The organism is Embleya sp. NPDC059237 (genome assembly GCF_042754105.1).
Classification (GTDB): domain Bacteria; phylum Actinomycetota; class Actinomycetes; order Streptomycetales; family Streptomycetaceae; genus Embleya.
This window is the reverse complement of sequence record NZ_JBHZAE010000013.1, coordinates 1-115,343: the sequence shown is the minus strand read 5'-3', so window position 1 is coordinate 115,343 and position 115,343 is coordinate 1. Positions and strand designations below refer to the sequence as shown.

At 70.1% G+C, this 115,343-nt stretch carries 89 protein-coding genes and 4 pseudogenes (1 of these 93 running past the window's edge); 42 read left to right on the top strand and 51 right to left on the bottom strand.

All coding sequences use genetic code 11. From position 1 onward, the window contains the following. The 3 genes in view from ACFXKZ_RS34300 to ACFXKZ_RS34290 are tightly spaced (at most 50 nt apart) and all read right to left on the bottom strand, a layout consistent with a single transcriptional unit that may run on beyond the window. On the bottom strand, positions 1–445 hold the 5' portion of the coding sequence (locus ACFXKZ_RS34300) for an amino acid adenylation domain-containing protein (RefSeq protein ID WP_380005765.1). The gene continues 3,434 nt to the left of window position 1, outside the view; only the first 445 of its 3,879 coding nucleotides appear in the window; it begins with the start codon at positions 443–445; the stop codon falls past the left edge of the window. Positions 446–479: 34 nt separating this feature from the next. Continuing rightward, the gene (locus ACFXKZ_RS34295) at positions 480–6,899 is read right to left on the bottom strand and encodes an amino acid adenylation domain-containing protein (RefSeq protein WP_380005763.1); all 6,420 of its coding nucleotides are present in this window, start codon (positions 6,897–6,899) and stop codon (positions 480–482) included. Positions 6,900–6,949: 50 nt separating this feature from the next. Then, a complete protein-coding gene (locus ACFXKZ_RS34290; protein ID WP_380005761.1) occupies positions 6,950–7,924 on the bottom strand; it encodes an amidinotransferase in 975 nt (324 codons plus the stop codon). 479 nt (positions 7,925–8,403) lie between these two features. Here ACFXKZ_RS34290 and ACFXKZ_RS34285 point away from each other — a divergent pair, with 479 nt between their 5' ends. Genes ACFXKZ_RS34285 through ACFXKZ_RS34260 form a run of 6 tightly spaced genes read left to right on the top strand, consistent with a single transcriptional unit; the run spans position 8,404 to position 14,445 of the window. Next, positions 8,404–9,351: a class I SAM-dependent methyltransferase gene (locus tag ACFXKZ_RS34285; protein WP_380005759.1), complete on the top strand. Its 948-nt coding sequence runs from the start codon at positions 8,404–8,406 to the stop codon at positions 9,349–9,351. 58 nt (positions 9,352–9,409) lie between these two features. After that, a complete protein-coding gene (locus tag ACFXKZ_RS34280) occupies positions 9,410–9,889 on the top strand; it encodes a VOC family protein (protein ID WP_380005757.1) in 480 nt (159 codons plus the stop codon). Further along, on the top strand, positions 9,886–10,851 hold the full coding sequence (locus ACFXKZ_RS34275; RefSeq protein WP_380005755.1) for a hypothetical protein: 966 nt from the start codon (positions 9,886–9,888) through the stop codon (positions 10,849–10,851). Before ACFXKZ_RS34280 ends, ACFXKZ_RS34275 begins: the two co-directional genes overlap by 4 nt. Positions 10,852–10,856: 5 nt before the next feature. Beyond that, positions 10,857–11,750, top strand: coding sequence for an LLM class flavin-dependent oxidoreductase (locus ACFXKZ_RS34270; protein ID WP_380006097.1), 894 nt, complete (start codon positions 10,857–10,859; stop codon positions 11,748–11,750). Continuing rightward, positions 11,747–12,625 (top strand): PhzF family phenazine biosynthesis protein, encoded by an 879-nt coding sequence (locus tag ACFXKZ_RS34265; RefSeq protein ID WP_380005753.1) that lies wholly within the window; start codon positions 11,747–11,749, stop codon positions 12,623–12,625. Before ACFXKZ_RS34270 ends, ACFXKZ_RS34265 begins: the two co-directional genes overlap by 4 nt. A gap of 23 nt (positions 12,626–12,648) precedes the next feature. Beyond that, complete coding sequence (locus ACFXKZ_RS34260; protein WP_380005751.1) at positions 12,649–14,445, top strand: gamma-glutamyltransferase family protein; 1,797 nt, start codon at positions 12,649–12,651, stop codon at positions 14,443–14,445. 54 nt (positions 14,446–14,499) lie between these two features. Here the strand turns inward: ACFXKZ_RS34260 and ACFXKZ_RS34255 are convergent, their stop codons facing one another. The 3 genes from ACFXKZ_RS34255 to ACFXKZ_RS34245 all read right to left on the bottom strand — a co-directional run bounded on the left by ACFXKZ_RS34255 (position 14,500) and on the right by ACFXKZ_RS34245 (position 17,646). After that, a complete protein-coding gene (locus tag ACFXKZ_RS34255) occupies positions 14,500–15,813 on the bottom strand; it encodes an MFS transporter (RefSeq protein ID WP_380005749.1) in 1,314 nt (437 codons plus the stop codon). Between the two features lie 490 nt (positions 15,814–16,303). Continuing rightward, a complete protein-coding gene (locus tag ACFXKZ_RS34250) occupies positions 16,304–17,227 on the bottom strand; it encodes an endo-beta-N-acetylglucosaminidase H (RefSeq protein WP_380005747.1) in 924 nt (307 codons plus the stop codon). Between the two features lie 146 nt (positions 17,228–17,373). Beyond that, positions 17,374–17,646 carry a hypothetical protein gene (locus ACFXKZ_RS34245; protein ID WP_380005745.1) on the bottom strand — a complete coding sequence of 91 codons (273 nt, stop codon included), beginning with the start codon at positions 17,644–17,646 and terminating at the stop codon, positions 17,374–17,376. A 399-nt stretch (positions 17,647–18,045) separates the two neighbouring features. Between ACFXKZ_RS34245 and ACFXKZ_RS34240 the strand changes: the two genes are divergently transcribed. The 8 genes from ACFXKZ_RS34240 (at position 18,046) to ACFXKZ_RS34205 (ending at position 30,657) form a co-directional block, all read left to right on the top strand. Further along, entirely contained in the window at positions 18,046–19,140 is a 1,095-nt protein-coding gene (locus tag ACFXKZ_RS34240) for a LacI family DNA-binding transcriptional regulator (protein ID WP_380005743.1), read from the top strand. 423 nt (positions 19,141–19,563) lie between these two features. Further along, positions 19,564–20,862, top strand: a complete 1,299-nt coding sequence (locus ACFXKZ_RS34235) for an extracellular solute-binding protein (protein ID WP_380005741.1) — start codon at positions 19,564–19,566, stop codon at positions 20,860–20,862. Positions 20,863–20,935: 73 nt separating this feature from the next. Further along, positions 20,936–21,811, top strand: coding sequence for a carbohydrate ABC transporter permease (locus tag ACFXKZ_RS34230; RefSeq protein WP_380005739.1), 876 nt, complete (start codon positions 20,936–20,938; stop codon positions 21,809–21,811). A 107-nt stretch (positions 21,812–21,918) separates the two neighbouring features. Then, a complete protein-coding gene (locus ACFXKZ_RS34225; protein WP_380005737.1) occupies positions 21,919–22,785 on the top strand; it encodes a carbohydrate ABC transporter permease in 867 nt (288 codons plus the stop codon). Between the two features lie 75 nt (positions 22,786–22,860). Then, positions 22,861–24,183, top strand: a complete 1,323-nt coding sequence (locus tag ACFXKZ_RS34220; RefSeq protein WP_380005735.1) for a glycosyl hydrolase — start codon at positions 22,861–22,863, stop codon at positions 24,181–24,183. A gap of 81 nt (positions 24,184–24,264) precedes the next feature. Continuing rightward, entirely contained in the window at positions 24,265–27,312 is a 3,048-nt protein-coding gene (locus ACFXKZ_RS34215; RefSeq protein ID WP_380005733.1) for an alpha-mannosidase, read from the top strand. 462 nt (positions 27,313–27,774) lie between these two features. Beyond that, entirely contained in the window at positions 27,775–28,881 is a 1,107-nt protein-coding gene (locus ACFXKZ_RS34210) for a polynucleotide kinase (protein WP_380005731.1), read from the top strand. A gap of 243 nt (positions 28,882–29,124) precedes the next feature. Further along, positions 29,125–30,657 carry a hypothetical protein gene (locus ACFXKZ_RS34205; protein ID WP_380005729.1) on the top strand — a complete coding sequence of 511 codons (1,533 nt, stop codon included), beginning with the start codon at positions 29,125–29,127 and terminating at the stop codon, positions 30,655–30,657. Positions 30,658–30,841: 184 nt separating this feature from the next. Here the strand turns inward: ACFXKZ_RS34205 and ACFXKZ_RS34200 are convergent, their stop codons facing one another. Next, on the bottom strand, positions 30,842–31,117 hold the full coding sequence (locus tag ACFXKZ_RS34200) for a hypothetical protein (RefSeq protein WP_380005727.1): 276 nt from the start codon (positions 31,115–31,117) through the stop codon (positions 30,842–30,844). Between the two features lie 492 nt (positions 31,118–31,609). Between ACFXKZ_RS34200 and ACFXKZ_RS34195 the strand changes: the two genes are divergently transcribed. The 3 genes and pseudogenes from ACFXKZ_RS34195 to ACFXKZ_RS34185 all read left to right on the top strand — a co-directional run. Next, positions 31,610–31,855 carry a hypothetical protein gene (locus ACFXKZ_RS34195; RefSeq protein ID WP_380005725.1) on the top strand — a complete coding sequence of 82 codons (246 nt, stop codon included), beginning with the start codon at positions 31,610–31,612 and terminating at the stop codon, positions 31,853–31,855. A gap of 199 nt (positions 31,856–32,054) precedes the next feature. Next, positions 32,055–32,870 (top strand): SAM-dependent methyltransferase, encoded by an 816-nt coding sequence (locus tag ACFXKZ_RS34190; protein ID WP_380005723.1) that lies wholly within the window; start codon positions 32,055–32,057, stop codon positions 32,868–32,870. Positions 32,871–32,937: 67 nt separating this feature from the next. Beyond that, positions 32,938–33,045, top strand: a pseudogene (locus ACFXKZ_RS34185) (DUF1330 domain-containing protein); the annotation flags it as partial. A gap of 52 nt (positions 33,046–33,097) precedes the next feature. Here the strand turns inward: ACFXKZ_RS34185 and ACFXKZ_RS34180 are convergent. Further along, positions 33,098–34,114 (bottom strand): saccharopine dehydrogenase, encoded by a 1,017-nt coding sequence (locus ACFXKZ_RS34180; protein ID WP_380005721.1) that lies wholly within the window; start codon positions 34,112–34,114, stop codon positions 33,098–33,100. An 86-nt stretch (positions 34,115–34,200) separates the two neighbouring features. Between ACFXKZ_RS34180 and ACFXKZ_RS34175 the strand changes: the two genes are divergently transcribed. After that, the gene (locus ACFXKZ_RS34175) at positions 34,201–34,782 is read left to right on the top strand and encodes a TetR/AcrR family transcriptional regulator (protein WP_380005719.1); all 582 of its coding nucleotides are present in this window, start codon (positions 34,201–34,203) and stop codon (positions 34,780–34,782) included. A gap of 1,527 nt (positions 34,783–36,309) precedes the next feature. On the opposite strand, the gene ACFXKZ_RS34170 is transcribed toward ACFXKZ_RS34175, so the two are convergent. The 5 genes from ACFXKZ_RS34170 to ACFXKZ_RS34150 form a co-directional block, all read right to left on the bottom strand. Continuing rightward, a complete protein-coding gene (locus ACFXKZ_RS34170; protein WP_380005717.1) occupies positions 36,310–38,226 on the bottom strand; it encodes a WD40 repeat domain-containing serine/threonine protein kinase in 1,917 nt (638 codons plus the stop codon). Between the two features lie 12 nt (positions 38,227–38,238). Beyond that, entirely contained in the window at positions 38,239–38,658 is a 420-nt protein-coding gene (locus ACFXKZ_RS34165) for a hypothetical protein (RefSeq protein ID WP_380005715.1), read from the bottom strand. Positions 38,659–39,334: 676 nt separating this feature from the next. Continuing rightward, complete coding sequence (locus tag ACFXKZ_RS34160) at positions 39,335–39,559, bottom strand: hypothetical protein (RefSeq protein WP_380005713.1); 225 nt, start codon at positions 39,557–39,559, stop codon at positions 39,335–39,337. Positions 39,560–40,071: 512 nt separating this feature from the next. Further along, positions 40,072–41,301 carry a sensor histidine kinase gene (locus ACFXKZ_RS34155; RefSeq protein WP_380005711.1) on the bottom strand — a complete coding sequence of 410 codons (1,230 nt, stop codon included), beginning with the start codon at positions 41,299–41,301 and terminating at the stop codon, positions 40,072–40,074. Then, positions 41,298–41,954: a response regulator transcription factor gene (locus tag ACFXKZ_RS34150; RefSeq protein WP_380005709.1), complete on the bottom strand. Its 657-nt coding sequence runs from the start codon at positions 41,952–41,954 to the stop codon at positions 41,298–41,300. Before ACFXKZ_RS34150 ends, ACFXKZ_RS34155 begins: the two co-directional genes overlap by 4 nt. 163 nt (positions 41,955–42,117) lie before the next feature. Here ACFXKZ_RS34150 and ACFXKZ_RS34145 point away from each other — a divergent pair, with 163 nt between their 5' ends. The 4 genes from ACFXKZ_RS34145 to ACFXKZ_RS34130 are packed head-to-tail and all read left to right on the top strand — an operon-like array spanning position 42,118 to position 45,723. Beyond that, a complete protein-coding gene (locus tag ACFXKZ_RS34145) occupies positions 42,118–42,660 on the top strand; it encodes a hypothetical protein (protein ID WP_380005707.1) in 543 nt (180 codons plus the stop codon). After that, entirely contained in the window at positions 42,657–43,805 is a 1,149-nt protein-coding gene (locus tag ACFXKZ_RS34140; RefSeq protein ID WP_380005705.1) for a peptidoglycan-binding protein, read from the top strand. Before ACFXKZ_RS34145 ends, ACFXKZ_RS34140 begins: the two co-directional genes overlap by 4 nt. Continuing rightward, entirely contained in the window at positions 43,802–44,530 is a 729-nt protein-coding gene (locus ACFXKZ_RS34135) for an ABC transporter ATP-binding protein (RefSeq protein WP_380005703.1), read from the top strand. Before ACFXKZ_RS34140 ends, ACFXKZ_RS34135 begins: the two co-directional genes overlap by 4 nt. Continuing rightward, positions 44,527–45,723: an ABC transporter permease gene (locus ACFXKZ_RS34130; protein WP_380005701.1), complete on the top strand. Its 1,197-nt coding sequence runs from the start codon at positions 44,527–44,529 to the stop codon at positions 45,721–45,723. The genes ACFXKZ_RS34135 and ACFXKZ_RS34130 overlap by 4 nt, the downstream gene beginning before the upstream one ends. Before the next feature lie 685 nt (positions 45,724–46,408). On the opposite strand, the gene ACFXKZ_RS34125 is transcribed toward ACFXKZ_RS34130, so the two are convergent. The 7 genes from ACFXKZ_RS34125 to ACFXKZ_RS34095 all read right to left on the bottom strand — a co-directional run bounded on the left by ACFXKZ_RS34125 (position 46,409) and on the right by ACFXKZ_RS34095 (position 63,438). Further along, positions 46,409–48,607 (bottom strand): MMPL family transporter, encoded by a 2,199-nt coding sequence (locus ACFXKZ_RS34125; protein ID WP_380005699.1) that lies wholly within the window; start codon positions 48,605–48,607, stop codon positions 46,409–46,411. 813 nt (positions 48,608–49,420) lie between these two features. Further along, the gene (locus ACFXKZ_RS34120; RefSeq protein WP_380005697.1) at positions 49,421–50,917 is read right to left on the bottom strand and encodes a hypothetical protein; all 1,497 of its coding nucleotides are present in this window, start codon (positions 50,915–50,917) and stop codon (positions 49,421–49,423) included. After that, complete coding sequence (locus tag ACFXKZ_RS34115) at positions 50,914–51,423, bottom strand: hypothetical protein (RefSeq protein ID WP_380005695.1); 510 nt, start codon at positions 51,421–51,423, stop codon at positions 50,914–50,916. The genes ACFXKZ_RS34120 and ACFXKZ_RS34115 overlap by 4 nt, the downstream gene beginning before the upstream one ends. Further along, positions 51,420–55,652 carry a discoidin domain-containing protein gene (locus ACFXKZ_RS34110; RefSeq protein ID WP_380005693.1) on the bottom strand — a complete coding sequence of 1,411 codons (4,233 nt, stop codon included), beginning with the start codon at positions 55,650–55,652 and terminating at the stop codon, positions 51,420–51,422. Before ACFXKZ_RS34110 ends, ACFXKZ_RS34115 begins: the two co-directional genes overlap by 4 nt. Beyond that, positions 55,649–57,913, bottom strand: a complete 2,265-nt coding sequence (locus ACFXKZ_RS34105) for a hypothetical protein (RefSeq protein WP_380005691.1) — start codon at positions 57,911–57,913, stop codon at positions 55,649–55,651. Before ACFXKZ_RS34105 ends, ACFXKZ_RS34110 begins: the two co-directional genes overlap by 4 nt. Positions 57,914–57,920: 7 nt before the next feature. Continuing rightward, positions 57,921–62,249, bottom strand: coding sequence for a DUF6603 domain-containing protein (locus ACFXKZ_RS34100; RefSeq protein WP_380005689.1), 4,329 nt, complete (start codon positions 62,247–62,249; stop codon positions 57,921–57,923). Between the two features lie 19 nt (positions 62,250–62,268). After that, positions 62,269–63,438, bottom strand: a complete 1,170-nt coding sequence (locus ACFXKZ_RS34095; RefSeq protein WP_380005687.1) for a ComEC/Rec2 family competence protein — start codon at positions 63,436–63,438, stop codon at positions 62,269–62,271. A gap of 509 nt (positions 63,439–63,947) precedes the next feature. Here ACFXKZ_RS34095 and ACFXKZ_RS34090 point away from each other — a divergent pair. Next, entirely contained in the window at positions 63,948–64,280 is a 333-nt protein-coding gene (locus tag ACFXKZ_RS34090; protein ID WP_380005685.1) for a hypothetical protein, read from the top strand. A gap of 96 nt (positions 64,281–64,376) precedes the next feature. On the opposite strand, the gene ACFXKZ_RS34085 is transcribed toward ACFXKZ_RS34090, so the two are convergent. Together ACFXKZ_RS34085 and ACFXKZ_RS34080 are read right to left on the bottom strand one after the other, a co-directional pair. Next, positions 64,377–64,625 (bottom strand): hypothetical protein, encoded by a 249-nt coding sequence (locus tag ACFXKZ_RS34085; protein ID WP_380005683.1) that lies wholly within the window; start codon positions 64,623–64,625, stop codon positions 64,377–64,379. A 1,110-nt stretch (positions 64,626–65,735) separates the two neighbouring features. Continuing rightward, positions 65,736–67,304 carry a hypothetical protein gene (locus ACFXKZ_RS34080; protein ID WP_380005681.1) on the bottom strand — a complete coding sequence of 523 codons (1,569 nt, stop codon included), beginning with the start codon at positions 67,302–67,304 and terminating at the stop codon, positions 65,736–65,738. 421 nt (positions 67,305–67,725) lie between these two features. Here ACFXKZ_RS34080 and ACFXKZ_RS34075 point away from each other — a divergent pair. Next, positions 67,726–67,974 (top strand): annotated as a pseudogene (locus ACFXKZ_RS34075) (SAM-dependent methyltransferase); the annotation flags it as partial. Here ACFXKZ_RS34075 and ACFXKZ_RS34070 read toward each other — a convergent pair. Both ACFXKZ_RS34070 and ACFXKZ_RS34065 read right to left on the bottom strand, forming a co-directional pair. Next, positions 67,975–68,100, bottom strand: coding sequence for a hypothetical protein (locus ACFXKZ_RS34070; protein ID WP_380006123.1), 126 nt, complete (start codon positions 68,098–68,100; stop codon positions 67,975–67,977). It lies immediately after the preceding pseudogene. A gap of 1,068 nt (positions 68,101–69,168) precedes the next feature. Beyond that, a complete protein-coding gene (locus ACFXKZ_RS34065; RefSeq protein WP_380005679.1) occupies positions 69,169–69,402 on the bottom strand; it encodes a hypothetical protein in 234 nt (77 codons plus the stop codon). 528 nt (positions 69,403–69,930) lie between these two features. Here ACFXKZ_RS34065 and ACFXKZ_RS34060 point away from each other — a divergent pair. After that, the gene (locus tag ACFXKZ_RS34060) at positions 69,931–70,395 is read left to right on the top strand and encodes a hypothetical protein (RefSeq protein ID WP_380005677.1); all 465 of its coding nucleotides are present in this window, start codon (positions 69,931–69,933) and stop codon (positions 70,393–70,395) included. Between the two features lie 196 nt (positions 70,396–70,591). On the opposite strand, the gene ACFXKZ_RS34055 is transcribed toward ACFXKZ_RS34060, so the two are convergent. Beyond that, positions 70,592–71,053, bottom strand: coding sequence for a GNAT family N-acetyltransferase (locus ACFXKZ_RS34055; protein WP_380006095.1), 462 nt, complete (start codon positions 71,051–71,053; stop codon positions 70,592–70,594). 164 nt (positions 71,054–71,217) lie between these two features. Between ACFXKZ_RS34055 and ACFXKZ_RS34050 the strand changes: the two genes are divergently transcribed. Continuing rightward, the gene (locus tag ACFXKZ_RS34050; RefSeq protein WP_380005675.1) at positions 71,218–71,709 is read left to right on the top strand and encodes a VOC family protein; all 492 of its coding nucleotides are present in this window, start codon (positions 71,218–71,220) and stop codon (positions 71,707–71,709) included. Between the two features lie 91 nt (positions 71,710–71,800). Next, positions 71,801–71,962 carry a hypothetical protein gene (locus ACFXKZ_RS34045; RefSeq protein ID WP_380005673.1) on the top strand — a complete coding sequence of 54 codons (162 nt, stop codon included), beginning with the start codon at positions 71,801–71,803 and terminating at the stop codon, positions 71,960–71,962. Between the two features lie 803 nt (positions 71,963–72,765). Here ACFXKZ_RS34045 and ACFXKZ_RS34040 read toward each other — a convergent pair. The 6 genes from ACFXKZ_RS34040 to ACFXKZ_RS34015 form a co-directional block, all read right to left on the bottom strand. Next, the gene (locus tag ACFXKZ_RS34040; protein WP_380005671.1) at positions 72,766–73,791 is read right to left on the bottom strand and encodes an SIS domain-containing protein; all 1,026 of its coding nucleotides are present in this window, start codon (positions 73,789–73,791) and stop codon (positions 72,766–72,768) included. Continuing rightward, positions 73,788–75,101, bottom strand: coding sequence for a Gfo/Idh/MocA family protein (locus ACFXKZ_RS34035; protein ID WP_380005669.1), 1,314 nt, complete (start codon positions 75,099–75,101; stop codon positions 73,788–73,790). Before ACFXKZ_RS34035 ends, ACFXKZ_RS34040 begins: the two co-directional genes overlap by 4 nt. An 88-nt stretch (positions 75,102–75,189) precedes the next feature. After that, a complete protein-coding gene (locus ACFXKZ_RS34030; protein ID WP_126638144.1) occupies positions 75,190–76,017 on the bottom strand; it encodes a carbohydrate ABC transporter permease in 828 nt (275 codons plus the stop codon). A gap of 6 nt (positions 76,018–76,023) precedes the next feature. After that, positions 76,024–76,911, bottom strand: a complete 888-nt coding sequence (locus tag ACFXKZ_RS34025) for a carbohydrate ABC transporter permease (RefSeq protein WP_126638274.1) — start codon at positions 76,909–76,911, stop codon at positions 76,024–76,026. A 137-nt stretch (positions 76,912–77,048) separates the two neighbouring features. Continuing rightward, positions 77,049–78,404: an extracellular solute-binding protein gene (locus ACFXKZ_RS34020; protein ID WP_380005667.1), complete on the bottom strand. Its 1,356-nt coding sequence runs from the start codon at positions 78,402–78,404 to the stop codon at positions 77,049–77,051. Between the two features lie 253 nt (positions 78,405–78,657). Beyond that, positions 78,658–79,872 (bottom strand): ROK family protein, encoded by a 1,215-nt coding sequence (locus ACFXKZ_RS34015; RefSeq protein WP_380005665.1) that lies wholly within the window; start codon positions 79,870–79,872, stop codon positions 78,658–78,660. Positions 79,873–80,136: 264 nt separating this feature from the next. On the opposite strand from ACFXKZ_RS34015, the gene ACFXKZ_RS34010 reads away from it, so the two are divergent. The 3 genes from ACFXKZ_RS34010 (at position 80,137) to ACFXKZ_RS34000 (ending at position 83,387) form a co-directional block, all read left to right on the top strand. After that, positions 80,137–81,255, top strand: a complete 1,119-nt coding sequence (locus tag ACFXKZ_RS34010; RefSeq protein WP_380005663.1) for a Gfo/Idh/MocA family protein — start codon at positions 80,137–80,139, stop codon at positions 81,253–81,255. Between the two features lie 90 nt (positions 81,256–81,345). Further along, positions 81,346–82,353, top strand: a complete 1,008-nt coding sequence (locus ACFXKZ_RS34005) for a Gfo/Idh/MocA family protein (protein WP_380005661.1) — start codon at positions 81,346–81,348, stop codon at positions 82,351–82,353. A gap of 68 nt (positions 82,354–82,421) precedes the next feature. Next, on the top strand, positions 82,422–83,387 hold the full coding sequence (locus ACFXKZ_RS34000) for an N-acetylglucosamine kinase (protein ID WP_380005659.1): 966 nt from the start codon (positions 82,422–82,424) through the stop codon (positions 83,385–83,387). Positions 83,388–83,660: 273 nt separating this feature from the next. Here ACFXKZ_RS34000 and ACFXKZ_RS33995 read toward each other — a convergent pair whose 3' ends face one another. From ACFXKZ_RS33995 to ACFXKZ_RS33980, 4 genes and pseudogenes are all read right to left on the bottom strand, one after another. Then, positions 83,661–85,757 carry an MDR family MFS transporter gene (locus ACFXKZ_RS33995; RefSeq protein ID WP_380005657.1) on the bottom strand — a complete coding sequence of 699 codons (2,097 nt, stop codon included), beginning with the start codon at positions 85,755–85,757 and terminating at the stop codon, positions 83,661–83,663. Positions 85,758–86,765: 1,008 nt separating this feature from the next. Next, positions 86,766–87,389 (bottom strand): hypothetical protein, encoded by a 624-nt coding sequence (locus ACFXKZ_RS33990; protein ID WP_380005655.1) that lies wholly within the window; start codon positions 87,387–87,389, stop codon positions 86,766–86,768. A gap of 887 nt (positions 87,390–88,276) precedes the next feature. Beyond that, positions 88,277–88,684, bottom strand: coding sequence for a transglycosylase family protein (locus tag ACFXKZ_RS33985; protein WP_380005653.1), 408 nt, complete (start codon positions 88,682–88,684; stop codon positions 88,277–88,279). Positions 88,685–89,209: 525 nt separating this feature from the next. Next, positions 89,210–89,318: pseudogene (locus ACFXKZ_RS33980) on the bottom strand (transposase); the annotation flags it as partial. Positions 89,319–89,379: 61 nt separating this feature from the next. Between ACFXKZ_RS33980 and ACFXKZ_RS33975 the strand changes: the two are divergent. From ACFXKZ_RS33975 to ACFXKZ_RS33965, 3 genes are all read left to right on the top strand, one after another. After that, on the top strand, positions 89,380–90,747 hold the full coding sequence (locus ACFXKZ_RS33975; protein WP_380005651.1) for a prealbumin-like fold domain-containing protein: 1,368 nt from the start codon (positions 89,380–89,382) through the stop codon (positions 90,745–90,747). A 1,764-nt stretch (positions 90,748–92,511) separates the two neighbouring features. Then, positions 92,512–93,075 (top strand): ribosome-inactivating family protein, encoded by a 564-nt coding sequence (locus ACFXKZ_RS33970; protein ID WP_380005649.1) that lies wholly within the window; start codon positions 92,512–92,514, stop codon positions 93,073–93,075. A 177-nt stretch (positions 93,076–93,252) separates the two neighbouring features. Then, a complete protein-coding gene (locus tag ACFXKZ_RS33965) occupies positions 93,253–94,143 on the top strand; it encodes a hypothetical protein (RefSeq protein ID WP_380005647.1) in 891 nt (296 codons plus the stop codon). A gap of 103 nt (positions 94,144–94,246) precedes the next feature. Here the strand turns inward: ACFXKZ_RS33965 and ACFXKZ_RS33960 are convergent, their stop codons facing one another. Together ACFXKZ_RS33960 and ACFXKZ_RS33955 are read right to left on the bottom strand one after the other, a co-directional pair. Continuing rightward, positions 94,247–95,143 (bottom strand): RNA polymerase sigma-70 factor, encoded by an 897-nt coding sequence (locus ACFXKZ_RS33960; protein ID WP_380006093.1) that lies wholly within the window; start codon positions 95,141–95,143, stop codon positions 94,247–94,249. 65 nt (positions 95,144–95,208) lie between these two features. Beyond that, on the bottom strand, positions 95,209–95,439 hold the full coding sequence (locus tag ACFXKZ_RS33955; RefSeq protein WP_380005645.1) for a hypothetical protein: 231 nt from the start codon (positions 95,437–95,439) through the stop codon (positions 95,209–95,211). Between the two features lie 155 nt (positions 95,440–95,594). On the opposite strand from ACFXKZ_RS33955, the pseudogene ACFXKZ_RS33950 reads away from it, so the two are divergent. Both ACFXKZ_RS33950 and ACFXKZ_RS33945 read left to right on the top strand, forming a co-directional pair. Beyond that, positions 95,595–96,133, top strand: a pseudogene (locus tag ACFXKZ_RS33950) (winged helix-turn-helix domain-containing protein). Then, entirely contained in the window at positions 96,130–96,663 is a 534-nt protein-coding gene (locus ACFXKZ_RS33945) for a transposase (RefSeq protein ID WP_380006091.1), read from the top strand. The pseudogene ACFXKZ_RS33950 and the gene ACFXKZ_RS33945 overlap by 4 nt, the downstream one beginning before the upstream one ends. Positions 96,664–96,695: 32 nt before the next feature. Here the strand turns inward: ACFXKZ_RS33945 and ACFXKZ_RS33940 are convergent, their stop codons facing one another. From ACFXKZ_RS33940 to ACFXKZ_RS33930, 3 genes are all read right to left on the bottom strand, one after another. Then, positions 96,696–97,256, bottom strand: a complete 561-nt coding sequence (locus ACFXKZ_RS33940; RefSeq protein WP_380005643.1) for an alpha-ketoglutarate-dependent dioxygenase AlkB family protein — start codon at positions 97,254–97,256, stop codon at positions 96,696–96,698. Positions 97,257–97,631: 375 nt separating this feature from the next. Continuing rightward, the gene (locus tag ACFXKZ_RS33935; protein ID WP_380005641.1) at positions 97,632–97,880 is read right to left on the bottom strand and encodes a hypothetical protein; all 249 of its coding nucleotides are present in this window, start codon (positions 97,878–97,880) and stop codon (positions 97,632–97,634) included. Between the two features lie 648 nt (positions 97,881–98,528). Continuing rightward, positions 98,529–98,825 carry a hypothetical protein gene (locus tag ACFXKZ_RS33930; protein WP_380005639.1) on the bottom strand — a complete coding sequence of 99 codons (297 nt, stop codon included), beginning with the start codon at positions 98,823–98,825 and terminating at the stop codon, positions 98,529–98,531. Between the two features lie 932 nt (positions 98,826–99,757). Between ACFXKZ_RS33930 and ACFXKZ_RS33925 the strand changes: the two genes are divergently transcribed. Continuing rightward, positions 99,758–100,315 carry a hypothetical protein gene (locus ACFXKZ_RS33925; protein WP_380005637.1) on the top strand — a complete coding sequence of 186 codons (558 nt, stop codon included), beginning with the start codon at positions 99,758–99,760 and terminating at the stop codon, positions 100,313–100,315. Positions 100,316–101,282: 967 nt separating this feature from the next. Here ACFXKZ_RS33925 and ACFXKZ_RS33920 read toward each other — a convergent pair. After that, complete coding sequence (locus tag ACFXKZ_RS33920; RefSeq protein WP_380005635.1) at positions 101,283–101,576, bottom strand: hypothetical protein; 294 nt, start codon at positions 101,574–101,576, stop codon at positions 101,283–101,285. A gap of 160 nt (positions 101,577–101,736) precedes the next feature. Here ACFXKZ_RS33920 and ACFXKZ_RS33915 point away from each other — a divergent pair, with 160 nt between their 5' ends. The 3 genes from ACFXKZ_RS33915 to ACFXKZ_RS33905 are packed head-to-tail and all read left to right on the top strand — an operon-like array spanning position 101,737 to position 103,578. Further along, positions 101,737–102,279, top strand: a complete 543-nt coding sequence (locus tag ACFXKZ_RS33915) for a transposase family protein (RefSeq protein WP_380005633.1) — start codon at positions 101,737–101,739, stop codon at positions 102,277–102,279. Then, positions 102,221–103,333: a transposase gene (locus ACFXKZ_RS33910; RefSeq protein ID WP_380005631.1), complete on the top strand. Its 1,113-nt coding sequence runs from the start codon at positions 102,221–102,223 to the stop codon at positions 103,331–103,333. Before ACFXKZ_RS33915 ends, ACFXKZ_RS33910 begins: the two co-directional genes overlap by 59 nt. Then, on the top strand, positions 103,330–103,578 hold the full coding sequence (locus ACFXKZ_RS33905; RefSeq protein ID WP_380005629.1) for a hypothetical protein: 249 nt from the start codon (positions 103,330–103,332) through the stop codon (positions 103,576–103,578). The genes ACFXKZ_RS33910 and ACFXKZ_RS33905 overlap by 4 nt, the downstream gene beginning before the upstream one ends. Before the next feature lie 125 nt (positions 103,579–103,703). Here the strand turns inward: ACFXKZ_RS33905 and ACFXKZ_RS33900 are convergent, their stop codons facing one another. Next, a complete protein-coding gene (locus ACFXKZ_RS33900) occupies positions 103,704–104,195 on the bottom strand; it encodes a hypothetical protein (protein WP_380005627.1) in 492 nt (163 codons plus the stop codon). A gap of 756 nt (positions 104,196–104,951) precedes the next feature. Beyond that, complete coding sequence (locus ACFXKZ_RS33895; RefSeq protein ID WP_380005625.1) at positions 104,952–105,230, bottom strand: hypothetical protein; 279 nt, start codon at positions 105,228–105,230, stop codon at positions 104,952–104,954. A gap of 171 nt (positions 105,231–105,401) precedes the next feature. On the opposite strand from ACFXKZ_RS33895, the gene ACFXKZ_RS33890 reads away from it, so the two are divergent. Then, positions 105,402–106,373, top strand: coding sequence for an ArsR/SmtB family transcription factor (locus ACFXKZ_RS33890; RefSeq protein ID WP_380005623.1), 972 nt, complete (start codon positions 105,402–105,404; stop codon positions 106,371–106,373). A gap of 133 nt (positions 106,374–106,506) precedes the next feature. On the opposite strand, the gene ACFXKZ_RS33885 is transcribed toward ACFXKZ_RS33890, so the two are convergent. From ACFXKZ_RS33885 to ACFXKZ_RS33865, 5 genes are all read right to left on the bottom strand, one after another. After that, a complete protein-coding gene (locus tag ACFXKZ_RS33885; protein ID WP_380005621.1) occupies positions 106,507–106,947 on the bottom strand; it encodes a helicase associated domain-containing protein in 441 nt (146 codons plus the stop codon). Positions 106,948–106,958: 11 nt separating this feature from the next. After that, complete coding sequence (locus ACFXKZ_RS33880; protein WP_380006089.1) at positions 106,959–107,426, bottom strand: helicase associated domain-containing protein; 468 nt, start codon at positions 107,424–107,426, stop codon at positions 106,959–106,961. 43 nt (positions 107,427–107,469) lie between these two features. Then, complete coding sequence (locus tag ACFXKZ_RS33875) at positions 107,470–108,477, bottom strand: hypothetical protein (RefSeq protein ID WP_380005619.1); 1,008 nt, start codon at positions 108,475–108,477, stop codon at positions 107,470–107,472. A gap of 532 nt (positions 108,478–109,009) precedes the next feature. Continuing rightward, positions 109,010–109,621: a nucleotidyltransferase domain-containing protein gene (locus tag ACFXKZ_RS33870; RefSeq protein ID WP_380005617.1), complete on the bottom strand. Its 612-nt coding sequence runs from the start codon at positions 109,619–109,621 to the stop codon at positions 109,010–109,012. Positions 109,622–109,673: 52 nt separating this feature from the next. Beyond that, positions 109,674–109,892: a hypothetical protein gene (locus ACFXKZ_RS33865; protein WP_380005615.1), complete on the bottom strand. Its 219-nt coding sequence runs from the start codon at positions 109,890–109,892 to the stop codon at positions 109,674–109,676. Between the two features lie 597 nt (positions 109,893–110,489). On the opposite strand from ACFXKZ_RS33865, the gene ACFXKZ_RS33860 reads away from it, so the two are divergent. Next, complete coding sequence (locus ACFXKZ_RS33860; RefSeq protein ID WP_380006087.1) at positions 110,490–111,461, top strand: hypothetical protein; 972 nt, start codon at positions 110,490–110,492, stop codon at positions 111,459–111,461. An 89-nt stretch (positions 111,462–111,550) separates the two neighbouring features. Here ACFXKZ_RS33860 and ACFXKZ_RS33855 read toward each other — a convergent pair whose 3' ends face one another. From ACFXKZ_RS33855 to ACFXKZ_RS33845, 3 genes are all read right to left on the bottom strand, one after another. Further along, on the bottom strand, positions 111,551–112,318 hold the full coding sequence (locus ACFXKZ_RS33855) for a hypothetical protein (RefSeq protein ID WP_380005613.1): 768 nt from the start codon (positions 112,316–112,318) through the stop codon (positions 111,551–111,553). A 527-nt stretch (positions 112,319–112,845) separates the two neighbouring features. Continuing rightward, the gene (locus ACFXKZ_RS33850; RefSeq protein WP_380005611.1) at positions 112,846–113,883 is read right to left on the bottom strand and encodes a hypothetical protein; all 1,038 of its coding nucleotides are present in this window, start codon (positions 113,881–113,883) and stop codon (positions 112,846–112,848) included. Between the two features lie 432 nt (positions 113,884–114,315). After that, positions 114,316–114,855 carry a winged helix-turn-helix domain-containing protein gene (locus ACFXKZ_RS33845; protein WP_380005609.1) on the bottom strand — a complete coding sequence of 180 codons (540 nt, stop codon included), beginning with the start codon at positions 114,853–114,855 and terminating at the stop codon, positions 114,316–114,318. A 240-nt stretch (positions 114,856–115,095) separates the two neighbouring features. Here ACFXKZ_RS33845 and ACFXKZ_RS33840 point away from each other — a divergent pair. Beyond that, on the top strand, positions 115,096–115,343 hold a 248-nt coding region (locus ACFXKZ_RS33840), incomplete at its 3' end, for a hypothetical protein (RefSeq protein ID WP_380005607.1).

The following is a 115,343-nucleotide window of genomic DNA, read 5'->3' as shown; positions in this document are numbered from 1 at the left end:
CATAGGCGGTCGCCAGGTCGCGCAGGAGTGGTTCTCGCGACCAGCCGTCCGCCGCTATGTGGTGCAGGAGGATCAGCAGGACGTGCTCGTCCGGTCCGAGCGAGAGCAGGGTGAACCGTACGGGCGCTTCGGTGGTGAGGTCGAAGACGTGTGCTCCCGCGGCTCGAAGGACCGCGGGCAGTTCCGGCGGCCGAATTCGTTCGACCGCCAGGACGGGCCAGGCCGCGGAGTCCTCCAGGACCACTTGGCGGGGGGTGCCGTCGGACTCGGGAAAGACCGTGCGCAGGCTCTCGTGTCTGGCCAGGACGTCGGTGAACGCGGCCCGCAGCGCCGCCACGTCCGGCTCCCCGAAGAGTCGGTACACCAACGGGATGCGGTAACCCGTCCCGTCGTCCAGCTTGTTGAGGAACCAGATCCGGTGTTGCGCGTACGACAGCGGAATCATCAGCGGTACCCCAGGTGGGTGCGGTCCGAGTGGATCACGAGCCGTCGCTCCGTTCCTCGGCCGCGGGCCCCGGACGGGGCATCCGCCGCAACGCCGGCCGGCGCGAACGTTTCGTGCCCTTGATCCGGGCGGCCAGCGCCGCCGGCGTCGGTGCCTCGAACACCGCGCCCACCTCGACGTCGATGCTCAGCACGGTCCTGATCCGGCTCGTCAGTCGGGTGGCCAGGAGCGAATGACCGCCGAAGTCGAAGAAGGAGTCGTCCGGTCCGACCCGCTCCAGTCGCAGTACGTCCGCGAACAGCGCACACAGGGCCTCCTCTTCCGGCGTAGCCGGTGCCCGGGTCGAGGCGAACTGCGCGAAGTCCGGGGCGGGCAGCGCCCGGCGATGGACCTTGCCGCTCACGGTCAGCGGCAGGTCGGCCAGGATCAGCACCGCGGTGGGCACCAGGAAGTCCGGCACCGACTCGGCCACGAAGCGGCGCAGCACGACCGGGTCCGGACGGGTGTCCGCGGCCGGCACGACGTAGGCGACCAGCCGCTTCTCTCCCGCCCGGTCCTCGCGCACGACGACCGCGACCCGGTCGACGTCCGGGTGCCGGGCGAGCACCACCTCCACCTCTCCGGGTTCGATCCGAAACCCGCGCACCTTGACCTGATCGTCGACGCGGCCCACATAGTCCAACCGGCCGTCGCCGGACCAGCGCACCAGGTCGCCGGTGCGGTACATGCGCTCGCCGGGGCCGTCGAAGGGGTTCGGCACGAACCGGTCGGCGGTCAGGCCGGGGCGATTCCAGTACCCGCGGGCCAGGGCCGCGCCGGCGATGTACAACTCACCGGTCACCCCCGGCGGAACCGGCCGCAGGGTCCGATCCAGCACGTACATCCGGGCGTTCCAGATCGGCGTGCCCAACGGCGCGGTCGAGGACTGCCAGTGCGTCAGGTCCGCCGGCAGCGAGAAGGCGGTCACCAGATGCGTCTCGGTGGGGCCGTAGAGATTGTGCAGCCGCACCTTCGGCCGCGCGGACAGGAACTCCCGGACCCCGGGGGTCAGTCGCAGTACCTCGCCGCCCTGTCCGATGTCGCGCAGTGCCGGCAGCGCCAACCCCTGGGCCAGGGCCGCCTCGCACACCGCCTCCACCATCACGTTCGGCGCGCAGAACTGCTCCACCTCGTGCTTGTCCAGCCATCTGGTGAACGCCGCCGGGTCGCGCCGGACCTCGTCGTCGGGGACGACCAGGTGCCTGCCGGAGGTGAGGGTCTCGATGATCTCCCAGGCGGAGACGTCGAAGCTGATCGCCGCGAACTGCGCCACCGGGCCGCCGATGCCCGTCCGCTCCCGCCGGACCCACCGGGCGTGCGCCTGCACCAGGTTCACCATCGCACCCGTACCCATGGTGACGCCCTTGGGCCTGCCGGTCGAGCCGGACGTGTGGATCACATACGCCGGGTGCAGCGCCGACAACGGCCCGGTCCGTTCGTCGTCGCGCAGGTCGTCGGCCGACTCGGCGGCCGCCGCGGCGCCGGTCCGCGGCTCGTCCAGGAGCAGGCGCGGGACGCCGCGCGGCAGTTCCGCACTCGTGCGCACGGTGGTCAGCAGCAGGGCCGGCCGGACGTCGTCGAGGAGGAAGGCGATCCGCTCGGCCGGATATTGCGGGTCCAGCGGCAGGTACGCCGCGCCCGCCTTGAGCACCGCCCACACCGCCGCCACCAGGTCGAGCGAGCGCGGCACGGCCAGAGCGACCACGGATTCGGGCCCCACCCCGGCGGCCACCAGCAGCCTCGCCAGCCGGTTCACCCGGGCGTTGAACTCGCGGTACGTCATGCTGCCGTCGGGCGCGGTGACCGCCGTGCGCTCGGGGTCCTGCTCGACCCGGGACTCGAACAGGGCCGGCAGCGTGGTCTCGACGACCGGGTGATCCGTGTCGTTCCACTCCCGCACCACCCGCTCGCGCTCGCCGGGCGCCCACAGTTCGAACGCGCCGATCCGGCGGGTGGGCTCGCTCACCACCTGTGCGAGCAGGCGCCGCAGCCGGTCCGCGATGGACGACGCCGTGCTCCGGTCGAACAGGTCGGTGCCGAAGAGCAGGGCGCCGCTCAGTCCGGTGGGGCCCTGCGACCCGGCGGAGTCGTCGTCGAACTCCACCACCAGGTCGAACGGGGACATGCCGGTCCACACCGACTCGGGGTGCACCTCGATGCCGGGCAGCACCAGTTCGCCCGAGCGAGTGTTGCGCAGCACGAGCGCCACCTGGAACAGGGGATGCCGGGCCAGGGAACGCTCCACCGCCAGGTCGCCGACCAGCAGTTCGAAGGGGACGTCCTGGTGGGCGTAGGCGTCCAGGCAGGTTTCCCGCACCCGGGCGAGCAACTCGGTGAAGGTCGGATCTCCCGACAGGTCCGTACGCACCACGAGGGTGTTGGTGAAGAACCCCACCAGTTCCTCCAGCGCGTCGTCCAGACGTCCGGCCACCGGCGCACCGATGGGGACGTCGTCGCCGGCGCCGAGCCTGGACAGCAGCACGGCCAGCACGGCCTGGAGCACCATGAACGTGCTCGCGTCGTGTGCCCGGGCCAGGTTCACCAGCCCCAGGTGCACGTGCGCCGGGATCTCCAGCGGAACCGAGTCGCCCGTGTAGGAGGGCAGGGCGGGCCTGGGCCGGTCCGACGGGAGGCTGATCTCCTGTGGCAGCTCGGCCAGGGCCTGCCGCCAGTAGGCCAGTTGTCGGGCGTGGACACTGTCCGGATCCGCCGCCGAGCCGAGCCGGTCCCGCTGCCACAGGGTGTAGTCGGCGTACTGGACCGGGAGCGGCGCCCAGCCGGGGTCCCGTCCGGCGGCGCGCTCGGTGTATGCCCGGCCCAGATCGGCCAACAGCGGACGCAACGACCAGGCGTCGCCGGCGATGTGGTGCATCACCAGCAACAGGACGTGTTCCGTGGGCGACAGGGCGACCAATCGCGCGCGCAGCGGGATCTCCGACTCCAGGTCGAACGCCTGCCGGGTGGCCCGGGCCAGGTCCTGTGCCAGGTCGGCCGGGTCGATCGGCACCACGGGCAGGTCGAGGTCGACCGAGTCGGCGGAGAGCACGTGCTGATACGGATGGCCGTCGTCGGCCGGGAACACGGTGCGCAGCACCTCGTGCCGGCCCACCAGGTCGCGCAGCGCGGCGCGCAGGGCGGCGACGTCCAGGGCACCGAGCAGACGCAGCCCCATGCCCTCGTTGTACGTGGCGATCGGCCCCTGGAATTGTCTAAGGAACCACAGTCGGGACTGGGCGAACGACAGCGGGATCCGGTCGGGCCGCACCGCCGGGACCAGTGCGGGCCGGGCCGGGCCGGCCGTGTCGAGCCGGGCGGCCAGTGCCGCGACGGTCGGTGCCTCGTACACGGTCCGAATACCCGTTTCCCGGCCCAGCACGGTCCGGATCCGGGTGAGCAGGCGCGTCGCCGACAGGGAGTGGCCGCCCAGCGCGAAGAAGCTGTCGTCGACGCCGATCGAGGTCAGGCCCAGCACCTCGGCGAAGATCGCGCACAGCGCCTTCTCCGCGGGCGTGCCGGGCTCGCGTCCGCCGCTCGGGGCTTGGCGAGAAGGTGCGGGCAGGGCGCGCTCGTCCACCTTCCCCGCGGTGGTCAACGGCAGCGCGTCCAGCACGACGAAGGCGGCCGGCACCATGTAGTCGGGCAGGAAGCCGGCCACCTGCGCACGGATCGCGGCGATGTCCGGCCGCGCTCCCGCCGCGGGCACCAGGTAGCCGACCAGGCGCTTGTCGGTGCCGGGGTCCTCGCGCACCACGGCGATGGCGGCGGCGACGCCGGCGCACCGGGCCAGGGCGGCCTGCACCTCGCCCGGCTCGATCCGGAAGCCGCGGATCTTGACCTGGCGGTCCGCCCGCCCGACGAAGTCCAGATCGCCGTCCGACGTCCAGCGCACCAGGTCCCCGGTACGGTACATCCGCGATCCGGGCGCACCGAAGGGGTTCGGGACGAAGCGCTCGGCGGTGAGGCCGGGGCGCCGCAGATAGCCCCGGGCCAGACCGGGTCCGGCGACGTAGAGTTCGCCGACGGCGCCCGGGGGCAGCAGGTGCAGACCGGCGTCCAGCACGTACGCCGTGGCGTGGGCGACCGGTGGGCCGATCGGCGGCGATCGTCCGTCGGAGGGCGCGACACACAGTTTCTGCGCGGCGTCGACGGTGGTCTCGGTGGGTCCGTATCCGTTCCAGAACTCTCGTCCGTCCGCGGCCCACTGGTCCACGAGCGTTGCGGGCACGCGCTCGCCACCGGCGGACACCGTGCGCAGCGCGGGCAGTTCGTCGGGTCGCAGCAGATGCATCAGGGCCGGGGACAGATGCGCGACGGTGACCCGGTGGGCGGCCATCAGCCGTTGCAGGGCTTCGGCGTCGAGCCGTTGCTCGTCGTCGGCCAGTACGATCTGCGCCCCGGCGGCCAGGGAGACCCACAGTTCGAGCATGGAACCGTCGAAGGTGAAGGCGTACGCCGCCAGGACACGGTCCTGCTCGCCCACGCCGTACGCCTGGACGGCGTGCGCCACGTACCGGGCGATCGACCGGTGTTCGATCACCACCCCCTTGGGGCGTCCGGTCGACCCCGAGGTGTAGATCACGTACGCCGGATGCGCCGGGAGGAGGTCGGGCGAGGGTGCGTCGCGTGACTCGGCGAGGGGCGTCCGGTCGGCGGCGCCGGTGACCTCGTCCACCACCAGACACCGTGGCCCGGTCCAGCCGGGTGGAAGTCCCCGCGCCAGGTCCGCCGTCGTCACCACCAGAGCCGGTCGCGCGTCGTCGAGCATGTACGCGATGCGCTCCGGCGGGTACCCGGGATCGATCGGCACGTAGGCGCCTCCGGCGGTGAGCGTGGCCAGGAAGGCCACCACGCCCGCCGGGGAGCGGGGCAGCAGTACGGCCACGAACCGCTCGGGTCCGACGCTTCGCTCGGTGAGCACGCGGGCCAGCCGCCCTGCCCGGGCCCGGAGTTCGGCATACGTCAAGGAGGTGTCCCCGTACACCAGCGCGGTCCGCTCCGGGGTGCGCAGGGCCTGCTCGGCGAGCAACTCGGACAGGGTACGCGGGGGGAGCGGTGCGGACGACGGGTTCCACCGGGTCAGGAGCAGCCGCCGAACGGCGGCCGGCAGTACGTCGATTCGGCCCACCAAGGTGTTGCCCGGCGTGTCGACGATGCGGTCGAGCGCTTCGTCGAGCAGGCGCGCGCAGCCGGCATGCGTGCGCTCGTCGAACCGGTCGGGGTCGGCGTCGACGGCCAGTTGCAGGCTGCCGTCGCGCGAGATGTCCCACAGGTTCAGGGAGATCTCCTCGAAGGGCCCGGTGGCGAGGTTGTGGGCGACGAAGGGCCGGCCGGCGAGAGTGACTCGGTAGTCGAACGGCATGACGTTCAGGGAGACCGCCCAGGGCACCTCCCCCGGGGCGAGGCCGAGGTCGTGGCGGATGTCCTCGTAGCGGTATCGCTGGTGGCGCATCGCCTCCAGGACCTGGACAACGCTTCGGTCGACCAGGTCCGCCACGGTCGTCTCGGGATGCACCGACAGGCGGATGGGGACCACGTTGGCCACGACTCCGGGAATGGTTTGCTCGATGCCGGGGCCGCGGCCGGGTACGGCGAAGCCGATGACCACGTCCGTCTCGCCCGTGGCCCGGGCGGCGAAGAGCGCGGTGGCCGCGACCGCGAGGCCGGCCAGGTTGGTTCCGAAGCCGCGGCAGGCGGAACGGAGTCGGTCGGCCGCCGCGGGGTCCAGGTTCCTCGTCTCGCGCCGGCGCGCGCGGGCCGGTCCTTGCACCGCCCCGCCGGCCAGGGACACCGGGCGGGGCCGGTCCGCCAGCAGGTCGAGCCAGTACCGCCGATCCTCGTCGAACGCGGGGGAGGCGCGGTACGCCGCATCGGCGTCGACGAGGGCCTGCACGGATTCGAAGGGTTCGCCGTCGGCCGAGCCGCCTTCGAACAGGGCGGTGTAGAGCTCGGCGACGCGGGCGACCACCAGGGGAAAGCCGAATCCGTCGTTCACGATGTGGTGGCAGCCCTGGTACCAGTGGAAACGCCGATCGTGCAGCTTGAAGAGCGCGAACGTGACGAGCGGCCCGCGTTCGAGGTCGCGCGGGCGGGCCAGATCGGCGCTCATCCACTCCAGCGCGGACCGGTGCGGGTCCCGGTCCGCGCTCACGTCGACGACGTGCAGGCGATGTTCGAGGTCCGGGTCGACCTCTTGGCGGAGCCCGTCCTCGTCCTCGAAGAATCTCAGCCGCAGGGTCTGTGCCTCGGACACGGTCTGCCGCAATGCCTCCTCGAACAGGCCGATGTCGAGGAAGCCGTCGATGTCGAGATACTCGCCCTCGTTGAGGATCGGGCTCTCGGGGTCGAATCGATGGGCGTACCACAGGCCCCGCTGCCCTGCCATGAGCTCGATACGTCCGGCGCTGCGGTCCGACATCTCACACTCCAGATCGAGACGACGCTTGGCGAGGTGCTCCCTGCGGTGGGTCAGCCGGGGTAATCGAGATAGGAGTCGAGTCCGCCGCTGCGTCGCACGTCGAGGGTGGCGCAGTGGAAGGAGCCACCGAAACTGTTGAAGTTGCGGAAGCTGCACGGAATGGGGGTGAAGCCCCACTCCTTCATCGCGGAGATCATCGGCTCGTCGCCGCGTTCGACCACGACGCGGTTCTCGTCCAGCATCAGGACGTTCATGTTGATCCACTTGCTGGTCAGGTAGAGCGGGTGACTGTCGGGAATCACCGGCCGGGGGGCGCGCAGCACGTCCCAGCCGTTGAAGATCGCGGGTACCTTCGACACTCGCTCGGGGTGCACGAGCAGCTTCCCGGGAGCCAGCGGGGCCAGCGTGGCGTCGATGTGCATGGGGTGCGTGTCGTCGAACTCGAGGACGTGGATGCGGTATCGATCACCGAGATGGCGGCGCAGCCAGTCGATGCCGAACTCGTTCGTGACGTTGCTCTTCTGCGCGACGATGTCGCGCCCGAGCCGCAGGAAGTCGGCCGCGTCGAAGGTCGGCTCGAACTCGGTCACGATCAGCCGGGTCGGCATCCCCTCGGCTGGCTCGGTCCATGTCAAGTCGTATTGTTCGTCGGTGAGTTCGGGCTTGGGTCCGGCGCTCCACCGGGCTCCGGTCCGGAAGTACTCCTTCAGGAGCGGCCGGTAGGCGAGGGTTTCGTAGTACCGGGAGCGCCAGGCCATCGGGCACTCGATGACGTCCTCGCCCACCACCAGGAGGCAGTCCCGCGGCATGGCCGCGTACAGGCCGGTGCTGGTCCACTCGCGCGTGGCGTAGGGCGTGCGCTGCGCGACCGGCTCGGGGCGTCGGACCCGCACCCCCTCGGCTTCGAGGATGTGCACGAACTCGTCGAGTTCCCTGCGGGCAGCGGCGATCAGCTCCGCGGGAAACGGTTGCCCGCCGCAACGGCGGAAGGTCTCGTGCTGGTGCGCCGGAATGACCGGTTCCAATGACGCGTGCCACGGGGGAAACGTGGCGTCGTCAACTATCCCGACAATCACTTCTTCGAGTGGATCCCACTCGGTATATGACGAGACGGAAGAATTTCCCGATAAGGGTATGTCTGCTGACGAATCGGACAATGTGAACTCCAGTCACTCTGCCGCATTCCGGTCCGACGGTCGCGCCAAGCCCTATCCAGGGAGGCCGCGAGGCAGGCGGGGTGACATCGATTCAAGCCGCCATCCCGGCGTGCCGAGTGGTCGGCGGCCCTGGTCGTCCAGGTGGGTCATGGTGAACCTGCCGTCGGTGCGGTCGCCCTGTCAACATGGCGTGGATGTGACGCACGTCACTTGCGTTATCCGATTGTGATCATGGATATTAAATGTCGCCTGTCGTAAATTTTTGTTTCTCACCATTTTGCGTGAGAGGGGTGGATGTGACGCCGGGGGACAGCGAAAGAGCGATAATCCACATATACAATTCTGCGGTGGCGGCCTCGGCCATCGGTGCCGCCTGGGAACTCGGTATGTTTGACGAGTTACACACGCAGGGAATGCTCGACGTGCAGATTTTCGCGACCGAACGGGGACTCGACACCGCTTCCGTTCTCGGCCTCTTTCGGGCACTGTCGGCGGTCGGGATCGTCGAACGCGAAGAGTTCAAGATATTACCGGGCGTCCACTTCTCCGAGGCATACCGAAACAAATCGTTCTTTCACTGGCTCACCAGGGGGAGTGCCGATCTGTTCCGGCGGGCGCCCGAGGTCGTGCGCACCGAGAACCGGGTGGGAAATTTCTGCCCGCGCGACAGCGCCGCCATCGCCTTCGCGTGCCGGGAGATCAGCAAGTTCTGCTACGACCCCTGGTTCTGGCAGACGGTGCAGGGACTGGACTTCGACTTTCACGTCGTCGCCGACCTGGGCTGCGGCAGCGGCGAGCGGCTCATGCAACTCCTCGGCCGCCATCCGGGTACCCGGGCCGTGGGCATCGACATCGCCCAGCCGGCCGTACGGATGGCAACCGCCGCAGCGGCCGCGGCCGGCCTCGCCGACCGGATGACGTTCGTGCAGGCCGACGTGCTGACGATGGCCCCGGTTCCGGCGTTCGAAGAGGTCGAACTCCTGACCTGTTTCATGATGGGGCACGACTTCTGGCCCCGGCAAAGGTGCATCGAAAACCTTCGGCGGCTGCGCACCCTGTTCCCGCGGGCGCGCAGATTCCTGCTGGGTGACGCCACCCGCAGCGAGGGAGTCGCCGACCGTGACCTGCCGATCTTCGCGCTGGGATTCGAGGTCGCGCACGACATGATGGGCACCTTCATTCCGACCGTGCGCGACTGGGAATCCGTTTTCGAGGAAGGCGGTTGGCGGCTCAGGAGTAAAAATTCGATCGACATCGCCGTCGGCGAGGTCATCTTCGAACTCGAAAGGCTCTGAGCCACGCAGGATGTCGGAACCGGCCGACGCAGGCCGCCGGCCACCGGAGAGGATTCGTATGCCCGATCTCGAATCGGTGCCCGTTCTGCACCACATCGCGGTGCAGACGGACAACCTCGACAACTCGATTTCATGGTACGAGGACTTCTTCGGCGGCCGGCTGACCTGGGCGACGGACATATTCTCGGACCTGACCGTTTCCCGCCTGCCCGGCGTCGTGCGGATGGCCGAACTGGCCGTCGGGGCCGCGCACTTCCATCTCTTCGAACGCGGCACCCCCGCCGAGGGCCGAGCCGCGCCGGACGCACCTCGTTTCCAACACGTGTGCCTGAGCGTCGAAACGCCCGCCGAACTGCGTACCTGGCGCAGCCGTTGGTTGGAACTCTCCCGTTCGCACCGCTACGCGTTCATCGACCCGGAGCAACCCACCGAGATCGTGACCGACGCGCAGGGCACCCAAAGTTTCTACTGTCTCGACGTGAACGGCCTGGAATTCGAGTTCACCTGCATCGGGGGAGCAGTGGGGGAAAACGCATGAGGCGCCCGTCGGCCGTCGCCGCACTCTCCCTGCCCGGCACCAGCGGCTGGGACTTCGGCGACTACCCCTACGGCCTGGAACCGCTGACGATGCCCGCGCCGAACAGCGCCGCGCCCGACGGCGGCAGTCGCGACGAAGCCGACCTCGACGACGCGTGCCTGGGCTTTCTGGCCCGGGCCAAGGAGGGCTTCGGGATCACCCCGCCCGTCGACGACAGCCGCCTGGGGCAACTGTTCTGGTTTCGCTGGATCATCGGCCATCACGTCTCCTTCGTGATCTGGCGCCTGCTGGCGGACGAACTGTCGCGACTGTCCTCGAACCCGAAGGACCGCGAGGCCGCCTCGGTCGCCGTGACGGAATACGTGCGGGCGTACTGCGGGATGCTGCTGTACACGGGCTCGTGCAACAGCGCCATCTACAACGCGGACATCCGACCGAGCATGCATCGGCTGCACAGCACCTTCAGCGGTACCTGGGCGCCGGACTACCCGCCGGTACGAAGCCTGTTCCGAGGCCGGAAACTGCCGCCCGTGGTCGACTCCGAGCGGGAACGGCTGGTCCGACAGGTCGAGTTGAGCCACCGCATCCACCTGGGGGTCGCGGCCAAGCTGGTGGAAGGCGGCAGGTCGCTGCTCCAGCAGTCGGTCGCGCAACGCGACGCCAACCAGCCCCGCATGTGGGAAGGGATCTTCGACTGCTACTTCCTGACCCTGCGGGCGCCGACCACGCGGCAGGAGATCCTGGTGCAATTGCTGCGGCGCAACAAGGCCATCGTGATGGACCTCGCCACGAACGGCCTGTACCCGGGGTCGCCGGAGAGCCGGGACGAGACATTGGCGGAGATGCGACACCCCGACATCGTGGAGTGCGAGGACGATCTGACCCCCTCGCTCTTTCGCGTCGCCGGTCTGGCCGCCGGCTTCTCCGCGGCCCGGGTGGCCAAGGAGATGACCGCCTCGTGAGCGCCATGCGGCACGGGGTGATCCTGCTGCCCGAGCAGCGCTGGTCGCACGCGCGGCGACTGTGGACGCGCGCCGAGGAACTCGGCTTCGACCACGCGTGGACCTACGACCACCTGATGTGGCGATGGTTGCGCGAAAAGCCCTGGTTCGGCGCCGTCCCCACGCTGGCGGCCGCGGCCGAGGCCACCTCCCGGATCGGACTCGGGACGATGGTCGCCGGCGCGTCCTACCGGCACCCGGTGACCTTCGCCAAGGAATTGATGACCCTCGACGACATCTCGGACGGCCGGCTGATCTGCGGACTCGGCGCCGGCGCCGGAGGCCACGACGACCGGGTGCTGGGCCACACACCGCCGTCCCCGGCCGAACGCCACGACCGTTTCGCGGAGTTCGTCGAAATGACCGACCTGCTGCTGCGCCGACGGGTGACCGACCACCGGGGTGCCTGGTTCGAAGCCCACGGCGCCTTCATGGTGCCGGGCTGCGTCCAGCGCCCGCGCCTGCCCCTGGCCATCGCCGCGACCGGCCCCAGAGGTATCCGGCTGGCGGCTCGCCACGCCGACATCTGGGTGACGGCCGGCGACCCCGGCTGGGGTGAACCGAGCGGCTACGCACCGGCGATCGCGAAGCTTCGCGCACAGGCGCACGCCCTCGACGCGGCGTGCGCGGACATCGGCCGCGACCCCTCGACGGTGCGCCGCCTGGTCGTCACCGGCGCGATGATCACCGGCGTGATCGATTCGGTGGACGCCTACGAGGACGCCTGCGGCCTGTTCGCGGACATCGGCTTCACCGACCTGGTCGTCCATTGGCCCCGAGCCGACTTCCCCTACCAGGGCAGTCCCGAGGTCGTGGAGCGGATCGCCGGCAAGCTCTTCACGTCGACGGGCACACGATGATCGGCTACGAGCTCGTCAACATGTTCACCGACCGTCCCTTCACGGGCAGCGCCCTGGCCGTGGTCCCCGACGCGACGGGACTGTCGTCCGCCGTGATGCAGTGCGTCGCGGCGGAACTCGGCGCCGCGGAAACCGCCTTCGTCCTCCCCGCGACCTCGCCCCACGCGTCGTACCGGGTGCGCGTCTTCGGTCCGGACGCCGAATCACCGCACGGCGCGCATTCCGGCGTGGGGACCGCCGCCACGCTGGCCCGGTTGGGCCGCGTTCCCACCGGCCGGCTGGTGCAGGAATGTGGCACCGGACGCCAGGTGCTCGCGGCGCGGGCCGACCGCGCCACCCTGCACGCGAGCGGGCCGGTGCGCGGCGAGCCGCTGGATCGGCAACCACTGCTCGACGCGGTGGGGCTGACCGAGGCAGACCTCGCCGATACGGACGGCGACGGCGGGCCGCGACTGGCGGGCTTCGGCGGGGGCTTCGCGGTGCTCCCGGTCCGCGCCGGCGCGATCGCCCGGGCCCGACCCGACTACGCGCACATGCGTGACGTCGCTCTGCCGGCTCTGTGCCTGTTCACCTGGGACCCGGCCGATCGCCTCGCCCGGGCCCGGCTGTTCGCCCCCGGCTTCGGCATCCCCGAGGACCCCGCCTGCGGACCGGTGGCCATGGCCCTGGGCGGGTGGCTGATCGTCGCCGGCCGACTGCCCGCCACGAACGGCGAGCACGGATACACGGTCCGCCAGGGAGCCGAGGCGGGCCGCCCCGCACTGCTCGAGTGCACCGTGACGGTCGAGAACGGCCTCGTGGTGCGAGGCAGCGTGACCGGCCGGGTGACACCGGTCGCCTCCGGACACCTCGCGGACCCCGTCGAATCCCCTTGACCGACCCCCCGGAAGGACGTCTCGTGCTGCATCGTCCGGAACTGCACGGCACCGCGTGCGCGGTCTCCTCCACGCACTGGCTCGCTTCGGCGGCGGGCGTGGCGATGTTCGATCGCGGCGGGAACGCGTTCGACGCCGCCACCGCCGCGGCCCTGGTCATCCAGGTGGTGGAGCCGCATCTCAACGGCCCCGGCGGAGACGTCCCGATCATGGTCTACGACGCGGCGACCGGGTCCACCCAGGTCGTCTGCGGACAGGGCCCGATGCCGCGGCAGGCGACGCCCGAGGCGTTTCGCCGGCGCGGGCTGGCGGTGATACCCGGCTCCGGCCTGCTGGCGGCCACCGTGCCCGGGGCCTTCGGCGCCTGGATGCGCCTGCTGCGCGACTTCGGCCGGCTGACGGTACAGGACGTGCTGGAGCCCGCGATCGGCTACGCCGAGGACGGATATCCGCTGCTGCCCAAAACCGCCGCGATGATCGAGGTGATGGCGCCGCTCTTCCGCGACGAGTGGACCGAGTCCGGCCGTACCTATCTGCACCACGGCGCGGCTCCCGCGCCCGGTGCCCGGATGCGCAATCCGGCGCTGGCCCGGACGTATCGCCGTATCCTCGCCGAGGCCACGGCCGGCGGACGAACGCGCGAGGCACAGGCGGACGCCGCGATCTCGGCCTTCTACGAGGGATTCGTCGCCGAGGCCGTCGACCGGTTCATGGCGACCGAGGAGCCGATCGACTCCACCGGCCGGCACAACGGCGGCTTGCTCACCGGCGACGACCTGGCCGGCTGGCGAGTACCCGTCGAGGCCACCGTGACCCTCGACTACCGCGGTCACAGCGTGCACAAGGCGGGTCCCTGGTCCCAAGGCCCGGTCTTCCTCCAGCAACTGGCCCTGCTGGAGGGCTTCGACATCAACGCGATGGGCTTCGGGAGCGCGGACCACGTGCACACCGTGATCGAGTCCGCCAAGTTGGCCTTCGCGGACCGGGAGGCGTGGTACGGCGACCCGGAGCACGCCGACGTGCCGCTGGCCGGCCTCCTCGACCCCGCCTACGCGGCGGCCCGCCGGACCCTGATCGGAGCCGAGGCGTCCGATGTCCTGCGCCCCGGCTCCCCCGACGGTCGAAAGCCGTGGATTCCCCCGGTACTGGACGTGTCCGCCTCCTCCGGCGACCCGGACTGGCTGCGGCAGTTGGCCGACGGCATCCCGACCGTCCTGCAGCGGACGGCGGCGAAGGGCGACACGTGCTGCGTGAGTGCGACCGATCGCGACGGCAACATGGTGGTCGCCACCCCCAGCGGCGGGTGGCTCAAGAGCTCGCCGGTGGTCCCCGGTCTCGGATTTGCGCTGGGCACCCGAGGCCAGATGGCCTGGTTGGACGAGGAACACAACAACTCCGTCGCTCCCGGCAAACGGCCGCGTACGACGCTCAGTCCGACCTTGGCGCTCCGGGACGGCGCGCCCTACCTGGCCTTCGGTACGCCCGGGGGCGACCAACAGGACCAGTGGACCCTGAACTTCTTCGTCAACCACGTCGACTTCGGCATGAGCCCCCAGCAGGCGGTGGAAGCGGCGACCTTCCACACCGATCACGTACCGAGCTCGTTCACGCCCCGCCAGGCGCGGCCACTGGCCGCGGTCTTGGAGCAGGACGGGTTCGATCCGGCCGTCCTGACCGAGCTTCGCCGGCGCTGCCACGAGGTGCAGACGGTCGCGCCGATGACCTTGGGCAAGGTGTGTGCCACGGGCCCGGACTCGCACGGCGGCGTGCTGGCGGCGGCGAGTCCGCGTGGGCAACAGGCGTACGCGGTCGTTCGGTGACCGTGGACGGGCGCGGTGGGAGCCGCGCCCGGCCCTGCGGAAAGCGGTGCCCGGTCACCGGGGGAGCGTCGGATCGTCGACCGGATCCGGATCCGGATCCGGGTCCGGATCGGCTGTGCCGTCGAGTCCGGCGGGTCGGCTTCGCACCGCCTCGAGACTGGCCAACCCGGGGACCACGACGAGGGACGTGAGCAGGACGACACCGCCGAGAACGACGGGGGTGCGCACGGAGAACGCGGAACCGAGCCAGCCGCCGAGTCCGGCGCCGACCAGGATCCCCAGACGGCTCAGCAACAGGTAACAGCTGTTGACCCGACCGAGAAGCCGACGCGGTACGACCCGTTGCCTGAGGGAGACCACCTGCACGTTCCAGGTCACCACACCGAAACTGGCCACGGCATACAGGACGGCCGCCAAGGCCACGGAGGAGCCGATCCCCAGACCCAGCAGTGAGGCTCCCATCAGGAAGAAGGACAGACCGATTCTGGACGTCAGGCCGAGGCGGTCGCGCAGCCGGCCCGAGGTGACGCCGGCCAACGCTCCGCCGACGGCACCCGAGGCCAACACCATGCCGTACGCCACGGGCGATGCCCCCAGGGTCTTCGTCAACAGCAGCACCAGCATGGTGACCGCCAGATAGAAAGCCATCGACGCCACCGCTGCCACGATGGCCAGCAGCCGGATCCCGCGGTGCCTCCAGGTCCAGCGAACGCCCTCGCGGATGTCCGCCGCCACCGGGCGACGAGGTGACGGCGTGCTCGCGCTCGACCGACCCAACGCGGCCACCAGGGCGGCGGCCAGGACGAAGGAGACGCCGTCCACGGCGAACGGGTACCCCGCGCCGACAACGAACAGGGCGGAGCCCAGCAGCGGGCCGGCGAAGTGTCCGCCGACGATGAGACCGCCCTCCAGACGACCGTTGGCGGCCTCGAGTTGCTCGGGCCGCACCACATCCGGCAGGGTGGACGTGGACGCGTTGACGAAGACCGTCTCGCCGCACCCGAGCACGAAGGCCAGCAGGGCCGGCACCACCAACGGCGGGCTCGCGACCAGCACCCACGCGGCGAAGCCCAGGACCACCACGGCGCGCACCAGGTCGACCTGCCACATCAGGCGCCGCCGGTCGAACCGGTCGGCCAGGACACCCCCCACCAAGGACATCACCAGCCAGGGCAGCGTTCCGGCCACCGTCACCAACGCCACGGCGCTCGGTGACGACGACACCGTGGCGGCCAACAAGGGCAGGGCCGCGTCCCGCATGCCGTCACCCACGGCGGAGACCGACGAGGCCGACCACAGCAGCGTGAACTTCCTGCCCAGCCTCGACGCCGGAAGCCCCTGCGATGCCGCCGATTTCGCCGTAGTCACCGCCCCAGTCTGGCAGCCGGCCGGCCCCGACGAACGGGAGACGAGAGGGATGGCGCCCGGCAGGCACCAACACGCCGACGGCGCATTCGACCCGAATACCCTGCGGAAAGCCTGCGGTGGCGACCTGACCCACACTCCGTGTCGCCCGCAGCGGACGGTCGTTCTCGTCCGCCGCGGGCGATTTCGTCGAACCCGGTACGGCTCCCGGCGGAGACTGGACGAGTGCCCTGGGAGGGCTGGTTCTCCGAGGACCGTCTCCGGATGTGGCGGTGCGCCACACGGCTCGCGGCGAAGCCGCCGGAGAGGCCCCCGCCCGGTAGGACGGTGCGGTGCAGAGGTGAGGCATGGAAAAGCGCATGATCAACAGAGGTGAGGAGCCGTGCCGGGCCGCGCCCCGACATCGCTGTCACGGGCGCGGCTTGCGCGAATCGTCCCCTATCGGAAGCGACGAGCCCCGAGAGTGCACCATGCGCCGGGAAGCGCGGTTGCCCTACGGCGTGTAGAGGGCGTCGGTGCCGTACAACTCCCTGGTGAACGCGGAGACATCGGCGCTGCGATCGGTGCCGTCGAGGTTGTACGTGAGAAACACGCCATACCCCTCGCGGACGGTGCGGCGGGCGAGGCCGGCGGCCGTGCCCTGCGAGGTTCCGCCGATCTCGACGGCCGCCGGTGACAGCTTCGACTTCGGCAGCGCGATACCGGGGACCCGCCAGGTGCCGTAGTAGGGGTTCCAGGCGTAGTCGAACTTGGAGGAGACGTCGACGCCGCCGTAGGACAGGCGCGACGCGGACGGGCCGATGTTGTAGAGGCTGATGATCTTGTTCGGCATGTTCGCCCGCAGCGCCGTCACCACGTGCACGAACGAGCTGCTGTTGGGCCGACCGGTGCCGTTGTTGCCGTACTCGGCGTACTCGTCGTCGAAGTCGATGCCGTCCAGGCCGTACCTGGTCACGGCGTCCGACAGCTGTGTCGCGAACGCCGAAGCCGCCTGCTGCGAGGGGAAGTTGGCGAAGCCCGCGCCCTGGTGGTTGCCGAGCACCGAGAGGACGACCTTGATGCCCTTGCGCTGCAACGGTCGGACCTCGGTGGCAACATTGTCGAGAACGCGCTGCACGTTTTCGTTGAAGTACAGATAGGCCGACTTCGTTTCCGTGTCGTAGTTGATGTTCGCTGCGAAGATCACGGCTACGTCGAAGACGTTGCCGCCGCTGTTGGCGAGGGTGTATTTGCCCACGTTCAGCATGCTCTGATCGTTCACCTCGACGTACGCCACCGAGGTCGGCCCCTGCTTCATGGGGGCGGGGGCGGGGGCCGCTGCCGCGCCGGTCGGGGCGGTCGCGCCGAATGTGAGAGCCGCGATGGTCGAGAGCGCGAGCGCGGCTGTCCGCATTCTGCGCCGTAGCAGTTTCGACATGGTCGATCGATCTCCCGTCGTAGGAGTCGGCGCCCGACCTGTTCGGAAGCGCCGAGTGAGCCGGTGGTGTCGCGTCGCCCGGTCGGGTTCCGGGCGCGCCGCACCGAAGGGGGAAGGCGTCGTCCGACCCCCTGGTCGAAGGGTGCTCACGGGCGGTGGACCGCCACGTCGGTCACGGTCGGCGGGCCGGCGCCCGGGCGGGCGCAGGTCAGGGCCGAAGCCAGGGACGCCTCGGCCGGTACCTGTGTCAGCAGGTTCGGGTGCAGGAAGGTGGCGGGGTCGTGGGTGCCCAGGACGGTCACATGGGTCATCCGCGTGGTGATCCAGGTGTGCACGGTGTTGTCGGACGAGGCAACACCCACGTCGTCCAGCCGGTCGAACCCGCCGCCGGCCGGGCGCGCGCCCCGCGCGAACGTCACCAATCGATCGAACTCCGCGTCCGACCACCGCGATTGACCGGGTGGCTCCGGCGGTCCAGGCTCCATGTCGGCCCTGCCCCCTCATTCTCGTCGACGCGCTGACGGCGTCGGGTGCGGGAGATCCGGCGGCCCCGGGTTGCGCACGGCACCTCTTGCGGCCGGCGGAGCCGAGGACGCCACCGATTCCGGGGAACCCGGCGGGGCCGCCGGGATGATGCGGATGAGCCGAACGTCAGATTGACGGCTGCCACCGGGGCTGTCAACGGTTTCTTTCGCACCAATTCGCCGATGCCGACAACAGGCGAGGTGGGGATGGGTAGGCCGCTCAACTAATTCGCTTTAGTACACACTGGATCAAGCGCATTACCCGGGCGACACGGCTGGGGTAGGCTTCGCGCCATGGATGCCACGGACCCGCCGGAGCCCGGTCGCCGGAGGCCGACCCGCCGTCCCACGATGAAGGACATCGCCCGGCGGGCGGGGGTGTCGGAGAGCGCGGTCTCCTTCGCGCTCAACGACCGTCCCGGGGTCTCACCCACGACCCGTGACCGGGTTCGACGAGTGGCCGAGGAGCTCGGTTGGCGGGCCAGCACCGCGGCCAGGGCGCTGTCCGGCGAGGGTTCGGCCACCGTGGGCCTGGTCCTGGCTCGGCCCGCGCGGACGCTCGAAGTGGAGTCCTTCTTTCTGCGACTCGTCTCCGGTATCCAGGAGTCGCTTGCCGTGCGCCACCTGGGACTGCTCTTCCAGGTGGTGGAGGACGTGGCCGAGGAGTGCGCGGTCTACCGCCGGTGGTGGGCGGAGCGCCGGGTGGACGGTCTGCTCGTCGTCGATCCGAGACTGGACGACCCGCGCCCGCGGCTGCTCGACGAACTCGGCCTGCCGGCCGTCGTCATCGGAGCGCTCGCCACGCACACGCCGGCCTATCCGGGCATCTCCACGGTATGGGCTGACGACGCGGCCGCGATGGCATCGATCGTCGGACACCTGCACGGGCTCGGTCATCGCCGAATTCTGCACATCGCGGGCCTGCCCGCACTCGTGCACACTCGGCGCCGGGTGGATTCGCTTCGGGCGGAGGCGGCCCGGTTGGGGTCGGTCGACGTCACCTCGGTGCCCACGGACTACTCCGAGGCCGAGGGCGCCGAGGTCACCCGCAGGGCCCTCGAGGCACCGCGGCCCCCGACGGCGATCGTCTACGACAACGACATACTGGCCATGGCGGGCCTTGCGGTCGCGGTCGAGGGCGGGCTCGTGGTCCCGCGGGACCTGTCCATCGTCGCCTGGGACGACTCCGTCCTGTGCCGTACCGCGCATCCACCGCTGACCTCTCTGGTCCGCGACACCGCGGCCTACGGCCGCCATGCGACGGAGCAGCTCCTGCGCCTGCTGGACGGCGGCCCGGCGAGCGTGGTCCCGGATCCCCTGCCCACCCTGGTGGCCCGCGGCAGCACGGCAGCGCCCGCCGAAGCGCGGCGGGTCCGACCGCGCGGTTGACTGGGGGCCCAGCCCGCCCCGGGTCCTGTGCCGGCCGGGGCCCGATCGGTGCTCCTGCGGTGCCTGTCCCCGGTGCGTCCGGCGGCCCGGGGGATCGGCTCGGCGCGAATCGGCGCGATCCCCCGGGCTCGTCGCCGTACGGGCTTCGCATGTTCCGGGACGGGGATCCGCGGCGGGGCTGCACGTGCGTCACGGCATGGTCCCCACGTGTCGGCGAGACGGGATCTTCCACGGCCGCGTCTTGACATGTATTCCGGGGTCGTTCCATAGTTTCGTTCACCGGCTATAGCGCTTTAGTTCGCCACCCGGTTCGCCTCGTAAAACCTGCGTCCGGTTGCGGTCGGCGCTTTCTACGGCGTTCTTCGGGCACGGCCCGGCATCCCCATGCACCGCCCTTTCGGTTCGACGAGAAAGTTGGCGCTCATGCACTTCAGACTCAAGTTCGCGGGGGCGCTCGCCGCGGTCGCGGTTCTGCTGCCCCTGGCCGGTTGCGGTGTCGGCGGCGGCGACAAGCAGGCCGACCACAAGACCGTTGCCACGGACACCCCGCTCAAGGGCTCCGTGACGTTCCAGACCTGGTCGCTGAAGAACGACAAGTTCACGCCCTACTTCACCGCGCTCATCGCGGACTTCCAGACGAAGCACCCCGGTACCACCATCAACTGGATCGACCAGCCGGGCGACGGATACTCGACCAAGGTCAGCAGCCAGGTGACCAGCGGCAGCCTGCCGGACGTCGTCAACCTGCCGCCCGACATCGCACATTCGATGGCCAAGGTGGGCGCACTGCTCGACCTGACCAAGAACGTGCCCACACTCTCCGCCGATTACGTCAAGAGCGGTCTGGACGCCTACACGTTCCCCGACTTCGCGAACGCCACCTACGGACTGCCCTGGTACCTCGGCACGGACGTCAGCTACTGGAACAAGACCATGCTCACCCGCAACGGGCTCGATCCCACGAAGCCGCCGAAGACCTTCGAAGACCTGCTCGCCCAGGCAAAGATCATGCATGACAGGTCCGGCGGCAAGGACTTCCTGATGAGCCGCTCGCCCGGCCTCTCCGACATCGTCGACTCCGGTACGAAACTGATGACCGCCGACGGGAAGAGGTTCGACTTCAGCACCCCCGGCGCGCAGGCGATGCTGGACCGGTATACCGAGGCGTTCCAAGCGGGCTACTTGCCGTCCAACGTGCTCACCGACACCTACGAGGGCAACTCGACGCTGTTCTCCAAGCAACAGGTGGCGTGGACCACGGGCGCCGGCAACTACATCGACAGCCTCGCGCAGACCAACCCCACACTCGCCGCCCAGGTCGTCCCCTCGCCGGCCCTGAACACCCCACCGCTGTACGTGCAGGGCATCTCCGTCGCCGCGAAGAGCAAGAACCTGCCGCTGGCGCTGGCGTTCGCCAGGTTCGTGACGGACAACGCCAACCAGACGGCCTTCGTCAAGCTGGCCCAGGGTTACCTCCCCGGCACCGCCGCCGCGGCCGCCGACCCGGTGTACAGCAGGAGCGACGGCACACCCCAAGGCGACGCCACGGCCCTCGCATACCAGGGCATGCAGCACGCCGTGAACTTCACGCCTCCCGGGTGGACGGACGCGATGAACACCTACCTCAACCAGCAGATCGCACTCGCGATGACCGGGAAGCAATCGTCCAAGCAGGCGCTCGACAACGCCGTCACCAAAGCGAACCAACTGCTCAGCGACTGACACCCGCCCCCATGTGCCGTCGGCGGGTGCGTTCCCGCTTGCCCGTCGGCGGTCCCGGACCCATGAGGAGATCATGAGGCCCCACCGCTGGTACACGCCATGGCTGCTGGTTCTCCCCGCGTTCGCGTTCCTGGCCCTGTTCAGCCTGTGGCCGGCGGTCAACACCGGGGTGCTGTCCTTCACCAACGTCCACACCCTGACCGGCGGGCACTTCGTCGGACTGCGCAACTACCACCGAATACTGGACGACCCGCAGTTGCGGGACGCCTTGGTCAACTGCCTTGTCTACGTCGCGGTTTGCGTTCCGCTGCTCACCATGCTGCCGCTGCTTCTCGCGTTGCTGGTGGAGCGAAACCTGCCGTTCATGGCGTTCTTCAGAACCGTCCTGTACTTCCCCGTGATCGCCTCGGCCGTGGTCGTCGCACTCATCTGGCAGTGGCTCCTGGACGACCGCGGAATCGCCAACGGACTGGCGCAGCAGGCAGATGTGATCCACTCCGCGATCCCGTTCCTGACCGGCAGGTGGCTGCTGCTGTTCAGCGCCATCGCCCTGACGGTCTGGAAGGGCCTCGGCTACTACATGATCCTCTACCTGTCGGCGCTGGGACACGTGCGCCGCGAGCTGCACGAGGCGGCCGCGGTCGACGGCGCGGGAGCGGTACGGCGGTTTTGGTCCGTCACCGTCCCCGGGGTCCGAGGCACCATGCTGCTGGCATCGATGCTCGTCACGGTGTCGGCCATGCGGGTCTTCACCGAGCTGTACATCCTCGGCGGCAGGACCGGGGGCGTCGGTGGCCGGGACGTCTCCGTCGTCATGTTGATCCAGCAGTCCGTGTCCGGCAGCGACGGCCGCGTGGGATACGCCTCCGCGCTCAGCGTCCTGTTGTTCGTGATCACCATCGGGCCGATGGCACTTCTGGTCCTGCTCAACCGGAGGGCAGAGCGCTGAGCACCGTCCACGAGCACGCGGATCGGGCCGACCACGCCGATCACGTCAACGGCGCGGTCGTTGGCCGCGCCACCGAATCCGGGAGCCGCCCGAAGTTCGCCGGTCCGGTGGGCCGCCGCCGGCGGGGCCGGCGCTCCCGCGCCCTCGGCCGCAGTACCCCGGCCGGCCTGGTGGCCCGCTACACGACACTGCTGTTCGCCACGCTCATCACGATCGGACCGCTGTTGTGGGAGCTGTCGACCTCGCTCAAGAGCAAGAGCGAGGACGTCTACGCGGCCACGCCGCAGTTCGTGCCGCACCACCCGACATTCGACAACTACGGCGAGGTCGCCCGTACGATCCCGGTCTGGCACTTCGCCGCCAACTCCCTTGTGGTCGCCATCCTTTGCGTGGCCGGGAATCTGGTCGGAGCCACCTTCGCCGGATTCGCCCTGGCCCGGCTGCGGTTCCGGGGCCGGGGATTGGTGTTCGGGTTGTTCCTGTCCGCCCTGCTGCTTCCGGCCGAGGTCACGATCATCTCCCAGTTCCAGACCATCACCCGCCTGGGCCTGGGGGACTCGCTGCTGGGGGTGGCCCTGCCCGGCATGATCGGCGCGCTCAACGTATTGCTGATGCGCAACGCCTTCCTGTCGATCCCCCAGGACATCGACGAGGCCGCGGTCATCGACGGCGCGACCGTCCTGCAGCGGATCCGTTTCGTCGGTCTGCCGAACGTCAAGGGCACGCTGGCCGTGATCGCGATCCTGACGTTCATCGGCGCATGGGACGACTTCCTGTGGCCATTGCTGGTTCTGCAGACACCGTCCAATCTGACGCTCACCGTCGGCCTGTCCTACCTGAAAAGCACCTTCTCCGCCGATCCGCGGACCATCGCGGCCGGCGCGATGATCGCGCTGGTGCCCATCCTCGTCCTGTTCGTCTGCCTGCAACGGCTCTTCTTCAAGGGCGTCGGGGAGGGCGCCGTGAAGGGCTGAGCCAGGTACCGCGCGGGTTTTCGCCCATCACCCCGGCGGCCACACCGCCCCTTGCACGGAGGAAGCTTCGCGCCCATGCCCGAGCCCCGGCACGTCTCCCCAGGGTCCACGAGGCCCACAGCCCCCACCGCGCCGACTCCCGCGGCCACTTCGACGACACCGCGCTTCGGTGTCAACTACACCCCCAGCGTCGGCTGGTTCCACCACTGGTTGGACTTCGATCCGGACGCCGTGCGCGCGGATCTGGACGCGATCAGCGCGCTGGGGATGGACCACATCCGGGTCTTCCCCCTATGGCCGCTGTTCCAGCCGAACCGGACGCTGATCCGGCCGCGCGCCGTCGAGCAATTGGTGGCGCTGGCAGAAGCGGCCGGCGAGTGTGGGCTCGACGTGAGCGTGGACGGACTCCAGGGACATCTGTCCAGCTTCGACTTCCAGCCCTCGTGGCTCCGGACATGGCACCGGCGCAACATGTTCACCGACCCGCAGGCGCTCTCCGGCGAGGAGGAGTATCTGCGGACCCTGGCAGCGGCCCTGGCCCACCGTCCCAACTTCCTCGGCATGACGCTGGGCAACGAGACCAACCAATTCTCCGGCGACCCGCACCCGGACCCGGACCGGATCAGCTCCGAGCAGGCCGCGGCATGGCTGGAGCGCATGCTCGAGGCATGCGAGACCGGAGCACCGGGCCGGTTCCACCTGCACTGCTCCTACGACGCGGCCTGGTACCTGGACGACCATCCCTTCACCCCGGCCCACTCGGCCCGCATCGGCGCCGCCACGGCGGTCCATTCCTGGGTTTTCAACGGAACCGCGCAGCGCTACGGCGCGAAGTCGACGGCGTCGAACCAGCACGCCGCGTACCTGATCGAATTGTCGAAGGCATGGTCGGCCGATGTACACCGGCCGGTGTGGCTGCAGGAGGTCGGTGCCCCGGCGCCTCACATAGCGGCCGCAGATGCCGCCGACTTCACCCGCAAGACCATCGAGAACGCGCTGGACTGCGAAGACCTGTGGGGTGTCACGTGGTGGTGCTCGCACGACATCGACCGCGCGTTGGCGGACTTTCCCGAGGTGGAATACAGCCTCGGACTGCTGACGCACCACCAGGAGCCGAAGCCGGCCGGTCTGGAGATCGCCAAGATCGTCGACGAGGTGCGCCGGCGGGGCCACGAGCCGCAACCGCGTACCACCGCCCTCGTCCTCGACCTCCCCGACACCGTGACCACGCGCTCGACCTGCGGCCCCGGGGGCGCGTACTTCGAAGCGTTCATGCGCCTGGCCGAAGAGGGCGTGCGGCCCACCACCGTGCTGGCCGAACGTGTCGGGGATCAGACCCACCTGGACGCCCGAGGGATCACCGAAATCGTGAGGGTGGGAGAGGTCACGGCATGTTGACCGTCGCCGACCCGCCGCCGGACGCTTTTTCACCCGCCCATCCCCGGCCACACAGCCGCCACCGATTCTGGAGCCGCAGCGATGCATGATGACCGGTCTTTGATCGAAAGCCGCCTCAAGCGCGTCCTGGAAGAGCGCGTCGTACCCGCGATCTACCCCGAGTCGGTGCCTCTCCGGATCGGAATCTGGGTCGCGCCCGGCGAGCCGGTGCCGGTGGCCGAGGGGCTGGCCGCACCGCGAACCCCCATCGAAACCGGAGCGAAGTGGGGCGCGCCCTGGGGGACGAGTTGGCTGACGGTTTCCGGGACCGTGCCCACCGCATGGGCCGGGAAGACCGTCGAGGCGCTGATCGATTTGGGCTTCGACAAGAACATGCCCGGATTCCAGTGCGAGGGCCTCGTCTACCGGCCGGACGGTACCCCGGTCAAGGGCCTCAATCCGCGCAATCAGTGGGTACGGATCGCTGCGCCGGCGGTCGGTGGGGAAGAGGTGTTGCTGCATGTCGAGGCCGCATCCAACCCGGTCGTGCTCGACTACCACCCCTTCCTGCCGACCCTGCTCGGCGAGAAGGAGACCTCCGGGGACGAGCCGCAGTATCGGCTGCGGCGGATCGACCTCGCAGTGTTCGACCAGGACGTGTGGAACCTGGTGCAGGATCTCGAGGTGCTCGGGGAACTCATGCTGGAACTGCCCAAGGACGCCGGGCGTCGATACGAGATCGTGCGGGCGATCGAGCGGTCGTTGGACGCGATCGATCTGCAGGATGTGAACGGCACGGCCGCCGCGGCACGGTCGCAGCTCGCGGAGGCCCTGTCGGTGCCGGCCACCGCGTCGGCGCACCGGCTGAGCGCAGTGGGTCACGCGCACATCGACTCGGCCTGGTTGTGGCCGCTCCGGGAGACGGTGCGCAAGGTCGCCCGGACGACAGCGAACATGACCGCACTGTTGGATGACGAACCGGACTTCGTCTACACGATGTCGCAGGCCGCCCAGTACGAGTTCGTCAAGGTGCACCGACCGGAGGTGTACGCCCGCGTGAAGAAGGCGGTCGCCGCCGGCCGTTTCGTGCCGACCGGTGGCATGTGGGTCGAGTCGGACACGAACATGCCCGGCTCCGAGGCCATGGCGCGGCAGTTCGTACACGGCAAACGATTCTTCCTGGACGAGTTCGGCATCGAGAACGACGAGGTATGGCTGCCCGACACGTTCGGGTTCGCCGGCGGACTGCCGCAAATCATCAAGGCCGCAGGCAGCAAATGGCTGCTGACCCAAAAGATTTCATGGAGCCAGATCAACAAGTTCCCCCACCACACGTTCCTGTGGGAGGGAATCGACGGAACACGAATCTTCACGCACTTCCCGCCGATCGACACCTACAACTGCTCGATGCACGGCCGCGAAATAGCGCACGCGGCACGCAACTTCAAGGACAAGGGTGTCGCCAGGCACTCGATGGCCCCGACCGGCTGGGGCGACGGCGGGGGCGGCACCACCCGGGAGATGATCGCGAAAGCCGCCCGGATGCGTGACCTGGAGGGGTCCGCCAAGGTCGCCTGGGAAAAACCCGCGGACTTCTTCGCCAAAGCGGAGGCCGAGTACGCGAACCCGCCTGTGTGGGTCGGGGAACTGTACCTGGAACTGCACCGTGCCACGCTGACCAGCCAGGCCAAGACCAAGCAGGGCAACCGACGCAGCGAACACCTGCTGCACGAGGCCGAACTGTGGGCCGCGACCGCCGCGGTACGAACCGGTTACGCCTACCCGTACCAGGCTCTGGACCGCATCTGGAAAACGGTGCTGCTGCATCAGTTCCACGACATTCTGCCGGGCTCGTCGATCGCGTGGGTGCACCGCGAGGCGGAGGCGACATACGCGGTGGTCGCCGCCGACCTCCACGCCATCATCGATGCGGCACAGCGTGCGTTGGCCGGCGATCCGGCCGCCGGCGACGTCATCGTGTTCAACGCCGCACCGCACACGCGCGGCGGTGTCGCTCCCGGAGCCGGTACCCGGGCCGCGGGCAGGTCGACCGGGTGCAGTCTCTCGACGCGCGACGACGGCTCATTCGTGCTGGACAACGGACTGATCCGAGTGACCGTGGACCAGCGCGGACTGGTGACGTCGGTCTACGACATCGCCGCCGGGCGGGAGTCGCTGGCCCCCCGACAGCCCGGCAACCTGCTCCAACTGCACCCCGACTTCCCGAACATGTGGGACGCGTGGGACGTCGACAAGTTCTACCGGAACACCGTGACCGACCTGACCGACGCCGACGAGGTGACGATCAACCAGGACACGGACGAGGCCGTCACGGTCCGTGTGGACCGTTCGTTCGGATCCTCGAAGGCCGTCCAGACGCTCACACTCACCGCCGGCGCCAAGCGCCTGGACATCGAGACCGAGGTCGACTGGCACGAGACCGAGAAGTTCCTCAAGTTGGCATTCCCCCTCGACATCCACACCGAACGCTACGCCTCCGAGACGCAGTTCGGACACCTCCACCGACCGACACACACGAACACGAGCTGGGAGCACGCCAAATTCGAGGCATGCAACCACCGTTTCCTGTATTTCGACGAACCGGGTTGGGGCGTGGCACTGGTCAACGACTCGACCTACGGCCACGACGTCACGCGGACCGTGCGTGAGGACCACGGCACCACCACCACGGTGCGAGCCTCGCTCCTGCGCGCGCCGCGTTTCCCCGACCCGGAGACCGACCAGGGAATGCACCGCTTCCGGCACGCGCTGGTGCCCGGCGCCGTCATCGGTGACGCGGTCCGCGAAGGTTGGGCGATCAACCTGCCCGAGCGCCGCATACCGGGCGACACGGAGGTCGCGCCGCTGGTGGGCATGGACAACGCCGCCGTGATCGTCAGCGCCGTCAAGCTCGCCGACGACACGAGCGGCGACGTCGTCGTGCGGGTCTACGAGGCCCGAGGCGGCCGGGCCGAAACGCGCCTGACGGCGGGATTCCCCCATGCCGGGGTCGCCATCTGCGACCTGTTGGAGCGCCGAGTCGCCGACAGTGAGGGACCCGAACTTGAGGCGGACGGCGCCATCCGCCTGAAGTTGCGCCCCTTCGAGCTGGTCACACTGCGATTCACCCGTCGCTCGACCGGTGCCTGAACCGCCGTCGAGCCGGACGGCTCCCCGAGCGTCCGGCTCGACGGCCCGCCCCGGCGTCGTGCAGGTCGTCCGGCACGCCCGCATCCACCGGCCATGCCTTTCCCGGACCGGCCTGTATCGAGCATCAGGTCATCTGCTCCGCACATCCAGTGAGTCGAGGATTCGGCGGGTGAGATTCCACGGGACTGTAAAACGGGTTCGCGCCTTGCCATTCGTCGAAGGCGATGTCAGGGAACCGTCTGCGGTCCGCGGTGGAAAGGCCGTTCGCCTTTGCCAGGGCCATGCGGCCCTCGGTCGAGGTCACGGTGGTGGCCTGTGCCCCGTGCAGGACCGCGAGGGTGAGCTCGGCGAACGTGGTGCCACCGCCCCATCCCGTAGTTCGGCGGGGCTTCCCGAGCGTCGGACGCGAGGGCGGGAAAATCCGGCGAAGTCACTTGTGGGTTCCGGCTACGCTGCCGCCGCATGAGTGAACCCGCCACCGTGAGTGCCCTGTTCCATCCCGACGACCTGACGGATGCAGTCGAACATGGTCTGGTGGCACGTCGGCGGCATCCGCAACTGCCGTTGTCGATCTACACCTACACCCGGACCTGCGTGTTCGAGCGGCGATGGACACCGGTGACGCTGCGCTGCCGCGGACTGATCGTGGAGGATGGCACCGATCGGATCATCGGGCCCTGTCTGCCGAAGTTCTTCGGCCTCGCGGAACACGACCTCGGCGCGGCCTACGCCCCCGCGCTGCCTGACGACGGATTCGAGGCGTTCGACAAGGAGGACGGCTCGCTGGGCCAGGTGTTCCACTACGCCGGCCGTTGGCGAGCCGCGTCCAAGGGGGCGTTCGTCTCCCGGCAGGCCGCATGGGCCCAGGAGTGGCTGGACGAGCGGGACACCGACGCGCTCGAGCCGGCGCTGGGCTACGTCACCGAGATCATCCATCCCGACAACCGCATCGTGGTCGACAACGGCTCCGAGCGCACCCTCGTCCTGCTCGCCGTACTCGGCCCCGACGACACCGAACAACCCCTCGCCGCGCACACGGACGACTGGATCGCCCTCGGCGGGCGCGTGGTTCGTTCCCGGCCCGTCGCCTCACTCGCCGAACTGGCCCGCGCTGCCGCCGAGAACCGCCTGCCGGACGGCACGGCCATCACCGGGACGACGGCCGAGGGCTGGGTGCTGCGTCACACCTCGGGCCGGCGAGTCAAGCTCAAGTTCGCCGAATACGTACGGCTGCATCAGATCCTGACCGGGGTGACCGAACGGGACATCTGGCGCTACCTCGGCATGCAGCGCTTCGCCGACCGCGACCCGCGCCACGTCGCCTATGCGCTTACCTGCGCCGAGGCGGAGGTCACCGCCATCGAGGCGGCCACTCGGGCGGCGTTCGCGGACGCGTCCCATCTCTTTGACGACCGCGCCGCCTTCGCCCGCGCGGCCTCCGCGCACCCGGACGCGCGGATCGGGGCCGGGATGTTCCAACTCCGCGATGGGCGACCCATCGACCTGCCGATCTGGCGGACCGTCAAGCCGGACCCAACGGACACATTCCGGCTCGACGACGAGGCCTGACCCGACCTGACCTGACCCGACCCGACCCGTGCGCTCCGCTTCCGCAGCAACAAGCAGCCTTCGCCACGCCCAGGTAGGTGGGGCCCAGTGGGGAGGACAGGTTGCGGCGGGCGCGCCGGACGCGGTTGCGGGCGGTCATGCGGTGACGGACGCCGTGCTCGTGTTGTCCGTGCCATCCGGCAGCATGACGCTCGGAGGCCCGGGTCGGGGACACACGACGGGTGACGTATAGGGGGAGTGTTCGTGCGGACGGTGTTCGAGGGTTCGGTGCACGTGGCGTACATGCAGATGTACATCGACAGCCGCGCACAGTGGTCGGCGATCGAGGAGGACCATCGGGCGGGGCAGATCAACGGCCTGTGCGGCGCCGCCGTGGAGGGGTATCTGTTCCTGACCACCGGTATGCACACCGGCAGCGTAGGGCTGACCATCGAGGTCCACGACGGCCCACCCGCGGTCGACGGGCGGTGGGAGGACGTGGTCGAGGCACCGTTCACCCCGCAGACCCGCACCGTGCGGCTCGCGCAGTGGGGCGACGCGGACGCGTGCGAGTTCGAACTCGACCCGGTCGACCATCGCGTGCGCTACTGCGCGACGGGGATGGACGAGGCCAACGCCCACGGCGTGGTCTTCACGGGCGAACAGCCGGTCGACCACTACCTCCTGCAGTTCTGGCCGGCGCCCGCGGAACCGGACCGCGTGATCAGGCAGACCAGCGACCAGGCGGCCTACTGGAACAGGATCGCCCGGGACCGGCCACCACCGCCGACGCCCGACGAGCGGGCCGCGGCAGCGCGCGCGGCCCGCGAGGAACCGGCCCGCGAGAGTGCGGAGCGTGTCCGGGAGTACGAACTGCGCCAGTGGGCGGGCCGGTTGCCGACCGAGCGGTTGCGGCGGGTGAGCGGGAACGTACACGGGATGCGCATGCTCGACGTGCACCTGGTCCACGCGATCGCGCGCGTCGACGACGGGACACAACGCGCGATCGCCCGCTGGGCGGCACATCGCGCCTATGCCCTGGCGGGACTCGCCGACGTCGACTGGATCGCCCCCGCGTTGGCGGCACTCGACGCGGGTACGCCGCTGCCCGCGCCGTTCGACGACCCGGCCGAACTGTGGCGGCGCCTGTTCGAGGACCCGAACGTGCCACACACCACGATCACCCTCCCGGACGGCACCACCCACAACGCGCTCCAACAGGCGTGCGCCCTACCGGCGTTGCTCGGTGCCGCCGACCCGGACTCCCTGCGGGCCGCCCTCGACGCCCTGCACGCGGCCGCGTACGCACACGGCACCGACCACCGCGCCTTCCTGGACGAGGTCCGCGACACCTGGCCCGCCCTGGGCGTCGTACCACCCGCACCGGCGGAACCACCCCCGCCGCCGCGCCCGTTCCCGCCCACCACCGAGGACGAGCCCGTCGATACCGCGCCGGTCCGCTGGACTCCGGCCGCCGAAGCACGACCCACCGCTTCGGAGCGCGACCCGAAGGCCCCGCCACCGCAACCCGGACACCGCCCACCGAGCACCCCTCCCGTTGCGCCTCCCAACGCGCGGCCGCCCGGCAGGGGCCTCGCGTCGCCGGCCCCGACCCCCGGTCCCCGCCCCGCCGGCGCAGCCACCTCGAGGGACGGGGTTCGGATCGTCCTCGTCACAAGGTCTCCGGAGCCGCCCGCAGCTGCCGAGCCCTCCGCGACAAACCACCTGGCGGGCATCCAGAACGAGGACGTCTACACCGCCGCCGGCGGCGAGGAAGAGCCTCACGAGATCAGCTGAACACAGGAGCGGATTCCTGTAGCTTCCCGTTCTCGTACCCTGCCATACCACGGGGATCGCCTACCCGTGCGAATCCGCGCCGCCGGGATCTCCCGTCCGGACCAAGAACCCGTCGCGATCGCTGTCCACCCTCCGGTTGGCCGAACCCCAGGCCAAAACAGCAAGGAACTCAGGCCGATGACCGTCAATCAACGGCAATTTCACTTTCACCAGTGAAGATCACCGACAACATCATTTCTGTGAAGTGGCCACGCAGAGGGACGGAATCAGCTTGGCCGGGGCCCAGATACAGTCGGAGCGGCCCGAGGGATCGTGCTCGCACAGCGGCTACAAGCTGCGCGGGTTCCGGGAACTGTTCCTGAGCCCGGAGCACCAGAGCATCCTCGACGTCGACATCCATGCCGGAGGCGGGATCGATCGGCGACTGAGCGAGGTGTTCTACGGCCTGGGGCCTGCGCACGCCCTGCTCCTGGAGCGGGGAGGGCAGCCGGTCCTCCGACGAGGGATCGGCTGCGGCCGAGCTCGCCGGCCACTTCACGCAAGGCGGACGTCCTGGCCGCCTGGCTGGGACCGAAGGGGGTACGACCCATCGACTGGCCCGCCGATTCCCACGGCCCGTCCCACCCGGCGGTCGGCGCCGCACTGATGGCCTGCACCCGCACCGCTCAGCGGGCCGGAGGCGAAGAAGGCGAAATCCTCAGAGGAGTGCTGGATGGGGACTCTTCCTATGTGCAGTTCGCCCGCCCGGTCTCGATGGTGGACCCATGGCATGGCTGTTTCGCCTACACGACGCTGCGTCACGTGACGCTGTGCGCCGACACTCCGTGACCAGCGCCGGCCGGCGGCGTCGGCGTTTGTGGTGCAGCGACGTTCGGCCACGCCGACAGGAAGCGCTGTCCTTCCCACTGATGGAGTCGATCGAATGCCCCCGTACCCGTCCCTGACGCGCGCCTTGACCGAGGCGCTGATCGACGTTGTTCGCTTCGTGGAGGGCAGTGACGACGAATGCATGGATCCGGACGATGCCGTGGAACTGTTGGAAGGCGTGGGACACCTGCTCGGCCGACTGTCCGCGGATCAGCGAGCAGAATTGCTCGATGTGATCGCTGCGATCGCCGATGCGGACCCTGATCCGGCTCGTCGCGAGTTCATCGAGCGGTTCCCCGACGGATTCGGGCTGCTCGACAACGGGAATTGATCGGCGTCTTCCGCCGAGCAGACACGTAAACGTCGCCTGCGGCGTGCCCGTGACGCACGAAGGGGCTGCTGCGCGCGTTGCGCTCGACCCGCCGTAATTTGCGTGATCGTCTGATAACTTTCCGACGGTTGGGCAACGTCCGTAGGACGTTGTTCGGACCGTGCACGGCGCATGTCACTCGATCGTCCGGGGGCCATGGATGGCGAACCAGGCAAAAGCGGCGGGGAGTTCCGAGATCGACGTCGCCGTACCGAGCGTGGCCCGGGTGTACGACTATCTCCTGGGGGGCAAGGACAACTTCGCCTCGGATCGGGAGGTGGGGAATCGTCTCCTGGCCATCGCCCCGGACGCCGCGCGCACGGCCCCGATCCACCGCGAGTTCCTGGCGCGAGGAGTGCGATTCCTGGCCGGGACCGGGGTCATGCAATTCGTGGATCTGGGGTCCGGACTGCCCACCGCCGACAACACCCACCAGGTGGCCCACACGATCGACCCCCGGTGCTCGGTTGTCTACGTCGACCACGATCCCATCGTCCTGGCCCACGGACGGGCCATCCTGGCCGACCATCCACGCACCGCGGTCGTCCGGGCCGACTTCCGCTCGCCGGAAGACGTTGTCTCCGCACCGGAGTTCACGAAGCTCATCGACCTCTCGAAACCTGTGGCCTGGTTGATGCTCTCCGTCGTCCACCACCTCGGCGACGAGGAACACCCCGACTCACTCGTCGAGAAGTACAAATCCCTCATGACACCCGGCAGTTACCTGTTCCTGTCCCACTTCCTCAGACGTCCGGGGGATGCACGCATCGACCGCCTGGAAGCAGTCATGCAGGAGAGCCTGGGAAGCGGACGCTTCCGAACACAACAGGAGATCGAAAGGTACTTCGACGGTATGGAGATGGTCCATCCCGGAGTGGTCTCCACCGCGCTGTGGCGCCCCACCAGCCCCATCGCCCCGCAGGATCTGGAAACGTCCCACATCCTGATCTCGGGCGGAATGGCCAGAAGAACCTGAACGGCGCCAACCCGGCAGAGAAGGCCGAGCGCGCCGGGCTTGGTAGGTTTCCGGTATCGCGGTGACCGCGATCCGTCAGGCCGTCGCGGCATACGAGAGCGAGGCATACCGGGAGGCGCCGGCGGCCCTCCCTGACGGCTGTGAACGCGACTTCCGCATCATCGAAGGCATCGACCGACCGGCGGGACCAGCCATCGCCGAGCATCCGTCACTGCGGTGGCAGGCGTTCATTCGTCGCCGGGCGCGTCGACGAACTCGGCGCCGATCTCCTCCAAACGCTCGGCCGCGTAGGACGCGTCGAGCAGCGCCTCGGGGGTGTGGACGCCCGGCGGTACTACGGCTTCGCCGCGCAGCCCGAGCAGTCGCTCGACACCGAGGGCGATGCCCAGTGCGGTCAGCGGCCGCTGCCCTTCCGGATGGACGAGGTAGCGGTGCAGGCTGCGCGGTTGCCCTCCTGGGCCGGTTCCCTCGACGTCGATCCGGACCTCGACGGAGGCGGGGCCGCCGCGTCGCCGACGCGCGGACTCGCCGATGGCGAGGTCGAAGCGGACGTTCGGCGCTCCCGTCGCCAGGGCGAGACTCGGCACGTCGAGGATGGCAATGCTCTGGCCGGGCACGAGGATCCCGTCGGTACCCGGTACATCCGTCCGTGCATCGGGTTCGGCCACCCACGTGAACACGCCGTCACGGCGTACCAGTCCGGCCGAGGTGGCGATGGCCCATCGCTCCAGATCCGCCAGCCCCGCGGGGCCGCCGGCGTCCGATTCGTCCAGGACGGCACCGATCCGGATCGTGTCGATCCGTTCGAACTCCCTGGTGGCGTACAGCGTCGCCAGAACACCGATTCCCGCGCAGAAGTGACTCGCTACCAAAACCGGTGTACCGCCCGGCCGTTGGGCGCTCGCAACGATCTCCGGTGCGATGTCCACCAGGCCGCTGGAGATGCTCAGGTAGGGCAACCCGCGCTCCTGCGCGAACCGCAGCCCCTGCAATCGGTTGTCCCACAGCGCGGCGACGACCGCCAGATATCCTCCGTCGGTCGGCAGACCCAGATCCCCGCGTCGCAGGTCGACGGTCACGGCCGTGGCCGCGCCGAGTTCGTCGGCGACCCGCCGCGCGCGGCCGAGGTCGCGGCCCGCGATCGACAGGGGCAGTTCCGGGTGCCATCGGCGCAGCACGGCGGCGGCGCCCGCGCCTGCCTGCCCCGAACCGCCCAGGATCAGAACCGAGTCGGGCCGTCCCATGGTGAGTCTCCTTTTGCAGCGGCTAACCTACATTTTGTAACCTACGTTTTGTAGCATAGCCTGGGAGGAGACAGCAAGGGAGGACCATGGGGACCACACCGACCCGCCTGTCCAAGCAGGCCAGGCGGGAACAGTTGCTCGACACCGCCGCGGCGATCGTGCGCACCCGGGGCGCCGACGGGCTCACGCTGGTCACCCTCGCCGAGGCCGCGGGCGTCAGCAGGCCGATCGTGTACGACCACTTCGGCACCCGCCCCGGCCTGCTGCTCGCGCTCTACCGGCGCCTCGACGAACGCCACCGGGCCTCGGTCACCCGGGCACTGCGGGACGCAGTGCCCGTCGCCGAGGAGGTCGCCCGCGTCATCGGCGCCGCGTACTTCGCCTGCGCCACCGACATGCCGGAACTCAACGCCGTTTCCGCGGCGCTGAAGGGCTATCCGGACATGGAGACGGGCGGACAGGAGATGACCGACAACTACACGGACCTGATGGCCACCGCGCTGCGGCCGTACACACACCTCGAGCCCGACGCCCTCCGGCTGTGCTGTGCCGGCGTATTGGGTGCGGCCGAGGCGCTCGCCACCGAACTGAACCGCGGACGGGCCTCGGTGGAACAAGTGGTAGGCGCGCTGACCGGCCTGATCATGGGCGGACTCGAGGCCGGGTGAACTGGCGTGTGAGTGTGCGTCGTGGTGGCGGGGTTGGTCGTCAGTCGGGTTGATGCGTGGTGTGGGTGTTTGTTTGCTGGTCGGGGTGTGGATGACCGTGATCGTTTCGACTGTTACAGGTGTGACTATCGACTGACGTCGGGTACTCGGCCCAAGCGGGTTGTTCTGTCATGGTGTTGCCCGTTCCTGTGTCGGGGCCCGGTGGTGCGGGTGTGGTTGCCGGTATGGCGAGGGATCGTTCTTCGGTTTCGGTACGTCCTGCCGCGGGTTCCTCGGATACGGCGGTGTTTGCGGTCGCTGGTGGTGCGGCGTCTGCTCGCGGTGGGGGAAGCGGGTGGTGTCACCCGCGCGCGTGTGGCGGTCGCCGCCTGCGTACCGAGGCCAAAGCCGCCGAACAGCTCGGCTTCGCCCCCGCCACGCTTCCCGCCAACGCCCGCCGCCCGGACGCCGTCACCGCCCACGAGGGTGACCGAGAACCGGCCCAACACCACGAGGGCGACCCGGCCGCACCGGCCCTGCCCGACCTGATCCCACCCGCGCCGCCCCCGGCCGACCGGGCCACCCCCGGCCGACCGGGCCACCCCCGACACGCTCAAGGCCCGCACCCGCGACCCGGCACCCGCCCCACCCAAGAGGACACCCCATGACCCCCGCCTGCCACCCGCGCCCACCGACCAGTACGTCGCCCTCCCCGACGCACGTCTGGTGACCACCCGCGCCCTGCTCACCGTGCGCGAGAACCTCGCCGACACCATCGCCGCCCGCGCCATGACCCGCATCCACGGCGGAGCCGGCCTCGGCAAGACGGTGGCGGTCACCGGTTGCCTGCGCGAACTCGAACCCGACCAGGACATCCGCCGCATCACCTTCCACGCCCGCCCCACCCTCCGCACGGTGCGCCAGGAACTGTTCACCGCCCTCGAAGTCCCGGACCAACCCTCGTGCTACGCCAGCGAGTTCGACCAAGTTCTCAAGACCGAACTCGCCACCCACCCCGCACCCTCGTCCTGGACGAGGCACAGTGGCTCAGCGGCTCCCTGCTGGAATACGTCCGCTACCTCCGGGACGACCCGTGGGAGGAGAAGGCTGCCACCAGACCCTGCGCAAGCAGCCGATGCCGTCCCCCGGGATCTTCATCCGGCAACGCCTCACCCGCCTCACCCCCGACGAGATCCAGGACGTCATCCCGCTCTACCACCCCATCCGGGCCGACGCCGACCCGGCCGACATCGCATACGCGGACCAACACGGCGCCCACGGCAACTTCCGCAACCGGGCCCGCCCGACCGCCCACACCCACACCGCCCTCGAACGCACCGGCCGCGAACACGCCGACCAGGAAGCGCTCCGCCGGGCCTTCAGCCGTCTCGGCTCCGGCAACCAGACCCAGCCACCTCCACCGACACCCCCTCGATCTCACTTCGAATCTCACTCCACCGAACACGAACCCCCCGACCCGACTGTCGGGTTCCGCAGTCGCCTGCACGGATGTCCACAGTCGGCTGCGCACGGGTTGGCGTGTGGTCTTCACGCTCGCGACGCGGCCGACCGGGCATCGCGTGAACCGTCGTCGAGCCGCCACAGCCGGCATTCGTACGCGGCACTCGCGACGGCTTGGCCGTCCGGGCTGAACGCCACTCGGTGGACCTCGTTGGCGGACAGTGTGCGGTCGACGCGGCGGGTGGCGACGTCCCACAGTCGTGCGCCGGTCAGGCCTCCGGTCAGCAGTGTCCTGCCGTCCGGGCTGTAGGCCACTGCGTTGGTCCGCTCTCCGATGATCGTTGCCTTGAGGGCGCCGGTGTCTGCGTCCCACAGCCGCACGCCCGTCTCCCCCGCGGTGGTGACGGTGTCCCCGCCCGGGTTGTACGCCACCGCGTACGATATTTCCGGGGTGAGTTTGAGCAGCGGGCGGCGTTCGGCGACGTCCCATACCGCGCAGCCGTACTCCGGCATGGTGATCCAGTCCTTGTCCCGAGGAGGCATGCTGCCCGTGACGGCAAGGCGCTTCCCGTCCGGACTGAACGCCAGCTCGGTCACGCCGCGCACCGCGCGGTTGCCGGGGAGCTCTTGCGGAACCAGGTGGGCGACGACCTTGCGGCTGGTGGTGTCCGCGAGCACGGGCCCGTCGACGACCGTGCCGATGGCGATGAGCGCGCCGTCCGGGCTGACCGCCAGGCACGAGATGTCGGGGTCGGCTGCGAAGGACGACAGGTCCGTGTGGTCGGAGATCCCGTAGGCGGCGTCCGCAACGCTGCCGGTGCGGATGTCGTACAGGGTGATCCGGTCGCGGCTCCTGGCGGGGATGGCGAACTGCCGGCCGTCAGGGAGAACCACCGGCCGGGCTTCGTCGCCGTGGTCTCCCTCAACCTTGGCCAGCAGCTTTCTGGAGTCCACGTCCCAGAGCCGGACCACGCCGAGATGAATCGACACCAGCGTGCGGCCGTCGCCGCTGAACGCGATTCCGGTGGTGACGTCGTCGGTCAGTGCATCGCTCGTGGTGCCCGCCTGCGGCCAGAGGCTCCAGGCGGCGCCGCCGGCCGCCGTGGCGCCGGCCACCCCGAGCGCTCCTACGACGAACCCGCGCCGTGACAGGGGGCGGCGCCTCTGCGGAATGCGCGGAACGGTCGTGGCGGCGCCGGACGGTGAACGCAGGCGTTCCAGAACCTCCTGCGCGTTGCCGGGGCGCCTGTCCGGGTTCTTGGCGAGCAGCGCGAGGACCAGGTCGTCGATTGCCGGAGGTACGCCGGGCCGGTGCTCCCCGGGCGGACCGGGCTTGGTGTTGAGGTGGGCGTTCATGATCGGCACCGGGCCGGCCACCTCGAACGGGAGCCGGCCGGTGAACAGTTCGTACAGCACACAGCCGAACGAGTACAGGTCGGAGCGGGCGTCGCCGGGGTTCCCGTCGAACCGTTCGGGCGCCATGTACGCGAGCGTCCCCATCACCTGGCTCGACATCGCCGCCGACTCCGCGAACCGGGCGATGCCGAAGTCGAGGACCTTGATCCGCCCCTCGGCGGTGAGCATCAGGTTGGCGGGCTTCAGGTCCCGGTGGACGATTCCGGCGTCGTGGGCGCGCGCGAGCGCGGCGGCGATCTGCGCGGCCCACTCGACCCCGGTCGCGACCGGCGGCGGGCCGTCCGTGCGCAACACGCTTGCCAGGTCCCGCCCGTCGAGGTACTCCATCACCAGGAACAGCGACCCGTCGGCCTCGTCCTGACCGACGTCGTGCACGGTGACCACCCCGGGGTGGTTGAGTGCCCCGGCCGTGCGCGCTTCGCGGAAGGACGACGCGGAGTCGGGTGTGCCGCGCCCGTCCTGTGGGAGCAGTTTGACCGCCACCCGCCGTCCGATCAACTGGTCACGGGCCTCCCAGACTTCACCCATCCCCCCTCGACCCACGAAACGCACCAACCCGTAACGACCAGCCACAAACCGCACAAGCATCGCCCTATCGCCCTAGGTGGCCACCACCGCGCAGTCCCGGCCGCTCAGCCAACCACGCACACACGACCCGCGCTGCGGAACATCCCTCACACGCGGCGCTTCAGCCGTCACCACCAAGCCCACCACGCACCGGCTCGCCACGTCGATCGCCGCCGTCGGATACGGCCGACCGACCGGCAGCCGATGCCGCTCGTCCACCACGATCACATCCACCGGCGTGTGGTCGACCTGGACCTGCTCCAACAACCCGGTGACCACCGGCGGTTCGCCACCCGCCGACCGCAGCGGGCGCGCCGCCTCGCCGCCCTCCCGCGCCGTCGTCACGGCGACCGGATCCAGCCCGATGATCCGCCGCGCCGCCGCGCCCCGCGACGGAACCGGCAGACCCCGGATCCGACACCGGCGCTCGACCTCCCGGCACACCGTCGCCACCGAACGACGCTGCCACGTCAGATACCGCGTCCGCGTCCACCAGGCCCACCGTGTCCCGCGCCGCGAGCGGCCGGATCACCTCCGCCTGCCGCATCGCTGTCGCCCACACGTCGGCGGGCGCGGTCAACACGCCGCGCTCGGTCACCGGCCCGTCCGTCCTCCCTGAACCTCCCGCCGCGAACGCGACTACGGCCAAAACGACCGTAATGCACGCGACTTCGGACTGTCCGGGGATTCACAGTCCCCTGCACCCGGCAGCGAAGACCCAGCTCACCCGTGCACGCGACTACGGAAATCGACACCGGCTCGCCGGACCGATTGCCCGTCGCCTGGGGTGTCGCCTGGGACGTCGCCTTCCCCGTCGTCCTTGGAAACGACGGGGTCCACGCGGGTGTTCGGGCCGGTCGGGGGCCGATATGCACCCTCGAACATGCGCAGGCTGTGTATGGGGTTCATCGTGAGCAACCCCAATCCACTCACCGGCCGGCCCGGCCGCCTCACGGCCGGCGCATCCCCAACGTGTCCAACTCCGCGATCCGCTCGGCCGCCGGCTTCGCCCGCCTGCTCCTGCTCGTCCTCACCCACACCCCCAACCTGACGTCCTCCGGCCGCCCGTCGAATGCCACCACCGTCTCCACGTGGGCGCGCGGCGCCTCCAGGCCCCCGCCCGGACCCGCTACGCCGCCGCCGCGCCCACCGCGATCGCCCACGCCCGCTCGCGCGTCCGCTTCGGCCGAGGCCCGTCCGGCACCGCCACCGCCACCGCCGCCCCGGCCTCGGCCGCGTGGGTCAGGTGCCGCTGCCACACCACCGGCTCGCCGTCGACCAGCGCGCCGGCGCCGCGCTGCGCCCGGCGGCGAGTTCGCCGCGCCGGTCCTGCGCGCGTCGGTTCGCGAGCCACGTCCGATGGAACGTCAACACGCGGCGCAGGTCGTGCTCCCACGCGAGTTTCAACAGCCCGGTTTGCAGCGCGGCCAACCGCGCCCCCCGATACGCCTCGACGTCCGCCGGCCGCGTCGAGAGCCGGTTGAGCCGGCTCCCGCCGGCCGCGGCGGCGGCCTGGACCTCGGGGCGGTCACCTCCGCCACCACGATCCGAAAAGGCGCTACCAGCCCGGCGGACACCGCCGCCGACAGGGGTGGCGAGTAGGAAATCCTGCCGAACAGGCGCTCGTCGTCCATGGACGCGGCGTAGCCGACGGGCGGGGGTTGGTAGGCCGTTCGCTCGCTGTGCTCGTCCTCTTCGAGTGTCCGGCGCGAAGGCGATCCCCAGACGACGAAGCTTGCCGTTCGCCTTGGGCGCCGGATACGCGTCACGGTCCGTGGTAGGTGTTGTCGCGGCCGATCGGGAGGGTTTCCGACAGGTCCCGGTGACGGCCCTTTTCCCTCGGAGCGAGGCGGACCACAGAGCCGGTCACGACCGGACCGGCCCGTGTGAGGAGGGCAGTCGCACGCGTACGGTCAGTCCGCCGCCAGTGCGGGCGGTGGCGGTGATCTCGCCGCGGTGGGTGGCGGTGATGGCCTCGACCACGGCGAGTCCGAGGCCGAATCCGGTGCCGCGTTCGCGGCCCTGGTGGAACGGCGCGAACAGGGCCGGGATCTCTTCCGGGTTCAGGACCGGTCCGGTGTTGGCGACCTCCAGGAAGGCGGTGTCGCCCACCGAGCCGGTGGTCACCGTCACCGTGCCGTCGCGGTGGTTGTGACGTACCGCGTTGGCCAGCAGGTTGAGCGCGACCTGCCGCAGCAGCGCGGGGTCACCCTCGACCGGGGCGGCCATCGTGGCGAGGGTGACCCGGACTTCGGCCGCGCGGGCCTCGTCGGCGAGATCCCGAACCGCGGCCCCGGCGGCGTCCGCCAGATCGACCGGACGCAGGTTGAGCGTGCCGCTCTCGCCGCGGGCCAGGGTCAGCAGTGCGGCGATCAGGCGTTCGGTGCGGGCGTTGGCGTCCAGCGCGCGTTGTACGGCGGGGCGTAGATCGGGCGGGACGCGGCCCTGGGCGAGCGGGATCTCCAATGCGGTGCGTTGGATGGTCAAGGGAGTGCGCAGTTCGTGTGAGGCGTGCGCGGTGAAGCGTCGTTGAGCGGTGAAGCTTCGGTCGAGGCGGTCGAGCATGGCGTCGAAGGTGTCGCCGAGTTCGCGGATCTCGTCGTACGGGCCGTCCAGGGCCAGGCGTTCGTCCATGCTGCGGTCGGCGCTGATCCGGCGGGCGGTTGCGGTCACCTGGTGGAGGCGGGCCAGCGAGCGGCGGCTCGCCCACCAGGCGAGCAGTGCGGCGAGCGCGGTGAACGCGGCGAGCAGCAACGCGGAGCGGGTCAGCAGGTCGCCGAGGATGGTGTCCCGAAAGTCTCCGAAGCCTTGCGCGGGCGTGGTCGGAACCTGCTCGGTGCCGTCCGGCGGCGGCGTTCGGCCCAGGACCGGTGCCGGCGTCGCGGGGGAGAGCGATCTGGCCGGTGTGACGAGGCTGCGGTTGGCTTGGATGAGCTGGCGCGCGCTGAGCCAGTTCAGCGCGAGCATCCCGCAGCCCAGGACCGCGAACACCGTCATGGTGACCAGGGTCAGCCGGCCGCGCAGCGGCAGCCGGTCGGGGGCGAGGCGGGACGGGAGACGGAACGGGTGACGGGACGCGCGTCCGGGCCGGCTCACAGCCGGTATCCGTAGCCCGCGTCGTGCGCGATCAGCGGTGGTTCGCCGAGCTTGCGGCGCAGCGCGTGTACCGTCACGCGGACCGCGGTGGTCGCGGGGTCGACGGCGGTGTCCCACAGCCGGTCGCGGAGCTCCTCGGTGGACACCGGCGCGCCGTCGGCGAGCAACAGCAGTTCCAGGACGCCCAGTTCCTTGGGGGTGAGGTTCAGTGGGCGACCGTCGCGTTCGGCGGCGCGGCGTGCGGTATCCAGGCTGACGCCGCGCCTGCCGATCACGACCGCGGCGCGGTTCCCGGAGGAGCGACGTCCGAGGGCGCGCAGGCGGGCGACGAGTTCGAGGTAGGAGAACGGCTTGGCCATGTAGTCGTCGGCGCCGTGCCCGAGGCCCTCGACGACGTCGGAGAGGCTGTCGGCGGCGGTGAGCATCAGGATTCTGGCCGGATATCCGGTGGAGCCCAGTGCCCGGCACACCGCGTCGCCGCCGAGCGCGGGCAGGTCCCGGTCCAGGATCACCACGTCGTAGTCGGCGGCGGCCGTGCGTTGGAGCGCTTCGAGGCCGTCGTGGGCCACGTCGCAGACCATGCCCTCGCCGCGCAGCCCATCGGCGAGCATGGCCGCCAGCTCCCGCTCGTCCTCCACGATCAACACCCGCATGTGTCCCGCTCCGCTCACTCCACCGCCGCTGTGCCGCACGGGCCCGAGGGCCAAGCCTGCCCGGCGTGGTGTTAGCAGCCGGTTAGGCGCGCGGTCACGGCCGGTTAACCGCGGCCTCCGTAGAACTGTGCACGTCACCCCACGTTCACAAGGGAGATCGAGAATGCGTACTTCCATCCTGCGCCGCAGGTCGCTACGAGTCGGGCTGGTCGCCGCCGCGGCGGGCACGATCCTGACCGTGGCCGGCTGTTCCTCCGACGACTCGGCCCCCAAGGTCGCCGGGGACGAGGGGGCCGGCCGGGCCGAGCCGCAGGACGACAACGCGGTCCGCAAGGCGTGGGTGGACTGCATGCACAAGCAGGGCCAGGTCGGCGTCACGCAGGACAAGGACGGCAACATCGCCTTCCCCGCCGCGAAGACCGATACCGGCCTGGAACCGGGCTTCGAGACCGCGACCAAGCTGTGTGACGAGAAGGTCCCCGGCATCAAACAGGCCAAGCAGGCCGACAACACCAAGTTCGTCGAGATGTCCCGCAAGTGGGTCGAGTGCGCCCGCAAGAACGGCTACACCGACATGCCCGACCCCGACCCCAAGACCGCCATCGTCACCGTCCCGCGCGCCGTGTTCGACCCCACCAAGTGGGACGCGGCCTCGCGCGCGTGCGACGCGCGGTTCCCGATGGCCGGCTACTCGATCGGCGAATGACCGTGACCCACACCGCCGAAACCCCCACCCCCACCCCGGTCGGCGACGACCGCGGACCCGGCCGCACGCGCAGGCGCGGCAGGGTCGTCGTCCCGCTGCTGGTGGTAGCCGTGCTGGCCGGCGGCGGCGTCGCCGTGGTGGCCCACCCCTGGGACCACGACAACGCAACGACGAAGCAGACCGCTGTCCGCCACGATTTCGTTCCGGTGGAACACGGATCGTTGTCCACCAGCATCCAACTCACCGGCTCGCTCGCGTTCGACGCGCCCACCCCCATCGTGGCGTCCGGCAAGGGCACCATCACCGCACTGCCCGCCGTCGGCGCGATCGTCAAGACCGGCGGCAAGCTGTACGAGGTCGACGGCCAACCGGTGGTGCTGATGACCGGCGACCGCCCGATGTGGCGCGACCTGGGCCCCGACGTCCCCAACGGCCCCGACGTCGAGCAACTCAAGAAGAACCTGATCAAACTCGGCCACGCCAAGGGCCTGGACCTGTCCGCCGACCAAAAGTTCACCACCGCCACCGTCATCGCCGTCAAACGCTGGCAGAAGTCGCTGGGCGTCAAGGAGACCGGCACCGTCCCCCTGGGCGGCATCGTCATGCTGGCCCAGGAGTCCGTGCGCATACAGCAACTCGGCGCCAAGCTCGGCTCGGCCGTGGGCAGCGACTCCATCATGACCGTCACCCGCACCGACCTCGTCGTCACCGCCCAACCCGCGGACAACCAGGTCTCCCGCTTCAAGCCCGACGGAAAGGTCCGCGTCAAGCTCTCCGACGGCACCGCCGTCGAGGGCCGCATCCGCTCCCTGGCCCGAGGCCCCGCCGGCGACGACAAGTCCGGTGGCTCCGCAGACGGCCCGAACACCAAGACCACCGTCACGATCGTGCTGGACAGCCAGGACAAGACCCAACAGGCCGGGCCGTCCCCGGTCACCGTCAACGTCGTCGGCGACACCGCCGACAACGCGCTCATCGTCCCGGTCACCGCGCTCCTGGCACTGGACGGCGGCGGCTACGGCATCCGCGTCGCCGACGGCCCCACCACCCGACTCGTCAAGGTCCGACTCGGCCTGATCGCCGACGCCAAAGCCCAGATCACCGGCGACGTGCAACCCGGGGCACAGGTGGCGATCCCCACATGACACCCACCCCACCCGAAACCCCCACCCCCGTCCTGGAACTCTCCGGCATCGTCAAGGAATACCCCGGCTCACCCCCGCTGCGCATCCTGCACGGCCTGAACCTGACCATCGACGCCGGCGAACTCCTCGCCGTCGTCGGCCCCTCCGGCTCCGGCAAATCCACCCTGCTCGCACTGCTGGGCTCGCTCGACCGACCCACCGCCGGAACGCTGCGCTTCGAAGGCCGCGACGTGTCGAACCTGTCCGACGCCGAACTCGCCGCACTACGCGCCCACCGCATCGGCTTCGTCTTCCAACAGTTCTTCCTCCTCGCCGGACTCAGCACCGTCGAGAACGTCGCCACCGGACTCCTCTACAGCGGCGCGGGATTCTCCGAACGACGCGCGCGGGCCGCCGACGCACTACGCTCCGTCGGACTCGGCCACCGCCTCGACCACCACCCCGACCAACTCTCCGGCGGCGAGAAACAACGCGTCGCGATCGCCCGCGCACTCGTCGGCCGCCCCGCACTCCTGCTCGCCGACGAACCCACCGGCGCACTCGACAGCGTCTCCGGCACCGCCGTCGTCGACCTCCTCCGCACCCTCAACGCCGACGGCACCACCGTCGTCGTGATCACCCACGACCGCGAACTCGCCGCCTCCTTCCCCCGCCGGATCGGCATCCACGACGGCCGCATCGACTTCGACGAACGCACCCCCCAGCCCACCGGAGCCGGCCTGTGAACAGCACACCACGCCGCCGCACCCGACTACGCCCCACCGACCTGCTGCGCCTGGGCATGATCGGCCCGCGTACCCGCAAGATGCGCTCCGCGCTGTCGGCGCTCGGCATCGCGCTGGGCATCGCGGCCGTCGTCGCGGTCACCGGCATCTCCAACTCCAACCAACAACACCTGCTGGAACGACTGGACCAACTCGGCTCCAACCTGATCACCGTCGCCCCCGGCAAAGGCTCCGACCAGAAACCGGTACCGCTGCCGCCCACCGCCGAGAAGATGCTCGCGACCATCGGCCCGGTACAACAGGTCACCGCCACCGGCGCCACCAAGGCGAACATCTACCGCAACGACCTGGTGCCCGAGCAACAGACCGGCAGCATCACGGTGCTGGCCGCCCGCCTGAACCTGCTCGACGTGCTGCGCGCCACCCTCACCAGCGGGCACTGGCTCGACGCCGCGAGCGAGAACCTCCCGATCACCGTCCTCGGCGACCAGGCCGCACAACGCCTCGCCGTGACCGGTCCTGGTGAGCGGGTGTGGCTGGGCGGCCAGTGGTACAAGGTCGCCGGCATCCTCACCCCCAACGAACTCGCCCCCGAACTGAGCACCAGCGCACTGGTCGGCTGGCCACAGGCGGTCGCCCACCTCGGCGCGGACGGCACCGCCGCCACCGTCTACCTGCGGTCGTACTCCGAACGCGTCCCGCAGGTACAGTCCGTGGCCGCGGCCACCGCCAACCCCGCCAGCCCGAACACAGTCGCGGTCAGCCGACCCTCCGACCTCCTCGCGGCCCGCGCCGAAACGGAGAACACCCTCACCGGGCTCGTCCTCGCCCTCGCCGGCGTGGCACTTCTCGTGGGCGGCGTCGGCATCGCCAACACCATGGTCGTGGGCGTGATGGAACGCCGCGGCGAGATCGGCCTGCGCCGCGCCCTCGGCGCCCGCGGCGGCCAGATCGCCATGCAGTTCCTCCTGGAAGCCGTACTGATGGGCTTCCTCGGCGGGATGGGCGGACTGCTCCTCGGCAGCCTGGCCGTCTACGGGTACGCGCTCGCCCAGGACTGGGCCGCGGCCATCCCCCTTTACACGCTTGTCGTGGGCCCCGCGGTGTCGGTCGTCGTCGCCGCGATCGCCGGGATCTACCCCGCACTGCGCGCCGCGAAAGCCTCCCCCACCGACGCACTGCGCTCGGCCTGACCTAAGACCGGCCGCCCCCGGTCGGCGCCCCGGCCACGAGCCGACGCGCCGCCCGGGGCGGCCTTTCCCGGCGCGGCGCAGAGGGCGAGCCGGCGGGGTCGGTACGCGAGTCTCCACCGAACCCGGAACGGTCCAGGGCGAGGGGCAGGCGCGTCCGACGTGGGGCAGGGCCGTGGCCTGCCCGGCCGCAGCGGGTCCGGTGACGATCAACGCCGGTCGGGTGGTGCTTTGTTGGTGGAGGCCGAGGATCGTCAGCCTGAGGGTCGATCGCCCGCGCGCCGGACGCGTCCACACCGACAGCGCAACCCCGCGCGCCGCACGGGGCGTCGACCGACGAGGTCGTGGTCGTACACGCCCTCCAAACGCTTCCCGTACCGCACGCTGTCTCGCGCCCGAGGGACGCGAGCACTTCGTCCTCAAAGGCGGCCTCCTCCTGGCGCGTCTCGATGCCCGCGCACCACCCGCGACATCTACGTCCTGGACCGCCCGTCGACAACGCCGGCCGGACTCCATCCCCCGGCCGCGAAACGCCGGTTCGGCCGAATCGAACGGCGGTGGGACACCGGCCCTCGTGTACAGGTACGGCGGCCCGGTCCACCGCTCGACCTCCTTCGGTGCACCGGCATCACCGTCCCGGCCACCCGGCACCCGAGGCCCCACGCCGACGCCCCGATTTCGACCCGGATCAGTGCCCCGCGCCGCCCGTCGGCGCGGGGCCGGCCAGCCGTTCCTCCAGGCGTTTGCCCTCGATGTCCGGGTCGGGGACGTATTTCGCGAACCACTGCGGGTGATACCAGAGTTTGGCCCGGACGATCGCCATCGTCGCCGGGACCAGGGTGAGCCGGACCACGAAGGCGTCCAGGAAGACACCGACCGCGAAGCTGAAGCCGATCACCTTGATGGTCGGGTCGTCGGTGAACATGAACGCCACGAAGATCGAGAACATGATCAGCGCCGCCGCCGTCACCACCCGCGCCGACAACCCGGTGCCGCGCGCGACCGCGCCTCGGGCATCGCCCGTGGTGGTGTAGTCCTCCTTGATCCGCGAGACGACGAACACCTCGTAGTCGCTGGACAGGCCGAAGATGATCGCGAGCATCAGGATCGGCAGGAAGCTGATCGTCTCGGTGGGGGTGATGTCGAAGATGTCCTGGCCCCAGCCCCACTGGAACATCGCGACCTCCGCGCCGAAGGCCGCGCCGATCGACAGCAGGAAGCCGAGGATCGACTTGATCGGCACCAGGATGGTCCGAAACGCGAAGGTCAGCAGCACGAAGGCCAGCCCGACCACCACCAGCAGGAACACCGGCAGCGCGTCGGAGAGTTTCGTGGACACGTCGATGTTGGACGCGGTGCTGCCGCCGACCAGGATCGGCGCGCCGACGCCGTTCTCGATCGCCGCGCGGTTGTCCCGGATGTGGTGCACCAGGTCGGCGGTGGTGTCGGAGTTGGGTCCGGTGGTCGGGATCACCCGCACCACGGCCACCTCGTTGGTCACGGCGAGTGGACCCGCCGCCGCGACGTCCGGTTGTTGCCGCAGCGCGTTCACCAACGTCTGCACGCCGCTCTGGTCGACGGGGCCGTCGGCGACCACCAGGAGGGGCCCGTTGAAGCCGGGCCCGAAGCTCTCCGCGGTCAGGTCGTACGCCTTGCGCTGGGTGGAGGACTCGGGCTGCGACGCGGCGCTGGGCAGCCCCAGGTCCATGCTCGCCGCCGGGATCGCCAGCACGAGCAACAGGCCGACGCCGAGGACCAGGACCGGGATCCGGAAACGCACCACGAAGCGCGCCCAGGTCGCGCCGAACGTCCGGGCCGGCTCGGTCGCGGTGATCCGCGCGACCTCCTCGTGGTGCCCGGGCCGCAGCCGGGTGTCGATGAACTTGGCGACCTTGGGACCGGCGAAGCCCAGGATCGCCGGCAGCAGGGTGAGCGCGATCAGCAGCGCGACCGACACCGCCGCCGCCGCGCACAGTCCCATCAGGGTCAGGAACGGGATGCCCACGACGGCCAGCCCGCACAGGGCGATGATCACGGTGAGCCCGGCGAAGACCACCGAACTCCCGGCGGTGCCCAGGGCCAGCGATGCGGACTCCTCCGGCGTCATGCCGGCGATCAGGTTGTTGCGGTGCCGGAACAGGATGAACAGCCCGTAGTCGATCCCGCAGGACAGACCGAGCATCAGTGCCACCGTCGTGGACGCCGACGCGATGTCCACCACCGACGCGAGCGCGGTCACCCCCATCAGCGCGATCACCACGCCGATGATCGCGTTGACGATCGGCACGCCGGCGGCGACCACCGCGCCGAAGGTGATCAGCAGGATGATCAGCGCGATCGCCAGCCCGATCAGCTCGGGCAGTTCGGAGGGGGTGATCCGCCAGCCCGGATACACACTGCCCGAGTACTCGACCTGGACACCGGCCTGCTTGGCCGGCGCCACGGCATCCTCGAGTTTGTCCAGGGTGGAATTCTCGACGTCCGCCGGCTGCGCCGTGTACTGCACCCAGCCCAACGCGACCTGCTGGTCGGGCGCGACCCCCTGATCGGTGAACGGGTCCGACACGGAGGCCACTTGCGGCACGGTCCGCAATTGCGCGACGGCCGCCTCGATGCCGGCGCGAGGGCCCTGGTCGGTAACCTTGGCCGGGCTCTTCACGGCGAACACCACCTGGGTCTGCGCGCCGCCGAGCGCCGGCAACTTCTGCTCCAACAGGTCCGTCGTCCGCTGCGACTCGGTACCCGGGATGGTGAAGCTGTCGTTGGTCTGGCCACCGCTGACCATGGCCAGGACGATGGCGGCCACCGCGACCGCGAGCCAGAATCCCACGACCCACCGCCGACGCCGAAACGCCCATTTCCCCAGCCGGAACAGATAGGTGGACAAGCCGCTTCCCTCCACACCTACCGACAGGACGCAACCGGCACACGAGGCACCACCCAGCGACCCGCGACCACAAAGACGCACAAGGACATACAAAAACCAATAATCCCGCCCTATATTGTCCTCTTCGATACAACAAAACCCGCCGACGCGCCGACAACCCCGACCACCCGAGGGTCCGCCACACCGAGGAACCGGTCGGGCATCGACGGCGCCGGCGTGGACCCGGCAGTCGGTCCCCGCCCGGAGGGCGGCCGACCACCTCCGCGTGGGCAGTCGCGGCGGAACACGACATCCCGGCACACCGACGATCGAATTCCTGCCCGCGCCCACATCGAAACCGCCGCACTCAGCGCCTACGCCCAGGCACCCCACCTCACCGTGGAACCCCTGCCCGGCCTGTACCGGGTGGACCCGGGCGAGCTGTACTCCTGGTTCGCCTCGAACGCCACCGACCTCGACCTCCCACCCGGCCCTGCACCACTGCCCCGGACATCGCCGCGGCCGTCCTGGAGCGCACCCTGATCCCCGACCGGCCCCGAGCCCCAGAGCGGACCACGACGCCTGTGGGACGAGGTCGAGACGGCCTGGCGCCGGTGGGATGGCCAACAACGCCCCACCGTCCGCGACTTCGGCCTCACCGCCACCATCGCCGACACGGCCGCAGCCGAGCAACCGGTCCGGTATCGCGACCGAGACCAATCGCTCGCCGCGCCGAGGACGGTCATCGAGCGGCAACGCGTCTGACCGCACGGCGCCTTCCGGGCCCGTCGGGCCATCCCGACGGGCCCGCGTCGTATCCTCCGACCCCGGCGGTCAGCTCTCCGTGTCGGCGGTCGGCATCTCCTTCTCCTGCTCGACGTCCACGGGTTCCTGGCCGTCCTCGGGTGTTCCTTCGGCTGCGCGGGACGAGGAGACGTGGATCGTCTTCCAGCGGGAGTTCAAGTAGAGGGTCTTGCAGGTTTCGACGGGCAGGTACTCCTGCGAACCCCCTGCCCGCTCCTCGAGGTGCCTGTTCGTGTGGCTGATGAAGCGCAGCGTGTCATTCGCCCGAAGCACCCGGTTGCCGCCTGCGGTGATGTTGCCGGTAGCCGTGATGTTGCCGGTCGTGCTGATCGAACCCGACGTCTGGCTGATGCTGTTCTCGACCGTGAAGGCGCCGTTGATCGTGGACTTGACCTTGATGACGGCAAGGGTGCCGTAGACGTTCATGTTGGCCGTGTCCTTGATGTCCAGGCGGCCCGTCTTGAGCCAGATGTATCCGTTGGCGCCGGGGTCGACGGTGACGTTGCCATTGACGGTCAGGGACTTGCCCGACTCGATGGTGACGTTGCCCTTGGCCGTGATGGTGCTGTTCGTGGTGAGCGGGCCGTTGGCGGTGAGTTCGCCCGTGGTTGCCGCCGGGCCGGCCTTCGCGGTGAGTGCGCCGAAGACGGTGATCTGGCCGCCGTTCTGCGGGATGGTCAGCCCGGCCTTGCCCTCGAGCGCCAGGGTGTTCTTGACGGCGATGGTGCCTGCGGTGGTCGGGGCCGCCACGCTGGCGACGGCGATGTCCGGGGTGTTGACCTTGATGTATGTGGTGAGGTAGCGGACTTCGTTGCCCATCTTGGCTTCGAGGGTGAAGCTGGAGTCGTCGACCAGGGCCACCGGGGAGGTCCAACTGCCGTTGCTCGCCGGGGCGGAGCCCTGGGTGCCGTCCGGCTTGCGGTAGTACATGGTGTACGTCGCGTGTGGGGTGCCGTCCCACAGGAGAGTGGCCTTGGTGTTGCGGGCGATGGCGACGGTGGCCGGTCGGAAGCTGTGCAGGTAGAACGAGTCGTCGCGCTTGCGCACTTCGCCTCGGCCCTCGCGCTCCTCGAAGCGGCCGGTCGCTCCGGTGGTCGACGTCGATTCCTCCCAGACGATGTCGACCGGGCCGACTCCGCCGTTGACCTCGATGCCCCACAACTCCAGGACGACGCTCCAGGTTCCGTCGAACGCGGCGGGCTCGTCCGGCGGCGGCGAACACGTGAAGATCACCTGGTTCGGGTCGCGGGTGTCGCGGTCCACGGTCCACTGCCGCTTGCCGGCGGGGACGGTCAACTCGTACTTGATCAGTCCCGGTTCGCTGGTCAGCGCGGATGCCTGACGGCCGGTCGGGATCCGGACCTTGAACCACTTGCAGTGCACGGGCCAGGTGCCGCCCGACTTCACCTTGCCGTAGGTGAGGGTCAGTTTGGCGTACTCCGGTTTGGCGAACGTCGAGACGTTCGGCGTCCCCGGCTCGGGCACCATGGCGGGCGGGAGCAGCATGGGAAGGGCGGCGGTGGTCACGGCTCTCCAACTCTCTCGGACGGCGTGGCGGTGGCGGTGGTGAGGGTGGTGTTCCCGGCGCGGCGCTGCGGGGGGCCGTCACCCGGCGCGGTGTCCTCGGTGATCCGGCTCAGGGTGCCGAGCGGGGTGCTGATGTCGAGGATGAGGGTGAGGGTCCAACTGCCGTCGAAACCGGCCGGTTCGGCGGGGGTGAGGGTGAGGAGGGTGGTGGTCGGGTCGGTGGTGCCGGTTTCGACCAGCCACTGTCGGCCGCGCCCGGGGCCGCGTCGCACGTCCAGTCGGGTGCGCAGGATCACGGGTTCGCCGGTCCGTACGACCGCGTCGGGGGCGGTCGGGAGCGCGAGGGCGATCCGCGCGCACCGCACCGGCCAGGCGGTGCGGCCCTCCGGGTCGTCGCCGACGGTGAGCCGGACGCGGTGGAGGGCCGTCTCCTCGGGTCGGGTGGCCGGCGCCGGGGTGTGCTCCAAGCGGTACGGGAGCAGCAGCGCCGAATCGGGGCTGGTCACGAAGCACTTCCTTCCTCGACCGGGGCAACCGGTGCGGCCGTCGGGGCCACCGTCGGAGCCGGCGAACCCCCGCCGCCCGCCGCCGCAGCGCGCCTGCGCACCGACCCGGCCGGTTGCAGTTGGAGGTAGCCCGAACGGGCCACCGGCAAGGGCGCGTCGGGGTGGGACAACGGGTCCGCGTTGTGGATGACGTGCTCGTCCCAGTGCGGCAGTGCCGCGCCGTCGGCCGTGCCGTCCACCACGATCGGCTCGGCCCAGGTCCACTCGCCGTGCCAGGCGGCGGGACGGGGCATCACGAGGGAGCTGTCCGGCGGCTCGGCCCGCACGCCGAACTCCCGGACCGCACACGGCTCGTCGGCAACGGCGGTGTACCGCAGCCGCAGGAAGCGCACGGCGAGCGGGGGTTCCACATCGTGGTGGATCTCGGCCACCCGGCCGTAGCCCCGCAACACGGTCCACTGCTCGCCATCCGCCGATGCCTCCAGTTCGGTCGCCGCCGGAATACCACTGCCGTCGGCCCTGCCGAGGAGGATGTCGACGCCCTCCACCTCCCGTTCCACGTGCAGGTCGAGGCCGACCCAGTCGCCGGCGACCGGCGGTTCGGCGCTCTCGTAGGAGGTACTCGGGTCGCCGTCGACCATCGCGGCGGCGGGATGCCCGGCGCCGGCCTCGGCGGAAGCCGAGGCGGTGGGCGGGCCGAAGCGGTCGGGGGCGAGCAGGGGGTTGAGCCGGAACGAGGCGCGGATCCGGGCCAGGGCCCGATGCGTGGTGTCGGCGTCCACCCCGACCTCGGCGACGGGCAGGATGTCGGTGGTGGCGTGCACGGCGGTGTGCGGGCAGGCCAGCAGGGTCAGGTGATGGGTGGCGGGACGATCGGCGGGCCGCGCCGGCACGGTGAGGTGGGCGCCGGTGCCGATCGCCGTGACGTACGTGTTGGCCGGACCGTTCGGGTCGACGGCGTGGAAGCGGTGGTACCGGGTGCGCAGGTCGTGGTCGTCGGCGGCGAAGTAGCCGATGAGTCCGTCGGAGAGCCGGTCGGGATCGCCCAGGCGCACGGTCCAGCGATAGTCCGGGTAGTCGCGGTAGTCGGGGTACTCACGCTCGTCGGGGTAGGGCTCGCCCGCCGGCACGAGCGCACGTTTCCAACTCGGGTCGCTCAGCGGCTCACCCATCAGGTCCAGGTTGAGCCGGGCCCGGACGAGTGCGATGGGGCGACCGATCAACCGTGCCGGGGACCGGTCCTCGTCGGGCGCGGGCTCGACGATGTGGTCGAGCGCGGTGTCGATCGTCTCGGTCAGTGCCTCGAACGCCGCCGGCTGGTGGCGGAGCAGGCCGCGCGCGAAGGCCGCGAGGTGCGGGTAGGCGGCGGCGAAGTCGTCGTCGTCCGGGTGGCGGAACGGCGCGTGCGGAAGCGTATTCCAGGCAGTGGTACGGATGTTGTCGACGTCGCGGACCACCCGCAGTTCGCCCAACGGCTCCCCGTCGGGGCCGTACGCCAGGAGGGTCCGGTCGAGGTGGTTGACCAGCAGCCACCCGGTCACCGGTGTCTCGGCGCCGGCCGATCCCGCGACCTCGACGGCCCCGGTCCCGGCCCCATCCACCTCCGCAGGCGGCTCGTCGACCCGCAGCGGCACGGGATCCAGCCGCACCCGGGCCGGTTGCCCGATCCGGGGCGGCAGTTGCACGAAGCGCTGCGGGCCGGGCGGGTCGAGGAACAGATCGCGATCGGGCACCACGCTCTCCGCCCGCACGAGCGGAAAGTGGATGGGTTGGCTGCCGACCGGCTGCACCAGCGAGCACACCCGGCCGAAGCGGTCGACGACGATCAGTTCGATGAAGTGGAACTGGCCGGCCCGTACCGGTTGGAAACGCCGCGTGCCATGACCCTCCGCGCCGTCGGGGACGTGGTTGGTCTCGCCGGCCAGGGCCAGGACGGACGCGTCGGTGACGGCCTGGGCGGCGCCGTCCTGCTGGAGGAGCCAGTCGTGGAAGCCGTCGAGGCTCTGGGAGAGCACATCCAGGGTCTCCAACTCCTCGCGCATGTACCGTAGTTGCCGGGCAAGCTCCGGCGGCGCGTGGCCGGCGAGTCGGCGCGCCTGCTCGCGCAGTACGTAGCGGGTGGAGGGGGTGACGAAGGCACGCGCGCCGAAGGCGGTCCACCGTCGGCCGCCGTCCCCGTCGCCCTCGGCCGCGTTCGTACCCTTCCAGCGGTAGCGGTGGATGTCGGGTTCGGGGTCGCCGTCGCGGCCGGGGCCGAACTCCCAGTTGAGCGTGGTGTCCGGACTCCGGTACGGGGTGGCGCAGTACTTGACCTCCCACTGGAGGTAGAGCGGCAGCCACGGTTGCCGCCACACCCCGGTGTATTCGGGCCACGGACCCACGGAGTTGGCGTCCCGGTCGGCGACGACGGCGTGCAGCGCCGTGCGCGCGGGCTCGCCACCGGCCGCCGGGGTACGCACGGCCCGGTCGAGCAGTGCGAACTCCGCCACCAACGCCCCGATGTCGCCGGGGAGTTCGGGGGTGTTGGCGGGCAGCAACGGGGTTGCGGAGACGTCCGCCCAGACGCCGTTGATCTTCACCCGGGTCAGCAGCCGGGACGGCAATCGGCAGGGCAGCGGGTCGTCCTCGTCCCGGCCGAGCGGTTGTGACGTACCCGAGCCGGTGAGCGCGAGGACCGGGTCGGCAGGGCTGTGGTAGCTCTGCCGAGGTGTGCGCTTCAGCTCCAACTCGGCGGGTAGTCCGCGGGTTTCGGCGTGGCGATCGATCGCGGCCCGGAGCGCTTCGGGGGTGAGCCCGTGCGGGACCTTGGGGGCGAGTCGTTCGAGTTCGGCCCGGCAGTCCGTCACCCGCGTGCCGGCGTCCCGGATGCGCGCGTCCCAGGCGGCTTCGTCGAGGTCGAAGTCGAGCGGGCGGCGCGTCTCGGGCAGGTGGCGCAACCACCACAGGCGCCAGAGCCGCCACTGCGCTGCGGCGAGGTCGTGGCCGGCCCGGTCGTAGTCGTCCTGGTCGCCGTTGAGGTCGGCGATCCAGTCCGGTTGCGCGGGCGGCGGGGCCTGGCTGTCGGCCTGTCCGCCGGGGCGGTTGACCACCTGCCAGCGGGCGCCGCCGTCGTGTCCGCTGAACCACGACCGGCGGGTGATCTCGTCCAGGGAGACCTGCCCGTCGGGGTGGTCGAGTTCGTCGGGGTTGCCGTGGAACAGGGCGCGGACCCGGTCGGCGAGGTCGGTGTCGCCGGTCGGCTGCGCGGCGAGCGCGGCGACGGCGTCGGCGGTGCTGTGGCCGATGGCGACGTTGACGTTTCCGCTCGCGGGGCGGTCGGACTCGGGGTGTCCACCCTCGCGGTCCCAGGGGATGCCGAGGGCGGTACCGACGTACCGGGTGCGGGTGATCGTGCTCGGCATGCCGTCGGGTGCGGCCCAGCCCAGCGCCCGGAGCACGTCCGCCGGGTCGTCGGGGTCGGCGTCGGGGGGCAGCAGGCCGGCGATGTCGCGGGCGGTGGCGAGGATGTCGGCGTCGTCCCGGCTGTACCAGCCGATCACCTGGTAGCTCACGGTGCACGGCGGTGGGTAGTTGTCGTTGGCCTTCAGGTCGGCGAGGGTGTCGTGGAAGAGGAAGACGTTCTCGTGGTACGGAGCGAACGCCGCGAACGCGGGCAGTCCGCTGCCGATGGCGGTGAGGAACAGCGGCCGGGCGGCCGGTTCGCGCCAGGGCCCCTCGCTCAGCGCATGCACCCGGCCGATGTAGTCGGCGCGGGGCCGCTCCTTGGGGGAGGCCGGGTCCACGAACGGGGTGAAGGCCGATTCCACGGGCCCGCCGTCGGCCTTCTCCAGGTAGTCGGAGTGGACCAGGAACCCGGCGGCCTTCAGCGTGCCCCGCACCTCGGCGTAGCGCACCACGAGCCAACGGTTGGGCACGAGCGGGAACTTGCTGACACCGGTGGCGGCGTCGATCACGCCGGTGCTCAGCGCCTCGGGCAACTGCCACTGGACATGGATGCCCTCTTCGGGGTTGCCCTCGGCGTACTGGACGGGCGGTTCGGCGTTGCTGCGGAACTCCTCGGCGAACGTCCACGGGTAGCGCGGGCTCCAGCGACGAAAGTCGTCGTACGCGGCCACGTCACGCGTGGCGAGGAGCGCGTGGACCTCGACGGGGACGATCAGGTCGGTGTCGGCCGTCGAGGCGCTGCCGGTCGTGGCGTCGGCGTGGGTCTTCGGGTCGGTGTCGGTCATCGGGCGCTCTCCCGGTCCGGCGCGGGGTCGAGGGTCAGGCGCTGCTCGACGGGGGCGTTGACGAGTTGCAGGGCGAACTCGCCGGGGGCGAGGTCGCGCAGCGCGGGGTCGAGCCCGGCGGCGAGCGCGGGCACCAGGCCCCGGTCGCCGCGCAGGGCCAGTACCTGCGGGACGTCGCCCTCGTGCGGCAGGCGCAGGTGGCGGGTGAGCAGGCCGCCCTCGGCCGGGTAGTTGCGGCGCAGCGGGTGGCCGAGGTTGTCGCCGGGCCGGTGGTTGCGCAGGTTGATCACGCTGTTGTCGCCGGCCCCCTCCTTGCTGTCGATGCCGAAGTGGATGCCCTGGCCGGGTTCGCGGATGACGATCTCGTCGGGGACGGCGTCCAGGAGCACCAGCAGGGTGTCGGGGGCGAGGTGGTCGCGGCGCAGTTCGCCGACGTCGGCGCCGGCGATGCTCGCGATGAGGTCGAACACCGGCCAGGCTTGCACGAGTTCGGAGCGGATCAGCAGTCCGGCGCGGCCGGCCGCCCCGGTACGGGTGCGAGTGCGGCGTTGGTCGACAACGGCGGTGAGCGCGGTGTCGACGAGGGCGTCGAGGGAGCTGTGTACGCCGACGTCGCGCGCGCCCGCGAGCAGTGCCTCGATCCAGTTCTCGTCGATGCGGAAGAGTCTGATCGATTCCGGGGGGAGCATCGCGGGGTGTGGGACGAGGTAGTTGAACGGTACGCGGCGCAGCAGGGTCAGTTCGTCCAGCCAGGCCGGCAGGGTACGGGTGTGTCGTTCGGCGGCGGCGGTCAGGGCCGCCGTCGCGGCTTCGGCCGCGAGTGCGGCGCGGGCGCCCTGCCGGGTCGGGCGGGTCCGCCGGCGTCGCGTCGGCGTCGGGGCCGCCCGGTCGGGCGTGGCCGGCGGGCGGCCGAGTGCGTCGAGCAGGCGGGCGGCGAAGCCGGGATCGGCCAACTCGCGCAGGGTCCGCCCGTCCGAGTCGCCGTCGGCGGGCGCCCGGCCGGCCGCGGCTCGGGCCATCACGGTCGCCGCGGTGTTGGCGAGTTCGCGCCGGGCGCGGGTGATCTCCTCGCTGTAGTCGGGGTCGCTCAGCGCCAGAGTGCGGCCGAGGGTCCAGGCGGCGGCGTAGGAGACGTCGAACAGGCCGTGTTCGGGTTCGTAGATCAACGCGTGGTCGGCGGTGGTCTTGGGCTCGTCCCGGGCGAAGTCGCGGGTCTCGGCGGCGATCACCGGGACGAACGGGCCGCGGTACCAGCCGTAGGTGGTCTCCCCGGACAGCAGCCGGTACGGCACCGGGGTATAGCCCAGGTGCAGTCGGCGACGGGTGTAGTCCTCGGCGTCCCCGGTGGATCGGGCCGCGACCTGGGCATTCGGGCGCAGGCGCAGCGCCAGGTTCTCCCGGTCGGTGCGGGCGGGTGCGACGAGGTTGCCCAGCAGCGCGGCGGCGTCGCGGGTGCCGGCCGGGTCGCTGGTGAACGTCCACGAGTGCAGTACGCACAGCCGCACGAACCGGATGCCGGCGCCCAGTCCGCCGGGGTCGAGTTTGCCGTCGAAGCCCTCCAGGGAGACCAGGTGCGCGGTGTAGGTGCCGGTGTGCCGGGGGAGCCGGTTGGCGGCCAGGACGGCGTACCGGCCCTCGGTCGGGATCTCGCCGTCGTCGAGGAGTCGCGGCTTGGTGGCGACGTCGCGGACGTGGGCGAGGTAGTGCAGTTCCTCCTCGCGGGGTACAAGCGCGGTGAACAGCGCGGCGGGCACGTCGATGCTCTGGCAGCGGCTCGCCGCGACGCCCGGGGTGATGCCCTCGTCGCTGAGGTCGGGGCCGAGGATGCCGGCGCCGGGGTCGCGCAGTTCGGCGACGGTACGGGTGGTGGTGCGGCCCATTCCCTCGGGGTCGTCGGGCAGTTCGCCCGCCCGGAAGACCATCAGCGCCTGCCAGGGCGCCTGTTCGGGTACGGCGCGGCCCTTGGTCAGCCGTTCCCAGGGCAGGATGGAGCGGTCCAGCGTGATGTGCGGCAGGGTACGGCGGAAGTCGCCCGAGGCGCCCTCGGCGGGGTAGTGGGCGTGCACGGACGCCGGGTCGAGCACGAACCGGACCGCGCGGATCTCGAACTGCCGCGTGGTGGTCGGGATGGCCGGGTTCGCGTCGACCCGGTTGCCGCCCTTGGTCAGGTGGTGCTCCGCCGTGAGTGTGTAGACGCCGGCCGGGGCGAGCGGGCGACGGTAGTCGTGGAAGGCGACGAGGAGGTCTTCGGTACCGCTCAACGTCGGTTCACCTCTCGGCTGTGGTGGTCATGGGCGCGGTGGTGAACGTGCTCCTGGCGAGGTCGGCGTAGTGGGTCGGCGGGTCGTCGGTGCCGGGGGCGAGGCCGAGGGCGGCCAGGGCGGCGTGTACCGAGGCGCGGCGTTCGGCGGTGGTGCGCGCGGCGATGCCGGTGTCCGGGTCGACGATGGCGCGGATACTGCCTTCGCCCTCGTCGTCGGGGATCGACGGCGGCCCCTCTGGGTGGGCGCCCAGTCGTGGGATCTCGGCGTCCGGGAGTCCGTCGGCCTTCAGTGCCTTGCCGTCGACCCAGCCGACGGTGGGGCCCAGTTCGGGTTCGGGGATCTCGAAGGTGATGCCGGCCGGGCGGTCGGTGAGCAGGCCGTCGCCGTCGAGCACGTCGGTGGGCTTGCCCAACGGCGCGCCCCACATGCCCTTGGGCATGTCCTGCCGGTGCACGGTGACGCGCCATCCGGTGGGGGTGTACTCGGTGTCGAACCGCTCGAGCGTGACGTGGTGTTCGGAGACCACGCCCTGTCCCTTGGCGCCCATCGGCCGGATGTCGATGGTGTCGTCCGCGCTGCCGGCGAAGGTCTTGCCGTTGAGGGTGATGTGGCTCGCGGGCACGGCGGACTCGGTGCGTACGGTGAATCCGTCGCCGGAGACCAGGAGCGGCTCGCCCGCCGCGGACCGGCTCGCGGTCTCCTCCGGGTCGACGTCGACCAGCAGTCCGGCCAGCGGGGCGATCGACAGCGGCGCGGGCAACTGCACGGCGAACTCGAGCCATTCGATCGCCGGTACACCGGCGCGGTCGGTGCCGAAGCCGATGGTGAAGCCGATGAACCACACCTTGATCCGGGCCCGGCCGCCGATCGGCGGCCCCCACAGGTCCAGCGACACCCCGACCGACAGGGACACCCGCACGCGGATGAACAACACCTTGACGGTGGCCGCGACGCCGATGCTCAGGCCCATCGACAGGTCGAAGTAGAAGGGTTTCCACTGCACGAGCGCGTCCAGCCAGGCGGTGAACCAGGCTTGCAGCTTGATGCCGTGTCCCTTGTCGTAGTTCGCGGACAACTCGCCGCCGGCCATGAACGCGCCGTCGGTGAGCGCCGCGTACACCTGGCCGCGGATGGCCACCGGCCCGATCGCCCAACGCCAGCCCACGCGGGGCGGGTTGGGGTAGTACGCGGGTCGTTTGAACCGCGGGTGGTAGCCGCCCAGGGTGAACACGAAGCCCTTGCCGCCGCCGACGGCGGTGCGGTCCTTGCCCCAGATGTACAGGGACAGGCCGCCGGTGAGTTCGGCCGCCGGGTCGATGACGTAGGAGCCGGGCGCGATGACGGCGTCCATCGAGAACAGGCCGTGGTCGTGGTGGTATCCGATGGCCAGGTCGATCACGACGCGGGCGATCGGTTTGGCGGCGGCCTTGTTGCGCGGCAGGTCGATCGTGGTGCGCCCGATCAGCAGCACCTTCCACTGTTCGCCGCCTTCGACCAGGAGCAGCGCCCGGGAGCGGATGAACTCGAACGAGCTGAACTCGATGCCGCCCGCGCCCCAGTACCGGCCCTCGCGCGGGGTGATCCAGCCGCCGGGACCGGCGAGTTTCTCCAGCACCTGTTCCGGGGTGTCGCCGCTGCCGCTCCCGTCCAGGCGGTTGACCAGCGGGAAGGTGCCGACGTCCGCGATGGTCGGGGTGCGGACGGTGCTGTTGACGCCGAAGCCGAGCGAGAGGGCGATCACCCGGAACGGGGGTGGGCCGAACAACCCCCGCTCGCCGCCGGAGAGTTCGCCGAACAGGAACATCGACGACCAGCCGTCGGCGGCCTTGGCGTACGAGCCGGCGGCGTGCAGGGCGAAGAATCCGGTCTCGATGGAGGCGAGTCCGATGAACTGTTCGGTCAGGCCGGGGGCCACCTCCGAACCGGTGCGGCGCTCGACCATGCCGCTGATCCGCAGTGGCGGTCGGTCCAACTGCACACCGGCGCCGCGTAGTCGGGGCGAGACGGTCAACTCCCCGTCGATGCCCAGGCCGAGGCCCATCAGCACGAGCCGGACCGGGCCCACCGACAGCACGGCGTCCAGCGCGACGAGGATGCGCCCGTCCGCGAGGCCGACGCCGATTCGCGAGATCCGCACCGCCCCGAAGGTCAGGTCGAGGTCGCGCGCGCCCGTGTCCGCCGGTGCCGCGTGCACCGTGAGCGGGGTTCGGGCGGCGGCCACGAGCCTGCCGCCGGGGCCGGTGGTGATCGGCAGCAGCAGCGGGTCCTGCGCCACCCCGCCGATGCTCAGCTCGATCTGCACGGCGAAGCCGGGCCCGGCCGCGGTGCCGCCGGCGAAACGCGGCAGTCGACGTTCGCGGCCGGAGTCGATCCGGTGCAACGCGTCGTTGATCGCGGCGGCCTGCGGCGCGTCCCAGCCGGTGGGCGTGGAGGTGAAGGCGATGCCGTCGACGACGAGGTCCGCGCCGGGCGGGATCGCCTCGCCGACCAGCGGCAGGTCCGAGGCGCGTGCCCCGAGCCGGGCGCGCACCGCCGCCGCGTGCACCCGGGGCGCACCCGGACCGGTGCCGGGGCGGGCGGCGTAGACCCAGCCCGTGTGTTCGGTCGAGGCGGTCAGCAGCACCCGGCCCGTCGCGGACTCGTACCGCACCGACAGTGCGGTGAGCACGGGCCGCAACACCGCGGGCAGGTCGGGCAGTTCGATACCGAGCGCGGCCACCAGGTCGGTCAGCGCGACGCCTTCGTCCGCGTGCCACGTCCCGGTGATCGTCGCCGCCGGGCCCTGTTCGTGGTACTCGACGGCGAAGACCAGTGTGCGCGGGGCGTCGTGACCGTCGGGGACCTGCACGGTCAGCGTGCCGGCGACGTTCTTGTCGTACCCGCCGGCCGCCCGACGCGTCAGCCGGGCGGTCAGGTCGAGCACGGCGTCGGCGTCGCCGAGCGGGAAGACACAGGAGCAGCCGAGGTCGAATTCCCGGCCGCCGCTGTCGAACGAGACCCTGGTCTCACGTACCGTCAGGTCCGCGAGCAGAGCGGGTGGCGTCACGTCGAAGAGGGCAAACAGGTCGGCGGGGACCAGATCGTTGGCGATGCCGGAGAATCGCCACAGACCGTTGTCGTAGCGGGCCGCGATGCTCAGCCGGGTCCCGCCGACGGCGGCCTCGGCGCTCAGCCCGACGGTGCGGCCGGCGGTCCCGGTGCCCTCGACGGACAGCGTGATGCCGGTGAGCGCGAAGACGTCGCCGATCTCCCAGTCGCCCGCCAGGTCCAGTTCGACGCCGAAGTCCTTCGACCGCGCGTCGAGCCACGCCCCGAACGCCTCGACCGTCCCGGTGGGGATCTGGGCGCCGGGTACGAAGAGGGCGAGCACGTCGGCGAGCGGGAGCGGTTGGAGCAACTCGGCGGTGAGGTCGAGTTCGGGCACGGAGACAGACACGCCGACGAAGGCGTCACCGATGCGCAGAACGCCACCGAGCCGGGCATGCACGTTCGCCCCGGTGCTGCGCGGGGACGCGATGCCGAACTCGACGTCGATCTCCTCGACGTCGAACACGCCGGGGATCAGGTCCCAGCGGGCCGGGATGCCCACCCGCACCGACGCGCCGAGCACGGGATCGAGCCCGGCCGCCGCGCGCTGCGCGTCGGGAGTGAACACGACGCTCAATTCCAGGAGTTCGAGCGTGGCCGGGAGCGGCAGGCCGGGCAGGTCGGGCAGCACGAAGCCGCCGGCGGGTACTCCCGGGACGAGTTGGCCGAGGTCGCCGAGGGTGGTGAAGCCCACTCCGGCGAACGCGCCGTGCAACGTGTACGTACTGGCGGCCGGCCCGGTCTGCACGAGCGTGCGCAACCGCAGCGCCGCTTCCCCGGCGGCGAACGGCAGGTCGCCGCCCACGGTCGCGACCGTGGATACCACGTCGTCGGCGCCGGGTTCGGCGGACAACACCAACAACAGTCGGTCGAAGCCGTAGGCGCGCAGGAAGCCGGCTTCGAGCTGGAGGTAGGGGAGGTCGATCTCCCACTCGCCCGGGTCGGGCGCGCTGGTCAGGGTGACGTCGACGGTCAGACCGGCCACCACCGGCGGCGATGCCGTCGTGTTCGCGGTGAAGGTGACCGTCGCCGCGGCGCCCGGGGTCAGGCCGGGCACGGTCGCCGCCCCGGAGAGGGTGAGGTGTTCCGGGTCGACGGCGGTGACTGCGGTCACGGTCAGCGGGCCGCCGAGGTAGGTGCCGAAGAGGTCTTCCGTGCCCGGCACGGCCAGTTCCGCGGCGGTCAGGCGGAATTCGCCGCCGATCGTGGGAAACCTGCGCCGGAGTTCGTCTGTGGTCAGCGCCATGGCGTTGTCCCTCCGGGTCTCAGTAGCCGATCATGACGTTGCCGGCGGCGTCGAGCGTCAGATGCCACGTGCCGCAGATGAAGCGCTCGTCGTCCGGTGTCGTGGACGTCCAGTCCGGGTTGACCATCAACTGCGAGGTGAACACGGCCCGGTCGGTTTGATCGACCAGGAACGACGGGTTCGGCGCGGCCCGGTCGTCGAAGTAGGTGTACTCGTGCGGTTCGGCGGGCTGGACGACGCCGGACCACGTCTTCACCTGTTCCAGGTGGCTGATCTTGGGGATACCCGAGCCGTTGAAGGACTTGGTCCCGGAACTGACGGTGAGCCGCTGCGGTTTGATCAGCTTGATCCATCGCTCGCGGGAGGAGGTGTCGCTGCCGTGGTGCCCCATCTTGAGGGTGACGTTCGCCGAGGGCAGCCGGGGTGCCCAGTTGGCGAGGATGAAGTCCTCGGTGACCATTGTCGAGTCCGCGGCGAACACCATCACGGCCTTCTTGTAGACCAGCGCCAGCACCGCGCTGTCCGGGTTCGGGTCGTAGCGTTCCAGTTCCTTCCGCAGGCGCGTCTTCTCGTGCGGATCCGTCGCCGGGGCCAGGCACTTCTCCCACTTCGCCTTGCGCGTCGCGTAGGTGCCGGTGGCGTTGGCCGCCACGGCGTAGAGCCCTTCGTCGGTGCCCAGGCGCACGATCGGCTGACCGTACTGCCAGGGCACCCCGGTGCCCCCGCCGGCCGGGGGTCCGCTGAACGCGAGGGAATTGGGCAGTGGTTGCGCGCGGTTGGCCTGGAGCCACCGGTAGGTGGCGTTCGGTAGACCGCCGGACTTGTCGCGACCGTTCTGGTAGTCCTCCAGCACCCCGGTGTAGTAGGCGGACTTCACCGTGAATCCGTCGAGCGCGCGCACCAGCAGGTTGTAGTGGTCCTCGTCGGCGTGCGAGATGAACAGGTAGTCGATCGTCTTCCTCGGCACGAAGGTGGCGAGGAGGCGCTTGACATTGGTGAGGGCGTCCACGACCTCCTGCGTGGGGGTGGTGATCAGGCAGCGTGCGCCCTTGGTGGAGCCGCAGTCGATCAACACCACCTCGCCGGTGCCGTGCGGTGGGTCGGGGAAGATGATCAGGGTGCAGTCACCCTGACCGACACCGACGAAGATCACCCTCGCGTGGGGGCCGGGTGGCACGGGAATGGCCATCGCAGACTCCAGACATCTCGGATGTGCAAAGCAGCGGAGCGGCTGGACAACAGGTCGACCGGGCGACCCGGCGGCCGGGCAGTGCGGCTCGGTCACGACGGCCGGGCGCGCCTCGGGAGTCGGGCCCTATCCGGGCGCGGGACGAATTCCCCTCCGCATCGCATGACCGACGAGCGGATCCACCCCGGACAACGGCACGAGACGCCCCTCGCCCTCTACGCGCGTGACCTGACACTGCTTACGGCTCTGCCAGGTCCCGATCAGATCACACTTCGCAATCACTCGGTACCACAAAGCGATATTTCGCCATGCGATGGCCGAATCCTCCCCGTCGCCCGAGAGTGCTGGGACGAGATCCTGCGCTCCGCCGACCCGGCAGGACGCGCCTGGCGCGTCCTGCACACACCACCCTTGCCGCCGCCGTCGCCCCCGACGCCGTCCGCGACGCGCTGCACCGGGCCCTGCCGCCCGACCAGGCCGACGCCGTCGTGCTGCACTACCGCCTGGGCATGACGCTGACCACCGCCGGCCTGATGGGCCTGGACGTGCCCGCCGCCGCCCTGCACCTGGTCATGGCCGAACGCGCGCTGCCGCCGGCCGCCATCCGCAACCTCGAACACACCCCGGCGCTCGTTCAGCCGGCACGGCCCTACCGCGTCGACGAACCGCTTGCAGCCGCCGGGGGAAGGCGATGCCCGGCCTCGCCTCGCCTCCAGCCTTTCCCAGGCAGGAGCCTCGGGGTTGGCCGGCCCGAGATCGTGCAGGCGCCGCGCCTGCGTTCGAACTCCGGCATCCGCACTCGGCAATCTCGGGTGTTTCCGGCGGAAACGCGATCGTTGTGACCCGGGGTATCCAAGCCCCGGGTTGCACCGCCGCAGCCCGCCCGGCGCCGCTGAGCGAGGGACCCAATGCACGGCTCGATCGGCGCGTGAACGCGGTCAGGGCGCCGTCGACGTGACGATGGCGCGCCGGACGTCACGATCCACCGACGTTCGGAACGGGGGAGTGTCCGTGCCACCGGTCGCCGCCGGCCAGACCGGCCTGGGGCGGGGCCGTCGCAGGTGGGCCACGGCTTCCTCGATGCGGCCGAGGTCGGTCAAATAGCGGGCCAGGAACTCCGGGTTGGCGGTGGGGTGCCGTTCGAGCACGGTCACGGCATCCTCGGGCCGACCGGCGTCGGCGAGCACCTCGGCGATGCTCCACGCCGCGTACCAGCTGCCTCCCTCGGGGTGCGCGCGGACCTGGGCGATCGCCTCCTCGGGCAGCCCGCACGCGGCCAGTAGCGCGATCCGGCTGCCGAAGAACTCCCAGTCCTGCTGCCCCGGGGATCAGGACGTCGAGATGGGCCAGGCCATCCCGGGCCCGGCTGTGGTCGGCGTACAGGGTGCACAGCATGGACACGGTCCAGTCCTCCGGGTCGGCGTCGACCAGGGCCCGCATCACCGCGATCGCCTCCTCCACGCGGCCGTGCCGCTCCAGGAACCGCGAGGTGCACCTCGGGGCGGGAGAAGCCGGCCCGCGTGTCCACGCGATCCCGCAGCACCGTGATCGCTCCTTCCACGTCGCCGCGTTCCTCGAGCCACTCCACCAGACGCCCCGCCGCGTGGGCGTGGTTTTCGACCATCGCATAAGCGCGCAGTTCCTCGAACCGGCCGTGCCGCGCGAGCAGGTCGGCGAGCGCGTCGCGGTTGCCGGCCGACGTGGACTCCCGGGTGCGCGGGAGGGCGACGGCGTCGTCGACACGGCCCTGGCGTTCGCGGACAGGTCTGCCCCGTCCCGCTCCCCCCACCCCACGGAGCCGGCCGGCCATTTCGATGCCGGGCCGGCGAAGTCCGCTGGGACACCGTGGGACGCCCGGGGCGTCGACCTGCCGGGACGTCCGGCGGAACGCGACCCGGCCGGGTCAACCGGGTGTGCACGAGGCGCACTTATCCGAGAGGGGGCCTCGGAGGAGTTGGCCGCCGTTGCGCGACTGCCCAGACCTCGTGGTTCCGCTCCTGGCGGGCGAGCCGTGTCGAGCCGGGTGTGGTGTAGGGCAGTTCGAGCCGGCCGCCGATCGGCAGGTGTTCGGAGAAGAGGAGGCTGCTACCGGTGAGTTCGCGAAGGCACAGTTCCGGAATGCCGCGCTCTTCGAGGGAGTCGTTCCCCGAAGACGGTGGTCCCGGGCAGGGATAGCGGGTATTGCCGGCGGGGCGGTGTGGGTCCGGATGATCACGCCGGTCGCGGGGTCGGGCCGTACCGAAGAGGGGCGCTCCGACGGCCGGAGGCCGCAGGAGCGCCATGGGGGTTGTCGGCCGTCAGTTGAGCGCGGCCCAGTTCTGGGTGGTGGTGTTGGCGGTCGGCTTGGTGATGACGGCGGCGCCGATGGTGACGGAGGCGCTGTCGAGGGTGAATCCGCTGGCCGGGTTGGTGATCGTGAAGGTCCCGCTGCTGTTCTGGGTGACCTGCCATTCCTGCCAGGCGTTGGAGGAGTTGACGGCCCGCAGGGTGGCCTGTTCGCCGGCGTTGTAGGGCGCGGTCAGCACGAGTGCGTCCGGGCAGCCGTCGATGAGTTTCGCCGTGCCGTTCCCGTTCGCCCTCAGCGTCCACTGCTGTCTGGTGCTGGTGGGATCGTAGGTGTAGAGGTTGGCGGGGGCGCTGCCGGACGCACCGCACTGCCCGACGCGTTCCATGGCCAGACCGCCGCCGTTGGTGAGGGCGTGGGTTCGGCCGTCGCCCACGATCGTGGGACCGTAGTCGATGGCGTGGGCGGCCAGGCGGGTCAGCGCGCTTCCGGTGGTGGCGAGCGGGGGGTTGGCGGTGGGCCGAACGGCCTTGAAGTAGTCGGCGAATGTCGAGGGAGTGTGCGTGGTCAGCACGCTGATCGTGCCGTTCCAGCCGCCGTCGATGTTGTTCCACAGGTCGAGCAGCGAGCCGTCCACGTTGCCCTGGACCTGGTCCCCGGTGTCCCAGCCGGTGGAGTAGGTGAAGCTCCGGCTGTCGCCGTTGGGCCACACGTAGCGGTAGTCCCCGAGGAGGTAGGCGGCGGCGGAGTCGGCGAAGCCCTCGACCCAGGCGCAGGTGCCGGAGCTGGCCTTCTCGATGTAGTGCGGGTTGCAGCCGGTTACGTTCGGCCACCACCCGTCGTACAGGCGATGCAGGAGGAAGTGGCCGCCCTCGTGGAGCACGGTGTGCTCGGAGTCGGGGTCGGCGGCGGAGAGGTGGACGGTGTTGGCCAGGTCGTAGAACGGACCGTCGACCGAGTCGGCGGTCCACCGGATGTTGAGTTCGGTGCAGGCGTTGTTGTTCGCTTCGTGGGTGGACCAGCAGTCGCTGACGGAGTTGTTGCGCCTCGACCACAGGAGGTTGACGGTGTCGAAGGCGTGCCAGGCCCGCGCGGTGCCGGCGGTCGGCTTGAGGGTGCCGAGGTTGACGCCGGTGGAGATGTCGGCCTGGGTGGGTGAGTCCAGGGTGTAGGGGGTTCCGGTGGTGTTGCCGACCTTCCACAGCTTGGTGCTCTCGGTGTGGAACCGCACCCACATGCTGCTCATCGAGGTGGTGGAGGTGGGGGTGTAGCAGAGGTTGAAGCCGCCGTCGTCGACGCCGGTGTACTGGTAGTCGGGGGTGAGTTGGCGCGGGGCGTCGGTGGACTTCTCCTTGCCCCACAGTTGGGCGTTCGCCTTACGGACCGGCTTGGTCATCGTGGGCTTGTTCGTGCCGGCTTCGGCCGACTGGTAGTCGTACTGGAGTTTGCCGCTCAGGCAGATGGGGGATGCCGCTGCGGCGTCTGACGCCGTGAGCGGAACGGCGACCGCGGCGAACAGGGTGGCGAGCAGGGCGGTGCCTATGGCGGCGAAGCCGCGCGGCAGCCGAATTCGGATGGGCAAGGTGTTCCTCCCCTGGGACAGTTCGAGGTCCTGTCCGTGCGGGCCGCCGCTGTACGAGGACCGGGCCGGCCCGTCACGAACGCAACGAAACACGGGGCGCACGAGCAGTATGCAAGTCGCCCTGAAATACCTGGCGTTACGATGCCAAATCAGCTTGTCACCATCCATCCTGTGAGTTGCCCTGTTTAAGAAGAAAGGGTGATATTTTCATCGGCGGAGCGGTGGCGGTACCGGTCGACGTCGACCGGCTCGAACGCGTGCGCCACATCGTTGCCTTCGACCACGAGGCACCCTGCACGACCGGGTCTGACGATCACCGGAGAACGCGACGCCGCGCGCCCTCGCGCGCCCGAATCCGCGCCGGCGCCGCACGAACAGGCCCCGAAACCCGCGTCCACCCACGGGAGTTGCCCACCACCGGATGCCCGGTTCCCTAGCTTGGGGGCGTGTCACCCCGGCGGGGGAGTGGCGCGGACGTCGAGGGGACACCCTGGACCAGGACACCGATTCCGGCCCACTTCCGATCGACACGAAAACCCCCAGCGTCGCCCGCATGCACGGCTACCTCCTCGGCGGCACCGACAACTACCTCGCCGACCGCCGCGCCTGCTCGAAACTCCTGCGCGTCGCCCCCGACATCCGCGCCCTCGCGCTCAACGACCGCGCGTTCCTACGACGTGCGGTCCGGATGCCGGCGCGCGAGCACGGGATCCGGCAGTTCCTCGACCACCGCGACCTCCGCGCCACCCTCGACCTGGAGTGCCCCGTCGCAGCGCTGTTCGTTTCCGTACTCCACTGCATCCCGTTGCCATTCCGCGTCCAGGGCGTAGACGTCGGTCGTGAGCGGGATGGGTTTGCGGGCCGGGTGGGGTGTGCGACGTGTGGATCGTGTGCTCCCGGTTGGGGCGCTGGGTCGGTTCAACGAGCGAGCCGTGTCCTGGGCACGTCGGGACCCGGGTAGGGCGGTTCGAACACCGGGACGGCGAGGGAATTCCACCTGTGTCCGATCGGGTGGTTCGAGGCCGGTGCGTCGGTTCTCGGTGGTCGGGTCCGGCTCGATGCCGTGGCGACGGTGAAACGCTCGAAGCCCGCACGGTGCCCCGCACTCGGGTACCGCGCCCCGGGCGTCGCGTGCTTCGTCCGACGTCTCGAGCCATCCGGCCGGCGCAGTCCGCGGCAACGCCCCGGGCCGGATCATCGGCGGCGGGACGACCGGTTCGGTGCCGCGGCGGGTGATTCGCACGTTGCCGCCGGCGCCGGACACCTGTGCGATGCCGCCGCCGATCGTGCTGCCTTGGACCGACTGCCCGCGCGACGCAGGGCGTTCGCGTCGCGCCCCGGCCAGGGACACCGCCAGTCCGGCCGGCGCCGCACCCGCCACCACACCGCCCACCCACGCCTGCGCCTTCGCCGTCATCCCCCATCGTCCGACCATCGCCCCCGCTGCGGAGTTCACTTACGCCGACGGTGATCCGCCCGTGATACCGACCGCCCCGCAACACTCACCGAGCCCACGTCGAGGAAGATCGCTCCCCCGAACCCGCCTCGAGTACCCGTCGTCGGCACCGGTACCGGGTTCGTGTGGTGGCTTGTCCACCCTCGACGTAGCGCACGGCCGCCGCGACGGCGGCCCCCACGCGGGCAACGGTCGCGGTCCCGACCGCGTACGTGTGGTCGGGGCCGTTCGGTGTCCGTGTCGTGGGGCACAGCCCGCACACCGGTCGGTTCCCAAAGTCGCTCGCCCCGGGTCCACGACCCGTCGTCGGGCGGTACCGCCCCACTCGATTCGCGCGACACGCGGTACGAGGCACGGCGCCGGCCCGGTGTGTGTGGATCCCGGGGCGTGGCCGGGTGGGTCCGGGGCTTATCCGATCGGTAGGCAGATCGCCCAGGCGTGGATGGCGGCTCCGGGGGTGTTGTCGAGCGGGGCGGGGACCTGCCAGCCCGTGTTGGTGCTGTTGGGGTGTCCCCTTTCGCCGGGGCCGAGGTAGCTGTTCGGGCCGTCGGAGGTGTATCCGCCGCCGACCACGGTGTAGCCGGTCGGGCAGAGTGCCGTGGCGACGCTTGTGCCGTCGGTGGGGACGGATGGGCCGTTCACCGTGATGCTGGGGCCGGACACGCCGTTCTGGCCGGGAGGGCCCTGAGGTCCGGGAGGGCCTTGGGGTCCGGGAGGTCCGGGAGGGCCTTGGGAGCCCTGGCATTCGTGTTCCGGGCAGGAGCCGTGCCCTCCGCCCCCGCCTCCGCCCCCGTCCGCGAAGGCCGGCCCGGTGCCGGCGATACCGATGGCGAGGGCGGTGGTGAGAAGGATTGCGGGGAGCCTTCGACTGATCCTCATGCGGGGGGCCTTCCTTGATCCATCCGCGAATACGTTTCGACGGATGCGACCAGATTCACAAGCCCCAGCCCACCGGCCACTTTTCAGGGCCACTCGTGGGTGGGTTCAGCGCCTCGGAGTGGAGAACCGAACTGCCGTTCGGGTCGGTCCCGTTCACGGCCCCGGGAGAGTCTGCCCCGCTCGGGGACGACCGGCCGGCTGCCGCGGTCGGTCCCCGCCCATTCGCCCGTCTGTTTCTCGCGCTCGGCGTACGGGCAACCTCGAAGGCCGATACCCCCCTTGGAGGACACGGTGAGATACCTGGCTCTGCTGCGGAACGCCGCCCCTTCGGTGCTGGCCGCCGCGTTGCTGACGGGAGTCGTGGCGCACCCTGCCGCGGCCGATCACGAGGACGGTCACGGCGGAGGCGGGGACTGCCCGCACAACTGCCCGGCCGGGGAACCCGGCCCTCCGGGACCTCCCGGTCCCGCGGGGCCCGCGGGTCCTGCCGGCCCCCCGGGGCCGACCCGGCCGACCCGGATCGTCCAGACGACCCACACACTGACGTCCGGGCTCAACACGGGAACCGCGACCTGCCCCTCGGGAACGGCCATCACGGGCGGTGGATACAAGACGCCCCTCGGAGGCAACAACCTCACCGCCCAGGTGTACGAGTCCTACCCGTCCGCCGCCGACACATGGACCGTGTCTTTCAACAACTCGGCCGGCACCACGGGCTCCTACGTGGTCTACGCCGTGTGCCAACCGGTGACCTGAACCCCGGCGCGCCGGCCACCGGGCGATGACACCCCATCGCCCGGCGCCGCCCGCCACGGCCCGCAGCCGCGGTACGAGGGATCCCGCACCGCGACGACCGAACGCCCGCGGACCCGGCGGCGTACACCCGACCCGATCGAGCAGCCGGAGACCCGCTCTGTGCTCCGGGTGACGCTTCGAGGCCGGCCGACGCATGTCACGTCGGTGCCGCGTAGCAGCGGATGGCCACCGTCTGGTGTGCGCTCCACTGCTGCTCGACCGTGTCCATCAGCTGCCAGCCCAGTCGCTCGTACAGGTCTGCCGCGGCGGTGTCGGACGTGACGACGTCGAGCACCGGGTGCAGGCCGCGATGCCGTGCCTCCTCCACCGCCCGGTCGAGCAGCGCCGCACCGATCCGATGTCCCCGCGCCTGCGGCGCGACGAAGAGTCTGCCTACCACGGCGGTGGTACTCCGCGCCGTCCCCTCTCGCCGGCTCCACAGCCCTGGGGCCAGATCGCCGTCGCCGGCCCGCGACAAGCAGACATGCCCGACCAGGAGCCCATCGAGTTCGGCGACCCAGGAGCCCAACGAGGGACCGAGTGACAGCCACTCGTAGGGCTGATCGGGCCAGTTCACCGGATAGCCGTCGCGGGCGTGGACCTCCGCGAGGACGCGCACGCACTCCTCGATGTCGCCATCCGCCCTCCACCGGACGCGATGGCCCGGCCGCTCGTCGGGCACCCCGGAGTTCTCGATGTTCACGGTGTGATGGGAACACGGCCACGGAATCGGAACAAGCCCCTTCACGCCGCAGCTCAGGGTTCGGAACGAAGGGAATCGTCATGACCGTTTCCAGCACCCCGATGAACCTCACCCGGGCGGCCCACGTCGGGATCTCGGTGTCGGACCTGGACGCCTCGATCGCCTTCTACGGGGCCCTAACCGGGCGTGAGCCCATTGCCTCGGGGACCATGCACAGCGTGCCGTTCGGCGGGTCGCAAGGCCTGTCCACCGCGGAGCTGCGCTACGCCACGATCAACCTCGACAACAGCCTCGGCATCGACCTCATCGAGTTCCGCAACCCGCCGGGCGAGCCGACCCGAGGTGCCGCCAACCGTCCGGGCTCGATGCATCTGTGCCTGCGGGTGGACGACTTCGACGCGGTGTACCGGCGGATGAAGGAGGCCGGCTACGGCTTCCTCGGCGACGACTACACGTTCATCGCGGGCGAGGTGACGCCGGAGGCGGCGCTCGGCACCAGGGTCGCCTACTTCAACGACCCGGACGGCACCAACCTGGAGATCATCCGGCCCGAGGGCGGCTTCGCCGCCTGAGGCGCCCGACCGGCGCGGGTGGGATCCGGACCGACACGATCCAGGATCCCACCCGCGTCCGCATGTCCACCGCCCTCGCCCATCATCGGCGGTGAGCGAATGCCCGCATTTGCATTGGCCCGCGCATGCCGCCGAGGTCCAGTGGTCCGGCCGCTTCAACCCCGACGGCGCCACCGAGGCCGAGGCCGTGGCCCTGTTCACCACCATCTACCGCGACGGCCTCGACGCCCTTCACATCACCCTCGCCGCCTGAGACCCACTCCCGCAGCCACGACACGTGGGCCGCGCGGCCGGGTACCCGGCCGGAGCCGGTGAGGGATGCCGGGGTGCGCGGTTGCACGACGTCGGCCCCAACCGGAGGTGCCGCGCGGGAGTGTCGAGGCGGTGGTGACCAAGGGGAGGGCAATCGGATCGCGGGAACCGGAACCGAGCACGCGCTCTGCGAAGGACACCGCTCCCGGTGCCGCCTCGATCGGGGCGGTGGGTGGACGCCCGAACGCGGATCGCCGGTCAGCAGGTTCGTCCTTCCGGTTCCCTGCAACCCCACGCGGGTCGCGGTCCGGAAGGTGAAGACCAAGGGCATCTCACACCTCACAACCAACGACCGCTCACACACCCCCCTGACTCCCGATCGGAGATCCCTGGCATGCAGGCGATCGACCGGGCGCCCGGGTACAACCGGTCCCTCGCCTGGGCGGCCGGAACCGGCCCGGGCCGAACCCACGCCATGGCTCGTCCAGGACGACCCGGTCCATGACCGGCCGGTCCGAGCCGGTGAACCCCGATTGCTCCTCGGCCTGTTCGCCGTAGTCCCCGTCGTCGATCGGGCGGTCGACATTCCGCCGACCATGGAATGTCGTCCCATGCTGGGCGAAATCCCATGGGAACACGGCGGAACACGGGTATGCTGCGCCGGCACGACGGCCGGCCGCGAGACGCGACTTCGCTTCCACCGTCGACGCGGGCGGGGTGACCGAGGCCGGGCACGGGCGCCTCGTGCTCGTGCCCGGCCCGTTCCACGTCGGAGGAGCACTCGGGCGGACGAGCCGTGTCCGGTCACAGTTCCGCGAGCGCGGCGATCTTGGTGTCCTCGCGGGTGAACGCGATCTCGTCGACCGGGTTGCCCCGGGTCGCCGCAGTGTGGGACACGAGGGCTTGGAGCACGCACACCTCGACGAGGGCACGCTGGGGTCCGGTCAGACCCGTCGGGACGGTCACCGATACCGCCCCTGGGGGGACCACGCCGGTGCCGTCGGTGACCGTGAGTACCGCCGTCGGTTTCTCCAGGAGCTGGCGCGCCAACGCGAGTTCGCGGGCGTCGCCGATCACCAGATGGGCGGTGTCGGCGCCGGCCGAGTCCATCGGACCGTGCAGGTACGACCGGGTCCCGTACGCCGTCGCCGGCACCAACGGGCCCTCCCGGAGCAGCAGCGCCACCGCCTCCGCCGTGGTCTGCTGCGCCGCGGAGGCGACCACGTCGACCGACCCCGACGCCAACGCGCCGGCCGCGAAGTCGGCGAGCACCGCGTCGTTGGCCGATACCGCCTCCTCGATCAGATCGGGCAACCGCCGCCAGCCGTCGTCGATCCGCCCCGTCGCCGCCTCGTCCGCGAGCATGCCCAGCGCCGCGTAGGTGACCACGAAACCCACCGTGGACACCCGGCTGTCGGGGAACCCGCCGAGGGTCAGCGCCGCACCCGCCGCCTCGCGCAGTGGCCCGGTCTCGGCGTTGGTCACCGCCAACGTGCCCACGCCCGCCGCGCGGAAACGGGTCACCAGATCCGCCGTCTCCCGACTGCGCCCGCTCTGCGACAACGCGACCACCAGTTCCACGTCGCCGATCGCGACGGGGTGGTCCGAACAGTCCGTCCGGGCCACGTCCAGACCGGCCGCGCGCAACGCGTACAGCGGGGAGGCCAACGCCGCGTGGCTGGCGCCGATGCCCGCGAGCAACACCCGCGGCCGACCCGCAGGCCACAGGTGGGTCCGGCCCGGCATCGCGGCCACCACCTCGCGCAGCGCCGCGACCTCGGCCCGCCGTCCCTCCTCGTACCCGTATCCGTACATCGGGGCCGCGCTCACGCACCCGCCTCCGTTCCCGACGGCGTGCCCGACTTCGACCGGGGGCGCCAAGCGCGCCGCGCCACCGCCGGCACGTAGTCGCCGAGATCCACCGGGAACCGCACCACGGTCTGCGTCTCCGCCGCGTAGTAGGCGGCCATCAGCAACTCGGTCACCTCGACCCCGCTGTCCAGCGATTCGAGCGGTTGCTCGCCGCGGGCGAACATCCCGGAGATGTGGGTGTTCTCCGCCGTGTAGCCGTACGCCGCGGGTTCGTCGGCGATCACCGGCATCAGGCCCTGCTCGGCGTTCTGCTTCTCCACCATGTCCTCGCCGCTCGCCTGTTCCAGGTTCCGCGAGAAGAACACGGTCGCGTCGCCGCTCAACGAGTTCGCGCTCATCGAGTACTCGGGGCCCAACAACTCGAAGGACAACCGCATGCCCGCGCCCACGTAACCCCAGGAGGTCATGGCCTCGACGACGACCGGCTCGTCGTCGCCGTTGACGAACGTGTACGTGGCGTTGGCGTAGTCCTCCGACGGCGTGTCGCGATAGTCCTGCACGCCGGGGAACTCCCGCTCCAGGCGCGCCGCGTACCGCTCCCGCCCCCAGCGCAGCGAGGCGATCGTCGCGGTCACCGATACCGGTCGCAACCACTGCGACGGCGCCATGCCCGGCGGGGTGAGCAGGAAACGACCGGCCTCCAACGAGTGGCACATCAGGTCGTTGAGCACGCCGCCGCCCTGGGCCTCGCCGTCCCAGAACCACGCCGAGTGCGGACCGGAGTGCTCCTCGGTGCAGCGGGCCAGGTACGGCGTGCCCGAGTGTCGCGCGCCGCGGGTCCACATCAGTTCGCGGGCCCGGGTCAGGCGTGGCGCGTACACCTGGTTCTCCAGGTACGCGTGCGGGATGCCCGCCTCGCGCACCAGGTCGGCGACCTGTCGCGCCTCGGCGATGTTGCGGCCCAGCGGCTTCTCGACCGCGATGCCCCGCAGGCGGGCGCGGCCGGAGGCGACCTCGTCGCAGATGGCCCGCACCACCTCGACGCGGGTGTGGTTGGGGGTGAGCACCCAGACCGCGTCCACCCGTTCGTCGCGGACGAGGGCGGCGATGTCGTCGTAGGCGGTGACGTCCACGCCGACCCGCAGGTCCTCGGCGTAGGCGGCGAGTTCGCGGGCTCGGTCCAGGGTGCGGGACTGGGTGGCCACGATGTCGCTGCCGCGGATCGCCTGCCAGGAGCGTACGTGGAAGTGGGCGATGAAGCCGGAACCGATGATGCCGATCCCGAGCGGTCGCGCGTGCTTGTCGTTCACGTCGTGTTTGCCGTTCAAGAGGTGTCCTTGCCTGTTCGGGCGTGCGGGTGTGTCCGGGGGAGTGCGTGCGGGCGTGGGTCGTGCGGGCGCGGGCAGTGCGGGGCGCTCAGCCCTTGACGCCCGTGAGGGTGATGCCCTGCACGAAGGTGCGTTGGGCGAAGAAGAAGACGACGACCACGGGGAGGGTGGCCAGCGTGGTGACCGCCATGATCACGCCCCAGTCCGTGCTGTGGGAGCCGTGGAAGGAGGCGAGGCCGTAGGCGATGGGCCAGTTGTCGGGGTTCTCCGAGGTGTAGAGCAGCGGCCCGTAGTAGTCGTTCCAGCACTGGAAGAACATGAAGATCGAGGCCGCGGCGATGCCGGGTTTGGCCATCGGCACCATGATCCGCAGGAGGATGCCCCACTCGCCGTTGCCGTCCATCCGGGCCGCGTCGATGTACTCCTTGGGGATGGAGAGGAAGAACTGGCGCAGCAGGAAGATGGAGAACGCGCTGCCGAACAGGTGCGGCAGGATCAGCGGCCAGAACGTGCCGACGACCCGGAAGTGTGCCCACACCGCGTACAACGGCACCTGGGTCACCTGCGGCGGCAACAACATCGCGACGATCACCACGAAGAACGCGACGCCGGAGAAGCGGAACCTGACCTTGGCCAGCACGTAGGCCACCGGCACCGAGGAGACGAGCATGAGCAGCGTCGAGGTACCCGCGTACAGCAGGGAGTTGGCGAACCAACGACCCAGCGGCGCGGTGTCGAACGCCTTCGTGTAATTGGACCATTCGAACGGGTTCGGCCACAACGCGCCGGTGAGGGTCTGGTTCCCGCCCATGAAGGACGTGAGCACCACGAACACCACGGGCACGAGGAAGACGAAGGCCAGGGCCAGCAGCAGCGCGTGCTCGGCCACATAGGAGAGCGCTCTCTTGGTGGGCACGACCGCTCACGCTCCCTTCTGTTGGAACATGCCGGCTCGGCGGAGCAGGACCGCGATGACGGCCGCCGCCACCACGAACAGCACGACCGCCATGGCCGCCGCGTAGCCGAGTTGGAAACTGTTGAAGCCCTGGACGTACATCCACTGGGTGTAGGTGAGCAGGGAGTCGTTGGGGTAGCCGAGGAGGCGGTCGGGACCCGCGTCGATACCGGTCTTGCCGTTGGCGACGCTGGAGGCGACGGCGGCCTCGGTGAAGTACTGGAGCGCGGCGATCACGCCGGTGACGGCGGAGAACAGCAGGACGGGGGAGATGTTCGGCAGGGTGATGAACCGGAACTTCTGCCGGGCGCTCGCGCCGTCCAGTTCCGCCGCCTCGTACTGGTCCTTGGGCACGTCGAGCAGCGCGGCCAGGAAGATGACCATGACGTCGCCCATCATCCAGACGCCGAGCAGGAGCAGCGAGGGTTTGGACAACGACGGGTCGTTGAACCACAACGGTCCGTCGATCCCGAACTTGCGCAGCAGCGTGTTGATCGGCCCGGTTCCGGGGTTGAACAGGAACACGAAGCCGACGACGGAGGCCACCGGCGGGACGAGCGCCGGCAGGTAGAAGAGGGTGCGCCAGAATCCGGCGGCCCGCTTGCGTCGGGTCAGCAGCAGTGCGATGCCCAGCGAGGACGCCATCCGTACGGGCACCAGGATCACCACGAACCACAGGGTGTTGCGGGCGGCGCCGCCCACGCGGGGGTCCTGGGTGAACAGGTAGTCGTAGTTGCGCAGGCCGATCCACTTCGGCGAGCCCACCAGGTCGTAGTTGGTGAACGAGTAGTAGAGGTTGGCGCACAGCGGATACAGGAAGAACGCCACCAGGCCGATCAGGGGCAGGATCACCATCGATCCGATGGACGACCGCGAGCGCAGTGTGCGGCGCCGGCCGGCCCGTTTCGTGTGTGCCTCGGGGGTGTTCGGGATGTGGTGGGCCGCGGCTCGGGCACGCGGGACGGTCGCGATCGGGTTCGCGTCGGGCATGGTCACTTCGCCCGCCGCAGGCCGAGCGCGTTGTCGATGTCGGTGTCGACCTTCTCCAGTCGGCGTCTCAGGTTTCCGCCGGAGCCCCGCTGGTAGTCGGTCCAGAAGTCGTCCATGGTGGCGGTGAGGGTGGAGCCGATCTCGGTGACCGGGCTGGTGTTGCCGGCCGGGTGGGCGGACGCCTCGATGAAGGTCCGGTACTGCGGTGACGCCTGGAGGGCGGGCGAGGCGACGGCGCTCTTGAGGGTGGGGATGTTCTTGAGGCCGTTGGCGAGCTTGACCGCGGCGTCGGTGTCCGTGGTCATGTACTTCACCAGCGCCCAGGCCGCCTCCTTGTTGCCGGAGCGTTTGGCCACGCCGATGTCCGCGGCGGAGACGAATCCGCCGCCGTACTCCTGTCCGCTGCCGGCGAGGACGGGGAAGGGGGCGGTGCCGTACTCGAGGTGGGGGGCCTGTTCCTCGATGAACGCGACACGCCACTCGCCGTCCAGGGTCATCGCGACGCGCCCGTTCTGGAAGGGGTTGTTCGCCGACCACTCGTCACCGAGGCCGGCGGTGAAGGTCTTGAGCTTGTCGTAGCCGATCTTGCGGACGAAGTCGTGCTGCCAGGCGATGAGTTCGGCCCATTGCGGAGAGTCGGCGACGGCGGAGTCGCCGTCCTTGGTCCAGGTCACCCCGGCGGTGCCGCCGAGGGTGGCGGAGGTGTTTTGTTGGAAGCCGATCAGCGGGTTGAAGCCGAGGGTCCCGATCGACCCGTCGCTCTTGTAGGTGGTGAGTTTCAGCGCCATGTCCTCCAGTTCGCGGAGGGTGCGCGGCGGGGTGGTGTAGCCGGCCTCGGCCAGCAGTCGTGTGTTGTAGTACAGGCCGTAGACGTCGGACGTGGTCGGCAGCGAGCAGCGACGCCCTTCGAACGCGGTGGCCTGGGCGAAGATGCCCTGGAAGGCGTCGTCGGGGACGCCGTCCCGGCGCATGTAGGGCGCGAGGTCCGACATGGTCTTGCAGGCGGTGCCGAGCGTGGCGTTGACGTTGGTGAGCATCACGTCGACGTCGCCGCCGGAGGAGACCACCTGGGTGATCTTGGTGTCCTGCTGTCCGGCGTGCACCCGGACCCTGACGTCCGGGTGGCGCTTTTCGAAGTCGTCGACGATCGACGCGACGACCTTGGCCTCGCGGCCGTTGTAGTGGTGCCACAGTTGCACGGTGCCGGACAGGTGGGTCGGCGCCGCGGTGGCGACCGGACCGTCCTCGGCGACGGCGCAACCGGAGAGAGCGAGTGTGGCGCCGGCCGCGAGCGCGATGAGCAGCGCGCCGGCGCGGCGCAGGGGTCGTGGGGGTGGGATGGGATTCGCCGATGTCATCGCGAAGCCTTCCTGTGGGAGAGCACGACGTGTCGTGGTGCGGGTCCTCCGTGGGGATGCCGGTCCCGCGGCGCGGCGACGGCGGGATGCCCGAGGCGTCGGCGGGGCGGGGACGGCCGGTGGTGGGTGAGGCGACCGTGGGGTGCGGTCGACGGCGTGGCGTCGGCCGTGATGGTGATGTGCGCGGTCGACGACGTGGGGTCGACCGGTGTCGTGGGGCCGGCCGCGCGCGGGTGCGGCCGGCGGCGTGGGGTCAGCCGATGTCGCGCGGCTTGGCCGCGATGACGTGTGAGCGGTTCTCGTCCTCGTCCGAGCCGACGGCACGGGCGAGCAACGTCTCGCGGACCCGGTCGTGCAGGGTGTGTCGGGCGCCGCCGAGCACGGCGTCGTCCGAGACCCGGGTGACGTGCACCGTGGGGTCCCATCGGGTGTGATCGCCAATCGCCCGTCGGGTCAGTTCGGCCAGTCGGGATCCGCCGGCCCGGCCGACCGGGCCGCCGAGGATCACCAGGCTGGGGTCGATCACGCCGAGCACCGGGATGACGCTCTGTGCCAGCCGGGGGGCGTAGATCTCCAGCACCCGTTCTGGCAACGGTTCGCCGGCGAGCACTCGTTCGAACGTGTGCCCGCCCGCGCCGGCCTCGCGGCCGATGCGGTCGAGGGCTTGGGCGCCGAGGAGCCCTTCGAGGTCGTCGGCCTCGGTCTCCGGGTCGAACACGCCGCGTGGGACCGGCAGGTTGCCGATCTCGCCCGCTCCGCCGGAGGCGCCGCGCAGGACGGTGCCCGCGACGTCGACCGCGAGGCCGATGCCGTATCCGATCCACAACAACGCGAAGGTGTCCTCGGGCGCGAGGCCGGCGGCGCGGCGTTCGGCCACGGCCGCGAGGTTGACGTCGTTGTCGACGTGTACCTCGCAGCCCAGCGCCTGCTCCAGTTGTCGCCGGATGCTTCGGCGCGACCATCCGGGCAACCCCTGTACCGAACTGAGTTCGTCGGAGCGGGGGTCGACGCTGCTGGGTACGCCCACGCAGACGTGGCGGATCGCGGACAGGCCCACGCCCGCGGCCCGGCCGGCCGCCAGTACGGCGCGGGCCACGTCGCGCGCCGCGCCGCGTTCGGCGGGCAGTGCGGCGACCGCCTCGTGGGCGATCGGATACTCGGTGCCCTTGATGTCGACCAGCACGGACCGTACGGCCTGCTGGTCGACGTTGACGGCGATTCCGTAGACGAGGTCGTCGCGCACGCCGTAGAGCGCGGCGCTGGGGCCTCGGCCGATGGACTCCTCGCCGACGACCTCGATCAGGCCCTTGTCCGCGAGGCGGCCGACCATCTGGGTGGCGGTCGGACGGGACAGTCCGCTGAGTTCGCCGACGCCGTTGCGGCTCAACGGCCCGTGGTCGAGCAGGAGTCGCATGGCCGTCGCGGCGTTCTGATCGCCGAGCCACGACGGGGTTCCCTTGACGGCCATGGGCTCCTCCTCGACTCCCGGGTGGATCCGGTGTGGCTCCCGGGTTGACCCCGAGTTGATCCCGGGTTGATGACGCCAGGAATGTATCAGGAAGTTTCTTTCAAGAAATAGGCCGAGCAAGCCGTGACTCATTCGTTATCGATCGGGGGTGAAATGCCCTATTCAGCCTGCTCATTCGGATCGAAACGGCAACTCTCTGGTGCGGTGGCGGATCGAAGGCTAGTATCCCGAAAGAAAGTTTCCGGTTATGGAAGTGAGGTCGGGATGGCCAACGTCCTGCGGGTGGGGATCCTCGGCAGCGGCGGCATCGCCACCGCCCCCTACGGCGTACTGCCCAACATCCACCACTACGCGGGGCGGGTGGAGGTGGTCGCGATAGCCGACCCCGACCTCGCCCTGGCCCGCGCCACGGCCACCCGCTTCGGCGTCCCGGTCGCCCACGGATCGCTGAAGGCGATGCTCGACGACACCGACCTCGACGCCGTCGTCAACCTCACCCCGATCCCGGTACACGCCGAGACCTCCCGCCTGATCCTCGCCCGGGGCAAACACCTCGCCGTCGAGAAGCCGCTCGCCGCCACCCTCGCCGAGGCCGACGAACTCATCGCGATGGCCCACGAACGGGACCTGGCCCTCGTGTGCGCCCCACCCGACCTGCTCCACGAGCCCTACGCGCGCGCCGCGACACTCGTGCGCGACGGTGCCATCGGCCGCGTCGCCTTCGCCCGGGTTCGCAGCTCACACGCCGGACCCGGCGGCGGCCCGCACGGCTGGCAGTCCGATCCGAGCTGGTTCTACCGCGAGGGCTCCGGCCCACTGCTCGACATGGGCGTGTACGGCATCCACCAGATCACCGGCATCCTGGGACCGGCCCTGCGGGTCGCCGCGTTCGCCGGCGTCACCGACGCCGTGCGCACCGTCCGCGGCGGACCCTTCGAGGGCCTGGAGATGCCGGTGACCGCCGCGGACAACTGCCTGTTCATGCTCGACTTCGGCGACTCCGCCTACGCCGTGGTCGACGGCACCTTCAACGTGCACGCCTCCCGCAGCCCCAAGCTGGAGATCTTCGGCCGCCAAGGCGTGCTGAGCGTGCTCCGCCCCGACGGCCCCGACCTGGAGCTGTACCGCACCGGCATCGCCCCGGGAGTGGACGGCTGGGTGCAACCCACCGAGCCGCTCGCCCGCGACACCCTGCGCCACACCTACGGCCGCGCCCTGCTCGTCGGCCACCTCGCCGACGTCGTACTCGACGGGGCCACGCCCGTCCTGACCGCCGAACACGCGCGCCACGCACTGGAAATCATGACCGCGGTGACGGTGTCGGCGCGCGAACGGCGGTTCGTGGACCTGACCACGACGTTCCGGCCGCCGTACGCCTCCTGACGGCGACGCCCTCCCGCCCGGCGTCCGCCCCCATCGACGCCTCGCGACGCCCCGAGCCCACGTCCCACCCAGCCCGAAGGAAGCATCACCATGCCCACGGCCACCCCCGCCCCGCTTCGGATCGGCGTCATCGGTCTCGACCACTGGTACGCGGCCATCCCCTTCGCCCTCCGCGTCGCGGCCGAACCCGGCGTACGACTGCGCGCCCTCGTCGACCGCGACCCCGACCGCGTCGCCCACGTCGCGGGTCTCACCGGCTGCGAACGCACCTCCACCGACCCGGCGTTCATCCTCGAAGACGCCGAGATCGACGCGATCGCGTGCTTCACCAGCGTCGACCGCAACCCCGACCTCGTCGTGGCCGCGGCCCGCGCCGGCAAACACATCGTGTCCGTCAAACCCCTCGCCACCAACCTCGCGGACGCCGACCGCGTGGTCGAGGAGGTCGAACGCGCCGGCGTCGTCTTCGTACCCAGCGAATCCCGCCACACCTCCCCCCTGGCCCGACGTCTGTCCGGCCTCGTGGACTCCGGACGACTCGGCGAACTCCGTTCCGGCACCTTCGCCATGCACAGCACACTGCCCGCCGCCTGGCCCGGAGCCGGCGAACCCGGCTGGTGGGCGGATCCCGCACGCACCGCCGGCGGCGCCTGGATCGACCACGCCGTCTACCAGATCGACCGCATCACCGCGCTGTTCCGCTCACCGGTCGCCGCGATCACCGGCACCACGGCCAACCTCGTCCACCGCGAACTGCCCCTGGAGGACTACGGACACGCCGTTCTCACCCTGGAAAGCGGCGCCGTGGTCACCGTGGAGGACACCTGGATCAGCCCCGCCGGCGCGTCCTCGACCCGCGCGCACATCGTCGGCTCCCGCGGCGCCGTGTTCCACTCCACCGCCACCGAAAGCCTGGGCGTGGCCGAGGAGGGCGGCGCGTGGACCGTCGAAACGCTGCCCCCGGACCCCTCCGACACCCTCGACGCGCTGCTCGCCGCCGTCAACGACGCAGTCGCCCCCGGCTCGACCGTCCGCATCGCCCGGCAGACGCTCGCCACCTGCCTCGCGTTCTACGACGCGGCCCGCGGCGCCCGCTGACCTCCTCGAAGACCGCGCCGACACCCGGCCGGTCGTCACGACGCACACGCACGGGAGTGCCGGCACACGTGGAAACTCAGTACATCGTCGGCGTCGACGCGGGCGGGACCAAGACCCGGCTGCGACTCGCCACCTTGCAGGGCGACACGCTCGAAGACGTCACCCACCCGGCGGGCGACTGGACCAATCTCGACAGCCGAGGCAAGGCCGTCGCACTCGGCGCGTCGATCCGCGCGCTCACCCGCAGTCCACCGATCGCGGTCGGGATCGGCGCACACGGCTGCGACTCGGACACCGAGTGCGCCGAACTGCGCACCGCGATGGAGGCCGAACTCGCCGTCCCGGTCCGGGTGGTCAACGACGCCTTCCTGCTCGAGGCGGCGGTGCCGGCCGGCGGCCCGGCCGCCGGGCTCGTCGTCGGCACCGGCTCGATCGCCGTTGCCCGCGACACCTTTGGCGGATCGTTGTACGCGGGCGGCTGGGGCTGGCTGGTCGGCGACCCGGGATCGGCGTGGGGGACGGTACGCGACGCGGTCGGCGCGCTCACCCGGGCCCACGACCGCGCGCGCACCGACGACCCGTTGCTGCCGGCACTGCTCGCGCACACGGGCGCCCGCTCGCTGCGCGACGTCGTGGGCACGATGCAGAGCACCCCACCCCGCTCCTGGGCCCGCTGGGCCCCCACGGTCTTCGACGCGGCGGAAGCGGGCTCACCCGCCGCCCGCACCGCCGTGCTCACCGGCGCGGACGACCTGACCACCCTCGTCGGGCACCTGGTCGCGCGCGGAGCCGACATCACGCGCGTGGTCGCCGGGGGAAGCGTGATCGTCGGCCGACCCCCGCTGGCCGAAGCCCTTCGGGACCGGCTGCGGGAGCGGTTGGGACTACCGCTGACGGTGTACACCGGGGAGCCGGTGGCGGGCGCGGTACGCATGGCAGCACCGCCGGAGCCGCCCGGCACCCCGCCCCGGACGAACACCCCTCGATACCCCGCCCCCGGCGCCCCCGCCGGCGGCCGACGGACCACGCGATGACCCCCGGCCACCGCACAGGGCGTGCGGCGCGCGACGCCGACCGGAGCGGATTCCTCCGGACCGTCGACGCCATCGGCATCGACGCACGTGCCCGCCGCCATCACCGCGCAGCGCCGGCGGTCGGTACGCGGACACACCCGGGGCTTGCGCTGCGTCGTTCGCATTCGTGTTCGTGTTCGTGTTCGTGTTCCGGTACACGACACTCTTTGCCGCGCGGGCCGGACGGAGACGGCCCGGCCGTCCGGAGGGTCGGTGCCGCCCGGACCCGAGTGATTATCGGCCGCCCACCGTAGCGAGGGTTGGCTCGGTGCCGCCTGCGGTCGCCATCCCCGTCGCGAGGTCCTCGGTGAGCAGGCGCCGCGCGATGGAGTCGAGGGCACGGCGGACGTCGGGCGTGCCGGGCCGGCCTTCAACGCGTTCGACGTGCTCGGCGAGCCACTCGAGCGCGGCCTCCTGGACTTTCCGCACCTCGACACCTCCGCTCTCTGTCGGCGTGTAGACGCCGCTTTCCTCGGTGAGGTATCCGCCATGCACAGCACTGTCGAAGGCCGGGCGAAGGACTTCGTCCGGCATTCTGCGCTGCTCCGCGATAGTGGTGAGCCGCGCCACGCCGAGCACGCCGATATAGAGGTCCGTCTGCATCAGCGCCCAGGCCGCAGCCGGCGGAACGCGGGTGCCGGAGCGTTCCAGCACCTGACGGGCAGAGCTTTGGGTGACGCCCTTGAGCAGAACGGAGACCGCGCGTTCCAGCACCGCGAGGGATTCGTCGGTGGTCGGCGTGCCCAGTCCGCCGTCCACATCGCGCGAGCCCGCCCGCGCCGTATCTCGCAGGGGTACTTCCTTGAGGAACAGCGACACGGCGAAGCCGACGAGTACGACCGGCACCGTCCAGCGGAAGACCGTATCCATGACGGACGCGTAGGCGTCGATGATCGGGGTGGCGGCGACCGTCGGCAGCCGGTGCAGCGAGGCCGGATCGCCGACGGCCGGGGCCAACTCCTGCGGTGTCGCGGCTCCGGTCGCGGTTGCCCGCGCGACTGCCGACTCCAGTGCGGGGCCGAGCTTGTTGGCGTAGATCGTCCCGAATACCGCGGCGCCGAACGAGCTGCCAAGCGTGCGCATGAACGTCACACCCGAGGTGGCGGTGCCCAAGTCCTTGTAGGCGACGGTGTTTTGGACCGCGATCGTGAGCACCTGCATGCTCAGGCCGAGTCCGGCTCCGAGGACCAGGAGGTAGAGCGAGTCCAGCCATGGGCTGGTGCCGCGATGCATGAGGGAGAGCAGGTAGAGGCCGAGCGCGGTCACGAGCGAGCCCGCGATCGGGAACCGCCGGTACTTGCCGGTCTTGCCGACGACGTTGCCGCTGTACGTGGAGGTGACCAGCAGGCCGGCGACCATGGGCAGTGTCCGCACGCCCGAGAACGTGGCGGACTCCCCGTCCACGTACTGCATGTAGGACGGCAGATACGTCATCGCTCCGAGCATCGCGAAACCGACGACGAACGACAGCACCGAGCAGACCGTGAAGACCGAGTTCCGGAACAGGTACATCGGCAGCATCGGCTCGGCGGCCCTGGTCTCGACCCGGCAGAACAGCGCGAGGGCGGCGGCCCCGCCCGCGAACAGGCCGATGATCGTGGGCGAGGTCCAAGCGTACTCGTTGCCGCCCCAACTCGTGGCGAGGATCAGCGCCGACGACCCGACGGCCACGAGGGCAATGCCGAGGTAGTCCACCTTCCGACGCCCGCCGGCGCCGAGCGAGGGCACGTACCGCACGGCGAGCAGGACGACGACCACAGCGATGGGAACGTTGACGTAGAAGCACCACCGCCACGACCAATGGTCCGTGAAGAAGCCGCCGAGGAGCGGCCCGAGCACGGTGGCCGCGCCGAACACGCCGCCGAGGGCGCCTTGGTACCTGCCCCGGTCACGCAGCGGGATCACATCGGCGATGAGGGCCATGGCGGTCACCTGGAGACCGCCGCCGCCGATGCCCTGCACGCCGCGGAACAGGATCAGCATGATCATGCTCTGGGAAAGCCCGCTGAAGAATGATCCGCCGATGAAGACCACGACGGACGCTGTGAAGACGATCTTGCGGCCGAACAGGTCGCCGAACTTGCCGACGAGTACGGTCGAGATAGTCGACGCGAGCATGTACGAGGTGACGACCCACGACATGTGCGTGCCGCCGCCGAGGTCCGCGACGATGGTGGGCAACGCAGCGCCGACGATCGTCTGGTCCAGGGCCGCCAGCAGCATTCCCGCAGCGATCGCCACGAAGATGATGTTGCGCCGGCGGGGATCCAGCAACGAGGGCTCGCCTGTCGGCACCGCGGCGGGCTCATCCGACAAGATCGAGGCAGACATGACCGAATAATCACATTCTGTAGCCGATGTTCCACTCGCGGACACGCCGCTGAGTTCGTCGTGCCGTTCACCGGCTGGATGACTGCGGTGGCTGCCGTCTCCGATACCCGCGCCGCCGCCGTCGCGTGCGGCGTCGCCGATCCGGTCGGGCGCCTGCGCCGCTCTATGCGCGTCCGGCCCGGCGTCCCGACACCGGGCGCAACCGGTACCCGAACCCCAGCCGCAGCGTCTTTTGCGCCGACTCGCTGAACACTTCGCGGTTCCACAAGACCGGCTGCTGCTGTCCCGCGGCACCGAAGAAGCCATAGGTCCGGTTGCGCGCAATCCGCACCGCGGGCCGGGCCGGTGTGCCGGTCGACACTCCGACTTCGCCATGTACGAGACGGAGGCACGAAACACGGTGCCCGCATCCACCGTGATCCCCTGAGCGTCGAAGACGGCTACCGGATCGACATCGACGCCGCGCTACGCACCGCGGGCCAAGACCCGGCCTTGCAACTGCCACGCCCAAGCGAGCATCGGTCGACTGCGGACCGAACGCGCGCGCCCGGGACGAGTGGTAGACGAGGTCGCCTGTCTTGGCCGTTCGTGTCGTTCCTGATCGGTCTCCTTTCCGAGGGCTGCCTCGGCGGGTGAGGCCGGGAACGCCCGGTCGGCAGGTCCCGGCCGCGGTTGAGCCGAACCGGTGTCGCTGACGCGGCGGTTCCTGCGGCACCTCTCGGATTCCTGTCGGGTTTTCCTGTCGGGTCGTGAGACGCGGAACGCTGCGAATCCCGGAGGGACACCGCGGCCGACGTCCCGGACCGCTATCGCGACGACGTCGAGCCCCATGCCTCGGTCCACATCCACTACTACGACGTCGGCATCCTCGAAGGGCCGAAGGACGCGAACAGCGCCTCGAGGACCGGGTCCCTCGATCCCGAACTCCTCCTTGTCCATGGCCGATTCGAAGGATTCGGATGGACCGGTCACACGGCACTCGAACCACTGGTGCCAGGGAGGACACGGTCAGGGAGCGCGGTGGAGTTTGCACAGGCGACCTTCGTCGGGGTCGCCGAGCCACTGCCACAGCACCGGCTTCGCATGCGTACCGCCGGACGTGAACGACGTGAGGTCCCGGTCCTGTGCGATCGTCGACCGAATCTCGGCGGAGCCCGTCCCGGGTACGGGGAACGTCCAAGTGCCGGATCCCGTGCGCGGAGTCAGGTCGAAGACCTCGATCGAGGACGCTCCCCGGTAGTCGCCGCACAACGCCGATGCCTGGAAGGTGCCGTCCTTGTTCAAGGTGAGCGACCCGCCGTCTCCGTCCCGCCAGGTACCGACCGCTTCGTTCCTGTCGATGCGTAGGTCGCCTGGTGTTCCGTTGCCCCAGATCAGGGACGACGCGATGCCGACGGCGCACAGCAGTACGAACCCGAAGAGCGGCACACTGCAGCCGAGGCGGGGGAGGTGGCCGCCCCTCGACGCCGATGGCAACACCGTGCTGTTCGTCTCCCGCGCCGGATCCGGCGCCACGATCCTCTGTCGGATCCGTCTGGGCGCCCCAGGGCCGCCCCGGTCGACGTCGCCGACGCGTCCGTCCTCGTGATCACCGGCGACCTTCGCGTCCACGTGGTCGCCGCGCAATGACACCGGCCCCACCTCGTTCGCCAGGCCGGTGAGCCGTCCGCGGTGACGCGGGGGTGGTCGGGGCGGCACCGATCCCACACTCCGGCCCGACCCCCGGCGCGCCGGGTGGGTGCGGTTCGCGCGGGTGCGTCCGGGCTCCGGAATCGGTGCGGGGCGAACGAGCATCGGGTGCGGGTCCGGGTCTTGCGCGTCAGTGGGGCGTGGTGGCCGGCGGCGTGGTGCGGATGGTGTCGATCATGACGCGGATGGCGGGGATCACCGGTTGGTGGTCGGCCGTCGAGGATGCCGCCCCGGTCCTGCACGCCCTCGGGCGCGGCGAGGAGGCGATCGCGATGACGCGCGCGCACGCCGAGGGCGGCGACAGGCACGTCGTGGACGGCGGTCGCGTCGGAGTCTGTGCCGAAAGCTTCGGGGCGGGTCCGGCCCAGGTGGGTCCGCCGGCCCCGCGTTCGGGACACGGCCGAGCGGCGTGTCCGCCGTGGCGGGCGACGCCACCGCGGCGAACACGCCTCGGCGTCGACCGCCCGGCCCGGGAGGTCCGCGGTCCGGGGCGCGTCGGCACCGCCGGTTCAGCGGCCGGATGCGGTCGCGCGGTTGGGTGCGGCCGGGCGTGTCCGCAGTGGTCGGGACGGTGGACGTACGGTCGGTCGCGCCGAGTTGCCAGTGGTAGGCGTCCAGGCACGCGGCGTACGGTGGGGCGTCGTCGGCGCGGTGGTCGGGGAAGTCGCGCGCGCCGACCGTGCCGGTCGCGGTGTCGTCTGCGGGCGGGCCGACCGCGGCGCCGCACAGCGTGGTGCGTTCGGCGCGTGCGGCGATGTGCCGGGTCCTGGCGGCGGCGGGCTCGGCATGGGTACCGGGTCGCATCTGGTGCGCGGCCGTTTCGCGGGGGCTCATCGCAGGCCTGCGCGGCGGCCGCAGGTAGGCCAGGCGCCGGGGCCCTGGTTGGCGAGGACTTTCTCGGCGATGCGGATCTGTTCGGCCTTCGAGGCGTGGTGGGGCATGCCCTTGCCGCCGTGGGCGCGCCATGTGGGGAGGGTGAACTGCAGACCGCCGTAATGGCCGTTGCCGGTGTTGATGGACCAGTTGCCGCCGCTCTCGCACCGCGCGACTTTGTCCCAGGTGGCGACGCTCGCGGCCTGGGCCGGGCCCGCGAGTACGGCACCCAGGGCGATCGCGGCTACGGGGAGGGCGAGTACCGCGTCGAGAGCGGCGAACCCGCGCAGGCGTCGGGTGCGGCCGGCGCCGTGGTGAGCGTTGCCGCTGCAAAGAACGAGGCGGGAAACGTGGCGGGGAAACATGCGCATTCCTCTCGGAATTCCCGAGGGGCGATACGGCGGCACCTGCCCGAAGGCAGGTGCCGCACCGGGCGCCAGAACATCCGCGCGCCGTGCGGCGCGGGTATTTGGGCAATCGCTGGGTCCGCGTCCTGCCAAGGCGCGGATCTCGGCTCGAAGAACAGGCCGGGAAACCCACGGGGTGCGACGTGCACATGGACGAGACAAAAGCAAATCAAACCGGCGATTTCAACAACATTTTGGGTTCACGCAGGTCAACCTGCCCATTCCGGGCGTGTTCTGCTGATTTACAAACTTATATACTCTTATATGCCGCAGTGCGTTCGGACAAATTACGGCACATCGTCAATAAAATTCGATCATCTAAGGTGCCGACGCGGCGGGCGGCCGGCCGAGCAGGCGCGGTCAAACGAAACGCCCTATAGCGGGGCGGGACTCGGAAAGTCGGTGGTGGGGAGGTTGGGGAAGCGGTGTGCGCGGCCCCGACGTCCGCGACCGGGGTTGCCCGTTGCCAGTCCAAGAGGGCCCGGGCCCGTACCGCGCCGGAACGTCCCGCCACGGGGGCACCGGTCCGCAACCGCCACAACACCCCGTCGATCACCTGCCGACGATCGCGCCACGGCCGACCACGACCATCGTTCGGCTGCTTGGCCGATCCCCAGCGAGCGCCGCTCGCTCCCGCGTCTGATTCTTCCCATATGAGACGTTATCTTTCATTCGCGGGCGTGGTGCTGGCCGCCGGGCTGTCCACGTCGGTTGTGTTCCCGGCCGCCGCTCCGTCGGCCGCCGCCCCCACTGCGCGGCAGGCTCCGCAGACCTTCACCTTCACCGGGGCACCTGAACAGGTCACGGTCCCCGACAACGTGTGCACGGTGACCGTGGACGCATTCGGGGCCGCCGGAGGCGACGGCCAGTACGGCGTGGTGGGCGGCCGGGGGGCGGAGGTGTCGGCGTCGTTCGGCGTGACGCCCGGAGAGGTCCTCACGGTGAACGTGGGCGGCGCCGGGCACTCCGGAGACGACAGCGACCCGGCACGTGCCCAAGGCGGCTACAACGGGGGTGGCCTGGGCGGCGCCTACATCGCGAACGGCCAGATTTCCGGTATCGCCGCGGGCGGCGGCGGGGGCCGGACCACGGTTGGCAACGGTATGACAGTCCTGGTCGTGGCGGGTGGCGGCGGAGGAGGCGGCGCGTCGTTCTTCGCCACCGCCATCGGCGGCGGGAACGCCGGCAAGGCGGGCGAGCCGGGTCAGGGGCTCCCCGGGGACGACGAGGGCAGGCCCGGCAGGCCCGGCGGCGAGGGCGGGCAGGGCGGCGTCAACGCACCCCACACCGACCCCAACGGCGAGAACGGCGGCCCGGCCGTCGGACCGGTCGGAGGCGCGGGCGGGAACAGCATCCTCGACCCCCACGGCGGCGCGGGCGGCGGCGGAGGCGCGGGAGCCACCGGCGGCGGTGGCGGGGCCGCGTCCCCCACCGCCTACAACAGCGGCGCGGGCGGCGGCGGAGGCTCCAGCAGCGGCCCCGCGAGCGCCGTGTTCACCACCGGAGCCCGTCAGGGCAACGGCGAGGTCACCCTCACCTGGGTACCCTGCGTCGGCGTCACCGGCAAGGTGACAGTCCTCAAGCGGGATGCCGACACCCAAGCCCCGCTGGCGGGTGCCACCTTCCAACTCTGGGAGGAGACCAACGACACCCCCGGACTCCAGACCACCGGCATCAACCCCGACACCGCCATCGGCGAGCCCTGCGTCACCGGCACCGACGGCACCTGCACCCGCAACGTCCCCGTCGGCACCTACTACTGGGAAGAGACCCGCGCCCCGGCCGGCTACCTCCTCCCCGACGACCGCGTCTTCGGCCCGCTCGTCCTGACCACCGCCAACGCCGCCACCGGCGTCGACGTCACCGCCGACAACACCGCGAAACCGACCGAGCCGAAACCGCCCTGCCACGACCACCCCGACGACACCACGAAGCCGACCCAGCCGAAACCACCCTGCCACGACCACCCCGACGACCACGGCACACCCGAACCTTCCACCCACGGCGGCTGCGCCTGCTGACCGCGACCCACACACCCACTCGCGGAGCGCGAGGCAGCGGCAAGGCGCCGTCCACCCTCACGCTCCGCGAACTCACGCACAACCGCGACCTTGTCGACGGCCGTCTGCCCGACGCGGGCAGGGTCGGCTACGAGCCCGAGTAGCCGTGCCTCACCGAACACCCGCGGCAACACGATGTCCGACAACGGCGTCGGCGGCGCGCACATCGAACTGCCGCAACCGATACCGAACTTGGCCGACGTCCTGGTGACCTCGACGGATCTCACGGATCCCGTGATCGGGATCCAGGCCCGCACGAACTCCCTTGCTGCGACGGCCTGCATGGAGTGTGGTGCACCGAGCGAGTGGAGCCACAGCCGCTACGTGCGTCATCTCGCCGATATCGCAGTCGGGGAGCGCCTACCAGCGAGCCGACCAACACGTGATCGACCGGGCGGCCGTCGAGATCGGCGTCGGGCGCCATGTCGAACCCGGCGTGCGCGTGGGCCCGTTCCGTCCCGGCCCTCTCACCGTCCATCGGAACCTTCCTCGCGGTCGGCCTCACACGAGGTCGCGAATATGAAAGCGGCCCGCGGTGACCCCCGGCCGGACGCGGGGAAGGCGCCGACCGCACAGGTGGTCGACGCCTTCCCGTTGCCGGACTCCGGGGGGGGGGGGGGGGGGGGGACAGCCCGCGCAACACGCCACGAGGCGAATGTGTGGACCCCGCGAAAAGGGCACCGACCCACCCTGCCGGCAACCCCGCCCGCCGCAGGCCCGGTTCACTCGAACGAGACGCACCCATCCCGCACACCGACCCGGCCGACCCGGCCCGACCCGGACCGCACGCACATGCGCCGGTGCACGGAATCCCCGACGAGAACACCCCACGCCCGGCCGAACGGACCCCGGCCCGCCACCCGCGATGGACCGTCGACGTCGACACCCCGAAACACGGCGGCAACGCCCGCCACACCATGCAGCGCAATGACCAACTCACCACGAAGGACCCGGCCTTGGCTCGACGGCCCGGAGGGCGGCACGCACCTCTGGCCGACCGATTCGGGATCCGGATCTCTGTCGGGCGGACCGGGCAGTTCCGGGGACAGCGCACTCACCGGAGTCGTTTCCCGCACCCTCAGGGCCGACCCCGGCCCGGCCGGGCCGCCACCCACCACGATGTCTTCGGGGCTCATCGATGGCCCGCACGACACCCGAGGGCCGCACGGCCGGACGCCGCATTTCTCCGGCGCTCGCCTCGCCTGTCACAAGTAGACGGCCTGCACGGTCACTTGGATGAAACCGGCACGCGGACCGTCGTCTCGCCGATCGGAGGAGAGTTCGAGTTCGTCCCCGAGAACCGCGGTTACGACTGGCAGACGAATGACGCGACCAACACATCCCCGCGCTCGCCGGCCGCCCTTCCCCGTCGACTGGAGCATGGATCAAGCAGTGATGACATCGAAAACTCGGCGGCGCCGTTATCCGCGCCGTGCGGTCGCGCTTTGCCTGGGTGCCCTGGCGCTTTCGCTGAGCGTCCCCGTACCGTCCGCCGGCGCGGACACTCGGGACCACACGACCCGATATGTCGTTCTGACACCGGACGACGAACTCCCGGACACATACCACACAGACCGGTACCAGACAGCCGTCACGGAATTACGGACGGCAGCCGGGCACGTCTACCGGGGTGATGTCTACGAAACCATGGGGAAAGCGAGTACGGCGGGCCTCGTCGCTCCTCAGTTGAACTCCGCTCACGGCGACCCACTGTGTTGGCTATAGGTGAACCCGCAGAACCTGTACACGGCAGGGTTTCGAGCAAGGAATGGCAAATCCTACGTCTTCTCGGACACCCCCGGGTATGTGGCGGACGAAGTGCGGCGTAACGACGGCAGTGTCGACCCGGCCGTGCTGGGAATGGCGGGAACATACGCCGATCTCCGTAAAAACGTGTCGGCGGAGCCGACTCGAACAGACGTGTACGACATGCGCTCCACCGCATACACCCTGGGCAGTGTCCTCGACCGCCAGAGCGCGAACGGAACAATGCGCCGGCAGGTCTCCCTCGCGATGTTCAAATTCATGGCGGCATTCTCCGAAGCCGCTCGCTTCCCCCACTACCGCGACGAGTTCTCCGCAGCCCTGGACGGCAGCAGCAACCATCAGTATCTCGACGACGAGGCTCTGCGACTGAGGTCGTCCTGGCAGGACATATCGAACTTCGCCCACGCCGTCACCGAAAACCCGACCACCTCCCCGCGCTACATACCGGGACTCGGCACAACGCTGCACGACTGGCAGGACGTACGCACGCACGTCAGGAGCATCAAGGGCAAAGACGGCTAGGCGTCCACGATCCCGCGTCGGCGCAGCGGGGGGAGAAGAAGACCTCGGCCGCACGCCACCGCCTTCCGTCCGCGTGCGTTACCGGCCCGGAAATCCAATTCGATCAGATTCGGAGTCCGCAGAGTAATGGTGTCAAGAATCCGCAGAAGTAAAATCGTCTCCCGTGCACTCGTATGCGTGGTGGCCTCTCTCGCCATTCTCCTCGGGGGTACCGTCCAGCCGTCTTCCGCAGATGTCCGCCCCGGCACGGTTTCGTGGATTACCACCCATATCATCACACTGCAAAGCACCGGCCAAGACGGCATGCAGATATATTACGACACGATAGATGAGATCCGTCGCGTAGCGGGTCATCCCGTCGCCGGCTCACTGCGAGAAACTCAGACCTACAACGGCGGATTGATCGCACTCGACATCCGCAACGTGACGAACCAGCGCGTAGGAGTTCTGCTCATCAATCCCCACTCGCTTTACATCGCAGGCTTCATGGCACGGGACAACGTCGTCTATTATTTCCTGGACGCGAATCCGGTCGTCATCTCGGAGATGCGCAACTTCGCTTCGAGCATCGGCGGCCGCGCGGTGGAGGCGGCGATAACCGGTTCGTACGCCGACTGGAACCGTGAGATCGAACTGACCGGCGGCAGTCCCCAGGAGGCATACGACGCCTCGGATTTCCTTCACGAGGCAGGCCGCCTCTACGACATCATCCCCTACGAACAGAACCCCCGTTTTCGCAGGATCGTCGCGGATGCCATGAACGCCCTGTCCGCCGCCTATAGCGAAGGCGTACGTTACACGAGCTGGCGCGACCGGGCGGGTAACGCCATGGCTCTGCCGTTCGACGGCAACGAAGCCCGGATCTACACTCCGCAGACTCGGGAACTCCAGACAAGTACGGTGTCCTTCTCCCACTACCTGTACGAATGGCGGGAGATTCTGCGGAACAGCAATCCCGACTACGTTTTGCCGAGGCCGTTCCGTTTCGGCCCGCAGAACGGGACGGTCGAAACCCGCCGAGAGATCGAGAGGTACGCCCGACTCTACGTCTCGGACATCACGAAATAGCGGCGGCAGCCCATGACGGTCCGTCGAGGCTTGCGTGTGGCGGACCGTCTCGGCCCCCTCGGGCCGGGTACGTCCCGGCCTTCGCCAGTGCGGCGAAGGGTGTTCAATCGCCCGGCGATGCCATGAACGGCGACAGTTTGGCCGGGCTCATCATCCACATGATCCGGTCGATCCCCTCGACCGACACATCGACGGAAAGGAGGGCCACAACCTTCCCCCCGGACGAGACCACGACGGCGGGACGCGCGTTCGCCTCGACCCACCGCACCTTCGTTCCGGGCCAGAACCGGGGAGCGAAGGCCGCGAGGTACTTGGAGACGTGCGGGCGCCCGACGACCGGGATCCGCGACGCGCCACGCATGCCCGCGCCGTCGGTGTAGCTGACGACATCCGCCGCGAGCACATTCTCCAGTGCCGCCAGATCACCCTTCCGAGCGGCGGCGAGAAACACCTCCAGAAAGCGGCGGTGTTCGGTCGTGCCAACGCGTTCCCTGCGCTCGGCGGCCAGGTGTCTGCGCCCGCGACTCACCAGTTGACGGGTGTTGGCCTCACTCGTCTCCAGGATGTCCGCGATCCGCGCGTAGGGGTAGTCGAAGGCTTCGCGCAGGACATAGGCGGCCCGCTCCATCGGGTTCAGCTTTTCCAACAAGAAAAGAACGGCCAGTTCGAGGGTGTCGGCTCGTTCGGCACCGACCTGCGGATCCGCGCTGGTGTCGATCGGCTCGGGAAGCCACGGGCCGACGTAGGACTCCCGCCGCATCCTGGCCGACTGGGCCAGGTTGATGGCCAGACGGGTGGTGACCGTGGTCAGGAAGGCCGTCGGCTCCACGATGCGCGTGCGGTCCGCGTTCTGCCAACGCAGCCACGCCTCTTGGACGACGTCCTCCGCTTCCACTGCGCTTCCGAGCAACCGGTAAGCAACGCCGAAGAGTTGCGGGCGCGCCGCGAGAAAGTTCCGCGCCGCCTGGTCAAGGGAATCGGTGTCGGCCCCGGCGTGCATGGTCGTCCCCTTCCACTTCGGCGTCGCCATGCTACAAGCCGGTCCGGAACCGTGCTTCCGGGAGCTCACGCGCCGAATACCGGGCGATGACGCGCTGCCGCGGTGAACGCACCATCGACGCCGACCATGTCGAACACCCCGTGGCCCTCGACATCGTCGAAGCCGGTCCGCCGCACCGACTCGGCGGCGTGCCGGAACCGCGCCACGATTCCGGGTGGTCCGTCGCATCGCAGCGCATGGGGAGTGACGAAGTCCCCCGGTCCGGCGTAGCCGACCCCTCGGCCTTGAGGAGCCATCGCCGCGAGGGCGACGGGGCCGCACCGCCCCGGAGGCTCGGGTGGCAGCCGCGGCCGCAGCGCTGTAGCCGCGCGAAGACACGGCCGGATCCGGGTACTGAAGTTTTCGTCGTGATGTCGTGGACGGTTGAAGATCCCTGCGCTATGCCGTGGGTATGCGGTATGGGCAGGGTGGTGGGTTGACTCCCAAGCAACGCGCGGCTCGGGAGCGCTTGCGATTGGACGCCGCCGAGCGGTTCGAGCACGGGGAGTCCAACGCGGTGATCGCGTCGGAGTTACGGGTGGTGCGTCGGTCGGTGGAGCGGTGGCGTCGGGCTTGGCGCGAGGCGGGTGTGGAGGGTCTGCCGTCCGCCGGCTCCGTGTCGCTCCCCAAACTGGACCTGTCGCAAGTGGCGGCACCGGAAAGGGAGTTGGACATGGGCCCGAGGGCCCATGGTTGGGAGGATCAGCGCTGGACCCTGATGCGGGTCAAGGCCGTGATCCGACGCAGCTTCGGGGTGACGTACTCGATCCACGGGGTGTGGGACCTGTTGCGTCGGGCGGGCTGGTCGTGGCAGCAGCCGGCCCGGCGGGCGGTGGAGCGTGACGAGGACGCGGTGCGGGGTTGGGTCGGGAGACGTGGCCGTCGGTGGAAGCACCGCGGCGGCGCTCGACGCGTGGATCGTCTTCGAGGACGAGGCCGGGATGTCGATGACGCCGCCGCACGCGCGCACGTGGGGACGACGCGGGAGCACACCGGTGGTGCGGGTGCGCGGCGGCTCCCGCGGCCGGGTCGCGATCGCCGCCCTGGCCTGCTACAAGCCCGGCGAACGCCCTCGACTGATCTACCGGCCCCGTCTCCACACGCGCTGGAAGGGGGAACGGAGGAGTTTCGCGTGGACGGACTACCGCGATCTGGCGGTACGGGCCCACCTGCAGTTGGAAGGCCCGATCGTTCTGGTCCGGGACAATCCGAACACCCATCTCGCGTCCGGATTACGGGACTACGCCGCCGCCCACGACTGGTTGACGATCCGGCAGTTGCCGAGCTACGCGCCGGACCTGAAACCGGTGGAGGGCATCTGGTCCCTGGTCCGTCGAGGCTTCACCGGCAACGTCGCGTTCACCGACGCCGACCACCTGATCCGCACGATCGGCCAGGGCCTCCGCCACATCCAACGACACCCCCATCTCATCGACGGATGCCTTGCCGAAACCGGACTCGTCATCCGACCCAGGAAATGAACATCCCACCAAGCGACATCACGACGAAAACCTCAGTAGCTCGTCGGCCGCGTCATCGCTTGGCGGAAGGTGAGACTGACGCGAGGGCCGGCCGCGGGTTCCCGGGGGACGGCGTGGGTCCAGCCGCGTTGGGTCACGGCGGTCATGAGCAGCAACGAGCCGTGCACGAGGGCGAGTTCGTGGCGGTGGTTGCGGTCGAGGCTGCGGAAGGCGAGGCGGCGCGTCGCGCCGAGGGAGACGATCGCGATCGCGCTGCCGGGGGTGAGACCGTCGTAGGAGTCCCGGTGGAAGCCCATGGTGTTGTCGCCGGTCTCGTACAGGTTCGCCAGGCAGTTGTCGAAGGGATGACCGGCGTGTGAGCCGGCGCGGGCGCCGATCGCGGCGATCCGCGGGGGCATGGGTGCGACATCGTGACGGCGCCCGGAGTAGTCGTACGGCACGCCGAAGCAGGCGGTCCGGCGTGTCCGCATGTCTTCGTCCCAGGTGACCTCGGCCAGGACCCGGGCAAGGTCGGTATCGGGATCGGCGAGCGCGTCCGGGTGGTAGCGGATGTCGAGAGGTGGGGGACGGGATGGCGGGGATAGCGGTGGCATCGATTCTCCAGGGGACCGACGGGCCACGTCGTGCAGTGGCCGGTCGTCATCGCTTGCGTTGTTCGATGCGACGAGTATCCCGTGGTCCGGGCCGGTCAGGGTCGCTCTTGCGACGACGTCGAAGAGGCGATCCGCGCGTGGCTTCAGTGCGGGTCGGTCGCCGAGCCGGGCGAGCATGGCCACCAGCGCGAACAGGTCGTCGCCGTCGAGGTCGCCGCGCGGTGCCCGCAGCCTGGGCGCGGGTGGGGGATGGGCCGACCGGTGCGGCCGGCCCGGCGATGGGGGACGCCGGACCATCGCGTCGGGCCCGACGACCGGGGCCGGCCCAAAGTGGCGCGGGGGTGACCCGTTCGGGCGGGGCCGGGCGTGGCGGGGTCAGCCGCGGACGAAGAACCCGTCGAAGTCGCCGCCCGCGCAGATGGTGCCGGTGGGTGACAGGGGGTTGTCCTGGACCTGCCCCCCGCCCACGCCGCACCATTCCCCGCCGATGAAGCCGCTCGGGGCGCCGGCGGATGCCGTCGACGCCCGCGGTACGACGGTGCCGGCCGCGGCGGCCCGGCCGACGCCGCCGAGCAGCGCGGCGACCACGAGAGCGGCGACGGCGGTGAGGGTGCGGATCTTCACGGGGCACTCCGATCGTGCGGGGGTCGAGGGGACGACGGGCACGATCCCCCACCACGCGCGCGCCCACACCCCGCCTAGCCCGACCCCACCCCCACACCACCCGGTCGGCCCTTTGGTGCGGGGCCGGCCGGCGCCGCCCGGCCGGCCCGGATCTCCCGTGAACCGGACACGGATCCAACGCGAACCACACTCCGACTCCACGACCACCGCGCACCCCGGCGCGTCCCCAACGCGTCGGGCTGGGCGATCCGCTCGGCCGACGGCTTCGCCGGCCTGCTCCTGGTCGTGGTCACCCACATCCCCAGTCTGACCTCCTGCGGCCGCCCGTCGAACGCGGTCACGGTCTCCACGCGGGCGCGTGCCACCCCCCGATGGCCCATCCGGAGCCCGGTGCGCCGCCGTGCCCACCGCGATCGCCCACGCCCGTGCGTGCCCGAGCCGCAGCCAGGCCCCCTTCGGGACCGCCGCCGCCCCGGTCGCGTTGCGCGAGAAGCCCGCGACGCGTGTGACGGGCCCGCCACGCGACCGGGCAGCGGTCCGCGGCGGTCGGGGCACCGCACGGTCCGCTCTCCCCGCGAAGACGGGTGCCCGCGACCGGAATGCGCTCGACGTTCGGCGAAGGTCGGAACGTGATCTACCGGGAGTCGTTCAGCCGATCGCCCGGGAGCAGGTCGCATATTGCGTGAGGGCTGTTGCGGTGCGGCCGCGGGGCAGGAGAGCCGTGCCGTCGTCGTCACGCAGGGGCACGTCACGGCCGAGGAACCAGCGGGTGCCGTGCTCTTCGTCGCCCCTCGGATAGGCCGGGAAGGGCAGTCGAGTGCAGTTCTCTTCCAGCACCTCGACGCCGTGGTCGTCGAAGTCGGACAGGAAGTCGCAGAGCTCGTCATCGGCCTGGACGGATTCCGACAGTACGAATTCGATGAAGCACAGGGACAGCCGCTCCAATCAGCTCTCCCAGCGTTCGGCAGCTGGGACCACCACTGCGCCGGGACGGGACACCCACCCGCTGAGGCCCCCGTTCGCCCTCGGGATTCCGAAGCGTCGCATGCTGTCAAGATCACACGATCCGAGTGTTCCCCGACTCTCTGGGTGAGCACATGGGTAGGGGTTGGCGACACTGGCGTTGAGCATCGCTCGTGGGGGTCTGCTCGGCGGCTGGCTTCGTGTGCGACGACAGCGTGCACATGACGAGATGGCGGGAGAGGGTGGCGGTCGTCTCGGGGGTGTGCGGGTGCTGGTGGTTGAGGCGGGCCGAGGGGACGTCGAACGGCGGCCGGGCTCGGGCGGGTTGGCGTGTCCGGGGTGTGGCGGGGTGCCGGCACGGTGGGGGGCGGGCGGGCCCGTACGCTGCGCGGCGAGAACGGTACGCGGGTGCGGCCCGCGTCGTACGCGTTGTACGGGGTGCGGGGCGACGCATGTGCTGGCGAGTGAGGTGGGGGTGCCGCGGCGGGCTGACACCGCGGCGGTGGTCGGGGCCGGGTTGGAGATAGCGGCGCGGGGGTTGGGGCACCACAGGATCGCGCTGCGGCTGGGGGTTCCCGAGGGCACGGTCCGGGGTTGGGTGCGGCGGTTCGCGGCGCGGGCGGAGTCGGTCCGGCGGTTCTTCACGGTGCTGCTGGTCACGGTGGCGGTCGACCCGGTGGTGCTGAGCCGGCCGGATCGGGGTTCGCGGACGCGGTGGTGGCGGTGCTTGCCGCCGCCGATGCGGCGCGGGTCCGCCGGTCGCCGGGGGTGCGCGCGTCCATGCTGTCGCCGTGGTCGTTCGCGGTCCCGGGCCTCGATGGGTCGGCTGCCGGCGCCACCGGCGGCGGTGCCGGTGGACACGGGCCCTAACCTACGGGGACGTCCTCGTCCGACCGTCCAGCAGGAGGTCCGCGATGCCCACCCCCCGTCCGGCCGGCCGCCCGGGTCTGTCACGGCGCTGGTTCCTGGGGGCCGCGATCGGCGTCCCGGTGGCGGCGCTTGCGGGCTGCACCGCGTCCGAGGACCGCGCGAGGCCCATGTCCAGCGCCGACGTCGAGGACGTCGTCGAAGCCGTCAACGGCAAGCCGATCGCGGTGACGCACGACAGCGCCCGCGCGTGGTTCGAGCTCCACCGCAGCGACTACACCGAGGTCTTGGCGCAGATCAACGCCGGCGCGCTCGGCCGACCTGAGGTCTGGGACTTCTACGGGCCGCAGCTGCCGGAGAAGTACCGGGGCCTGTCGGTGACCGGCAGGGTCTCGAAGCTGGCGAACACCGGCAGGGACCCGGCCGCGAAGGTGTCGGGCTACTTCTTCCCGAGCTGGACCGGCATCCCCGACGACGCCTTCGGGATTGCCTGGCTGGCCGCACGGCCGAGCGCCACGGCGGAGTTCGACGGCTACGGCCTGCAGATCCACCCGCACCTCGACCTCGGTGACGGCTGGTGGTACTTGGACCCGGGGCGGGACTGACCGGAGCCATGCGGCTGCGCCGCCGTCCGGCCCGGTTGTCGATCAACACGAGCCGCCTCTGGGGCGCTTCGGGCCCGACCGTGACCCTGACGGATGACCTGTCGGCTGATCCGGTCGGCGGGCGCCGGAGGGTGAAGGGGGTGCGGTCGGTCATGGCGTCGATCGAGGAGGACGAGCGCGGGCGGAGAAGGCCAGGCAAGTCGCCTTGTTCCGCCACGAGTTGATCCAGGACGCGCTGGATCCGTCGTTGTCGACGCGGCAGCGCGGGCGGCTGGCCCGCGCGGTCGCCGACCGCGAGCACATCGACCCGTTCGGGCACACCGTCAAGGTCACGCGCGGGACGTGGGACCGCCGGATCCGCGCCTACCGCGGTGGCGGGTTCGCGGCACTCGCCCCGCCCGAGCGCGACGTGGTGCCGCGCACCCCCGGCCGAGGTGCTGGACCTGGCGCTCGCGCTGAAGAAGGAGAAGACCGAGCGCACGGCCGCGCAGGTCCAGCGGAACGGCAAGCATGTTCGCAAGGGACGCGGCGTGGGTGTCCGTGGGCCAATTCCCGGTGGCGGACCCTCGCTGCTCCGACGGACCGGCGGCGGCGACCGCGATCGGGCGTGCCTGCGGGGATGGTGTCGGGTCACGGCGTTTGCCTCCGTAGGCCGCTCGCGTGGTCCCCGACTCCGTGGCGTTCCGCTCCTGCGGCCGCAGCCTTGCGACGGCGGGCACTCGTATCGAGATGACATCCCGTTTTCTTGAACCCGTTCTCCCGGGCCTGGCCGCACCCGGCATCCGATACCGCGTCGAACGCCGAACATCGCCGATGTCCGTTCGCGCGGGCGCATCCGTTCACAAGGTCACGTCCGACAGCGCCCGATTCGGGCCTGTGACCGCCCTCGCCGTTCCGGCATCGGCATCGGCTCGACCGTCCGCAAATCCCGCGGATTCATGTCGTGCTCGGCCTTGATCGAGGTGTCTCAGGTCGTCAGGCCGATCACGCCCAGTACCATCGCGCCTGCGCCGGAGAGGATCATGAGCCATCCCATGATGCGAAAGAAGTGGTCCATACTGTCGGTGGTCGGACCGGTCCCGCGCAGGTCGAGCGTGATCGAGTCCGTCCGGTGCAGCCTCTCGACGGTTCGGGTTCGCCAACCCCGCAGGTCGAGCGCGCCGTGCATGCCCCACACCGCCCCCGCCACCCCAAGGAGCAGTATCCCCACGGCCAGGGCAGGGTCGGGAACCCCGGACGCCGTCGCGGCGCTATCGATCATGCCCCGTATCATGCCACTCCGGCGCCATCGATATGACGCCTCGTCACATACGTTGCACGCGAGCAGGGTTCGGGACTGTCAACGGTCATCTTGATCGGCTCTGATCCACATTTCGGGATCACCCAGCGTGACATAGCGTCAAGTTGATATCTGAGCAGGTGTGTTACGTGATCAGATACTTGACCTGCTCCTTCCACATCTGACGGGTGTCGCCGTCGTGGACCTGCAGGAGGTCGGCACGAGGCTGTGCATAACGGCGTGCACAGTGGCTGAAAGGGCGTCTTGCCCAGCCTGCGGAACCAGTTCGCGCCGCGTCCATGACCGCTATGGCCGACGGCTTGCCGATCTCGGCATCAGCGGGCGGGTGGTGACGATAGCCCTGACCGTGCGCCGGTTCCGCTGCGATGCCGCGCACTGCCCACGCCGGACCTTCGCCGAACAGGTCGAGGGATTGACCTTCCGCCATAGCCGCCGAAGCCGGCTCCAGCGGGCGACGCTGGAGGTAATCGGCTGTCACCTCGCCGGCCGGGCCGGGTCTCGGCTCGCCGCGATGCTGCGCTGCCCGGCAAGCCCGAACACTCTGCTCCGCCGGGTGCGGGCCCTGCCTGCGGACCCACCGGAGCGAAGCCCGCAGGTGCTCGGGGGTGGACGACTTCGCTCTCAAGCGCGGGCACGTCTACGGCACCGTACTGATCGACATTGAGACCGGCCGCCCCGTCGAGGTGCTCCCCGACCGCACCGCCGAGACCTTCACCGCATGGCTCCAAATGCACCCCGGTACCGAGATCGTGTGCCGTGACAGGGCCGGCGTCTACGCCGAGGCCGTCCGCACCGCGGCACCGGACGCGGTCCGGATCGCAGACAGGTTTCATCTCTGGATGAACCTGTGCAAGACGGTCGAGAAGTGCGTCGTCGCTCACCGCCACTGCCTCGTCCCGCCCGAGGAGACGGGCCGGGACGAAGCGGCGGCGGCACCCGCCCCACCAGTGATCGAGGGCAAGCGGGCGGCGAACACCCGGCGCCACTTCGCGGCGGTGCACGAGATGTACGACAAGGGCGTCGCGATCCAGGTCATCGCCGAGACATTGCGGATGGACCGCAAGACGGTCCGCAAGTACGCGCACGCCACCACCGTCGACCAGGTCCTGCCGCCGCGGCCCAGGCGCGACTCGAAGCTGCAGGTGTGGGCCGAGTACCTCAATATGCGCCGGCAGGAGGGCTGCACCGACAGCGGACGCCTCTTCCGCGAGATCCAGGAACGCGGCTATCGCGGTACCAGCCGCAGCCTGAGGCGCCGGCTGGAACCCTTGCGCTCCGTGGCGGCCCCGAGGCCCAAGCGATCCGAGGCGCCTACCGTCCGGCACGTCGTCGGCCGGCTCACCCGCCACCCCGACAACCTCACCTCCGGCCGGCAGCTCCGCCTCAAACGAATCCTCACCCGCTGCCCCGAACTCGCCGATCTCCGCAGGCACATCGCGGACTTCGCCACGATGATGAAGAACCTCGACGGCCACCGCTTACCCCGCTGGATGAAGGTGGCCGAGGGCAGCGAGCTGCCGCCGCTCCGCAATTTCGCCCGCAACCTCCGCAAAGACCTCGACGCCGTGACTGCCGGCCTGACCCTGCCCTATCCCAGCGGCATCGTCGAAGGGCATGTAAACCGGGTCATTCTGTGGAATCTGTTTCGTCTAGCAGAGTCGTTGCGGCCGAAGGTGATGTTGGCGTCGTGCCATGCGGGAAGGCTGGCCATGTATTGAAGGGCGTTCTCGCAAGCGTCGGCCTGAGTGGTGTGACCGCCCCGGTCGATGCTGGTCATCGCCAGCATCAGGCCCAGGAGATGGAGGTCCGGATCGCCACCGGAGTCCCCGGTGGCGAGGGCGTCGAGAACTTCGCGCAGTGTCTGGGTGTAGTCGATCTCCCGACCGGTGACCGGGGCACGGGCTGCGACTTCCGCCAGGTCGGCCAAGATCTGCTGAGGAACGACCTGCCGGCCATCCCGTAGCGGCCAAGGGGCCGTCGACGCTGCTTCAATCAGGCGCCGAGCGTGCTCGGCGAAATCAGAGTGTTGCGAGTGCTCCATCGTGTCCTCCTGGTCTCGCGATACATCTCTCTGCGAGATCGGCGGTGTCAAGCCGTGTGCTTGTGCATCACGTCGAGGTAGTGCCGGTCACGGTGCGGCACGTGGTTGTCCCGCCCGGGCAGGCTGAAGACCGCGCAGACGTCAGCGGGCTGGGCAAGGATGCTCGACTGCTCGCCGAAGGTGAGAGTGCCGTTGACCGAATGCCGGCAGCCGGCGCCGTCGAGGGCGGCGATCAGCTCCTCGCGGAGGATGGTGGCCTCGAACGACTCGGAATCAGGCAGGACGAGCGGCGGAAGTTTGGCGGTGGAACCGGGCCGGAGGTTGATCCAGATTCCACTGACGGACCGCTGAGTGACCACCAGTTGCAACCCGTCCCAGGAGTAGGGGTAGCCGTCGATATCGGGCCCCTTCATGCGGTGGGCCAGGTGCGGGCGCCCTCGGCCGAGAAGGTCTTCAGCCTCAGCCAGCGACATTCCGCAGCTCAGGGGGCCGATCCGACCGGTGCGGGAGAAGTCGACGAGTACGTCCATCAGGGTCACGACAGTGACTGTGGCACTCTCCCGAGTCGGTTCGCATCTCGATATCAGCGCGGTGCCGCGCTTGCGCCGCCTTGGCGGACGGCGACGAGTGGCAGGAGGCGTGCAGTGGCCGGCACGTCGCGTTCGCGTGGTGTCGGGCCTGCGGGCGTCGGAGCGTCGGCGAGGCAGTCGAGTAGGCGGTCCTGTGCTTCCTGGCCGTCGTCGACGGCCGCGCGTTCGTCGTCGGTGAGGGGATCGCGGCGGCCATTCTCTGCAAGTTGTCTTTGGCTTCGATGAGTTGGTCACCACGTCCAGGTTCCACGTAACTGTAAAGCTCCTCAAACGCCAAGGCTACGGACGCGCCAACTTCGATCTCCTGCGGCGCCGCGTTCTCCTCACACCGGGAGGCGATCACGCTGGGTGATCCCGAAAATATGGATCAGAGCCGCATTCCATGGCCACCGTCACCCATCACCCACGAACGGGCGACACCACATCATCAGGAACGGGACTTAACGCCCTCTCAAACTCGTGTCGGATTCTCGATCACGATGTCAGGTGAAGGTCGGATCTGACATGGAACCGAGAACTGCGGGTTGAGGCGTCACTCATTCGAGTGGCGCCTCAACCCGCTGCCTTGCCTCTTGCTTGGCTTGCTTGGCAGTTGCAACCGGCTTTCGTCGACCGGGACAGCATCCATGCCGAACGCGTTCCGACTTCGGCGTCGATGCCGAAGTCGGAGCGCGTTCGAGGGCGGCCGTGGTCGGTCGTCACACGCTACGAGTTCAGGTCCACCCAGAGGTGCCAGTTGGAGGTCGTGGTGCTCTTGCGGCACACCCAGACGGAGTAGACCGAGCTCCGCCCGTCCGCCTGGCAGGCCGCCTTGCTGGGATAGGTGCCGATGTCGGTAAGCGTGTAGGACGCCACCACGCCGGAGGTGGTCGCGCTCGCGCCGGAGGTCGCGCGTGCGGGCACGGCCTGCGCGGTGGCGACAGTGCCGCCGGTCACCAGCGCGGCTCCCAGGGCAACGCCCGTGATCCAGACTCGAGTTCGCATTCGTGTGGTCCCTTCGACAATGGCTGGATCGCCGCTTCCTCGGTTTCCGGGAAACGACTCAGACTTGGATTCGCAGTCCCACCATCGAACGTCCGGGCGGTTCGGCGCACTCGGTTCGGCACGGTCCGAACCGAGCGGCGCCAGAACCGTGTTCGTGGCGAGGGGAGAGTCGTGCTACGGGTGTGCTTCACGGCCGAGGACCTGTTGCGCGTGCGATTCGCCGACGAACCGGCACCGATGGTGGAGTTGATGCTCGCCGTCGCGACGCTGCAGCGATCCGAGGCGGTCTTCGGCCTGTGGCGGCGACGGATGGGCAGGGCCCTGACGCGCTCCGCGGGGCCGCTGCTGGAACTGGTGCCGGCCACCGGCAAGGGGCCGTTGTTCCTCGATCCACCGATTCCGGGATTCGACGCCGGACTGGAACACGTCCTGTCGACCCCCACCGCGCTCGTCCGTTCCGAACTGCACCGTGTCCACGCCCGGGATCGCGCCCCCAGCCCGTGGACGCGTCTGCTGGCAGACCGCGACAGAGACTCCTGGCAGAACCTCGAACACGCCCTACGTACGGCACACACGCACATCGTCGCCGCGCCGTGGGAGCGCATTCGCGCCGGCTTCGACGCCGAACGCGCGTGGCGTACCCACCTCTTGGCCGGCCAGGGCATCCACGCGATGCTGACGGGACTGGCTCCGACGGCACGCTGGCGCGAGACAACCCTGGAGTTCGACAGCACCGACGACGTCGAGGTCAGCCTCGACGGGACGGGTATCACTGTGCTGCCGTCCGTCTACTGGACCGGCCGCCCCCTGGTGGGCCGCTATGCCCAGGGATGGTTCCTGGTCTACCCGGCCGTCACCCCGCTGCCCGACATCGACGACCCCACAAGCACGGACACGCTGGCCATGCTGCTGGGCCGCACCCGCGCCACGATCCTGGAACAACTGCTCCGACCACGAACCGGCAGCGACCTCGTCCGCGACCTCGGCCTGGCCAAGTCCTCGGTGTCCGAACACACCAAGGCCCTGCGCGCCGCCCGACTGATCACCGCCCAACGCGACGGCAAGGCGATCTGGCACTCCTGCACCCCACTCGGGCTCGAACTCCTCGCCTGCCTCCCCGAATCCCGAGGGAAACCCGCGTAGCCCACGCCGGAGGAGTCGTTTCGGTACCGTCGTCGTGGCGTACCCGGATCCCGGCGGGCCGAGCGCCGGTCGATCGTCTCGACCTCGCAGGCCACGCCTGAGAACGCACAAACTTCGGCGGGACGACCTGCCCCTACGCCCACCGCATCCCGAGCACGGTGAGGGCCTCGACGCGCTCCTGCGCCCAGGAAGCCCGTCGTTGGCGTGCGTTGGCGAGCGCCACACCCAACTTCACCCGGTGCGCCCTGCCTCCCGCCTCGACGGCCTCGCTGTGTGTGCGGGGCACGGTCAGGTGTCCTTCACGGGTGGCGAACGCGTATGCGGCGGCGAGGGTGAGCGTCCAGCGGTCCGCGTGCGAACCGCTCGCCCGTCGCGCCTGGCTCGTTGCGACGGGGGCGGCCTTGGCGACGCCCAGCACTCCCAGGGCGGCGCGCTGTGCTCGGGAGAGCGTGGTCCATGCGCGGCGTTGTTTGTCGAGCCAGGCGCCGACGTCGCTGCCGTCCATGGTGTGTCCGGGGGCGAGTTCGTCGAGGGTGCCGCCTTGTTCGAGGTGCAGTCGGACCAGGGAGAGCATGCGTTGCCAGGTCAGGGGCCATCCGGTGGGGTTCCATCCCGGGTCGGTCCCGGCGAGGCGTTCCCACCGGTCCCGCCATCGGTCGGGGTTGTTCCTGGTTGCCAGGGGCGTCGGCAGCTGGCGAGGAACTGGCCGACGGGGTAGGCGTCGACGACCGCGGTCTTGGGGGCGGCGAGGTGGCCGTACATCGCGTGGTAGGCGCGGCACATCGCCAGGCCGTTCTCGAACGCGTCGTCGTCGGCGCTCCACACCATGCCCAACGCGTCCAGCAGTTCGATCCGGCGCGGGCGCATCGTGCCGCCGGTTCGTGCGCGTCGTTGTTCGGCGATCCACGCTCCGACGGGGTGCGAGGTTCCCGATTCGGGGTCGTAGTCGACGGCGTCCAGGGGGACGCGCAGATCGCCGTGGGCGGTGTGCCGGCGGCGGGCGGCGAGGTAGCCGCGGCGCCAGTCCCGGCGTTCGGGGTCGAGGACACGCAGCTTGACGAAGTCCGCGAGCAGGGCGGGGTCGTGCTCGGTCGGGTCAGCACCCTCGGTCGTAGATCGCCCGCAGCCATGGTTCCCTGACGGCGGGCATCCGCGCGAGCGTGTACCGGAACGCCTCCCTGGACGGCTGGAACGGGTACCACGGGTGCGGCGGCAGTGGGTCGTCCCGCTCCACGCCTGCCGGCAGCCCGCCTACCACCGGTAGCCGGGTCCGGTGTGGCGGGAAGGCGAGCTCGGCCCAGAGCGCGGCATCCACAGGTACCGGCACCGCCCCGGCGCGTGGCTGCCACATGTCTCCGGTCTGCGGATGGACCGGCACCAGCACCAGGTCAGTGGCCTGCTCGCCGAACCCCGGCTCAGCCAGGCCCAGCCGCTTCGCACCTTCCCCGGCGGGCAGCAGCGCGGCGAGTGCCCGGCCGAGGAGCTCTGCGACCGGCCCTGGCGCCACCTCGACCGGCGTGCCCTCGGCGGCCACCACCACTTGGGCGAGAGCCACGCCCGCCGGGATGTCCCGGTACTTGCTCAGCCGGTGCCACAGCGCGCCGGTGGCCAGCATCTCCGCCCAACCCATGATCGGCCGCTCCGGCGGGCCGGGAAGCCGCACGACCGCCTCCGGGACGAGCCGGACGACTTGCCAGCACCCGCAGTCGTCCATCCTCGTTCCCACCGGCAGATCGCAGCCCAGGCAGGCAAGGTTCGGCCCGTCCCGCCCGTCGATCCCCATGCAGTAGCCATTGGCCCGTTCGAGGATCAGCCCGGTGTTGCGCATGTCGCCGGGCGCGAGGAGAACGGTGTCCGACGGCCCATCGGACAGCGCGCCGAACGGCGCGAAGCGCCCCCGTTCCGCCGCCTCGTGAGCCCCGACCTCGTCCCACTGCCGCCACGGCGGCCCGTACGGTGCGGGGTCGACGGCGTAGGACCCGGCCTCCAGCAGTGGCGGGTGCAGCTTCTCCCAGTGGGTGTCGGCAAGGTGGATCGGCAACGCCACCTCCGACACCGCCGCCGTCAGAACCGCACCGCAGCCCGCACACCCGAACACCGCCAAGCTGTCCCCTCCCGCTGTCGAAGCCCCTGCATCCCACCAAGCAGGCGGACCGGGGAGCAAGGGGTTTTCAGACGGCACGCCCCGCTGACAGCCAGAGCGGGCCTCGACGTCCCGGTAGCAGGCTCAGACTGGAGCACGCCTGGGGCGCCCTGGCGTCGGTGCTGCGGCAGGCGATTTGACTGAAGGTGGGCAGGCCGAGGTGGACGACGGTCGACGTGCGGGCCTTCTCCGCATCGATTTGGGCGATCTTCTCTTTGGCTGCAGCGAGGCTGGTCTCGAGTATTTCGATCTCCCCGAGCCATCCTTCCCGCTCCGCTTTCGACAATGCGGTCGATGAGGTTGTCGCGGATTTCCTCAAGTCGTGGCCTTCCGTTCGGATCGATCCGGAGAAGAGAGCATCGGATGCACGCTTGACCGAACTTGCAGTGTCTGCTGAGAGCCCGGCTGCGCGCCCGATCAGGTCACTCTGAGTAGATGCCGGCGAAGTGCACCACCAGAGATTCCGGGCGTGTTGCCGCTCGCGTTGTTGGTATCAACGCAGCAGCCGGTTGACCCATGGATGTGCTCCGTAAGTCTGGGTGATGGCGTGGACGAGCCAGTGTCGCTGGTCGTCGGTGAGCGTGGGCAGGGCTGCGGCAAGGTCTGCTTCGTCCTTGGGCCGGGGCTCCTTGGCCTTGTAGAAGAGTTGCACCTCCGGTGCGAGGTAGGGGATACCGTCGGCGGAGATCAGACCGAGCATGTCGACCGGACGACGTACTCGCGGATCACGGCGTGACACCCACTCCTGGTCGTGGGATTCGTCGAGCATGATCTGGATGCGCCAGGGTTCGCCCGGCGCCGGCTGGCACCAGATGTCGTGCACGCTCTGAGGAAGAGCCTCGTCAGACGCCCACGGACGAAGGCTCCCGGGCGGATCGGCGGCCCACCACTTCCAGTCCGGCAGAGCCTGTTGAACGGCGAGTTGGTCGCGCCGCAGTAGCAGGACATCAACGTCGCCGTGATCTCGGATGCGGTGGCCGACCGCGAGTTCGATCGCGAAGCCGCCTGCCACCCACCAGGGGGTCCTCAAATCACAGAACCGGTCGACGACTTCGGCAAGGGACGCGGGATCCCATCTGTCCAAGGGGGTGTGCTCGTAGGTCATGTCGTCCATCCTGTTCCGTTGGCCGCCTCGGTGTGCTGATGACCTGCAGGAGTCAGGTGCTCGCAGTCTGACGTCCGGTACCGGTGCGGAAGTCGGGCATGCCGAGGTTCGTTGTGGTGCGTTTGGCGGTCATCTCGCGCATCGAGGCGAGCTTGTCTTCAACGGCGGCGGCGCCGGCCTCGATGGCGGCGACCTCGCCGAGCCATCCCTGGTCCCCAGTTTCCTTCAGACGGTCGAGGAGGTTGTCGTGGATCTCCTCAAGCCGGGTCATCCGGTCGGGATCGGGCCGGAGTTGTGGGCATCTGACACGGCTTAACCGAACTGATCTTGTTGCCGGAGACTGAGGGGCTATCGGCATGTCAGTAGCGGAAATTAGTCGAAGTCGCTTCAGGTCTAAGGCTGTTCCGGCATGTCGCGCCGCCCTGTGCTGAGACGGATGTCGGGCATGCCGAGGCTGACGGTCGTGCTTCGGTTTTTCGCCTCGCGCATGGCGGTCAGCTTCTGCTCAGCGGCCGCCAGAGTGGTCTCGATGGCGGCGACTTCGCCAAGCCGGCCCTGGTCCTTCGCCTCCTGAAGACGGTCGTGGAGGTTGCCGCGGATCTCTTCGAGGCGTGGCTGCTGAGCTGGGTCGACTCGAAGTGGGGGACATCTGACACAGGCTTCTCTGAACTACGGGGTGAGAGCGACAGCCGAGGTTCGGTCGTTCGCCGGCTGAGGACGGGTGGTGACAGAGGATCTGCACCGGTTCGGGCGGCGCTCGCCCCGGGGCTGAGGTCGATGGGGGCGAGGACGGGCGGCAATCCGTTCGCGTGGCGTTTGCCCGGCCGCGTACGGTCTGCGAATGACGAGGACCACGCCGGCCAGACCGGTGTCCGTGGAGACCGTGTTCCCGGAGCTGACCCCCTACCGAGCCCGGACCACCCGGTTGCACCCCAGACCGGGGCGGCCCGGCATGCACGACAGCCACGTCGGTGGGCCGATGCTGTGGCCGGACGGCGAACAATGGCCGCTCTGCCACGAGCCGCACCTGCGCGAGACCGAGGGGTACACACCAAAGGAGATTCGCAGCGCCCGCGCCGCAGAGGTCTGGCCGCCGAGCCGGCCGTGGCCCCCCGCGGGTACTCCCGGACTGGACGGTCCGGTGCCCTTCGTGGGGCTGGCCCAGTTCTTCCGGCGTGACATCCCGGGCCTTGTCTGCGGGCCCGACGGCGCGGACCTGGTTCAGCTCTTCCGCTGCCCTTTCACCCACGGCCCGTACTTGGAGCGCCGCTACCGCCTGCGGTGGCGACAGGCCGGGCAGACTGAGCACGCGGAACGCTTCCTCGCCGCTCCGCCCGAGGTGCCCATGCTTCGATGGGAGCACGAACTCCCCGAGCCGTGTGTCCTGCACCCGGAAGAGGTGGACACGTATCCCTGGGCGGAGGACGACACGCTGCCTGCCTCGCTGATCGCGCGCATCGACGCGTGGGACGACGCCCAGGTGGCGGAACACGGCCCCGACGCCCCCAGCTACCAGTACGACCTGTCGATCCCTCCCGGCTGGCGCGTCGGTGGCTACCCCAGCTGGGCGTCGACGGGCCCGATGGTCATCGACTGCGCGTCCTGCGCGACCCCCATGCGGCTGCTGCTGACGGCCGAGGGCTACGAGATGGACGCCGGCTCGCACAGCTGGTTGCCACTGGAGGACCGTGACCCGACCCTGAGGGGCAAGGCATCGATCCGGGGTGGTGGCCAATCCGTTGCCCAACCCACTCGGCTCCGCTTCGGCCGGGACGTGGACCTGCACGTTTTCACCTGCCCGGCCGACCCTGGACACCCGCCCCGATGGGTGCTCGCCTAGGGAGTTTGGCGGCGAAGGACCATTGACGCTTCCTAGCGAAGTCTCGACGCTTCGTCCCACCGACGCAGGCACCGTCACCCCGGGCGCGTTCACGGTTCCTCCCGGAACTTCGGGACCGGGAGGTCGACCGACGCCCTGGCCGTGCTCCTCGTGATCTGCGCGAGTTTGTCCTCGGCGCCGGCCAGACTGACCCGGAGTCCTTCGACCTCGCCGAGCCAGCCCTCGCGTTCGGCTTCAGCGATGCGGGCGATGAGGTTGTCGCGGATCTCTTCGAGGCGGGCGCGTTGGTCCGGATCCGGCCTGAGGAGTGCACATCTGACACAAGCGTGCTCATGAACACACGGGGTGGAAAATGCGCGGCCGCAAGTGCCGATGGACACCTTGCGCTTCTCGAAGTGCGTGAGGAGGGCATCCCACTCCTTCTCGGTGGGAGTTCGGTATTCCTCGCTGGTCCGGGTGGACCGGCGGCGGGCGATGAACGCCCTGTGCGCCTCGATCGTCTCGGCCGGGTAGACGGGGCGTTGACAAGTGTTGGTGGTGATCTGCGAGGACAGCCGCTGCTGGATCGTCGCGTTCGCCGGCCCCGCCCGCGAGTCGATCGAGACCACGTTCGCACCCCGGCGATGCGGCCGAGAGCTCAACTCCCTTACATAGACGGCGATATAGGAACGGTTCGCCGCGACCGGGTCGACATCCTCCCGCTCACACATCAGCAAGTATTCGGCCAGCCCCCGACCATAGGCGTCGATCGTGCGCGGTGCACGTCCGAGATCAGTCCAGACCGTCAGCCAGGCCGCAGCCTGCTCGTGCCGGCCGAGCACCGGCCACTTCTCGGTGAGCACCGTCGTGCCGCTCAAGCCATCTCCCAAGTCCGTGGTTCACCGAGGAGACATGATCACCCCGGCAGATTCCACGTAACTTTCAAGTTGATCAAGCGAAGGTCATATGGGCGGGCGTCGTTCGCGCTCCTGCGCACGTTCGTGCTTGCCCAACCGCCGTAACCACCGACCGGCCATTACCGTGGCAAGGTGAGTAGAGTCGAAGCGTGGTCAATATGCACGTGCGGGGGGTAGGCGGCGACGTACTGGCACGGGCCGCATGCGGCCTTCCGTGGTTCGAGTCGCTCGCCGGTCTCGACGCCGGGTCCTTTCCGATGCTCGGCGCGCTCGACCCATACAGGGACGCGGTGTTGAGTAGCTCACAACTTCCAGCGCTGCTGGGTGAGCTGGATGCTCTTCCCGCCGAGCGCGGGGGCCCTGGGTCGACGAGGTCCGTGAGCTATGCCGGATCGCCGTGGAAGGCACCCAACGCGACCTCTGGTTCATCGGCGACTGAGCCCGCCGCGCCGTCGCCGTCGCGAAATATCCGCCACAGCCCCTCAGCGTCAGTCGGTCGGCGCGAGTTCGAGGTGAACCGACACCACCTCGCCGGACGAGTCGAAATCTGCCGTCACGGGGAAGGAGCCATCACCCCAACCGGTCATGGCACACAGCACGCGGGCATCTGCGAGGTCCACGACGCCGTACTCCAGTTCCGAAGCGCGGACTTGGCGCATGATCTGCCAGTGGTGGGAGTGCGGACGGAAGTCCACAGCCATGCGGCGGCCGGTCTCCTCCTTCCAACGCAGCAGTGCCCGAGCCTTTTCGACCGCTTCGGGAAGCGCCAGGCCGCACCAGCCACGGGTGCCGTCCTCACCGGGCTCGCCGAGTTCAGGGGCATCGAACCGGGCGGCGGCCTCATGGACATCGGCTCCCCAGAACGCGACGTCGGCCAGGCCGTCCACCGGTTCGTCGTGCTGCCAGGCGTTCAGAGCGTCGGTGTCTCCGAAGAGCACCCGAGCCCAGTCCACCCGGATCTCCCCGAGCGAGCGTGACGTCTCCGCCGGAGCGTCGGATATCAGAATCGAGATCCGCGACCATCCCTCTCCGATCTCCGGACCGAAGTCGGCACGGGATGCGAACACTGGAAGGTCACGGTCGCTCGGAATGCCGCCCAGCGCGATGACCGGGATCCCGAACATGAAGAAGCCCCCGCCGCCCGCTGCAGCGGCACGGCGGACTCGTTGGGCATGCGCTTCCCGCTCGGGCAGCGCCTCAAGCCACGCGTTGAGCTTGGCTGTTCGGCAGTGTTCCTCGAAGGCGGCGCGCATCTCCTCGGCGCCGGAAGCCGGGATGTCATAGATCATGACGCCTGGTTGGCGGTCGAAGGACCGGGCCGCTTCCTCGGCGTCCAGGCCAAGGACAGTGAAGTCGACCGCGTTCGCGACATCAGTAGTCAGCGATGGGTCGTCGATGCCGAGGACCTCGGGGTCGATCTCCGCCGGCGACCGTTCCCCGCTCCAGACACCCAGGTGGCCACCGTCGACCACCACAAGATTGCCGGAGGGGCAGCGGATGTCGCCAAGCTTGAAGATCTCTTCCATGCCGCGCGAGTCTACGTTCGACACCAATGGTGGTCGCAGGCGCACCACAGCATGACGAATGAACAGTTGCCCAGGCCGGCTCTCCGAGTTGAGGCGTGAGAGGGTCGTCCCCATGGATGAGACCTGGAGATTCGCTGACGACCTCGGGCCGGTTGTGGCCGAGTCGGCAGTCGAGACGCTCCGGCGAACAATCGCCGACGGGAGGCTTGAGTCGTGGCTGACCAGTTCGTCGGGTCGACAGTTGGCCGTCGTTGAAACTCCTCCGTTCCCCCTTCCGGCGCGTGTGGAGACGGGGCCGGTAGATCAGTCGAGGGCGTTCGCACGGCTTGTAGCAGGCCCGGGCGGCGATCGAGACCCGCCCCCGGGAGCCGCCGCGCACCCGCACCACCGGTGTGCTCCCGCGTCGTCCCCACGTGCGCGCGTGCGGCGGCGTCATCGACATCCCGGTCTCGTCCTCGAAGAGGATCCACGCGTCGAGCGCCGCCGCGGTGCTTCCACCGACGGCCACGTCTCCTTGACCCAACCCCGCACCCCGTCCTCGTCCCGCTCCACCGCCCGCCGGGCCGGCTGCTGCCACGAACAGCCCGCCCGACGCAACAGGTCCCACACCCCGTGGATCGAGTACGTCACCCCGAAGCTGGGTCGGATCACGGCCTTGACCCGCATCAGGGTCCAGCGCTGATCCTCCCAACCATGGGCCTTCGGTCCCATGTCCAACTCCCTTTCCGGTGCCGCCACTTGCGACGGGTCCAGTTTGGGGAGCGACGCGGGGCCCGCGGACCGCAGACTCTCCACACCCGCCTCGCGCCAAGCCCGACGCCACCGCTCCACCGACCGACGCGCCACCCGTAACTCGGGCGCGATCACCGCGTTGGACTCCCCGTGCTCGAACCGCTCGGCGGCGTCCAATCGCAAGCGCTCCCGAGCCGCGCGTTGCTTGGGAGTCAACCCACCACCCTGCGCATACCGCATACCCACGGCGTAGCGCAGGGATCTTCAACCGTCCACGACATCACGACGAAAACTTCAGTACCTCCGGCGTCCATGGGTCGATGTGGCGAACGGGTTGCTGAGACCAGGGGTTGGTTGGTCCTTCGTGATTCTCGTCCGCGAACGTGTCCCGAAGAATCCTGCCGGCGAGAGGGTCGACTGCGTCGATGGGCGAGGTGGGCCGCTGGATCGGGTGTCCCCAGCTTCTTCTAGCATCCGCACATGCTGATCTCTACGACGTACACCCACACGTGGCGCACCGGTGCCGCGGCGACGTTCGCGGCTTATCCGAGGTGGGGCCGCTGGGGGGTGGTCGCCGTGCCCGTGGTGGTGTTGCTCCTGGCGATCCCCATGGGGAGTCTCCAGATGGGCCTGTGGTCGGTCTTCTTCGTGCTTTTCATGGTGTTCGTGCACGGCAGGCACGTGCGTGCGCTGATCGGGCAGGGGGTGATCGACGTCGTGCTCGACGA

Excerpts from the sequence above, each read along its gene's own strand:
- ACFXKZ_RS34145 (WP_380005707.1), top strand. The coding sequence starts at position 42,118 with ATGCGTACTTCCATCCTGCGCCGCAGGTCGCTACGAGTCGGGCTGGTC.
- ACFXKZ_RS33960 (WP_380006093.1), bottom strand. The coding sequence starts at position 95,143 with ATGCACGCCGGGGCCGACACCGATTCCCTTGACCAGGCGGCGCGGAAC.
- ACFXKZ_RS33850 (WP_380005611.1), bottom strand. The coding sequence starts at position 113,883 with ATGGAAGAGATCTTCAAGCTTGGCGACATCCGCTGCCCCTCCGGCAAT.
- ACFXKZ_RS34180 (WP_380005721.1), bottom strand. The coding sequence starts at position 34,114 with ATGGGACGGCCCGACTCGGTTCTGATCCTGGGCGGTTCGGGGCAGGCA.
- ACFXKZ_RS34090 (WP_380005685.1), top strand. The coding sequence starts at position 63,948 with ATGACGCTGACCACCGCCGGCCTGATGGGCCTGGACGTGCCCGCCGCC.
- ACFXKZ_RS34265 (WP_380005753.1), top strand. The coding sequence starts at position 11,747 with ATGATCGGCTACGAGCTCGTCAACATGTTCACCGACCGTCCCTTCACG.
- ACFXKZ_RS33955 (WP_380005645.1), bottom strand. The coding sequence starts at position 95,439 with ATGGCTCCTCAAGGCCGAGGGGTCGGCTACGCCGGACCGGGGGACTTC.
- ACFXKZ_RS34170 (WP_380005717.1), bottom strand. The coding sequence starts at position 38,226 with ATGCTTGTGCGGTTTGTGGCTGGTCGTTACGGGTTGGTGCGTTTCGTG.
- ACFXKZ_RS34235 (WP_380005741.1), top strand. The coding sequence starts at position 19,564 with ATGCACTTCAGACTCAAGTTCGCGGGGGCGCTCGCCGCGGTCGCGGTT.
- ACFXKZ_RS34020 (WP_380005667.1), bottom strand. The coding sequence starts at position 78,404 with ATGACATCGGCGAATCCCATCCCACCCCCACGACCCCTGCGCCGCGCC.
- ACFXKZ_RS34240 (WP_380005743.1), top strand. The coding sequence starts at position 18,046 with ATGGATGCCACGGACCCGCCGGAGCCCGGTCGCCGGAGGCCGACCCGC.
- ACFXKZ_RS34250 (WP_380005747.1), bottom strand. The coding sequence starts at position 17,227 with ATGTCGAAACTGCTACGGCGCAGAATGCGGACAGCCGCGCTCGCGCTC.
- ACFXKZ_RS34220 (WP_380005735.1), top strand. The coding sequence starts at position 22,861 with ATGCCCGAGCCCCGGCACGTCTCCCCAGGGTCCACGAGGCCCACAGCC.
- ACFXKZ_RS33995 (WP_380005657.1), bottom strand. The coding sequence starts at position 85,757 with ATGTCTGCCTCGATCTTGTCGGATGAGCCCGCCGCGGTGCCGACAGGC.
- ACFXKZ_RS33975 (WP_380005651.1), top strand. The coding sequence starts at position 89,380 with ATGAGACGTTATCTTTCATTCGCGGGCGTGGTGCTGGCCGCCGGGCTG.
- ACFXKZ_RS33925 (WP_380005637.1), top strand. The coding sequence starts at position 99,758 with ATGCCCACCCCCCGTCCGGCCGGCCGCCCGGGTCTGTCACGGCGCTGG.
- ACFXKZ_RS33885 (WP_380005621.1), bottom strand. The coding sequence starts at position 106,947 with ATGCTCTCCCTGGTCCGACTGCACCTCGAACAAGGCGGCACCCTCGAC.
- ACFXKZ_RS34280 (WP_380005757.1), top strand. The coding sequence starts at position 9,410 with ATGCCCGATCTCGAATCGGTGCCCGTTCTGCACCACATCGCGGTGCAG.
- ACFXKZ_RS34050 (WP_380005675.1), top strand. The coding sequence starts at position 71,218 with ATGACCGTTTCCAGCACCCCGATGAACCTCACCCGGGCGGCCCACGTC.
- ACFXKZ_RS34010 (WP_380005663.1), top strand. The coding sequence starts at position 80,137 with ATGGCCAACGTCCTGCGGGTGGGGATCCTCGGCAGCGGCGGCATCGCC.
- ACFXKZ_RS33845 (WP_380005609.1), bottom strand. The coding sequence starts at position 114,855 with ATGCGGTATGCGCAGGGTGGTGGGTTGACTCCCAAGCAACGCGCGGCT.
- ACFXKZ_RS33940 (WP_380005643.1), bottom strand. The coding sequence starts at position 97,256 with ATGCCACCGCTATCCCCGCCATCCCGTCCCCCACCTCTCGACATCCGC.
- ACFXKZ_RS33985 (WP_380005653.1), bottom strand. The coding sequence starts at position 88,684 with ATGTTTCCCCGCCACGTTTCCCGCCTCGTTCTTTGCAGCGGCAACGCT.
- ACFXKZ_RS34015 (WP_380005665.1), bottom strand. The coding sequence starts at position 79,872 with ATGGCCGTCAAGGGAACCCCGTCGTGGCTCGGCGATCAGAACGCCGCG.
- ACFXKZ_RS34135 (WP_380005703.1), top strand. The coding sequence starts at position 43,802 with ATGACACCCACCCCACCCGAAACCCCCACCCCCGTCCTGGAACTCTCC.
- ACFXKZ_RS33865 (WP_380005615.1), bottom strand. The coding sequence starts at position 109,892 with ATGACCCGGCTTGAGGAGATCCACGACAACCTCCTCGACCGTCTGAAG.
- ACFXKZ_RS34270 (WP_380006097.1), top strand. The coding sequence starts at position 10,857 with ATGCGGCACGGGGTGATCCTGCTGCCCGAGCAGCGCTGGTCGCACGCG.
- ACFXKZ_RS34215 (WP_380005733.1), top strand. The coding sequence starts at position 24,265 with ATGCATGATGACCGGTCTTTGATCGAAAGCCGCCTCAAGCGCGTCCTG.
- ACFXKZ_RS34230 (WP_380005739.1), top strand. The coding sequence starts at position 20,936 with ATGAGGCCCCACCGCTGGTACACGCCATGGCTGCTGGTTCTCCCCGCG.
- ACFXKZ_RS33920 (WP_380005635.1), bottom strand. The coding sequence starts at position 101,576 with ATGATCGATAGCGCCGCGACGGCGTCCGGGGTTCCCGACCCTGCCCTG.
- ACFXKZ_RS34005 (WP_380005661.1), top strand. The coding sequence starts at position 81,346 with ATGCCCACGGCCACCCCCGCCCCGCTTCGGATCGGCGTCATCGGTCTC.
- ACFXKZ_RS34295 (WP_380005763.1), bottom strand. The coding sequence starts at position 6,899 with ATGTCGGACCGCAGCGCCGGACGTATCGAGCTCATGGCAGGGCAGCGG.
- ACFXKZ_RS34095 (WP_380005687.1), bottom strand. The coding sequence starts at position 63,438 with ATGGCCATTCCCGTGCCACCCGGCCCCCACGCGAGGGTGATCTTCGTC.
- ACFXKZ_RS34210 (WP_380005731.1), top strand. The coding sequence starts at position 27,775 with ATGAGTGAACCCGCCACCGTGAGTGCCCTGTTCCATCCCGACGACCTG.
- ACFXKZ_RS34175 (WP_380005719.1), top strand. The coding sequence starts at position 34,201 with ATGGGGACCACACCGACCCGCCTGTCCAAGCAGGCCAGGCGGGAACAG.
- ACFXKZ_RS34100 (WP_380005689.1), bottom strand. The coding sequence starts at position 62,249 with ATGGCGCTGACCACAGACGAACTCCGGCGCAGGTTTCCCACGATCGGC.
- ACFXKZ_RS33895 (WP_380005625.1), bottom strand. The coding sequence starts at position 105,230 with ATGCGAACTCGAGTCTGGATCACGGGCGTTGCCCTGGGAGCCGCGCTG.
- ACFXKZ_RS34275 (WP_380005755.1), top strand. The coding sequence starts at position 9,886 with ATGAGGCGCCCGTCGGCCGTCGCCGCACTCTCCCTGCCCGGCACCAGC.
- ACFXKZ_RS34110 (WP_380005693.1), bottom strand. The coding sequence starts at position 55,652 with ATGACCGACACCGACCCGAAGACCCACGCCGACGCCACGACCGGCAGC.
- ACFXKZ_RS34150 (WP_380005709.1), bottom strand. The coding sequence starts at position 41,954 with ATGCGGGTGTTGATCGTGGAGGACGAGCGGGAGCTGGCGGCCATGCTC.
- ACFXKZ_RS33870 (WP_380005617.1), bottom strand. The coding sequence starts at position 109,621 with ATGACCTACGAGCACACCCCCTTGGACAGATGGGATCCCGCGTCCCTT.
- ACFXKZ_RS34140 (WP_380005705.1), top strand. The coding sequence starts at position 42,657 with ATGACCGTGACCCACACCGCCGAAACCCCCACCCCCACCCCGGTCGGC.
- ACFXKZ_RS34025 (WP_126638274.1), bottom strand. The coding sequence starts at position 76,911 with ATGGTGATCCTGCCCCTGATCGGCCTGGTGGCGTTCTTCCTGTATCCG.
- ACFXKZ_RS33945 (WP_380006091.1), top strand. The coding sequence starts at position 96,130 with ATGACGCCGCCGCACGCGCGCACGTGGGGACGACGCGGGAGCACACCG.
- ACFXKZ_RS34190 (WP_380005723.1), top strand. The coding sequence starts at position 32,055 with ATGGCGAACCAGGCAAAAGCGGCGGGGAGTTCCGAGATCGACGTCGCC.